Source organism: Mongoliitalea lutea, from assembly GCF_014652135.1.
GTDB classification, from domain to species: domain Bacteria; phylum Bacteroidota; class Bacteroidia; order Cytophagales; family Cyclobacteriaceae; genus Mongoliitalea; species Mongoliitalea lutea.
Genome location: NZ_BMYF01000013.1, coordinates 1 through 115,343, shown reverse-complemented (window position 1 = coordinate 115,343; position 115,343 = coordinate 1). Strand labels below are relative to the sequence as shown.

The following is a 115,343-nucleotide window of genomic DNA, read 5'->3' as shown; positions in this document are numbered from 1 at the left end:
TATTGGAAGGAATCAAAAGTTTTGATTTTGATGTCAATGTAATTATTGTGTCAGATCATGGGATGGCAGACGTTCCAAAAAACCAATTGGTAAACTTGGATGATATTACTGAGGGTATCAACGGCAGGGTAGTGAACAATGGAGCGCTAGCTCATGTGTATTTGGAAAATCCAGCGGAAGTTGATGCAGTGTTAAAGCAGTTGAATGCCCAAGAAGCTCCTTTCAAGGCGGTGAAGGTAGAAAATCGGGAGTACTACAAAACTCTTGATTTGTATCAAGAGCGCATTGGTGATATTCTAATCCTGCCTGAATTGGGCTATTACCTGACCACTCCATCAGGGATGATGAGTTATCAGAATCGTTCTGCTATGTTTAAAACGGATGTTTTTGGTGAGCATGGGTATAGCCCGGAATACCAAGAAATGCACGGGATATTTTATGCGGCAGGACCAATGATACAAGAGGGTTTATCCATTCCAGCTTTTGATAATGTTCATGTGTACCCTTTGATCTGTATGTTGTTAGGATTGGAGGTGCCGGATTATATTGATGGGAACTCGGAGGTTTTAAAGCCTGTTCTTCAATCAAAATAATCCAAACGTATGAAAAGACAGCTTTCAACTCGGGAAGATGTTCAGTTTTTGGTGAATAGCTTTTATGCCCAAGTGCGGGAAGACGCAACCCTCGGAAGAATATTTAATAGGATTGTTCATGATTGGCCAACACATTTGGAACGATTGGGAGACTTTTGGGAGATGGTCTTGCTACAGTCGGGACCTGGGGCTGGCAAGTTTAGCCCTGTTCCCGTTCATAAAGAAGTGGATAGAACTTTTAATCGCCAACTCGAACAAGCGCATTTCGAGCATTGGCTGGGCTTATGGTTTGGTACAGTAGATACTTATTTTGAAGGAGAGGTGGCAGATTACGCCAAAGAACACGCCGGAAGGATGGCCCAAATTTTATTTTTTAGAATAATGGAAGGCAGGGCTCAAGACTAACAATTTTCATTCAAAAGGGTTGATAGGAAAACCCATTTCAACTGATGCAAAAACTCACGCTTATTTTTCTGATTGTTGCTTTATCTGCTTGTTCTCTTAAGCGGGTGGAGCGCTTCAAAGACATTACCTACTTAACAGCATCAGATTCGCTTCCCGAGAAAAAACTTAACGTGTTTAAGCCTAAAAAATCGAAAGATGCACCTGTCTTATTATTCATTCATGGAGGGAGTTGGGATTCTGGGGACAAAGAGATTTATAATTTTCTAGGAACTCGTTTTGCGAAAAAAGGAGTAGTCACAGTCATTATGGATTATCCCTTGAGTCCTGAATATCAAGTGCAGTCTATGGCCTTGGCATCAGCTCAGGCAGTTAATTGGATGCATGAATCCATTGAGGAATACGGGGGAAGCAAAGATCGTATTTTTGTATCTGGACATTCTGCCGGTGGACATTTAGCCAGTTTGATAGCGGTAAATAACAAGTATTTTGATCAATTGGGGGTATCTAACCCTATCCAAGGCGCGGTGCTGATTGATGCCGCCGGTTTGGACATGAAGTGGTTTTTGGAGCAGATGAATTATGAACCGGGTACATCCTACAATATTCCATTTACGGACTCACCTGAAGTTTGGGAAGAAACCTCGCCTATCTACCACCTAGATGTCGAAGACCCTCCATTGCTAATTATGCTTGGTGGTCGTACACTTCCAGGTAACACCCTTACTACGGAACGTTTTATGGAGGCTCACAAGTCATTTGAGCCTAATCCCAAGTATATTTTTCAACCACGGAAAAAGCATAAAGGGATGATTGTCCAGTTTATTTATACACCTAACAAAGTCTATCGGGAGATTTTAAAGTTTATGGGGGAGTGAGATTCTAAGGGTTAGGAGCTGATTTCTTTTTTGCCCTCCATAGGATAGCCAAGCTTATGGGTACGAATGCACCTGAAATGATGTTTGCTGTAAGTGAGACAGTAGGAACATCCCCACTATTGTTTCCAATTCCCCAAAATGCCCATGATGCCACCAAAGGAATAGCCATACTTTCAAATTTGAGTCCCATCAGCACATAGATTGTTGCTGCTATTAATAAAATTCCCACGGAGACCACAGCGTAGTCTAAAAAGGATAAGTTAAATGTGCTTATCCAAATACTGATATTGAGAACTGTTGCAGCAATTACCCAACCCGTATAGATCCGCAGGCTTGTTTGGCTGAAAAAGTTTAGACTAAAAAAGGGATTTGTATTCAAAGAGGAAGTTCGGATGGTAAGTGTGACTAAACTAATGAGTAAGGCAATGATGATCAGTACGGAAACAAAAATCATTTCAGAGGTCCAAAAGTAAATCCAAGCAGCATTGAAGATATTGCTTAGGATAAACCATGCACCTAGCTTCTCTGATATATTCTGCCCTTTGGACCGTATAGCTTCTATGATAAGCTGAATACAAAGAATGCTTAGCCCCAGATAGATCAATCCCCAAATTGCAAATGTGAATCCTGCAGGTGTAATGTCTACACTGTAAATTGCACTGATTTCTCCCACGCTTTTTCTTCCGTCAAATCCAGTGGAAAAGAGGTAATTCATAAAAATAGTGAGACCAAAGCTTAGGAGATTGGCTACTAGCAGAACTTGATTTTTCATAAGTTTAAAATAGTTTTTTGAAATATAAGAAAAATGTCTTGAAAGCTGTTTCGAATAATTCCACTTGGATGTTATATTAAACTAAGCAGGAGTTTCTATATTGGGTATTCAATCAATAGAACTCTTTGTTATGAATTTTTATCTTTTGAGAGCAACCTTGGTGCTCATGATGCTATTTTCTTGGTTTTCTTTGCTTGCTCAAGTGCAGCAAGCGACTATTTTTGAAAATGTGCGTGTATTTGACGGGCAGTCCAATAGGCTTTCAGGCCCACTCCATGTCTTGGTAGTGGGTAATAAAATCGAGCGTATCAGCGCTGTGCCCATTACCGATATAACCGATGCAATGAAGATTATAGCTGATGGGAAGACGCTGATGCCAGGATTAATAGATGTGCATGTGCATCTGACTTTTGGAGCCTTGACTATGAGAGAAATGATGTCGCCCATGTTTTCAGAGGGAATGATGATGGAAAAGGTAGCCGTCAATGCTGAGAAAATGTTGATGCGTGGCTTTACCTCGGTCAGGGATGCCGGTGGTCCGATTTTCCCATTAAAGATGGGGATCGACACGGATAAGATCAATGGTCCTCGGGTGTGGCCATCAGGAGCTACGATATCCCAAACTGCGGGTCATGGAGATTTTAGAACGCCTGAGGAGCGATCCCGTAAATTCTTCGGCGAACCTTCCCGTGCCGAACGCTTCAATGCCACATTTATAGCAGATGGAAGGGATGAAGTATTGACTGCGGTGAGGGAAAATCTAAGATTTGGTGCTAGTCAAATCAAGTTAATGGCCGGAGGAGGGACATCTTCTGCCTATGATCCGGTAGATGTGACGCAGTATACTTTTGATGAGATGCGTGCAGCTGTGGAGGCAGCTGAAGATTGGGGCACGTATGTCATGGTTCATGCCTACACGCCCAGAGCTGTGCAGAGAGCTATTAAAGCGGGGGTAAAATGTGTGGAGCATGGGCAATTACTGGATGCTAAGACCTTGAGATTGGTAAAAAGAAAAGGAGTTTGGTTGAGTACCCAAAATTTAGTAGAAAGTACGCCCGAAATGGACCAACTTCGATTAGAAAAGCGTAGGCCTGTTATTGAAGGGCAATCAAAGCTATGGCCTATGGCAAAAAAGATGAAGTTAAAAATTGCTTGGGGCACGGATTTCTTGTTTGAACCTGAATTGAATGAGCAGCAAAATGCCTATATACTTAAACTTCAACAATGGTTTAGCAATGCCGAAATATTGAAAATGGTCACCCATGATAACGCTCAATTGCTTCAATTATCAGGTTTGCGAAGTCCTTATCCAGGCAAATTGGGGGTAATAGAAGTAGGAGCTTTGGCAGATGTGATTTTGGTAGATGGGGATCCTTTGGCGGATTTGTCGATAATTGCCAATCCTACCGAGAAATTTAAAGTGATTATGAAAGATGGCAATCTGTATAAGTATATTATGGATTGATATTTTCAAATACAGAGCTTAAATCCAGTTCAAATCCCTTCACAGCTTGTGAATGGGCAATGTCACCCATGGTCAATAACTTAGAAGCTTGATATTGCCCGTTTACCAGCGTGTATATCATCAAGGTACATTCTACTGGTTGTACAATCCAGTATTCCAATACACCAGCTTCTTGATAGACATCATATTTGTGCTTCAATTCCTTTTGGTTGTTTCCAGGGGATAAAACTTCGACTATCAGGTCTGGAGCGCCCACACAACCCAATTCATCAATCTTGGAAGGGTCGCATACTACGCAAATATCGGGCTGCACTACTGTATCGATGTCCTCATTTTTTCTAGATTTTACCGGAAGACGTACATCAAAAGGTGCCACAAACGCCTCGCAAGTTCTTGAATTGAGAAAGTTTGAAAGTGTAATAAAAATTTTGCCAACTGCCCTTTGATGATTAACTCTAGGAGCAGCTGCATGCTTAAATACTTTTCCTTTGATCAATTCCACCATTTCCTCCATCTGCCATGTTAAGTAATCAGCATAAGAGGATTTGCCATATTCACTGATTGGCTCATTGGTTTTTGAAATTTCTTTATCCTGCTCCATTGTGTGAAGTTACTGAAAATGAGTTAAAAAATTATAGAATCCTCTTGTTGGTATATTGATGACAATCTCAGCGGTACCCTGTCTTAAGGGAGATGGGGATTCGGCGCAACTGTTGACCAGTAGGGGTAGGATTGTAATCCAATATAATTTGAGTCTTTTTATGTTACGGGAACGTCATAAAAGGAATAAACGCCACAAATGGAGGGTTAATGTTATGTTTTCCAGTAAATTAGTGTCAATTGCCGAGTATTCTTGTGTTCCTCTGCAGCTGGCGTATAAACTAAGATATCAAATTTATTTTGATTCTTTTCTTTCAAATAAAACCGCATTATAGCCTTCTGTAACTATCAACCTATTGCCTATGATTGGAATAGAAGAAATTGAAAATCCCTGTTGGGGACTATAACTTTTGGAAAAAATAAAGTCTCCTTCAATGATCAGTTTATTTACGATACTAGAAAGAGTGTCTTTAGGAGCAACTAGTAAATAGGAAGGGTTTTGCTCCAAAATTTTGAAAACTGTTTCATCTTCAGGGAGTTTTGATACTTCGAATGAAACCAATTGGTTATTATTTTTGACCAGAGAATAATAAAATACGAAAGGAGCAATGACAACTTTATTGGACTCTAAAGAAGATTGGACGAAGTTATTGATGCCTTTGGTGTTTCTTTGGTCATAAGAGCTAAATATGACTAGATTTTTCAAAAAGAAAACACTTAAGAAAACAGCTATACAGCCTAGCACACCAATCCTGATTATTTTGCTTTCTAGAAAACTTGAATTTATTCCAATTAGAATAAATGGTACTACCATAGCTCCATATGGACCAATCTCTTTTACAAAAAGAGAAAAAAACAAATAATTTACTAATGCAACGAATAATTTTGCTGTTACATTTTTTTTTACGACACTTAAAATTAATGCAATAATCAAGAGTAAGCTTAGGATATCCTCAAGGTGACCTCGAATAAATGAAACTCCGACATGTTCTGAAGTAGATGAATCAGAAATGATTTCTTGAATTACATAAAGAGAAGAACCTGTTGTGAAAAAACTCCAAGAGAGAAAACTGCCAATTACACATGCAAATGGTAAAAAACTGTAAAATATTAGTTCAATTTTTTTTCTTGGGTTTTGTGAAATATTTTTTAGAAAATATACATACACCCCTGGAAATAAAAAGGCAACCCGAGGGGTTGTTAGCACGGCAATAGAAAACCAAAAAGAAACCCAAATTGAACTTTTAAGATTAAGTGCTTTTCCTTGAAAAAACGGGAAATACCCAACCAAGCAAAATAAAACACTTAATAAATCCATTCGACCACTATGAGAATTTTGGATGAATAAAGGGCTTAATAAAAATAAAATAAGAATTAAGGGGTTAAACTTTAAGAAACGATGAGATAGCCATACTATCAATAATCCTGAAATTAGATTTAACAATCTAAAAGTAGTAGGGTTTAGTCCCAAAACTTGGGCGGGTATATATTGTAAAATAAAATAGATTGGCCCGTATGATAGTTGATTGCCCGAAAAGAACTGTGGAGCTAGAGTGAATGCTAAATTTTTTGAGACTGATAAAGAATTGGTCATGTCTGCAAAGTAAACTTCATCAAACCATGGCAAAGGTGAAATTGGAAGTGTTAAAAAGTGCCAAATAACTAATAAGATAAATGATATGTAAAAGTAGTTAATATTTATATGTTTCATCTAAATCAAATTTTCACAATTCAAATATATCATTTTTCACTAGTAAGAATACCCTACCACACTTCCTTTCTCTGTATCCAGTTCTACCTTCGCATAAACACCTATCTCTTGTTGGAGTTCTTCTACATGGGAGATGATACCGACGATGCGGTTTTCGTGGCGGAGAGACTTTAGTGTTTCAAAGACTGCGCGGAGGGAGTTTTTGTCTAAGGCTCCGAAACCTTCATCTAAGAAGAAGAAGGATTGATCGGCTTGATTCAGGGCTTTTACTTTTTCTGCCAAAGCTAAAGCCAAACACAATGAAGCTTGGAAGGTTTGTCCACCAGAGAGGGTTTTGAGCAAGCGTCTTTTGCCTCCATTGAGGTAATCTACTACCCAAAAGGTATTGTTGTCGTCAATTTCCAAACTGAGACTGTTTTTGGTCAACTTCATGAAGCGGATGTTGGCAGTGTTACAGAGTTCTTTCAGGTAGATGGAACTCACATACTTCACAAATCCACTGCCCTTGAATAATTTCTCTAACTCCTTGAGATTGGATTCTCTGTTTTCAACTTGAGAAAAGACTTGCAGCAACTGGGTTTTTTCTTGCAATTGCTTTTCGAGGGTAATAATTTCTTTATCCAGCAGGGTGAAGTCTTTGGTAAGCGCATCAAAAGCTTCTTTGTGAACCTGAACTTGCTGTTTCAAGCTTTCAAATCCCTCTTGGCTAAAGTTTACAACTCCTTCTTCTGCTTCTAATTCTTTGATTTTACTATTTACGAGCAAACTTCTGTCTTCAAATTGCCGGATTTCTGCATCGACTTTATCTGCATCCAAGGAATGATGGAATAGCGCAATCAACTGTTCCTCACTTTCAAAACCATGGGTGACCATCAGTTGCTTGAATTCCTGCTCCAGCTGTTCGATGCGCGAGCTTGTTGCGACGATTGCTTCCTCCTGATGCTGCAAACTGGAAAGGTTGGTGGCTTGCTTGGTCTTGGTGTCCTGGATTACTTTCACCTTTCCTTCCAGCAAGGAGGCTGTTTCGTCGATATCTTTTTGTACTTTTTGGATGGTCACTACAATGCTGGCAGGCGTTTTTTCAAAGAATGCTTGACAAAAAGCGATATCTTGAATCTCTTCCCGCTTAGCCTGTTGCTTACTTTGTAAGGCAATCAAGGCTTGCTGGGCGGCTCGCAACTTTTCTTCTTGCTCAATGACTCTTTTTTGGAGCTGATCCCAGGCTTGTCGCTTTGCTTTGATGTTTTTTTCCAGCGCTGTTTTGGAAATACTAGTTTGCTCCGCTTGTTGGATAGCATGATTCAAATTTTCCAGAGATGCTATTCCTTGGGCATTCAGCTTTTCCCAAACGCCTGCTTGTTCTTCTTTTATCTGCTGAATGTTGCTTGCTAGACTTGACTGCTGCTGCAACTGTCCCTCCAGACGAATTTCCTCTTGTTTGACCGTCTCTTGAAGTGAACGGATTCGCTCCATCCCCTTTTGGGCCTGCTCCATGCTTTGTGTAATTGCTTGTATTTCCTCAGATGGTTCCCCTTCCAATGCTTGTGGATGCTCCAAGGAACCACATAGTGGACAAGGTTCTCCATCATGTAATAAATGGATATGCGCTGCTAAACCTGCTTTTTGGATCAGTTTTTCTTTTTGTGCTTCAAGTGCCGGAATAGATTTTTTTTGAGTTTCCATCCAGCTTAAAAAGCTAGCTTCAGAAGGAGGAACTTGTTGATTGATCGTTGCTATGGAGGCTTTTAGGTTATTAATTATTTGGATAAGCTTCTGCTGTTCAACATTCAACTTTAGAAGCTGTTCCTCCATGCGTTGCAAGCTTGTGGCTTGACTTTTCCAGTCAGCAAGGGCATTCGTATCTACCATTGGTAGTTCTTCCAATTGTTGCTCTAGCTCCTTCAGTTGATCAGTTAGCTTTTGAAGCTCCTCTTTTTCTTGGGCGATAGTTGGGAGGAGTTTATCAGTGATGGCATTGGCTGCATTCACCTCTTCTGTGATCACTTGGATATCAATCACCTTTCTCAAATCCCGGATTTTGGCCTCCCGCTCGGGTTTAAGTTCTGCTTTTTTGCGAAGCTGTTGTTCTTCTTCCTCCAATTCTTGCAGTTCTTGCATATAAGTTTCCCGAAATCTTCGGCAGTTTTCGGCACTGACCTTGGCTTTCTCTAAATCCAGTTTCTTTTCCTGAATCTGTTCCCAAACGGGTTTAAGGTAAGTTTTGGCTTTTAAAAACTCCTTCCAAATGGTTTTCTTTTCCTGAATAGCAGGTTTCTTTTCTTCCAAAAGCTTCCATTCTTTGAGGAAACCCTGAAGTTCATGGTATTTTCCTTGTAAACCTTCTTGTGATTTTACTAACTGCCCTTGAAGCTTCAATGCTTCCCGCTTGTGTTCTACTTCGAGAGCTAGTTGTTGGGCTTGGGATTTTTTACTGCTCAAGGTGGCCTCATTCACATCCTCCAAACCAGCCAATTGGGTCTCCAATCGGATCTTTTCATCTTTGGTGGTCCGAAGCAAGCTTCCTGTCTTCGCTGCTAAATCAAAGCGCTCAAGTCCAAAGAGTTCCTTCATCATGTCCGCACGAGGGCCTGGGGTCAAATCGATAAACTCCCGGAATTTCCCTTGAGGGATAATCACAGTTTGCTTGAAGTGCTCCTTTTTCATTCCCAAAATCTCTTCAGCACTTTTGTCTATTGGAGTCCAAACAGCTTCTTCCCATTGGTAGAAGGTATGCTCCGCAGGTTTTACTTCTTCAAATTTTTTTGGATTGCGTTTGGCTGAATAAAGGGAGCGATAGGTATGTGCATTGTTTTTTCCTGAGCGAAATTCGAAAATGATTTTGACCGCTTCGGATTGCAGGTTGAGCATGCTATTTTTCTCTCCTCTGTCGGATAAACGCTCCGTACTTCCGTAGAGCGCTAATAAGATAGCCTCCAAGATGGAAGACTTGCCACTACCCACTGCACCAAAAATCCCAAATAATCCAGCAGCCGTAAGCTGGGTAAAGTCCACAACTTGTTTTTCCTTGTATGAGTATAAACCTTCTATTTCTAGTTTGAGAGGGATCATATTATTGTCTTGAGTTTAAAAATCTGTTGAAATGCATTGCCTGATATTGGGATATTGTGATAGTAAGATATTGAGGAGCGGTCCTAACTATCGATTGGACTTCAATATCTAATATCTATGAATATCCATCAATATCTTTTCATATCTATTCTTCCTTACTAATCACTTCCTTAAATAAATCCAAAATTTCTCCATTCGGTTCTAGGCCTCTTTCGCTTTTGTAGTAGAGTTGGAAGAGGCTGAGCATATCTTTTTCCAGATCTTCTACTTTGAGGCTGAGGGATTCTTGGCCGATGGGATTTTTGATTTGAGGAATCAAGTTGACGATGCCTTCGTGAGCTTTCATCAAGGCTTTTCTGGTGGAGGCATCAATGGCTTGTTCCGTGATATAGGTTAACTCTACGTAGCAGTGAGGATTCGCCTCCAGCCAAGCCAAGGCTGATTCAAGCGAATCAAACGTTTCACGGTAAAGCGGTTTTCCTTTGCTTAGGCCAACGGGTTTGTACTGGACTGGTTTTCCCGGAATGGCCTCTATGATGACCACCTGCTTTTCCTGAGCGGCTTCGCTAAAGGAGTAGGAGAGTGGAGAAGAGGAATACACCATTGGGCAAGGCTCTTTTGCCACTGCGTGGTAGCGGTGCAAGTGTCCCAAGGCTACATACTGTATCTGGGGAGGGATTAAATGTGTGAACAAAGCTTGCGTACCTCCCACATGGAGGATTGGACGTTCGGACTCGGGTTCTGCTTCGGGCTTTTCTCCTTCTTTCATAAAAAAGAAATGCCCAATCAAAAGATTGACTCCCTTATTATCACAGTATTTATCTGCCAAAGCAGTCCAACGTTTACCCATCAATTCCCTAAACTCCTCTTCTCGGTCCCCATCCCCTAGATAGGTTTTGAGCAGAAGTTCATTGGCATAAGGAGCAAGCAAAATTCGAATAGGAAAGTCGTATGCGGGAAGTTTGAGTTCTATGAAGCTGGATTCACTCTGTGTAATTTGAATCCCACTTTCCAAAGTACCTGTTGGAATGGTGCTGTCGTAGCGACTGTAAAAGATAATTCCTAACTCTCGCGCCAAAGGGTCAGGAGCTTCTATGAATTGGGTGGAATCATGATTGCCGGAAATAGCTATGATTGGGCGTTTCCCATTATTGGAAAGTCTTCTGAGGGTTTTGTAGAGCAGTTCGACAGCTTCATGATTGGGATTGAAGCTGTCAAAAATATCCCCTGCCAGCAGGACCAGGTCAACTTCTTGGGCTTCGGCAATATCCACGATTTCCCGTAGCACTTCTTTTTGTTCTTCCAATCGGGAGTACTCTTGGAGTCTCTTGCCTAAGTGCCAATCTGCTGTGTGAAGTATTTTCATTCGAACATTACTGCTTTGAGGTACGAAAATTTGAATGTACTAAGAAAAAGATGGAAATGGAAAGGGAGTTTGGGGTTTGAAATAATTACCACCAAGGCTCAAAGTCTTAAAAAAATCATTGGTTCGCTACTTTGTGAAAATGTTAACTGGAGAAAGTGCAGAAATTCAGTAAGTTTATTAACTCAAAGTAGGAGTAATTCCATTATACTGTCAAAATTTAGTTTTGAATAAGAGTGTTTGTGTCTAAAAAACTAACTCAGTGCATGTGCCCTCTAGCTATTACTCTGTGATTAAACAATTAACAGCCGAGTAAATAGGTTATTTTAATTCATTAAAAAAGGATTCAATACACCCTGAAGGAAATGTTTCCCTCCGTTGTACACTAAAAGGAAAAAAATCACCGCTAGAAAAAACTCGAGTTTAGTTAGAACAAGTTGGGATTCTTTTTTCATGGGCTTAAGATACTTAATTAAATCCTTGAAAATAATTCTAATTGTTTTGTCATATAAATTTAAAATTTTTCGATTGGATTTGAAAAAACTTTATTTGGTCACTTCAGTAATTTCATTGTTTATTTTAAAATAACAAGAGTTGAGATTATATCCCATGAGGTCATTTACTTTCACTAAAAAATACTTCGTGCATCTCTTTAATCTAAAAATAAAAAAGGCCTGCATTTCTGCAAGCCTATTGGTGGAGGATAACGGATTCGAACCGATGACCTTCCCGACAGCCGTCGGGACGCTCTAGCCAGCTGAGTTGTTTGAATTAGGGGTATGAATGAAAGAGGATTTTCAAGAAAAAAGAGGCTGTTTCATAAGTCTCTAATTAAATAAATTGAAAGGCTACCTGAATTCTCGGGTAGCCTTTTTCTTGTTTAACTCAAAATTGTTATTTTGAGGTGTGGAAAAACAAGACCTAAATATAGTCTTTAAAGACTATGATCACAACCAGTTGATGCTCCTTCCCCATAATTTGGGTGATCTTCTGCCATCAGAGCATCCCGTCCGTGTAGTCAGCACTGTCGTGGACAAGATAAACATCCAGCCGATCCTTTCGCAGTACAGCAATATGGGAGCGAGCAGTTACCATCCCCGTATGCCATTGAAGTCAACAGGACATTGTAGCGGTATAAATCCGAAGCAAAACAAAAGCTGATCTCTCCCGAGGGAATCCAAAAAATAAAACAGTGGGCCACAGACGTGGAACCTGTATTCGGACACCTTAAGCAAAACAAGGGGATAAAGAGGTATGTACTGAGGGGACTCGAAAAGGTGGAAATTGAAACTGGGCTCCACGTAATCGCACACAACCTTTCAAGAAAGGCAGCAAAAGCGGTATAAATAACACTTTAGATTGGCTCTCAAGCCTAAAACACCCCACTAAAGATGAATAAGTCTGAGGAAACTAGAATCCTAATGTTTTGACCAATGTTCAAAAAATAGAGGCCGATTTTCTAAAAATCGGCCTCTACGGCTTAATTTTGGCCGTCTTGAAAATTAATAGTTAATTTTGAGACAGCCTCTTTTTCATAAATGGTATAGCCAATTACCCCAGAAAACATCGACGAAGAATTTACTATCTTTTTTTACGAAGGAGTGCAAAAGCATTGCTGAGGGCACCAAGGACAAAATCCTGGGTTTCGTGGAGATGTTTATCAACGGGATTTCAGAGGAGAAATAGTGAGAATTAAAATCTATTTCCATATTTAATAAATTTTGAATAATACTGCTCCATCATCTATTGACTTGAATATTTCTAGTTTGTTTCTTAGCAGAAAAAACAACAATATCTCAAGTTTGAAACTAAGATGAAATTTAAAAATAAGTTTTTACAATTGGGCTTAATCCTCTCCCTTTTATTTTTATTTTCCTGCAGAGATGAAGACACACCTGATACCGAAAATTACTTCTTTGAAGTGGAAATTGAAGATCAAGTTTTAAGACAAGAATTTTCTAAAAATCTATCTTTAGATGGAATACCCTTAGTTTTTAAAAAAAATAAGTCATCTTCAATTGGTCAAATCAACTCCCAACTTGAAAACAACTGCCTAATTAGTTGCATTTTACCATTTTACGTAAATATGGTTTTTGATGGAAGTATTGGAACTAGAGAAATTGAGGTTTTAGAAACCCTTGATCTTCCAATAGGGACCTTTACAACACATTTTTGGTTTGGCAACACAAATGTTAATCCCGAGCCATCAAAAATCTGGATAACAATCACTGAAGCTGATGAAGCTAAAAAGGTTATCCGAGGCACCTTCGAAGGAGAAACCTACAAAAATCTATCCGAAACTCCTGTTAAAATCCCCATAAGAGGAGAATTTAAAGCAGCTTACTTAATCAATTAAACGTGTCCCCTCATACAAATAAGGTATTTAATGCTACAAGGAAACGAATCAGGAATCTTTCTTATTTTGGTAAATTGAAATATCGAGAGCTTTAACGTAGTAGTGTCTTTACTTTTCTAGCTTACATAGAATTTTTCAAAACAAGATAAACTGCAATTTCTCCACAAATTAGGATTCAGAAAACATTGCAGAAGAAATTATCCTCTTCCGTAGTTCCAAGAATGAAAGAATATTCTTAAGCAAATCAAGAAAAAATCTTCGATTTCGAGTTCCGATATATCATCCTGATTTCGGAAGTGGTTTAGAATTTTATAGTTTTTTTGTCACAAAACCTCAATTCAATAAAACTTCATCTACAAATACCCACCCTTTCTGACCTGCGCCAGGATGCCATTTAGGAAGTGGATTAATGGGACTTAACACAGCCTTGATTTGAACAAGCGGTTTGGCTGGAATAGGATATTCCAATAGTAGTTGCTTCCGTTCTTGATTCCCTTGAGGTTGCTCGGGTTTATCTTTATGCAGTAAAACCCAACTTTCCCCAGCCGAAGATTTGGAATAAATCTCTACGGAAATAGGTGGAAAAATATAGGAAGACACTGCACTCAATAAGCTAAACGCAATCGTACTCGGTGATTGATTCACATCAAAATCAAGAATAAGTTCAAAATTAGTTTCCTGAAAGCCCAACCAGCTTCCGGATGTAAAATCCTCATCACCTTTGATCAAATCAAACAGTGTTTCTACGCCATCCGATTGGTATGAGTGATGTGGTGCATTCGTCAATTGATACCTTTTTGGCTTGATGCCTGCCTTAAAAAACACCGCTTGGGCTTCCTCACTTCCCAACCAACCATCGGCAAAAGCCCTCACTCTAAGGTGGGTATTTTCAGTTAACCTGATGGGGCCTGTGTAGCGGAAGTGGTTAGCACTATCCGGAAATGTATTGTCCAAAGTGTAGAATATTTCTACATTCCCAATGGGGTGTTTGACAGATACCTCTAATTGATCCTGGAAAATCCCTGAATTCGCTTGAATGATGGGGGCATTCAACTGATATAAGGTGCCATCATCACGGTAACCTCCCTCAATAGCTGTATGCGTCAATTGGGTAGACAGCCTTTCAATCTGTTCGGAATCCAATCCTGTATTCCAAATAAATAAATCTCTAAGTTGGTCTAGCCTTGCTAATTTCTCTAAAGCGACAGAACTTAAGGGGTTTCCTGCTAAAGAAAGACTTTTTAGAGATTTCACACTGGCCAATTCATGTAAAAACTCTCCTTGAAGTCCTGTATTATTCAATCGCAATCTTTCCAAATTTTCAAATTGACTGATTATTTTTAAATCCTCTTCTGCCAAAGGCATATTGGAAAGATTCAATTCCACCACTTGGGTTTGGATAGCACCTAGCGCTGTCAATTGTTGAGACTCAAAACTGGCTTTTCCAAAAAAACTGACCCGAAGCGCCGGAGATGTGGGATAAATTGATTGAATAACCCGAAAATCAGTATTCAGCTTAGCAAGGGTAGCTGAAGGAGCAAAAGGAAAGGAGTATACATCTGCTTCTTCTGTAAACACCAATTGCTTCGCCAATTGGAAAAAGCTACTATTAGGATCCATACTTACCATTGGTTTCTCCATAGGAGCCAATTCATCCATCCAGGCTTGAATCAGCGCAACCTCCTCCATAGTTAATTGCATTTTACCTTTGGGCGGCATATGTTCCTCATGATCTAAGGGTAACAAGATTCGCTGCAAAAGACTGGAATTCTTTGGATTCGCTTCATCAATCACAGGTCCATGCTTTCCACCCGCCAAAATGTAGGATGCACCATCCAACCGCAAATCCCCTTTTTGTTTGGATGCCTTGTGACAGGACACGCACTTTTGCTCCAAAATTGGAAGAATTACATGATCAAAAGCTAAAGCATCTTCTAAAGTTATCACTTCTACAACCGAGGATTTTTGAAAAGGTGCCCATAAAAAATCTTCTCCATGCGTCATGGAAGCGCCTAAGTGGCCTGTAATTAGCGTCAGGAATGCAACACTTACCGAAGTTAAACGTGCAAATGTTTGTTTACCATAACTCCAAACCACATACCACATACTTGCCATCCAAAAAAGCACCATACTCACCCATTGATGAGCAAATATTTCATCCAGCACATACCCTTCCTCGGCTGCTAATAATAAGCCTGCCAAAACTGTAATTCCCGTCAAACAAAGACTTAGTATAAATAAATCACTCGCTAACCTAGGATTCTGCCTCGAAAAAGCTGCTGGACTCCAAAGCAATCCTACCAACAACAACAGTAAGACGATGGGAAAGTGTAGCAACAAAGGATGTGCTCTTCCAAAAACCTCTAAAAGTAAGGGAACTTCCATATGTGAATGCCCAAAAGCGAGTACCAAACATAATCCATGTAATACTATTAAAACATGCTGTAGGTAAAAACTCAATCTGGAAATCGCATTTTTGGACTGCATATCAAACCAATAAGTCTTTTACAACATGGCCGTGTACATCTGTCAGCCTATACCTTCTTCCCAAATGTTTGTAGGTTAGGCGCTCATGATCCACCCCCATCAAATGCAGGATAGTGGCATGAAAATCATGCACATGCACAGGATTTTCTGTGATATTATAACCAAACTCATCTGTCTCCCCATAAACTATTCCTGGCTTCACCCCTCCGCCCGCCATCCATATGGAAAAAGCTTTCGGATGATGGTCCCTACCGTAATTATCCAACTGAATCTCTCCTTGGCAGTAATTTGTCCTTCCAAATTCTCCTCCCCAAATCACCAATGTCTCATCCAGTAATCCTCGCTGCTTCAAGTCTTGGATCAATGCAGCAGAAGCCTGATCCACATCTTTGGCCTGCTTGGCCATCTCGCTTGGAAGGTTGTCATGCTGATCCCAGCCTTGATGATAAAGCTGTACAAAGCGAACACCACTTTCAGATAATTTACGAGCCAGTAGGCAATTGGCAGCATAAGTGCCTGGCACCAAACAGTCTGGACCGTACATTTTGATAATACTATCAGGTTCTTTGGATATATCGGTCACCTCTGGCACAGCTGTTTGCATGCGGAAAGCCATTTCATATTGCTGAATCTTAGCCGTGATTTCTGGATCTCCAAAAGCTTGATAATTAATTTGGTTCAATTGGGCAATTTTATCCAACATACGCCTGCGGTCCTCTCTCCGCATACCTTTGGGATCATTGAGGTACAACACAGGGTCTTCGCTGGCAGAAAATTGCACACCCTGATGTACTGAATCCAGAAATCCATTGGTCCATAGCTTAGAGTACACGCCTTGCCCATTTCCTTTTCCCTTACTCAGTAGCACACAGAAGGCAGGTAAATTGTTATTTTCATTTCCCAACCCGTAACTCAGCCAAGAACCCATACTTGGTCTATTACCCACCTGAGCTCCAGTCTGGAAAAAAGTCAATGCAGGATCATGGTTGATAGCTTCGGTATACATGGATTTAACAATGCAAATATCATCTACGACCTTGGCGGTGTACGGAAAAAGGTCAGAGATCCAAGCTCGTGCTTCTCCATATTGTTGAAACCCATAATAAGAACCCACCAATGGAAAAGAGCTCTGGCCAGAAGTCATGCCTGTCAAGCGTTGCCCCATCCGGATGGAGTCAGGCAGTTCCATTCCTGCTTGCTTATTAAGCAGTGGTTTATAATCAAACGACTCCAGCTGCGATGGAGCTCCATTTTGAAATAGGTAAATTACTCTTTTGGCTTTGGGAGCAAAATGTGGTAAGGCATCCATGATATCATCTTCCGCAACTCCTTTTCGAAAAAGATCAGGAATCAGTAAACTACCTAAAGCCAAACTACCTATACCCAAACTGACTTTGCTAAGAAATTTACGTCGATTATGTCCCAAGCTATGTTCTAATTGTTCCTTTTCCATCCTACTTAAGTCTTGGTGATAGCTTCCTCTAAATTATATATAGCCGTAATTACCTGACTCAAAGCAATGAATTGAGGTGTAATTTTTTGGGTTTCGATTGGCTTTCCTCCTTGATGCATGAGGGACATACCCACCTCTTTGTCTTGTGTGAACCGATTTAACTCTTCTTGAAAATAGGCAAATAGAATCTGTAATTCCTGTTTGGCTGGATTACGCCCAAGGATACGTGAGAATGCTTGTGAGATCAGCTGTTTAGGTTCTTGATTCATTTGTAACAGTCCTGAAGCTAAATAACGAGAAGCCTCCAAAACCAAAGGATCATTCAACATAACCAATGCTTGCAGAGGTGTATTGGTTCGGCTACGGCTCACCTCACACACATCCCTGTTACTCCCATCAAAAATAATAGGCATAGGAGGTGGAACGGTCAATTTAATAAAGGTGTATAAGCCTCTTCGATAGAGCTGATTGCCCGTGGCTTGCTTGTACGTGCGTAACTCTCCTCTACCCGAACTCGCTGCTTCCCATAAACCTTCAGGCTGATAGGGTTTGACACTGGGCCCACCAATTTCGGGATGTAATAATCCAGAGCTCGCCAAAACCATATCCCGAATACTTTCTGCTGATAATCGAAGCCGAGGCGCTCTTGCCAGATAACTATTTTCAGGATCCTTCTCATACTTTTTAGGATCAATCGCGGACGATTGCTGATAAGTAGCGGACATTAGCAGCTGCTTAACTAAGCGCTTGATGTCCCACCCATGCTCTACAAAATCCACTGCAAGCCAATCTAGGAGTTCGGGATGAGTGGGTAAAGCTCCCTGCATACCGAAGTCCCCTGTAGAAGCAACAATCCCTTTCCCAAATACCTCCTGCCAAATCATATTGACAAAAACACGAGCAGTCAGCGGATTGCGCGCATCTGTAGTCCACTCGGCGAGACCCAGTCTATTGGTAGGGAGCGCTCCATCAAACGCAAAAACAGCCTCCGGAGTATTTGCGCTTACTGCTGTTGAAGGAGCATCATACAGACCTCTATCCAAGATGAACGTTTGTCTGGTTTCCTCCAATTCTTCCATAACCGAAACCATTATTCTGGCAGTATCCTGATAATTGAGAAAATTCAATATTCCCTCAGTATCCTCCCGGTCTATCCACATGATCGGAGTTTTGGCTGGTTTAGATTGAACTACATCACCCTCAAACCCTTTTTCAGGTGTGTTATTGAAAAACGCAAAAAGCTCGAAGTAATTTTTTTGGGAAATCGGATCATATTTGTGATCATGGCATTGGGCACATTCAACGGTCATGCCCAAAATTCCTTTGGTATAAGTATTGGTCTTATCCAAAACATATTCCACCCGATACTCCTCATCAATCACCCCGCCTTCTTCTGTGTATTTATGATTTCTATTGTATGCTGTGGCTAAAATCTGCTCTTTGGTAGCATTGGGCAATAAATCACCTGCCAACTGCCAAGTGATAAATTGATCGTATGGCATATTTTTATTGAACGCATGAATCACCCAATCCCTGTATGGCCACTGGGTACGGATATTATCGTCCTGATAACCATAGGAATCTGCATATCGGGCGATATCCATCCACAACACTGCCATTTTCTCGCCATAAGCTGGAAGACCCAAGAAGTAATCAATCATCTGTTCGTAGGCCTGAGGTGATGGATTACTATAAAATTGTTGTTGCAAGTCTATACTAGGCGGAAGGCCAGTGAGATCGTAGGAAAGTCTTCGCAAAAGGCTGAATGGATCAGCTTTTGGATTAGGAATAAGCTTTTGGCGCTCCATAGCTGCCAATGTGAAATAATCAATTTCGTTTTTAGGCCATTCTGTATTCTTAATGAACGGGAGTGAAGCTTTTTTAGGCACTTCAAAAGCCCAATGGGACTCATAAACTGACCCTTGCTCAATCCATTGCTTAATTAGTGCAATCTCCTCTACACTCAACGTCAAGTTAGACTCGGGCGGAGGCATACGTTCAGCAGGATCAGTGGAGATCATGCGCTGGAAAATAACCGAGGCATCCGAGTCATGGGGCACGATACCAAATTGATTAGGATAGTCTTTGAGTGCAGCATAAGCAGACTCTGCTACATCTAAGCGCAATCCTGCTTCCCGCTTATTGGCATCAGGACCATGACAGGCAAAACAATTATCAGATAAGATTGGGCGGATATGGTAATTGTAACTGATTTGCTCATGATCTCCCAAAACCAACGCAGACTCTGTTACCTTACCGCAAGACATTTGCAGCACAAGCACAGCAACTAACGAAATGAGCAAACGAAGATTCATAAAAACTAAAGTCCGTACTACCGAATGTAATTTGATAAAATTTAGACAAACCAACAATACTTTTAATAAAAATTAAAAAAACTAAAAACTATCTCATCAAAATACTATTGAAGGAGCATTAGCAAATAGATTGAGAAAAGAGAATTTATAAACCAACAACTTAAAAAAGTTTACCCAAGGGAAATAGCATATTACCCCAACTACAATTCACCAAAAGTAGCCCCAAAAAACAAATCGATATCAAGCTATTAACAGCCTTCTAACAAGTTTCTGCATCATCATTCCCGCCTTTTTAGCTACTTCTACCACTGAATCATGTGAAAAAGACTGATGATCTTTTGGCATACATTCATTGGTAATCACAGAAAACCCGATCACCTTTATCCCCATTTGCTGAGCTGCAATAACCTCTGGAACCGTACTCATTCCAACTGCATCTCCACCTAAAATCTGATAGTAGTTGATTTCAGCTTTGGTTTCCAAACTTGGGCCTGTTACTCCAACATACACTCCTTCTCGAAGAGATATTCCTAATTTTTCTGCAAGTGTTCTTGCGGCATTTATCCACTCTGTATCATAGGGTTCACTCATATCAGGAAAGCGAACACCAAAGGCCATCGCTTCCTTACCTCGCAAAGTATTGGAGGGGAATTTATCAATATGGTCTGTAATCAGCATCATATCACCCGCACTGAACTCAGGATTCAAACCCCCCGCAGCATTCGATACTACTAAGCGCTCTAAGCCTAGTAATCTCAGTACACGTAATGGAAAAACTGTCTCCTCCAATTCATAGCCTTCGTAATAGTGAAAGCGTCCACTCATGACCCAAATCAGTTTCTCCCCTACTTTCCCTAACAGCAACTCCCCCGAGTGTCCTTCCACTGTTGACGTTGGAAAAAAAGGAATAGAGGCATAAGAAACCACCTGCGCATCCACCAATTCTTCTACAAACCCTCCCAATCCAGACCCCAAAATCACCAAAGTGTCTGCCTCTCCCAAGGTCACAGATCGGATGTATGCAGCAGCTTGCTGGGCTTGTTCAAGGTAGGTTGGGTTTGAGGACATGGTTAGAATTAACTAATAATTGATGTTTTCGGAAAATATTTTTGTCCAATATAGGAAAGAGAAATGAGTGTTACCGCGCAAAGGATAGATAAAAAAACTAACTAAATGAGCAACTAATAAAAGTTGCAATTACTACTTTAGATTTCTTTGACCTTTTAGTCTTTCTTTTTTAGCAAAACCATGGGATCCTGCTTGAGCAAATACACCAAAGCCTGATACAACTCCGGATTATAAGCTTTAAGTTCTGCGGATTTTTCAAAAAATAACTCAAGCGCGACAGCAAAAAACTCGTGTTTATTGGTGCCAGCATATGCTCGGAAAATACTTAGTTCTCCTTTAGAGATTTTCTCAATAGCCAAATTGGCATGTTCGGCATACTGCCTCCAGCGAGTTGGGTTGAAGACCACACTGCCTTTGTTGTAATGAATTTGATTTTCCAGTTTCAAGGCATGGGCAATTTCATGAATTCCAAGATTCCTTCCAGACAAAGGATCACCTACTCCTTCCAAAAAATTTAGCATACTCAATACGATGATTCCCAATTTGGGATTCACTTCTCCGAAATGGTATTGCTGATTGATGGTAGAGTAATAGGAATCAGGATAAACCAGAATCTTATTGAAATGCTCAAATCGAAAATCCCGAAAACCAAAAGAAACCTTCACAGCTGTGGCAGCAATTAAAAGTTTTACTTTCGGGGGCACTTCTTTAAGATTTCCTCTAGGGATGAATTTTTTATCCTCTAAAAAAAAGAACACCCGCTCCTCAAATTCCTTTTGATGGTCCGTTGAAAGGCCTGCGTAATAGGGGAAAAAGCGATTTAAAAAATCCTTCTGCTCTTGAGTCAACTGAATCCCCAAAAGTTTGTATTTGGCATTTTTATAGCCCACATAAAGCCTCTCAATCAGATCTAGGAGCGATGAAAAAAGGAACATTGGTCTAAAATTTGTAATTTTGATTTCTTATAACGTAGAAATCCGAAGCTACGGATTAGATTTTCATTCAACAAGCTTTTCAACTAAATACAATTCACGTTTTGCAATTTCCAATTAAAAAAAACTTAGTCCCCTTACTGATTTTCATTGCGATCACCTGCATTTCCCATATAACTAATGCCCAAATTCTCAACATCGAGCGTTACCGACTTCAGCGTGACAGCACCAAGAACTTTATTGCCAAAGCGACGGGAGGTCTCAATATCTACAACAGAAGTGCTTCGGTTGATGATCCAGTTAACCTTTTCGGCTATAATTGGGACTTCAACTCCATGTATCAACCAGGGAAACACGCCTATATTTTGGTCTCCAAATTTGACTACCTAAAAATCAATGACTCAGATTTTCTAAATTTTGGCTTGGTCCATGGTCGTGTAGTATTCAATCGGGACAGAAAATCCCATTTGGAAGCTTATACCCAATACTCCTTTGATAATTTCAGAGGCTTGGCCCCTCGCTGGATTGTTGGGGGAAGTTGGCGGCAGAAATTGGTCAACTCAACCAAAAGCACACTCATCGTGGGAATCGGTGCATTAAAAGAATGGGAAACCTGGGAGAACCCGATTTCGGAGGAGTTTGTAGGAGTCAGCTTTGTTAAAAGTGCCAATTATGTCTCTCTTCGTCAAAGCATCAATGATTTTGTGGACTTAAATACGGTTATCTACTACCAAACAGGCTATGACAACAGCATTGAACGTCTTAGAAACCGAGTTTCTGGAAATATTAATCTAAACACGAAAATCACCGATATTTTCTCCTTTACTAATTCATTTGAGTTTTCGTACGAAGACAGACCCATAGTACCCATTACCCCATTTATTTTCGCATTCCGCACAGGAATCTCCTTTGATTTTTAAGTGATTAAATGAGAGCGGTTTAGTAAAAAAATAATCATTATTGCAGGCCAAAGCTTCCAGCAACTTGCAATAATTTTATATCTTGCGCTGATGGAAAATTTTGTTGTTTCAGCTAGAAAGTATAGACCTTCCAATTTTAAAAGTGTGGTGGGGCAAAGCCATATTACCACGACACTCAAAAATGCAATCAAGAACAACCACTTGGCGCAGGCTTTCTTGTTTTGTGGCCCAAGAGGAGTCGGCAAAACTACCTGTGCCCGTATTTTGGCCAAAACCATCAACTGCCAAAATAAAACTGCTGAATTTGAAGCCTGCAACACCTGTGATTCCTGCAAAGCCTTCAACAACAATGCTTCCTTCAATATCCATGAATTGGATGCCGCTTCTAACAACTCGGTAGATGATATCCGAAACTTGGTAGAACAAGTACGATATGCCCCTCAACAGGGACTCTACAAAGTCTACATCATAGATGAGGTGCACATGCTATCCAATCAGGCTTTCAATGCTTTTCTGAAAACCTTGGAAGAACCGCCTAGCTATGCTATTTTCATCTTGGCTACGACTGAAAAGCATAAAATCATCCCTACGATTCTTTCCCGTTGTCAGATATTTGATTTCAACCGAATTCAGATCAATGACATGGCAGAGCACCTACAGTACATCGCAGGTGAAGAAAAAATCGAAGCAGAAGAAGAAGCCCTACGATTAATCGCCACCAAAGCAGATGGTGCTTTGAGGGATGCACTATCTATTTTTGACCTGATCGTCACCTACTCTGCAGGCAATAAGCTGACCTATCAAGAGACAATTAGTAACCTTCACATCTTGGATTATGACTACTACTTTAAGGTAGTGGATGCCCTTTTGGAAGGAAGTATCGCAAAGGTGCTTTTGATTTTTGATGAAATTTTGAAAAAAGGCTTCGATGGACATAATTTCATCGTAGGACTCTCCGAACACCTTCGTGACCTGATGGTTTGCAAGGATGAATCTACTATCCAACTGATTCAAGTTTCCGAAACGATCAAAAAGCGCTACCTTGAACAGTCAACATCTGCTTCTCTTTCCTTTTTGCTATCCGCACTCAACATTAGTAATCAATGCGACATTCACTACAAAGGCAGCAAAAATCAGCGCCTCCATGTAGAATTGGCTTTGATGAAAATGGCCAAATTACCGTACGCCATCGCTCTAGCGGCAGCAGCAGATGAGTTAAAAAAAAAAGCCTAAGTGAAGAAGCCACTGCTCCTGAAGTAAAGCCTACACTTGTAAAAACAGTCAGCCAGATGACAGTCAAAAAGACTGTTGTCCAAAAGACTATTGCAATCCCAAAGAGTATTGCAGATGCACAGGTGATTGCCAAGGAAAAACCTCAATCAACCACTGTAGCAACATCAGAAGAGGAAACCAAACATGAAGTCAAAGAAGCACCTGCATTAGCCGAAACCTTTGACTTGCCTAAACTCAATTATGTACTTGCTGAGATTATCGAGGACTTCAAAACCAACCATAAAAACTTAGAAATAACTGTTCTCAAACAAGAAGTGAAGTTGGAAGGTGAGAAAATTATTTTTCAACTGAACGGTGAGATTCAGGAAGAGATTTTCCAAAAACTGAGGCCTGAGCTTTTGGGAATTCTTCGCAGAAAACTCAATAATTACAGCATTGCGCTTGCGGCTGAATTGGTAGAAGAAGATGAAGAAAGTTCGGCCCAAAGACTGTATACCAACTCTGACAAACTACGCTTTTTACTCCAAAAATCTCCAGCTTTAGGAGAGCTGCAAAAGCGATTTGGCTTGGAAACTGACTTTTAAAAGTCAATCCCCAATCCAAAATTTATCATATTCTGAAGTTGTACCGCCTGCCTGGGAGGCCCGGATTCCTGCTGAATAAATACCCGCTCATCGTAGATCAAAATCGTCTCAATACGAGTAGTGATGTACTTATTCACCCGCATGGTAATAATGGAGTTAAAATTCACCACAAAATTCCCCAGCCGCTCAAAGTTGGTAAAGAGATTCAAATCGGATCTCCAACGCACATTGTCAATGATTTCGAAATCTGTCTGCGAGCTAAAGGAAAGCCCAGCCTCCGCCAATACCCGCTCTCCAGGGATGACACCAAATGCCCCTGCATTACTCAAAGAATCATCCATGACTATCGTAAAACGTCCCGTAAACGGAGAGGCTATCAAGGAAAGTCGATTATTATTTTTGTATTGTTTTCGAAAGTTCAAACCCGTCGAGGACTGTACATAAGCTGGGGCCAAGAAATCTGATAATCGTGCCCTTGCATCTTCCTCTGCACCAGGAGGCCTGAAAAACCGATAACCTGCTAACAACTGTGTACGTGCATCTATCTGCGTAGACAAATACCACTGAGGCGTAAGCTCCCGACCATATTTTGAAATAAAGATAAAGTTATCATTTGTCTTTCGTGTAGCAAATCGCCTGTCAGAGATTCTGTTGAAACCTGCATTAACGGTCAAATTGGAATCCCAAATAATTGCATCTTTCTTGTAATTGGCAAACAAATTTGCTCCTGTATTCAATGCCAGGTTACTTGCACCCCCCGCATTCCAGTTGGACAAACTCACTTGCTGTATGCTTAGGTTGAAGTTTCCTCCTTTTTTCCAAAATATAGGCTTGGGCTTTTCCTTGATGATGATAGAGTCACCGATCATGATAATAGTATCTCCACTAATCAATAAGGTATCTGCCTTCAACAAATCATCCACTTGGGCTGCTACTCTAAAAGAGCCTATACTCATGCACAAGAAGAAACAGATAAGAAGTCGTTTCATGAAATTTGAGTGAATAGAATTATTGATAAATCGTCAAACGTTGACCTACCCTAATGGTGTTATCTTTTAGATTATTCCACTTTTTGATATCATCCACAGCAACTCCATATCGTTGGCTTAAGCGGAAAAGCGTTTCTCCTGAATCTACCGTATGAGTAACTGTCTTTCTTATTTGTGAAGGTGTAGTTGGGCTAGGCTTGTAGACTTCCTCTTGTGCAGGTTCTACAATTGGCTGAATGGCCTGTGATGAGCTCTCCAAGAGCTGCTTCAACTCAGAAGCAGACACATACCGAATATCTTCATTTCTCCTTCGATGATCTTGAAGATTTAAAATCATCCCTGGCCTTAAAGCTTCATCTTCTCGTATTCTATTTTTAGCTTTCAACGAAGCAACCTTCATGCCGTATTTTTGAGCAATTGACCAAAGAGTTTCTCCTGGCTTTACAATATGTTCTTTTATCTCAGCAGCTCCCTTTTTTGGTTCGGTATAGTAATACTGACCTTCTTTGATTTTTTCTCCCTTATCCAAATCATTGATTTTTCTCAAGCGTCTCTCTTTCAAGCCAACTTGTCTTGCCAAAGCTTCTTGTGGCATGTTGGCAGCGGCTTGTATCCCATCCAATTCGTTTACTTTGATCTGATTAGGTTTGCTAGCTTGTTGCTGATTACCCGTGATTTTTGGGAAAGCCTCTGCGGATGTTGCCACTGTAACGACTCGCTCTACAGGCTCGCTACTAGTACTTGGGCCTCTTCTGACGGCAGGAACAGCCGGAACACCACCTTGACGGATGTAAAAAACTGAATACGGCTTATCCCCTGGAATGCTTCCCTTGGATGCCCATTTATTATATTCTTTCAAATGCTCTTCGGTTACACCCAATCTGGATGCTAAAGCTTTCAATGTAACAGGCCCTTGAATTCTAGTTTCTTCCAAATAAGCATCTGAGCTAGCAAACATTTGCCAACGCCCTTCAAATGCCACCTTATGGGCCAAAAACTTTTTGAAGTACCAATGAGAATTCCTGTCGATTTCAATGACTTTTTTCCCGTTAAACTGGGTTCCAAAGTAGGCGCGTGCACCGCCCAAACCCATCTGATAAGATACTAAGGCGCACATCCAGTTATCAAAAGAGTTATTATGCTTTTTTACATATAATGCTGCCCCTCTACTAGAGGATACAATATTTTTTCGCTCATCCACCTGAGCATCAACACGAAGAAAAACTTCTTCAGCTGTACCTTGCTTAAACTGCCAAAAGCCCACGGCATTGGAGGTAGACACTGCATCGGGAATCAAACTCGATTCTTGAATAACTAAGTATTTGAAATCCTCAGGAACACCCACATTTTTTAATTCACGCTCCACATAGGGCATATACAAGGCTACGCGCTCCGCTTTGATTCGAAAGTAAGTTGGATTACGATATAGTGCATCCACATCTAACTGGATTTCTCTTCTTGCCTGCTCATTGATCAATATCCTCAAATCAGCAAAGGCAATCTCCCGAGGCACTTGAGGGATTTGTTGGGCAGATGCAGGAAATACCCACCCCAAAACCAAAAGGCAATAAATAAACTTCTGTAAATGCTTTCTCATAATTTTCGGGCCATCATCAGTCCATCACGGATAGGAAGCAAAACATTTTCTACGCGTGGATCCTCCTGAACCATTCGATTGTAATCCAATAGCGCCTGTGTATCCTTGTCAATTTTTTGACTGGGCCCAACCAACACCTTCCCTGACCACAACACATTATCCGCCAATATAATACCCCCTGGATTGACTCGCTCAATTACCAACTCATAATACTTGTTATAATTCGCCTTATCCGCATCTATAAAAACCATATCAAAACGATCTTCCAAGGTAGGAATGATATCCAAGGCATTGCCTAAGCGATAATCAATTTTACTTGCCAAGCCTGAGCACTCAAAAAATCCACGCACCATTGGCTCTAACTCATCGTTGATATCCAAAGTAATCAATTTCCCATTTGCACCTAGCCCTCTCGCCATGCATAATCCGGAGTAGCCAGTATAGGTTCCGATTTCAAGAATAACTTGAGGCTGCAACATTTTCACCAAAAGCTCCAGTACTTTCCCTTGCAAATGCCCGGACAACATCCTTGGCATCAAAACCTTGGCATGCGTCTCTCGGGTAATATGTAACAATAGCTCATCCTCAGGACTTGTATGGTCCTCGCAGTAAGCCAATAATCGTTCATCGATAAATTCCATAGCTAAGCTGGTATGTATTGCAAGAAACTCAACTGATCAGGGTGGTAGACCTCATTGGCAATGTCCATCAAATCCTCCGCAGTAGTTTCTCTGATTTGGTCAAAGATACTGTCCAGGGATTCAATTCTCCCCTTATCCAACAAATTTTTACCAAATACAAGCATCAAAGCGGCATAGTTCTCTTCTGCCATCGCCATTTGTCCTATGGCTTGCTCCTTTGCCATATGCAGCTGCATAGTTCCCAATCGCTTGGTCCGCAACTTTTCCATTTCTTTCAACACCAATTTTTTCGCCTTTTTGACAGTATTTTGCTCGGTACCGAAGAAAACTCCCACAAACCCCGTATCCGAATAGGCTTGATAGGTGGACTCTACACTGTACACATAGCCATACTTTTCCCGCAGAGCCAAATTGAGGCGGCTGTTCATACTTGGCCCTCCCAAAATATTATTAAGCAGGTATAGTTGAAACCTCCGCTTGTCATACAGAGAGTAAGCTGGCTGACCTATAGCACAATGCGCTTGGGTTATTTCCCGCTCCACCACTTTATCAGCAGGTTTGTAATGTACAAACGGACTTCTCACGTAGAGACTTCTCTTTTGTGGGATTGCAATCAAGAAACTCTCCACGCGCTGTAAAACCTTCGAAAAAGGAATATTCCCCACCACAGAAAAAACGAGTTGGGTTGTATCCAACCTTGAAGAAATGAAATCAAAAAAATCCTGTTGGGAAAAGCTTTTTACAGTCTCCTCTCTTCCCAAAATATTTCTACCCAAGGCATGGCCCGCAAAAACCATGGCATCGAAATCATCTTGAATCGAGTCATCAGGAGAGTCTCTATACATGGACATTTCCTCCAGGATTACCTGACGCTCCTTTTCTATTTGTTTTTGGGGAAAAGTGGAGTTAAAGGTGATATCACACAATAATTCCGCCGCTTTGCCGAAATGCTCCTTGAGCGTAGTCGCATAAAAACAGATTTTCTCTTTCGTGGTATAGGCATTCAATTCCCCGCCCAAGGACTCTAATCTATTGAGAATATGAAAAGCTTTCCGCTTTTTGGTGCCTTTGAATGCCATATGTTCCCAAAAATGCGCTAAGCCCTCCTCCTCCGTGGATTCGTCCCTACTTCCGATATTCACTACAAAACCACAATGCACCATACGTGTATGGGTGACTTCTTGGTGCACAATGCGGATGCCATTAGGCAATTCCTTGAGATTATACTGCATGCAAACTTTTTTCAATGGTACTAAATCACTGCTACCCGTCGCTTCAAACAATTTCACGATGCAACTGATTCAATTACAAAAATAAAAGTGTTTTCGGGATTACAACACAGGAATAGAATTACTGGCATGAGAAGGGGATTGAATAGAATAGATTATATTTGTTGAAAGGATGAAAGTACGGCTCGCAGAATACACGGAAAACGCTGAAATATTCTTACCCAAAAGAAAATTAAGGCAAGAATAGAAAGTAACTCCCAGTCCTATACCCGCCCCGAGTCTTGGCTCTTGGCTCTTGGTTCTAAATCTAAAATCTACCCTCTAAAATCTAAAATACCACTTGGTACTTAGTACTTTGTACAATTAAAAAAATATCTCTATACCATGAAATACACCCCTCTACCAAAAGAACTTTACATCAAAAACCGTCAGAAATTAATCAGTAAACTTCCACCTAAGTCGGTAGCAGTCTTTCACTCCAATGACATTATGCCAACCAATGCGGACGGAACCATGCGTTTCCGACAGAATAATGATATTTTTTACTTATCAGGCATCGATCAGGAGGAGTCTATTTTGGTGATTTGTCCCGACTTCCCAAATCCCGATATGCGGGAAATCTTGTTTTTAAGGGAAACCAATGAGCATATTGCCGTTTGGGAAGGACACAAGTACACTCAAGATGAAGCCGAACAGGCATCGGGAATTCAGAACATTCAATGGGTGGCCAATTTTGACCAGGTTTTCAATACATTGATTTCCCTAAGCGATCACATTTTCCTCAACACAAACGAGCATTTACGAGCAGATGTACAGGTGGAGAGTAGGGATGCACGCTTTATCAAATCCTGCAAGGAGCGCTATCCCTTGCACAACTATCACCGAGTAGCCCCATTGATGCACCAACTGAGAGCGGTAAAAGAGCAGGAGGAAATTGATCAAATGCAGATAGCCTGCGATATTACGGAAAAAGGATTCCGAAGAATTCTCACGTTTGTGAAGCCTGGGGTTACTGAGTATGAAATCGAGGCGGAGTTTATCCATGAATTTATCCGTAATCGCAGCAAAGGCTTTGCTTACGAACCTATCATCGCTTCTGGTCCAAACGCTTGTGTACTTCATTACATCGAAAACAAAGAAATCTGCAAAGATGGAGACTTGATCCTATTTGATGTAGGTGCTGAATACGGCAATTACAATGCAGATATGTCGCGAACCATCCCAGTTAATGGACGATTTACGCCACGTCAGCGTGCTGTGTATGATGCTGTCCTCCGCGTACAAAAAGGAGCCATGAATATCCTCCGTCCAAGAATCAATATCCAAGAGTATCACAAAGAGGTAGGGTTGATGATGCAGTCCGAACTAGTAGGTTTAGGGCTAATTGACAAAACGGATATCGCCAACCAAGACCCCAAATGGCCTGCATACAAAAAATACTTTATGCACGGTACTTCCCACCATTTAGGACTAGATGTACATGATGTAGGTACTATGCATGAGCCCATCACCGCAGGCATGGTATTCACGGTAGAACCGGGAATCTATATTCCTGAAGAGGGCATGGGTATCCGCTTGGAAAATAACATCGTCATTCAGGAAAATGGCTATTTGGACTTGATGCGGAATATCCCGATTGAGACCGAGGAGATTGAGGAGTTGATGAGGTGAGCTGGGAGAGTCGAGATGTGAGAAGCGAGATGCGAGAGATTAGGATCAAGAAGCAAGAGCCAAGAATCAAGAGTCAAAAAAATAAAATATGCTTGCACAAAATAAGGTTGAAATATGCATTAGGCGAAATATAGGTGGCATGTAAATAAGAGAATTATCCTAAAAAAAGTGTCAATAAATTTAAAGGCGAGAAATTAGACTCAAGAAAAAAGATTCGATGAATTTAGATAGGAGTTCGCATCCTTGAAAAGAGGTCATTCTTGCATACGAATTACCGCAATAGTCTCATAGAGGCGGTCAACATAATAGCTGAGGGTTTCAACCCTCGGGCCACAATTTAGCTGATGCCCCTAAAGTCCCATCGAGACAGTCTACATAAATGCCTGAATTTCATACCAATCGTGTTTTTGACAATTCGCCTTAGGTAATGATTTTACATCAACGAGTTGAAAATCATTGCTAAAATGTCGGCCGCTCCGATGGAGTTATTAAATGGTTTATAGCATGATACATTAAAGTAAAATACGCTCGCCAAGTACGAAATTAGAACGTCTTCGCAAGTCTGAAGACTACATTCATAAGATCTTACTCATTGCTACGAACGTGGTATGGATGCGTTTCGCTCGTTGCGTGAAAAGATTTCGTTCGATAAAACGCAAGTCTGAATACTTGAATCAAACACAGCCCATTGGGTAATAAAAACTTTAAATTTAATTTTTTATAATTATTTTGTTTCATGTAACTTTGTTTTGAAATATGAAACAAAGTCAATCCCTCAAGAGTCAATGAGAATAGTTACCTTCAAACGAATTCAAGAATTTGCACAGAAACATGCTGATTCTGAATTGGCCTTGAGATTTTGGTATACTACGACAAGTAAAAAAGATTGGAGTTCATTAAATGACATTAAAAAAGATTTCAACTCAGTCGATTATGTAGGAAATCATCGATTTGTTTTCAACATCAAAGGCAATTCATACCGGTTGGTAGCAATTATTTCATTCAATGCAAAAAAAATTTATATCAGATTCATCGGAACTCATGCCGAGTATGATAAAATTAAAGACATTCAAAACATTTGAATCATGATTAAATCTGAAAAGGAGTATAATGCTATTGTAGCAAGGGTTGAGGAGTTGCTTTCCAATCCTGATAACATAGAAAATCCTGATGAAAAAGGATTTGTGGAATTGAATCTACTGTCTGACATGGTAGCTGATTATGAAGAGAAGTACCATGCAATAATGACTCCCACTTTAGCAGAAGCGATTAGACTTCGCATGCAAGAAAGAGGCTTGACACAAAAAAACCTATCAGAATACCTTGGCGTAAGTACATCAAGAATCAGTGAATATCTAAACGGCAAAAGCGAACCAACCCTCAAAATCGCCCGAGAAATCAGCAGAAAACTTGATATAGAAGCTTCGATTGTACTTGGTGTGTAGAGCACTCAATCCTAGCAGGTTTTGAAAACCTGCTAGGATTATTTCATCTTAATTTACTGATAATAGAAAAAAATCGGTCCTAAAAAAGTGCAACTAAAATCACCTTACAGAAACTTGTAGTTATGATTTCATGAGACCAAATTTTTATTTATTGCATTTTTCAAATATGAGATAATCATTATTTTATTTTTATTAACCGATTTAAACTTTTATGTTTGAATAAATTAAATCTCAGTAACTATGAAAAAGTATCTATCTATCCTATTTTTAGGTTTAGTAGCTATTAGTTCTTGTCAAGAAAATGGACAAGAGGAGCATTTAAGTTATGGAATATGAGGATAAATGAGCTTGTCAACAGACCAATACTGATCGGGACACTTACACTTCTAAGTATGTCTAGCTATGCCCAAACTAAAGAGCAAAATTGGAATATTGGCTTAAAAAACCATTGGTACGACGGAAGCAGGGTTAATTCTACCTCTGGATATGGACTTGGTATTTTTGTCAATTATCAGGCAAGCATCTTTAACCATTCCAAATGGCTGATGATCAATGAGCTTGGCTATGATCGGATCTTGTCAAAAGCTGAAACAAATAACCCTTTATTTTGGTACCAAGAAGGAGCTGTTAGACTTAATAGTTGGATCGCAAGGACTCTTGATTATAAAAGTAACCATTTCACATTTGGCCTTGGATTGTCATTGATGTATGGTAATCAGCTAACCGGCGGTGCTCTTGTAAACGGGGAGTTTATATACGCCAACTATTCATAAGAAATGAGCTATGGACCGGTGTTCTCACTAACGTATAGCAACAGCGCAATTAGTGATCGCTTCTGCTTACGACTTGACCATGAAAGATACGATTCACGGGATAAAATCAGCAGCATATCACTACTTTACAGACTCTTCTGATTATTCCACGTATATACTATTACTATTCAAAAACCCTTGAGTCCTGGACCTCAAGGGTTTTTCTTTATCTTCCTGAGAAGCTTTTTGTTGCTTGGTTAATAACACGTTTCCCCAAGGAAACCTTCGAGGTTTGAAAAACCTCAAAGGTTTCGAAATAAAAAAGCCAACTCCCTTCGAAGTCGGCTTTTTCTTATTTCTAAAATATAAGATCTTAGATCTAAATTATCCAATAGACACTCTTTTAAAAGCAGCTACGGTCATGCCTTTGCTTACCTTATCAAGGTACTGAGCAATAGATAATGAGTTATCTTTTACAAATTGCTGGCTCAACAAAGTATTTTCTTTGTAGAACTTATTCAATTTACCCAAAGCGATTTTCTCCAACATTTCTTCAGGCTTGCCTTCTTGTCTTGCTTGGTCTTTACCTACCTCGATTTCTCTTTCTACTACAGAAGCATCTACGCCGTCTTTGTCAACAGCTACTGGGTTCATAGCAGCAATTTGCATCGCTACATCTTTACCAGCTTCTTCTACAGCTGCACCATTGGTGTTAACCAAAGAAACCAATACACCTAATTTACCATTGGAGTGGATGTAAGGAACAACTGCTTCGCCAGAAACAACTTCATAGTGGGAGATTTCGATTTTCTCACCGATTTTACCAGTCATTTCAACGATTTTATCAGCTGTAGTGATATTTTCAAACGGCAATGCAAGAATTTGCTCTACAGAAGTCGCTTTGTTAGCAACAGCTAGTTCCAATAACGTATTTGCAAAAGCAACGAAATCTTCATTCTTAGCAACGAAATCAGTCTCGCAAGTCAATGAAAGCAAGGTTCCAGTAGCACCGTCAGCACTCACGTGCGTCACAATAGTACCTTCTTTGGTCTCTCTGTCAGCTCTTGAAGCAGAAACTTTTTGACCTTTTTTTCTAAGGATATCGATAGCTTTTTCGAAATCACCTTCAGCTTCGGTAAGGGCTTTTTTACAGTCCATCATACCAGCTCCGGTCTTTTGTCTCAATTTGTTTACTTCCTGTGCAGTAATAGCCATTGTTTTAGTCAATTTATGAGATTAAACTTTTTTCTATGTTAAGGAAGACCTGACAGTCTGCCGCGGCGGACTGCCAGGTCTTAGTCAATTAAAAACAAAAAATTGAACACAGGCCGAAACCGCATGTTCAATCTTTTGTATTCAGTAAATCAAAGTGGAATTACTCTTGTGTATCAGCATCCACAGCTCTCTTAGCTTCTTCCTCTTCAGAAAGTTTAGCATCTTCTTTGTCCTTCTTACGCTCAGAAAGACCTTCTTCGATAGCTGTTCCGATAGCTTTTACCAACAAAGAGATTGATTTGTATGCATCGTCATTAGCAGGGATAGGGAACTCCACCTCATTTGGGTTAGAGTTAGTATCTACCAACGCAAAAACAGGGATACCAAGCTTTTGTGCTTCAGAGATAGCAATGTGCTCTCTCTTAATGTCTACTACAAACAACGCAGCAGGAAGTCTTGTCAAATCAGCGATACCGCCTAGTACAGATTCCAATTTCTCACGTTGTCTTGTGATCATCAAACGCTCTTTCTTCGCCAAATTCTTGTAAGAATCTTCTTTCATCATTTTGTCGATGGTAGACATTTTCTTCAAGGATTTACGAATAGTAGCGAAGTTAGTCAACATACCACCCAACCATCTTTCGGTTACGTAAGGCATGTTCAATCTTCTTGCTTCTTCTGCAATAAGGTCTTTCGCTTGCTTCTTAGTAGCTACGAACATCACTTTTTTGCCAGAACGAACGATTTGCTTGATTGCATTGGATGCTTCTTCGAGGCAAACAAGCGTTTTGTTTAGGTCGATGATATGGATACCGTTCTTCTCCATGAAGATATACGGAGCCATTCTTGGATCCCACTTTCTCGTCAAGTGTCCAAAGTGAACACCAGCATCCAGTAAGTCTTTATATTCTATTTGTGCCATTAATAAAGTATATTTTTCTGTATAAGGTTGTGAGAAAACTCCCAATTAACGCTTGGAGAACTGGAATCTTCTTCTCGCTTTTCTTCTTCCTGGCTTCTTACGCTCAACCATTCTAGGGTCACGGGTAAGGAAACCTTCTTTTTTCAACGGAGGTCTGTGCTCAGCGTCAAATTCGCAAAGTGCTCTGGCAATTGCCATACGAGCAGCTTCCGCTTGACCTTTGATACCACCACCGTCTACATTGATAGTCACATCGTAAGTACCTTCTACACCTACAAGGGCAAGAGGCTGCTTTACTACGATCTGATGCAAATCAAACGGGAAATACGTTTCGATCGGCTTGTTGTTTACAACGATCTCACCTTTGCCCGGCTTCATGTAGATTCTAGCGACGGATGTCTTTCTTCTACCGATTGTGTTGATAATTTCCATGAACTGCTAAGGTTAAAATTTGACTTCTTTAGGTTGCTGTGCAGCATGAGGATGCTCAGAACCATTGTAAACAAATAGGTTTCTGTACATCTGTCTGCCAAGTCTGTTCTTTGGCAACATACCTCTTACTGCTTTTTCCACCAAAATAGAAGCAGACTTTTGCTTCAATAACTTTGGTGTAGAAATGCGCTGTCCACCTGGGTAACCAGTATGACGAACGTAAACTTTCTCGTCCATCTTTCTACCAGTCAACCTAACCTTGTCTGCATTGATGACAATAACATTGTCTCCGCAGTCCACGTGCGGGGTAAAGTTTGGCTTATGCTTACCCCTTAGGATTTTGGCAACCTCACTTGCAAATCTACCTAGAACTGCAGACTGGGCATCCACTACCACCCATTGTTTGTCTACAGTAGCAGCATTTGCCGATTTGGTCTTGTAGCTTAATGTATCCACTGTGTAAATGTTTAATTATTAGCTTGTTAAATATATTCCACCCCCAAAAAGGGACACAAAGATAGAAGTAATTTCTTTTACATGCAAAAGAAACAACATTATTACCCACATTTTCTTCATGTTAGCCGTTTTTCTCCAGCTGCTTGACCAATACGTCAAAGTCTTTAGGATAAGGAGCTTCTATAGCAATAGTCTCTTCCTTCAAGCCTTTAAACCCGATGGCGGACGCATGGAGGGAAACCCGCTGCATGATGGGGAGTTCATCCGTGCCTTTTTTAAGGTTAAACCGCCGTTTTAAGGCAGATAAGTACAATGGCTTTCCTCCATAGGTATCATCCCCACAAATCGGAGCTTTCAGATGGGCCAAATGAACCCGAATCTGATGCAATCTTCCGGTGATAGGCTTACATTCGATCAAGGAATGAGCAAAGTAAGTCTTGAGGGTATTGAAAACCGTCTGTGCAGGCTTGCCTTCTTTCGTTATCTTGGCGATGCCTTTATTGGTTGCGTGAATATTACGATCCACCAATTCATTGCTGAACTCATGAATTCCATCCACTACTGCATGGTAAATTTTACTGACTTTTCGGTCCTCAAACTGGATAGCGATGTTCCGATAAGCATCCTGGTGTTTGGCGATCACTAGGCATCCCGAAGTCTCCTTATCCAGTCGGTGACACACCTGGGCATCTGGGGTGTAACCTCTGGCAAGTTCCAGAATATTCTGGGCTTCATGCCGATCTTCCAATGTCGATAAATAGGGAGGCTTATTGATGACAAGGTAATCCTCGTTTTCAAACAGAATCAAGTCCTTAAAATCAATTTTTTTCATGCAGTCCTTTCCCAATAAGGCCGCAAAAGTAGGAAATAAAGTTGAGTTGAAGAAATATGGCAGGTAAAAAATTAGTGATTGGTTGATTAGTAGCGGGAAGTCCACAGTCGACCGTCGACAGTCAACGGTTTCGTTTGATGTAGATTGCCTATTCATGTTTTTACTACCAGAATCCCTACTTGGTACTTGGTTCTTAGTACTTGGTACTTCGTACAGTAATTGGTGTCTGAGCGAAGTCGAAGCCAGCATAGGGAAGTCAACGGTCGACAGTCCACTGTCAACGGTTTCGTAAGTCGTAGATTACCTATTCGTGTTTTTACTACCAGAATCCCTACTTGGTACTTGGTTCTTAGTACTTGGTACATCTACAATAATTGGTGGCTGAGCGAAGTCGAAGCCAGCATAGGGAAGTCAACGGTCCACAGTCCAAGGTCAATGGTTTCGTAAGTCGTAGATTACCTATTCGTGTTTCTATTACCCGCTCCCTACTTAGTACTTGTTTCTTTGTCTAATCTCTAGCTTCTCGCTCCTCGCTTCTCGCTTCTAATCTCTCGCTTCTAAACCCGCTTCTCCTACTCATTCCACAAACCCCACATACAACTCTTCAAGCGTCTGTTCCAAATCCTCCGTAAATCCTCCGTGAGGCCTGGAGGTTTGGATCATGGAACTCCTGTTAGCCGTCAACCATCGGAAGCGGGCCGGCGCATCGTGCTGGGCAATGGGACTGCCCGTATTTGTTCCTTTACATATGCCAACAAAAGACTCCAAGTACCCTTTTAACACTTCTAAATCTGCCTCAGCATCCAAGGCAAGAACTTTAGTTAAGTCCGGATTTACCTTACAAACCAGGAAATCCTTTCGCTTACAGCAGACCAAGACCCCCACATTGACAAACTCCTCACGCTCTACCCTAGGTACGATGCGGAGGACAGCATATTCATATAAGTGCTTTCCTTGCATCTTCAGCTCCTTTGATAAAGTTTTCAGAATTATTCAGACGGGTCTTCAAAAAACTAGCATAGACAGCTTTACCCTCTTCGGCTGTTTCCACATCCCTTGATGCCAGAATCCATTCATCTGGAATTAGAGATACCAATTGATCTAGCTTCTCTTCTGTAATCAAGACCTTCATTTCATGATCGACTTCTGAAAGCTGCGAAGCCTTGGGAAGCAGCACATGGTCTTTGATCATAGGAAATGAACTCAAAGCCTGTTTCTCCCAATTATCCCACGCATGATGAAAAAGAAAAGAAGCTCCATGATCGATCAGCCACAATTCTCTATTCCACCAAAGCATATTGGTATTACGGAAGCTGCGGTCCACATTGGTAATAAATGCGTCTAACCATACAATTTTAGAAGCCAATACTGAATCTATTGCAGTAGCCCCAGGGTCATAAGTCAGCGCCTTGGACAAAAAATGAAGTGCCAAATTCAAGCCCTGACTGCCTTTCAGCAAATCCTGTATTTCCTCATCTCCCTCAGACCTCCCAAAAGCTTCATCCAGATTGGCAAACACCAACTCAGGCACCTTTAAACCCAAGACTCTGGCTATCTCACCTCCCAGCAATTCAGCAATTAGTGCCTTCTCCCGTTGACCGGCACCTTTGAATTTGAGCACATAGCTAAACCCATCATCTGCATCTGCCAAGGCAGGTAGCGACCCCCCCTCCCTCAAAGGCATTACATAGCGCATCACTTGCACGGTCCTCAAGAATGGCTGTTCTATGGAATTCGACATATAGTTGTCTGTTTTTCTTGACAAAGATAATAGGGATTGGTGAAAAGTTGCTTGACTGACTAGTGGTGGAAGTCCACGGACGACAGTCCACTGTCAACGGTTTCGTAAGTCGTAGACTACCTATTCGTGTTTTCACTACGAGTATCCCTACTTGGTACTTAGTACTTGGTACTTGGTACATCTACAATAATTGGTGGCTGAGCGAAGTCGAAGCCAGCATAGGGAAGTGAACGGACGACAGTCCACGGTCGACAGTTTCGTAAGTCGTAGAATACCTATTCGTGTTTTTACTACCAGAATCCCTACTTGGCTCTTGGTACTTGGTACTTTGTACATCTACAGTAATTAGTGGCTGACCGAAGTCGAAGCCAGCATAGGGAAGTCAACGGACGACAGTCCACGGTCAACGGTTTCGTAAGTCGTAGATTACATATTCGTGTTTTTACTACCAGAATCCCTACTTGGTTCTTGGTACTTTATACTTGGTACATATGTAGTGATTGGTGGCTGAGCGAAGTCGAAGCCAGCATAGGGAAGTGAACGGACGACAGTCCACGGTCAACGGTTTCGTAAGTCGTAGATTACCTATTCGTGTTTTTACTACCAGAATCCCTACTTGGTTCTTGGTACTTTATACTTGGTACATATGTAGTGATTGGTGGCTGAGCGAAGTCGAAGCCAGCATAGGGAAGTCAGCGGACGACAGTCCACGGTCAACGGTTTCGTAAGTCGTAGATTACCTATTCGTGTTTTTACTACCAGAATCTGTTTCTTGGCTCTTGCTTCTTGCCTCTTGAGTCTAAACTCTCGAATCTCCCCTCTAAACTTACCCCAACTCCTCCATTGTCACCACCGGGATATCTTTTCGCTGCACATCTTTCAACGGTTCCACCATAGATTTTGGATATACAAATCCCGCTTCAGTCAATGGATATAGCAATGGCGCAAGGTTATTCACCGCAGCTTTGATGCCTTGCATGATGGCACCCATATTGCCTGTCTGCTTGGATAGCTTGGCTTCATTCTCGATTTCAAAAGGCCCTGTAAAACCCTTTTGCTGCAACAACTCCACAAAAGCTCTCCAATCCAAATGATCTCCCAAACCAAAACCCGGTAAAGTAGCCTCATAATGATGCCGATCCCAAGGGTTGGTGGAAATAGGAACTCCCGCTTGAGCTGCCAAATCAGGATTAACACGCTGCATCGCGTACATATTTCCCCAAAACGGATCGGAGATATTTCTTGTTGACTTCACGTGAATCCGCTTTAATCGGTCCATATCCGTATGCTGAATCACAGCCAAAGGATCGGTATGCTGCCAAATATCATGAGAGGGATCATAAATCTCCCCATGATTTTTGTAAGGGATCAGCTCGTACATCAACTTTCTTGCAGCCAATACACCTGGCAAATTATTGAAAGTACCCCAATAGCCCGAAGACCTCCAGCCCTCCATGGGACAGTTTTCATACAAAATACTTACGCCCAAATCATCGGCATATCGGATAATGGGTTCAAATACCTTTTGGTATTCCAATAGGTTTTTTTCAAAGCCATTCTCTTGATCGCCCAATTCGTGGTTACATCCCACAAAAGTCCCTACTTTTACATCATTGTCATCTCCCCCTAATAAATGGGCCATACGAATCAAGCGAAGCAAATGATTCTGATTTAATCTGCGCTGAACAGGATCCCCACCTATCAGGTTATCAAAAGCGCCGATCGATAGCCGAAGGTTGGCAGCATTAAATTTTTCAAGAATCCCTTTTGCAGTTTCCGCATCAAAGTTTTCATAATCCAAATGTGTGGCGACAAAGTCATTTCGCGTACCATCTTTTCTAAAAACACAAAGATCCAATCCTTGAACACCCGCCTCTTGGGCTTTAAGAATCGTTTGGTCTAAGCTGAGCTGATCAAAAGTCGAGCTCATGATCCAGATTTGGTTATGCATGGGTAGCTGATTTGTGAAAAGCTAAGTTACTTTCCTCTAGTCAAAATCAAAAGCCTTCAAGGTCAAAAGCTTTCCGTCTATCAATTCATTCGAACAAAATGGGCCAAAAATCAGTACTTTTACAGATGAAAGTATTAAAAAAAGAATACAAATATATTCAACTAGCATCAGAATCTCATTGATTCTGGATGTTGGTAATCGCAGTAAAACTGGACAACAAATCACAAACTCATGAAAAAAAGAAGATACTTGACTTTACTGGTAGCAGGACTGATCGGCTTCAGTGCTGTATCCTGTGCAGACAAAGAACCCACCATCACAGCTGAACCTGATCCATTTGCCGTCAGTTCAGAAAAACTTGATTTTAAAGTAGACACCTTATACACCGATTTCATCAGTCCTTGGGGCATGACTTGGCTTCCAGATGGACGCATGTTGGTAGTGGAACGAGCTGGAGAAATGTTGATTTTTGAAAATGATAAATTTACAGGGGATAAAGTCAGCGGACTTCCTCAAGTAAGAGAAATCAATCAGGCAGGCCTATTGGATGTGGCTTTGCACCCGGATTATGCTTTCAATGGCTGGATTTATTTAGCCTATTCCCGAACTCAAGGCGATGGAGAAGTATTGGTGATTGGTCGGGGTAAACTTTCTGGAACCGATTTCACCGATTATGAAGACATCTATGTATGCGGCCCAGAATGGAGAGGTGGAAGACACTTTGGGTCCAGAATTGTTTTTGACAATGATGGCTACCTGTTCTTTGCTAATGGAGATAAAGGCTCTAGACCAATGAATGCACAAGAATTGGATAATGATCATGGTAAGGTGCTCAGACTACATGACGATGGGAGAATCCCCGCAGACAATCCGTTTGTCAATGAACCAAATGCAAAAGGTGCTATCTGGAGTATTGGTAACCGAAACATTCAAGGAATGGCTTATGACAAAGAGACCAATAGATTATGGGCTGTAGAACATGGGCCCAAAGGTGGCGATGAGCTAAATTTGATCGAAAAGGGCAAGAACTATGGCTGGCCCGTAATTTCATACGGAATCAATTATGATGGCACCATTTTAACAGAATTGACTGAAAAAGAAGGCATGGAACAACCTAAAACCTACTGGGTTCCTTCCATCGCTACTTGCGGAATGGCTTTGGTGACCTCCGACAGATACCCTACTTGGAAAGGAAACTTGCTAGTGGCTGGATTGGCAGGAATGCAGATTGCACGACTAGAATTGGATGGTACAGAGGTAACGCATGAAGAAACCCTACTGAGCGGAATCGGACGTGTACGTCAAGTATCTCAAAGCCCTGATGGCTACATTTATGCCTTGGTCGAAGCTACTGGCTTATTGGTGAAATTGATTCCTCAAGGCTAATTTTTGATCATAACAAAACTTAACAAATGAAAAGGAGGTCAATCAAATTCGACCTCCTTTTTATATTCTAATGAGAAACTCATATTGATTTCACTTCTTCCCCGACTTTCCCTGCTCCTTCAATAATTGCTGCATCTCTTCCTGTATAAGTTTTAGCTGTTGCTGCCACTCCTTCATTTTCTGCTCGTTTTCTTTTTGCAAATCCTGAAGCTGCTTTTGGAGGTCTTCTAAAGTTAGCTTATTAGAATCTTGCCAATCTTTGAACCTTTGCTGACTTTCCTTCTGTCTAGCCTGTAGCTGTTTGTTTAGTTCTTCAAAAGTTGGCTTACTGTATTCCTGCCATTCCTTGAACTTTTGCTCATTTTCCTTGTTCCTAGCCTGTAGTAGTTCTTGAAGTTCCTCAAAAGAGGAATTTCTAAGATCTTTGAAGTAAAAATTTAAACCATTTTGGTTCGTTTTCAAACTATCTGAAAAGAGATTTTTTATCCCCAGAGAGTCCATGGAAAACTGAGTTGCATAACGAATTCTTCGAATATTTTCCCCATTGAAAAGACTATCCATTTTTAAATTCTCGAAAATAGAAGTCTGTCTCTTACTAAGTGAATCTAATTTGAAAAAAGGAAACACTACCACACTGTCCGCTTTTACTATTTTTGCATGTAGATTTTTAGAATGCAAAACCAAGGTGTCAGACATCCCATGAATAATCAAGCGTTGAACTTTACGAGAGCTTTTGGTAGTATCTCTAGGTGTTCCTAGAGTTTCTAGACCATTTAAACTTGGAATTGAAATAGGCTTTATTGGCTTGATAGAAATCGGTTTAAGCTGCAAATCAGGTATGGGTTGAAGAGAAACCTGAGGTAATGAGGCAAAACCATTCAGGTTGGATAAACCAGATAAATCTACAGAGGGCATAAGGCTTACAGGCTCAAAAGAAATAATCGGCATATTACTGAAGTCAGGCCATTCAAAGGATAACATTTTGATAGGCATATCTGATAGATAATCCATTTCAAAGTCGACTGTAGGCATTGCGCCTGGCTTCTTAAGGTGTACAGTGAGCGTATCTGGAATTGGAGGAATAGTGTCCCTCAGCTCAAAATGCTCCGCAAATAGTTGTTTTACGCTAACTTCCTCATTCAATTTTGAAGGTAGACTGTTGACCGGTTGATTCATCCCCAGGAGGAAAACGGAAATAATGATGGTTGTAATCATGGCAAGTGTGGTTAAAGTAGTTGGTTGAGAAGGAGAACTCTGAACTCCTAATAATTTTTTGATGCGTTCTAAAGTTGGATGTTTAGGTTTGCTCGCGGCCAAAGCAAATTCAGGGACTGCATGATGTTGCTGAAACACAGCCACAGTGGCGAGCCCATTAGCCAAGTCTTTGGGAGCTACCCCTTGGGAAATTGCCCACTCATCAGCCGCCAACTCCCGCTGCCTTCGGATTTCGCTCGTAATCCACCAGCAAATTGGATGGAAAAAGAAGATATTCTCTGTCATTACCTGCAAAAAATTCCATAGGTAATCTCTTCGCTTGACATGTGCCAGCTCATGCATGAGTATAGCTTCTACTTGAACAGGATTCATTTGTAAAAGCAGAGCTGCCGGAAAAAGAATTACAGGTTTCCATACCCCAAATGTTAAGGGTACACTAACAAACTTGCTGCTATAAATACCAACCAAAGAACTGAGTTTTGCAGTTTTCAAAACACGATCAAAAAGTTCTTGCCACTGCCCATCCAATAGCTCCACAGGTCTGTGACGAAGATTTTTTAAGCTACTCCAACCCATTGCCGTTCTGAGCAAGAAAAGAAAAACACCCACCACCCATCCTTTCACCATAAATGGAATGTAAGGACTTACATACTTCTCTAAGTAAGTGGTGGTATCATTACTGGAAGGCTTATCCGCTTCAACGATTATATACTCCTTTACAGCCTCGGAACCAAGCTCAGAAGTAAAATTTTCGATAGGTTGATCCATTACCACATCAATATGCCAAGCAAAAGTGATGAAAGCCATGACAGGAATAATCCCTAAACAGATCATTCCAGCAACATATTTCTTCGCGGCTGATAGATTTTTTCCCAAAAAGAAAAGTCCCCAAAAAAGTAAACCCATCAATGTAATTTGCCAAATGGAATGAATCAACATCCATCCAAAGGCTTCTTGGATTTGAGGGGGTATCAATTGATTGAGGCTTTCCATTAGTTCGATTTTTCCATGTGATCCAAAAATGCCCGAATCTCATCAATTTCTTCCTTGGTCGGTTTCCCTTGACCAAGCGCCTGTAATACCAAATCCTTCGAAGAACCTGCGAAAGCAGCAGAAACAAAGCTTTTGATCAAGCTCTTCTGTGTAGCCTCTTGTGCAACGGCAGGATAATATACATGTGTACGATTGGCTTCATCCCTCCCCAACATGCCTTTGCTATGCATGATTTGCATAATCTTTAGGGTAGTGGTGTAGCCTGTCTCCTTGGTTTCAGCTAACTTTTCATGGATTTCCCGAACAGTCGCATTCTCCATTTGCCATAGCAATGACAAAATTTCTAATTCAGCCTCAGTGGGTTTACCATCCATAGTTCTACGATTTTATTCGTACAAATATATACGATAAAAATCGTAGTCAAAATTTTTTTCAAACTTTTTACTTAAATCGTTAGCTTGCATCATGTGTTTAATAACCTTTAATTGGGATAATCATCCAGCATACAAACTTATCCTAGTGGCCAATCGAGATGAGTTTTTTGATAGGCCATCACAAGAAATCCACCAATGGGAAGCAGGATTCTATGGAGGTAAAGATCTGCGGGCAGGAGGTACTTGGCTCGCTATCCATCCTAATGGCAGATTTGCATTTTTGACCAACTACCGAGATATGCGAAACATCAAATCTGATAGAAAAAGCCGAGGGGAATTGGTGAAAAATTATCTGAGTACTTCAGTTCCTCCATTCGAGTACCTCAAGTCTGTAGAGCAGCAAGCGAGTGAATTTGAAGGTTTCAACTTAGTGGTCGGAGATCATTTAGGGATATTTTATTTATCTAATTACCAAGAAGGTATCCAAGAGATTAGCTCTGGACTTTATGGACTGAGTAATGCCTTATTGGATACCCCTTGGCCAAAGCTTACCTTAGCCAAAGAAGGTTTAGAAAATCTAATTGCAGCGGAAATCTTCGATCCTATTTCCATGATGCCTATACTCCACTCCCAAGAAATTGCACCGGACGAAGAGTTGCCCGAGACTGGCTTAAGCTTGGCAAGAGAGCGTCTAATGAGCTGCCAGTTTATTCACGCTGAAGGGATCTACGGAACAGTTAACACTACTGTTTTGTTATGGAAGCATACAGGGGAGGTAACCATGGTGGAGCGGAAATTTGATCAGTTAAAAAATACCCACGCAGATACCAGCCTTCAATTTGAGATTATAAAAAATTAAGGTTGTGAAAAAAATTTTGGATGTATTGATTGTAGGGGGAGGTCCAATTGGACTGGCTTGTGGCATTGCTTGTGAAAAAGCAAATATCAACTATGTGATTGTGGAAAAAGGAGTACTCACCAATTCCTTATTCAATTATCCCCTCAACATGACTTTTTTCTCTACTTCCGACAAACTTGAAATGGGTGGTATTCCCTTTATGTCCATCTCCCATAAACCAACGCGAACGGAAGCTTTAGAGTATTATAGGAGAGTTTTTCAGCAATGGAAGCTTAAAGTAAACTTATACGAAGAAGTCAAAACTTTGCAGAAAAACGTAGATGGAATTTTTGAAATCAACACCAGCAAACAAACATACCTTGCCCATAACATCATCCTGGCTACGGGATTTTACGACCTGCCTAATTTGATGAACGTTCCGGGCGAAGAACTTCCAAAAGTCAGCCATTACTACAAAGAACCATGGCCCTACATCGGTCAGAAAGTATTGGTAGTCGGTGGTGCGAATTCTGCAGTAGATGTGGCCTTGGAAATTTGGAGAAAAGGTGGACATGTTACCATGGCACTCAAAGGAGATGGAATTGATGCTAATGTTAAATATTGGGTAAAACCTGATATAGAAAATCGTATCAAAGAAGGTTCTATCAAGGCCTACACCAACTGTCTGGTTAAAGAAATTCGGGAAAAAGAAGTAGTTCTTGACACACCTACAGGAGAAGTTACCATCCCAAATGACTTTGTATTTGCGATGACAGGTTACGTCCCAAATTTTGCTTTATTGGATCAACTAGGCGTAGAACTGAGCTTGGATGAGAAACGCCAACCCTGCTACGATCCTAGCAATCAAGAATCCAATATTCCGGGTGTCTATCTAGCCGGTGTAGTCTGCGGCGGCCTCAACACAAGAGAATTTTTTATTGAAAATTCCATTATCCACGCCGAGCAAATAGTAAATCATATTCTTGGAAAGTCTCTCGCTGATTCATCGGATTGAACAGATTGAGCGCAGATTCATTTTTTGGGTCAATGCTATAAAGATATACTTTGGTGCTAATTTTTTAGAGCTCAGGGCTGACGCCCCTATACTGCTCCCAAAATCTATATGCTTTAAATCAAACTTTAACCATAGATATTTCAAATAAAATCAAACATGGACTATTTCAATAAAATAGTTATCAATTTGAAATCCATTTAACTTGATGAGACAACCAAAGCCATCTATCTGCGATTAATCTGCTAAATCCCCTTTATCTGTGAGAACCCAGCGACCTAGCGAGCCAACAGATATTCTTTAAACTCCTCGAAGTCATTCCCCATACTTTCAGACTTCACTTCTTTCGTGAGAAAAGCTTGTAGACGCTCGGGTAGTTGGATAGATTCTTGGAGTACTTCTTCTACGGTAGATTGGAACTTACCGGGATGGGCTGTTTCTAGGAATATCCCCTGAAATTCTGCTTCTTTTCCTTCCAAAAAATTCTTTAATCCCAAATAACCTACAGCACCATGAGGGTCCATAAGGTATCCGGTAGTAGTATTGACTTTTCTTAAAGCTTCGGCAGTCTCTTCGTCTGAGAAATAGTAACCCACCATTTTTGACTTGAGCTTTGCTTCATCATTTCCATACAAATCCAGCAAGCGATAAAAGTTACTCGGATTGCCTACATCCATGGAATTACTAATGGTAGCTAGGGAAGGCATAGGCTCAAAAATGCCTGAATCCAAAAACTCTGGCACAACTTTGTTGACATTGGTACTTGCTACAAATATATCGATGGGTAAGCCCATTCGTTCGGCTAAAATTCCTGCTCCTATATTCCCAAAATTTCCACTAGGGACCGACACAGCTAATTTCTTTTCCTTATCCGGCAATTGAGCCCAGGCATGAAAGTAGTAGAGGCATTGTGGAATCCAGCGGGCAATATTGATGGAGTTGGCAGATGTCAACAACATTTTTTGATTCAATTCCTCATCCAAAAATGCTTGCTTGACCATGCGCTGACAGTCGTCAAATACACCGTCTACTTCCAAGCAATGGATATTTTCTCCCAAAGTTGTAAACTGTTTTTCTTGTAACTTGGAGACTTTTCCTTTGGGGTATAAAATGATCACTTCTACCCCTGGAACTTTGTAAAAACCATTAGCTACAGCAGAGCCTGTATCCCCGGAAGTTGCTACCAATACTCTCACTAGTCGCTCTTCCTTCGCCATCAACATGGACATGAGTTTGGAACAAAAGCGAGCGCCAAAATCCTTAAATGCCAAGGTAGGTCCATGAAATAATTCCAATGAATAAACTCCCTCCTCCACTTGTACCAAAGGAGCTGGGAATGACAGCGTATGCGCTACCAACACTTGAATTTGTGTTTCGGTCAGGTCTTCTTTGAATAGTGCCCGAATGATCTCTACTCCCATTTCCTGGAAACTCATAAACGGAAGCTCTTGAAAAAACTCCGCAGGCATCACTGGGACTCTTTCAGGCATATAGAGCCCTTGATCAGGAGCCAACCCTTTGATGACCGCTTCTTTTAGAGAAACAAAATTTTCTGGATTATTTGTGCTGTAGAACTTCATATATACAAAAATTCAAAGATTTTAAACTGATTCAATTACATAAGCTCCAATAGGATTGACCTCCGCCACCGAAACATCCACTCCTAAACCTATTTTCGCATACACTTCTTCACTTACTTTAGCTACCGCTGCTGCAATTTCCCTACTTTCAGACAACACAAATAATGTTGGTCCCGATCCTGAGATTCCTGAACCTAAGGCTCCTGCTTTTTGGATAGCCTCTCGTAATTCATAGAAACCGGGAATTAAGAGCGCACGGTATGGCTCCGCAATCACATCCTTCAAAGATCTTCCCAATAACTTTAAATCGGAAGTGTATAAGGCAGAAATCAAACCCGCAATATTTCCTGACTGTACGACTGCATCCTGCAATGAAATTTGCCTTCTCAAAACAGACCGTGAATCTGCAGTTCGCAATTCGATATGTGGATGGATGAGCGTAGTATATAACCCTTCTGGCACAGGGAGTTTGACGATATCCAAGGGCGCATAATCCCGAATGAGGACAAAGCCACCTAGAATAGAAGGAGCCACATTATCCGCATGTGCAGCTCCGCATGCTACCCGTTCTGCCTCCATAGCAAATGGCACCAATTCAGTTTTCGTGAATGGAGTTCCCATTAACTCATTGACAGCCATCAAAGCTGCCGCTGCACTTGCTGCAGAAGATCCCATACCAGACCCCAAGGGTAGTCCCTTCATCAATGAAATGTCCAATCCTTGATTAGCATTCAAGCGATCTAAAAAAGCCTGAATAGCTACAGTACAGGTGTTTTTTTCAGCCTCCAAAGGAAGTCTTCCTCCATCTCCTGTGATAGAAACCACCCTCAGTCCAGGCTGATCACTCAAAGAAACTTTCACACGGTCTCCCATATCCCCAATGGCAAACCCAAGGATATCAAATCCACAGGAGACATTAGCGACGGTGGCAGGCGCAAAGGCAGTTACTGCTTTCATGATTTATCGAGTAAAGTTTCCTAATCGAATCACATCTGCAAATACCCCTGCTGCTGTCACATCTGCACCAGCACCTGGTCCACGGATAATCATCGGGAAGTCATGGTAGCGCTCGGTGGTGAACAAGATCATATTATCGCTACCCTTCAGGGTATAAAACGGATGCGAGCTATCCAAGGCATTTAGCCCAACTTTTGCTTTTCCATTTTCCAAGATGGCCATAAAGCGTAGTTTTTTACCCGCCTCTTGAGCATCAGCTAATAACTTGGTAAAGGCTGTATCATGCGCTTTCAGTTTCGTGAAAAACTCCTCCACATCTTTGGTTTCCACACAATCATCCGGAACCATGCTTTGAATAACAATATCATCGAAATGCAAATCCTGTTCAGCTTCTCTGCCTAGGATCAAAATCTTTCTACCTACATCCATCCCGCTCAAATCATCTCTTGGATCCGGTTCTGTATAACCTTTTTCTTTGGCTTGTCTGACGACTTCGGAGAATGGCATTCCTTTTTCAAATTCCGAGAAAATAAAATTCATCGACCCACTCAGCACGGCCTCAATTCTCAACACTTTATCACCACTCAACATCAAATCCTGTAGCGTATTGATCACAGGAAGTCCCGCTGCCACGTTAGTTTCATACAAAAACTTTACACCTCTTTTATACGCTAGCTTTTTCAAGGATTTATACTTGGCCAGATCACCAGAGTTGGCCTTCTTATTTGGCGTCACAATGGCAACTTTCGCCTCCAATACCCTGTCGTACAAATCGGCAACATCTTGGCTTGCTGTACAATCCACAAAAACTGAATTAGAGAAGTTCATGGACTCCATCTGTGCAATAAATGCTTCCAAGTTCATAGGCATTGCACCTGCTGCATCTTGAGGCTCAGGACAGTTTTTCAGATCAAAGCCATCTTCGTGGAAAGCCATAAATCGAGAATTGGCGATTCCGTGAATTTGAATGTCCAGATCATTTTCCCGTTGCAGCTTTTCCTGTTGGCTAGCGATCATTTTGATCAATGCCTTTCCGATCAAACCAACACCCACCAAGAATACGTGTAAGACCTTATTATCAGACAAGAAATATGCTTCATGCAAGGCATTGAGTGCTTTTTGTAAATCTGCCTGAGAAACCACCGCCGAAATATTCAACTCCGAGCTTCCCTGTGCGATGGCATATACGTTGATATTGTTTTGGCCTAGGGCTTGAAACATCCTTCCACTGGAACCTGGGTTATGCTTCATATTTTCACCCACTGCTGCCACTACAGCCATGTCAGGGGTAATCAATACCGGGTCCATTTCCCCGTTCTTGATTTCAGAAAGAAACTCCTGTTCGATGGCTTCTTTTGCCCGAGCAACTTCATTGCTACGGACAGCCACGCAAATACTGTGCTCGGAGGATGCCTGACTGATTAAAATCACATTGACACCAGCATCTGCCAAGGCTCCAAAAACACGTCTACTTACCCCAACTACTTCAATTAAGCCTGCACCTTGGATATTCAGCAAAGCAATTCCTGACATAGAAGAGACTCCCTTGATAATCTGACCGGAAGGATCATCTCCATTGATTAAGGTTCCGGCATTCTCTGGTTCAAAAGTATTTTTAATGAAAATCGGAATTCCCTTTTTCATCGCTGGTTGCATGGTCGCAGGGAAAATTACTTTCGCCCCAAAATGTGATAACTCCATAGCCTCATTGTAGGTCAATTGAGGAATGGTGAAAGCCGTATATACCAATCGAGGATCTGAAGTCATTACACCAGAAACATCTGTCCATATTTCCAGAGAGGTAGCATTTAAAGCTGATGCAAAAATCGCAGCTGTGTAATCCGAGCCACTTCTCCCCAAAGTCGTTGTTTCGCCTTTATCAGATGATGCAATGAAGCCTGTAATTACCTTTAATCCAGGTCTGTTATGGAAAAAGTCTGCAATCAGGTCATTGGTCGTTGGGAAATCAACTTTCGCATTGCCAAAACGATTATTGGTGCGGATCACTTCGCGGGCATCCACAAAGACCGTATCAAAACCTTCCACTTTCAAAGCTTCGGTCAAGATAAATGCAGAAAGTCGCTCTCCAAAGCTTGCTACATAATCCAAGGTCCTTGCAGAACACTCTTTGATCAAGTAAATCCCGTGAAACACATCCTCCAGTTCGTTGAAACGAACCTTTACATAGGTCAAAACTGAGGATTGATGCTGAATAGGGATAAGACTTTTTAATATTTCGTAGTGTCTTTCTTCAAGAGCTTTTAATTCTGTGACATACGAACGATCACCTACATTGGCTTTTTGTGCACAAGTCAATAAAATCTCCGTCACACCGCCAAAAGCAGAAAAAACTACTGCAAACTCTCCCTGAGATTTTTGATCTTGTAGGATACTAAACACCTTCCGGATATTAGTGGTATTGGCTACTGAGGAACCTCCAAACTTTAAAATTTTCATAAATGCGCAATTTTTGACTATATATTATGACAGAGAACCTTCAAATAAAGGCCTATACAATGGGACTATATGATAGATAGAACGGGCTCAGCCCGTGGTGGTAGTGAAAAAGAACATGGTGGTACCCATGAATACCGTGCAGCATTCGGAGATAAATCCGAATTCAATCATCTGTGCCATATATTGAGCTGCAATCTTCATTATTGGTAAAATCTCAACAAGGTTACTCACAAAATCCTAAAAAGCAAAAAGGTTTTTGTGTTATTTTCAATAATCAGGATTTTCTTTTAAAAAGATAACAATTAAAACTTTTCCCCAACTCAGATCAAGCCCGGATGTGACATAGGTCATCTTTAAAACATGTAAACATCCCGACATTTGTAGAAAACATTACTACCATGAAAAAAGGCACTATCATCCCCATAACTGTGGCCGTTCTTATCGGACTCATGATATTTATGATGAATGACAGGACATTGCAATCAGAACATATACAGAAACAAGAAATAGCCAAGGAGGATGTGCTCTTATGGGCGAAGGCTAGGAACTTCTTCTATGGTTTACCAACTAAGGTGAATATACTATCTGATGAAGTCGAATTAGCTAAATCCGAATTGGGTCAACTATTATATTTCGATACCAGACTGAGTATCAATAACGAGCAAAGTTGCAATAGTTGTCACAACCTTCAAACCTATGGAGTTGACAACCTGCCGACCTCCCCAGGTGCTCTTCCCGGTACCCGCGGTGACAGAAATTCTCCAACAGTATTAAATGCCGTTTTTCATGCTAAACAATTTTGGGATGGAAGGGCAGCTGACTTGGAAGAACAAGCAAAAGGCCCCATTCTCAACCCTGTAGAAATGGCAATACCTCATGAAGGAGTGCTGATTGATAGGTTATTAGAAGTTGAGGAGTATATCAAACGCTTTGCTCAGGCATTTCCTGAAGCAAGTCAACCCATCACATACAACAATGTGGCTAAAGCCATTGCTTCTTTTGAAAAACGATTGATCACTCCCTCCAAATTCGATGAGTTTATGGCTTTGAATGTGGAGGTATTTGATAGCAAAGAAAAAAGAGGATTAAAGATTTTCTTGGAAGCAGGTTGCCAAAGCTGTCATGATGGCCCTGCACTAGGCGGATTACAAGAACGAAGGTTGGGAGAACAAGTGGACTTCAAACAGGTAACTTCCAAAATCAATCATGATAAAGGAATCTACGAGCTTACCGGTAACCTAGGAGATCAGTATAAATTCAAAGTTCCATCTTTAAGAAACATCGAGCATACTTATCCATACTTTCACGATGGTAGTATTCACCACTTGGATGAAAGTATACGAATTATGGGAAAAACCCAATTAAACAAAGAGTTTACCGATCAGGAAATAGAGGCCTTGGTGGCTTTCTTAAAAACGTTGACCGGTGAAATCCCGGCACACTTAAAAGCAACCCCTGTGATTCCTCAATAAGAGGAAATCTTTGAAAATTAATCACCCCCCCAGCTAAACCTGCCGCAGCATTACTGACTGCGGCATTTTTTTTTAATCACAACCTTCTTTTCTACGGGTGTCGATAATGTAGGTGATTTTCCAACCATCTGAAGTTTTGACAAGTTGAAAAGAATTGACGCCACAATGACTGAAAGCTCCATTCACGTAAAAACGGTAAGGTGTCCAAGCAGAGGCCATTTGCCCATCAATTTTAATTTGATAATCTAAGATTTGCTCATCCAAAATGGTTTCGACAGGTGTTGTCGCAATGCGATTGAAGAAATCCTGAACCGTATTGGTTCCGACTGTTGCACCTGCGGGAGCAGCATTGACGGTCTGCATCTGTGCTGCTGGCAGGAATGCTGGCTCTATTTTAGATAGGTCTTTTGCCTTCATCCCCTCGAAGAGTGTTGCAATGACTTGTTGAATGGCCTGCTCATCCTGAGCAAAAACTGTCGGACTAAAATACATGCCAATTAGAAAGGCCAATAGAATGCTGTATTTTTTCATTGTCTGTTAAGGCTAGCACCTGTTGTAGTTCGAACCTCAATAGAAGAAGGGGTCCCAGAATAAGTAGCCCTTGCTGCCGTGGCAAGTGACCCAGCAATAGAAGAATTGGCGTGAAAACTGATTTTAGCGCCTGTATTCGCCTGTAGCTCTACATCTTCTGCATTGAATTTACTCCCATCAATATCTGCATTGGTAAAGCCTTTGATATTTAGCTGTTCTGCCGATCCCGAAACCAATATTCTTGCATTGGTTGCTCCTTCCAAATTCAATATTTCTGAGGAAATTTTGGCCTCAATGTAAGCACTAGTGGTTGCAAACAAATAGGCCTCGACAGCCTCAATTGTAGAACGTACGGTCACTTGAGCATTGGTCGTAGCCTCAATACCCAAAACTTCAACGTATGTCACTTTTACTTTCACCGTGTGGTTACGGTAGTTTCCTCTTGCCAAGCGAATTTCCAAAGTTTCACCGACTACACTGGTCTCGACTTTTCCAGCCTCAATTCCAACAGTGGTGATTTCAACTTTATTTTCTGTTCCCTTGACCAACTCTGCAACAATACCATTAGATACTTTTACTGCATCAAATGAACGTAGACTGCGGGTATCTTTTTCGGACTGTGCCCAAGTTGTCAAAGAAAAAAGACTTACAAATACTGCGGTTAGCGCTATTGATTTAAACATGATTAGATTAATTTGTTAAACACCTCCATAAAGTTTGAATGTCATATTTCTCAAAGATGGGGTATTGACTGCGTAGTGCATGGCTTCTGCGATTTCGGCAGGACTCACCCACTGAGAGAAATCTGACTCCGGCATCGCTTCACGGTTTGGAGGAGTGTCAATAATACTCGGCACAAAGATATGAGACCTGATTTTTGAGTCTTTGACCTCCTCTGCCACGTAATCGGCTAGCTGGAACAATAAACTTTTACTCAAAGCATATGCCACAACGCCTTTTCCATCGGCAGGTTGCAGGGCCGGACGTGCTCCTACAAATAAGAAAGTTCCAAAATCTGCCTTTTTGAATATGGGTAGGAAGTTTTTGACCATGTTAAAAGCTGTGAAAAAATTCAATTTCATTTGTTGCTCGATATCCTGCACAGTTGTCTCCTCGATACCTCCCATAGCAAAACCGCCCACCAATAGTCCGATAGCGTCCACTTCTCCATATTGTAATTGATATTCTTTGGCAAATTCCGCTACAGATTCTTCATTGGTCACATCAACTTCGTAGACATCGTCAGCTTCCTCAACTTCTTCTTCGGAGTCTGGCAAAATGGTTGCTACTACCTTATATCCTTCTCTTTTAAACTTTGCGACCACCTCTTTCCCCAAACTTCCTGCTGCACCCGTGATGATTATATTTCTTTCCATATGAATTTATAGTATGTTTGCTTAAAGCCCTAATATACTCAATTATCCCCGATTTCGTTGGAAAACGGAAACGAAAGGCTTCCAAAAGACTGATTATGAAAGCAAAAGAAAACTATTTTGATTTGGTCTATCAAGTGGTGAAGCTAATCCCCAAAGGCCGTGTGACCTCTTATGGCGCTATTGCTAACTATTTAGGTTTGAAAAGTGGCGCCCGCATGGTAGGCTATGCCATGAATGCCAGTCATACTGACGCTGAGGTACCCGCTCATAGAGTTGTCAATAGAAAGGGACTGTTGACGGGTAAACATCATTTCCCAACTCCTACGCTCATGCAGGAACTATTAGCAGCGGAAGGAGTGATGGTGGAAAATGATCAAATCATCAATTTTGAGGAGCATTTTTGGGATCCTATTTTATTGGATAAAGAAACTTGAGTTATTTTTTCCGGATCAACCACAATCCGGTAAACATCAAAAGACCATTGAGAATCAATATTTCAAAGCCGAATTTATACCCCCAAAGCCAAGTTTCAGAGTTTTTGCTGATGATAAACGCAATCACTGGGGCTGCCACTCCTAAATAGGGCACAAACTTGTCTTTCACCTGCCATTTGGTAAACAGCCCGAAAGCGTATAAACCCAACAGCGGACCATAGGTATAGCCTGCAATAATAAACACCGCATTGATCACACTTTGGTCATTCAACCAACGGAAAATCAAAATCACCACAAACATCAATAGTGTAAAAGCTAGATGAACCTGCTTGCGTACAGTTACTTGTCGCTCTTTTTCATACCGCTTTTCTATATTCAAAAAATCATAACAAAACGAAGTGGTCAAGGCAGTCAAGGTAGAATCCGCACTAGAATAGGCTGCCGCTGTAATTCCTAGCACAAAAGTAATTCCTGCAATCGCTGAAAAATGTTGGGTAGCCAAGAAAGGATATAAATCATCGGTACGCGTTGGAAGGGCTATTCCATTGGTCTCCGAATAGATGTATAACAATACCCCTAAAGAAAGGAACATCAAGTTTACCACTACCAAAATAATGGTAAACCAAAACATGTTTTTCTGAGCATCTCCCAAGCTTTTACAGGTCAAGTTTTTCTGCATCATATCTTGGTCCAAACCTGTCATCACAATGGTAATAAAGGTTCCCGAGGCAAACTGCTTAAAAAAATTAGTTCCTGCCTGCCAATCCCAATTGAATATCTCCGATCGCGAATCTTGAGTCACTGTGGAAATAAATCCAGAGATACCTGCTAATCCCAAATCTTTCCCAATCAAATAAATGCTGACACCAACAGCTACAAGCATAAAAAGCGTCTGCAAGGTATCTGTCCAAACCACCGTTTTGATTCCTCCACGATGGGTATACAACCAAATCAAGGATACCGTAATCAAAACTGATACCCAAAATGGTATTCCCCAATCATCAAATAATATCAATTGCAACACTCCTGCCACCAAAAACACGCGAATAGAAGAACCTAGTGTTCGGGATAAAATAAAGAAAAAAGCCCCTGTCTTGTATGACCAAAACCCATATCGCTCTTCCAAATAGGCATAAATAGAAACTAAATTGAGACGGTAATATAAGGGCAGCAACACTTTAGCAATTGTCAAATATCCCAAGGTATACCCCAAAACAACCTGGAAGTAGTAGAAGTTACTATTTCCGACTTCCCCAGGCACGGAAATGAATGTCACCCCTGACAAGGATGCCCCGATCATCCCGAAGGCCACCAAAAACCATGGAGACTGACGGTCACCCGTGAAGAAGGTATCCGAAGATACATTCCTCGAAGTAAACCAAGAAATCAAAAAAAGTAAGGAAAAATAGGCCGAAATGACCATTAAAACCATCGAAGAATTCATAGTATCAGGGAGTAAGTTTCGCTAAGTTGTTTATAATAATTAAATTTGCAAAATGATTCACATGGTAGAGACACAAACATACATAGAAGAGGCAGAGCTTCTGATAGAAGAACTGATTGACGTAGAGGAGTATGAGTTGGTCGTATTTAACGATGATGTCAATACATTTGACCATGTCATTAAGACCTTAATCAAGGTTTGCGAACATACTCCCGAGCAAGCTGAACAATGTACGATGATTATCCATTACAAGGGTAAATGTACGGTCAAGTATGGCAGCAGAAGTAAATTGAAACCAATGTGTCAGGCTATACTCGACGCAGGCATCCAAGCAGCCATCGTATAAAACAGGTTTAGCGTGAATTTCCCCTCCAAGCTCATCGAAGAAGCAGTCAATGAAATCAGCAGATTGCCAGGAATTGGTAAAAAAACTGCGTTGAGATTGGCATTGCATTTATTAAAACAAAAAGAAACTGTCACCGAGGAACTCAGTAGTGCTTTATTAGCATTGCGAAAGGATATCCGATACTGTACTACCTGTCATAATGTAGCAGATTCAGGAGATACTTGCAGCATTTGTTTGAGTGTCCGCAGGGATAAGCAAATCATCTGCGTGGTGGAAGATATCCCCGATGTACTTGCCATAGAAAACACCGGACAGTATCAGGGTTTGTATCATGTGTTGGGTGGGGTGATTTCGCCTATACAGGGAATAGGGCCTGATGAACTCAAAATTGAATCCTTAATCCAACGATGTGCTGGTTCAGGGGTTCAGGAGGTAATTTTAGCGTTACCCGCTACCATGGAGGGAGATACTACTTCATTTTTCATCAGCAGAAAACTCAAGGAACTGAATATCAAGGTCAGCAGCATCGCGAGAGGCATTCCAATTGGAGGCGAATTGGAATACACCGATGAAGTCACCTTAGGCAGAAGTATCCTCACTCGAGTAAATTATTCTTCCGAATAATCTTTTCTTTTGTCTAAATCAAATCCCTTTCTATATTTGCAGTCCGTTAGGGGAATTATCCCGATAGCTATCGGGATAGCTAGAGCAAAAGTGCTCTTGGTCCTTAAGAAAACTTAATGGGGGATTAGCTCAGCTGGCTAGAGCGCTACACTGGCAGTGTAGAGGTCATCGGTTCGACTCCGTTATCCTCCACCATTAAGAGGCTATTTCATAAGTCTCTAATTAAATAAATAGAAAGGCTACCTGAATTCTCGGGTAGCCTTTTTCTTGTTTAACTCAAAATTGTTATTTTGAGGTGTGGAAAAACAAGACCTAAATATAGTCTTTAAAGACTATGATCACAACCAGTTGATACTCCTTCCCCATAATTTGGGTGATCTTCTGCCATCAGAGCATTCCGTCCGTGTAGTCAGCACTGTCGTGGACAAGATAAACATCCAGCCGATCCTTTCGCAGTACAGCAATATGGGAGCGAGCAGTTACCATCCCCGTATGCTATTGAAGGTGCTCATATACGGTTATCTGGAAAACTGCTATTCGTCCCGTAAGCTTGAGAAGGCCGTTCGTGAAAACATCGGCTTCATGTGGCTTTCGGGCATGCAGCGCCCTGACCACAATACCATCAACCGTTTCCGGGGGGAAAGCTCCGAGAAGTGATCCGGGAGATTTTTTCACAGGTAGTGCTCATGCTTTACGATGTGGGGCTTTTGGACATAAAAGACGTTTATACAGACGGGACTAAAATAGAGGCCAACGCCAACAGGTACACTTTTGTATGGGGAAAGGCTGTCAAAAAGAGCAGGGAAAGGATTGCAAAGCAACTTCAGGAGCTCTGGGATTACGCTGCCGAAACAGCAAAGGAAGAACTCGGACAGCTGGAAGAGAAGTTTGAAAATCCCAGTCCCCAAAAAGTACTTGAAACCGTAGAAAAGATCAACACGGCACTGCAGGGCAAAGAAGTTGACCCCAAAGTGAAACAGAAGCTTAGATACGCAGAGAAAAACTGGCCTGGAAAGCTTGCCGAATATGAACAGAAGGAGGAGGTCTTACAGGAACGCAACAGCTATTCAAAAACCGATGAAGATGCCACCTTCATGCAGGCTAGGAAAGGGAAACAAGACCATTGAAGTCAACAGGACATTGTAGCGGTATAAATCCGAAGCAAAACAAAAGCTGATCTCTCCCGAGGGAATCCAAAAAATAAAACAGTGGGCCACAGACGTGGAACCTGTATTCGGACACCTTAAGCAAAACAAGGGGATGAAGAGGTATGTACTGAGGGGACTCGAAAAGGTGGAAATTGAAACTGGGCTCCACGTAATCGCACACAACCTTTCAAGAAAGGCAGCAAAAGCGGTATAAATAACACTTTAGATTGGCTCTCAAGCCTAAAACACCCCACTAAAGATGAGCAAGTCTGAGGAAACTAGAATCCTAATGTTTTGACTAATGTTCAAAAAATAGAGGCCGATTTTCTAAAAATCGGCCTCTACGGCTTAATTTTGGCCGTCTTGAAAATTAATAGTTAATTTTGAGACAGCTTCTTTCAGGTTTAAACTAGTTGTATTTAACTTAAGATGATTAATCAATTCTGCCTCTCTTATTTGGAGAAATAAACTCCTGTATATTTTTATTGATTTTGACTAAAAACAAAACATTTGAATTTTGTCAATTTCCACTAATTCAACTTATCGCTTGATAATAAATTTCATGACTTTCAAGGACCTTTCAGATGAGATTCTGAGGAAATAGACTCCACTACTTAATCTGCTCGTATCCAGTCGGAGAATTGTTCCAGATTGCTGGAAGTTAGTTGATTCTCCCATGCTTCGTCCGGAAGCATCAATGACCTCAATAGAAACGTTTTCTAGGTTTATTGTTTTTTCAAATTCAATAAACAAATCATCTTTAGTTGGATTAGGAAAGAGTTTGATGTCTCCTTGTTGCTCAGGATTATTATTTCCTAATGAAAGAATAATATCGACTGTTAAGGTGATCTCAGTTGTTGCGGTATTTCCACTACTGTCCTTGATAGTATAGGTGATTATTCGCTCTCCATTATCATCTCTTGAGAAATCAGTTTTAGAGAGGATTCGTTCCGTAATTCCACAGTTGTCAGAACTTCCTTCGTCGATATCTTCCCAGCTGAGAGTAGCCTTACCATCTGCATCAAGCATGAGTGTATAGGTAGATTTTGCCCTGATTTCAGGTTTGATTTCATCGACAATAGTTACCACAATTGGAGCTGAGGATTCATTTCCGGCAGCATCTCTGATCAAGTAATCAACTGTAAGCTCTCCTAAATCACTACAGTCAAAGGAGTTTTTAGATATGATTCGTTCAGTGATTTCACAGTTGTCAGTACTTCCTTCGTCGATATCCTCCCAGCTGAGAGTAGCCTTGCCATCTGTATCAAGCATGAGTGTATAGGTGGATGTTGCCACGATTTCAGGATTTATTTGGTCTTCTACTATTGCGTTTACAGGCACTCTAAGAGACACGCAACCTTCATTTACTGCCTCTACATAATAAGTAGTATTATTTTTCAAGATAGGCGTTATAAACCTGTTTCCTGTATGAATCGGTGTTCCTCCTTCTGCTGAGATATACCAGTTGATAACGCCAATATTAGAGGATGCTTCTAAATCTACGCTGCCTTCTCCACACAGTTCTGCCGAAATTGTAGCAGTTATTTCCGGTAGAATATTAATAGTTGCAGGTACGGCTGTTCTTGTTCCATTGCCAGCGGACTCGTTTCCGATGGCTTCAACATAATAAATTGTGGTCTCTGTTAAAACAGGAGTGGTAAATGATTCTCCTGTAGCGATAGCCTCTCCTCCTTCTGGTGTTTCAAACCAATGGATAGTACCACCATTTGAAGTAGCCAAAAGTGTGACAGAGCCAGCATCACATCTTGAAGCAGGAGTAGTGCTTGTGATAACAGGTGATTCGGAAGGGATGAAAGGACTTCCTGTAATGGCAATGTTATTAAACGTAACTCTGTCTCCATCATCTATTGTCAGATTAGAACCTGTAAACCTCAATCTGATCTGAAGCTCAGGATTATTTGTAGCAATTATCACATTGCTAAAATCAAATTCAACTACCTGGTAACTGTCACTTAAAGGAGCAACACTCGTCGGAAGATCTGAATCTGTCCAAGTGGATGTAGTCTGATCAAAATAAGAAACGGTTATTCCATCTGCTGCTCCTTCATCCAAGACTGCGAAGGACAGTTTGACATTCTCAAATCCTTGTGTAGATGCCTTGAAGAAAAGCGTATTTTGTCTGTCCCCATCTTCAAAAGGCTGTTTGATCTGTAGTCCTCTCATGGTGAAGTCTTCGAAAGCCAGCCCATTATTTGCCTCTGGGAAGTAGTTAAGTGGGGTTGGGCTATTTCTTCTTTCCATGGAAGCTTTTCTCCAGTTTGGATGTCCATTTTCAAAAGGATATCCTTCCAAAGCTGACTCAAAATTGATAACTCCCAATTCATCGGTTTGAGTAAAAGTGGCAGTAAGAGAGGTTAGGGGAGTGTTGTTGGGGATATTGTTATCCATTACCCAATAATGGACAATTGTCTGGTTTTTTGTAATAGGTGTGCCTGTAAAAGCAATATTATTAAATGTAACCCTATCTCCATTGTCGTCTGCCAAGTTATTTCCAGTAAACCTCAACCGTATTTGTAAATCAGGATTATTAGTGGCTACGGAGACATTGCTGAAATCAAATTCAACTACTTGATAAGTTGTACTGATTGTCGCTGAGGTAGTTGGTAAGTCAGTATCAGTCCACGAAGATGATGCTGGATCAAAATAAGAAACGATTATTCCATCTGCTGCTCCTTCATTCAGGACTGCGAAGGACAGTTTGATGTTCTCAAATCCTTGCGTTGAGACCTTGAAGAAGATCGTATTTTGTCTGTCTCCATCTTCAAAAGGTTGTTTGATCTGTAGCCCCCTCATGGTGATGTCTTCGAAAGCCAGTCCGTTATTTGCCTCTGGGAAGTAGTTAAGCGGGGTTGGGCTATTTCTTCTTTCCATGGAAGCTTTTCTCCAATTTGGATGTCCATTGTCAAAAGGATAACCTTCCAAAGCTGACTCAAAATTGATAGTCCCCGATTCATTGGTTTGTGTAAACGTTGCTGTAAGGGACGTTAGAGGAGTGTTGTTAGGAATATCATTACCCATAAGCCAAAAATGAATAACTTCTGCATCCTCTGAGTCAGCTGCTTTCATAAAATGAGCTGTAACTTGACTATCTTCATTGAGGTTGAGAGTAATACTACTTTCGGTACTTTCGATAGCTCCACTCCAATGGCTAAAAGTATAGCCTTCTAGAGGGATTGCAGTAAGTGTCACTGGTAATTCATTGAAATAAGTTCCTGTCCAAGGGTATGTGTTGCTGGAAATTCCGGGCGTGGCATCTGTTAAATCAATAGTGTTTAGTTTGACATATCCGACTGAGGGTTGATTCTCGTCAATTAAGTCTGTCATAGTTTCTGCCACATCAATTGTTAGCTGATATGATCCTGATAAGTTGAAATTATCGATGATGTGCTGCCTTACAAAGTCAGGCCTTTTATTGGCAAATTCGATCATTCTGTTGATGTTGTTTTGCCAGTTTCCAATTCTGTTTCTCCATCTATTTCGATGAGCAGGTATTTCTGGCTCAATAACATTTTTCATTTCATTGATTAAGTCAATGGATCTTTGTGGCAAAAATGCAGTATTTAGTAAGTCGGCATATCTTAAGATAAAACTCGTTTTAAATACCTCATTTTTGATTAAAGACACCATTACAGAATTTATCCAAGGTTGATTAGGAAATCGATCATTCCCATTAGGATTAGTAACCCATGCAATCATGTCTTTTTCAAAAGTACCCCCAAATTGGCTATTTAATCCAAAACCAAAATCTGTATCATACATCAACCACCGCCACCGCCCGTCATGTCCTACAGGGGCATTAGGTGAGTAACTTGTCTTTTTTCTAAAATATCGTATATTGTTGTGCGGCCAGTCTGTATTTCTAACAAAAGTTTGAGAAATCCAATAGTCTGTATAGTTGTCTATGTCAATGAGTGTTTGTATTTGTTTATAATTACTTTCAGTTGACAAGTCATTTTGAGATAAAAATTCTAAAACACTGTTCCAATGTAAATTGTCCCCTTCATTAACTTCAGCATTATTTTCTAATAAATCGATTTCATTTTCCTCAAGATTATAAACTCTATTTAAATAGTGTTTATCATAGCGCTCTCTTATGTTTATAATACCCCAAAATTCTCCATTTATATAATGTAGAATAGGTTGGTATTGTTGGGTGTCAAAATTGAGGTGAGAGACTAAATTTTGAATGAAAGCGTCTCTAAAAAGCGTGCTGTTTTCATCATTTCCTGAATTTCTTAGTAATAGTCTTTTGAAACTAGAAAAGTTATAATTTTCGAAAAAAGGATAATCTAAAGTGTTTTGTCCATATTCAGAACGCGCGTATAGCCGGAAAGATTTTAATGGTCTTGATCTACTAAATCCACCGTTAATTCTAAGTCCGATATTTTGGCTAAGCTTTTCATTTTTGTCGACAAAATAAATTATGTGGCCATTGATTTCATGTTCTTCGCCACTTCTTCTGTAGTTACTTGCGGTTCCTCCTGTTGGAGTTTGTGTTGGGTTAGCAATTCTCCAGTTATCAAAGTCTACACCTGCTACATAGATTCCATTCTCATAATCAAATAAATCAGCCTCATTTAGGCTTATACTTATTATCGGTAAATTTGATTGAAACGCATTAGTAGACGACACGAAGAAAGTATGGGAAACTAATGGGCTTAAGATTCCATTTACATATGCTCGAGCTTTTACAATTGTAGCTTTTTTGATCGGCTGATTAGGGAAGTAATTGGGATTGAAATGCCAAGTTGATGAGATAGTAGCTAGCTTATTGGGTTGAGAAGTTCTATCTTGGATAACTACAGGGTTGGAGTAAGTTAGTGTTTCAAAAGAATTTGTAATAAGAGGACCTGTTTGTTGGCCTGGAGATTGAGGATATTGGTTTTTGTATTGATATGTAGTCCCTCCTATGTTTTCGGGTTTGGGATCACTTCCGTCAACGGTGTAGATAATTAATGCGTTTGGATTGGGATGTGATATTGTTAGTGTGAATTCTGAATCATAAAAACCCGAGGAGTGTGAAAATATAGGTTCCACGATGAGCTCAGACGAGCCAATCGTGGTGTTCTGTTCATTAGGTGTGGGAGTATAAAAGAAAAAGTAATTGTTAAAGTTATCATTAAGACCCCTTCCATAAGATACATCGGTTGGTACGCTAACTTCTTCAATTGAATCGATTAGTGTACCGTTGGGGTGGGTTAGGCTTAAGTGTTCTCCACTTGCAGATATCTTAAAATTGGTGTGTAAGGCTGATTCAGGGTTAGTTCGGTTTTTGTCAGATGCCCAGACTAGTAAAAAACTATCGGGGGCCATAGTAATATCAGGTAAAACCCATTTGAAGGGATTGTTGGGGTTGTCAGATATACCGAAACCGTTTAAATTGATTGCTTCGTTTCCGTAGTTGTAAAGCTCAATCCAATCTTCATAATCACCATCTTCATCTGCAATAGTAGTGCTATTGGATGACATAAATTCGTTGATTACAACGCTCTGGGAAAATACTTGATTTGTAACTAGGTATAAAAAGAAGACCGAAATAGATAAAAGATATTTCATATAAATTTAACTTTTGTCTTGTAAAAATAAGATATACTGGCAAAAAACAATCTAATTGTTAGGTGGGGTCGTTTAAATTTTGATAAATGGATTGGGTAAAATGATGATTAGATAGTAAAGTGTATATTTGTATTGAATGAAGAAACTTTACATCATAGCAGGTTGTAACGGAGCAGGTAAAACTACTGCTTCATATACCATTTTGCCTGAAATCTTGGACTGTAAAGAGTTTGTGAATGCGGATGAAATTGCAAAAGGAATTTCTCCTTTCCAACCAGAAAAAGCTGGTATTGAAGTAGGAAGGTTTATGTTGAAAAGAATCAAAAAGTTATTAGAGTCAGGGGAAAATTTTGCTTTTGAAACGACGCTTTCTACAAGGATTTATGTGCAATTTGTTGAAAGAGCAAAGTAATTAAATTATCAGGTAACCTGTTTGTTTTTTTGATTAGATTCCGATGACTTGGCTGTTTCAAGAGTAGCAAGACGAGTAAAAGAGGGCGGACATCACATACCTGAAGATGTTATCAGGAGAAAATATAAAAGCGGTCTTGAGAATTTTTTCAGATTATTTCTGCCCAAAGTGGATAACTGGTTATTTGTAAATAATTCTGGAGATACTTATGAAATAGTGGCAGAAGGCGGGGTTGATGGCGTTACAATTAATAACAGGGAGATATGGGAGGGTTTAAAACAAACACATTATGGAGAATAAAGACCAATTAAAAGAAGAAAGAGACAAAATAGTCAAGGGACTAGAGGAAGCTTATCGCAAGCTAGTTGAATTCAAAAAAGCGAAGAATAGTCCATTAGTAGTCGTAAGAAATGGTGAAATCGTAGAGATTGACCCATATGATGTACCACCAACTATTTCGTATAAGCGTGGTCAAGGTTGATTAGTCAGCTTAAATTTCACTTTTTTAAAAACTTGCAACCCTAAAAAACTTCCTCAATTTAAAGGAAGGGATATAAAACAAAAAAAGAGGTCGTCTCTGACCTCTTTTTTGAATTGGCTCCCCCTCTAGGGCTTGAACCTAGGACCCCATGATTAACAGTCATGTGCTCTAACCAACTGAGCTAAGGAGGAGTTTGTATTGTGTTACCGTTTAAGGTGATGCAAAAGTAATAGGCTCATTTATTCTATGCAAGCACAAGGCTCAAAAAAATGTGATTTTTCCTCGGTTTGCACGGATTTCTATTCACAATCAGTCACTTATTTTTTGTTGGGAAAGGAGTTTATTATAGATATAAGTCACACCCAAGACCATCAAGCCAGCAATCACTGCCAATAATACATTGTAAAAGGGGGGTGCAGATAAGGTTAAGCGAAGAAATATAGTGGCTAATGCAAAGGAGGAATAGCGAAATAAGTTAAAATACTTGGTGGAATACCGCAATGAGAATAATAGGATAAACACATCTGTAAAGATCAACAAGGTGTAAAACAGCTTGATGCTGTAGATAAACTGATGGGTTTGGTAAGCGGATATCACATCGTAGACCCCGAGGAAAATAAAGGTGATGGTGAGGTAAATGGAAATCAATTTTTTGATCGAAACAAAGCTGACTTGCTCCTCATAGTTTTGTGTAATGCGCACATGCCGCTGGGCACGGTAGAACAAGCCAGTAATCAGGAAAATCAAAATCGCTCCAAACGCATCCGAGATAATTGGCAGCAATTCCATAGCAAAGCCCAACTCCCAATTCATTTCTCCCAAATAATGCCCAAACTCCTTGAAAGCATCCCGTAATAAAAGCAGGGAGATGATTTCAAACTGTTTGCCGACAGCGTCTGCTACGGATTTTGGAAAGAGGAATATTAAACCCAAGACCTCAAAGATCAACAATACATTGAAGGCGAGTTCGATGGCAAAGAAAGGAGAAATCTGAATAAATGTCGGCAACAGGTTCAGATAGGATAGCAATCCTACGATCAAGCCCATCAAGAAGAAGGCTACGACGATGTTGCTGATTATCTTCGTCACACGGTCTGATTCCCAATGCTCATCCAAGAGGTCAAAAGCGCGTATCTGCCAACCGAAAAACGTTCGAATCATAGCTATGCTTGTAATTAATTGATGTATAAGCTACGAATGAAGTAATTGTTTTAGATTTCGTGCTTGACTTTTCTCACATAGCCGATTAATTGATGTTAAAAAACTGAAACTCCTAGTCAATTTGCACTATTTTTGAAAAGTGGTCAGAGAGCCTTTGATGAAGTACCCATGAAAAAATCAGTAAAAATCTTTTTAATCCTATTCTCGATTCCTGTGCTGCTGTTGGCTTTTGGTGTTGTCGTAATTTCTTGGAAGCAGGAAGCATTGACCCAACAGGCTATTCAGCAAATCAATCAATCATTCAACGGAGAGTTGGTATTGGCCAAATCCCGAATTTCTCCCTTTGCCAATTTCCCTTATATCTCCATTGACCTTCAGGGACTGAAGTTTTATGGTGAAAAAGACTCCCAAGAAAGACCTATGTATGAAGTGCAGGATCTGTATGTGGGTTTTTCAGTGTTAGATATCTTGCGAGGAAACTATGAAGTCAAAAGCATCAAATTAAAAGGGGGCTTTTTGCATCTGGTGAAAAATGAGGCGGGGGAAATCAATCTGCTTACAGCTAAAAATGTAACCAATAATGACGACAGTGAAGGGGAAGCTTTAGATTTCTCCTTACAATCTATCAAGCTTGACTCTTTTGACTTGTCTTTTTTGGACGAACAAAATGGGCTCATGTATACTGCGCACATAAAAAATATTCAAACCACCGTCAGTTCTGTAGATGCCTTGCTGGATTTGAATTTGGCAGGAGATTTTACTTTTGATGTGGAAAGTCAAGGTAAGCCAACTTTTTTTGTGGATAAAAATATCCGTCTCAATTTAGACCTCGCATACGACACTGACCGGGGTTATCTAGACTTGAGTCCATCGAGTGTTTGGTTAGAAGAGTCTCTTTTCTCCGCTTCAGGACATATTAGTGAGCTGCTGCAAGCTCCTCAGTTAGATTTGAAAATTGAAGGTCAGAAGCCTGATTTTAATCTATTTGCAGCTTTTCTTCCCAAAGAAGTTGCCGCAGCACTGAACGATTATCAGAATCAAGGGGAAATATTCTTTATCGGCACTATCAGAGGAGCTGTTTCGGAAGGGGAGGCTCCCGCTATTGCCATTGAATTTGGCTGTGACAATGCCTATTTTCTACGAGCGGATAATCAGCGAAGAGTGGAAGATTTACGATTTGTCGGTTTCTATACCAATGGATCTGAGCGTTCCTTGAAAACCTCCGAGTTTCGCTTACAGAATTTCAATGCAAAACCTGATAAAGGATTCTTTCAAGCAGACCTGTTGATTCGGGACTTTTTAGATCCCTATATCAAAGTAAAAATCAATGCAGATTTGGATTTGGACTTTGTAGGAGAATTTTTTGAATTGGAAGATTTTGAAGGCTTGAGTGGACAAGTATTGTTGACGATGGATTTTGATGAATTGGTAGATTTGGAGGGCTCCGCAGCTGATTTTTCTCAAATGCAAAAAAGTTTACAGTCTGAGCTTCGCTTAAAAGATCTCCGCTTTGCCATCAAAGGGTATCCTTATCCTGTAGAAAAGGTCCAAGCACATGCTATTATGACAGAGGGTAGGGTTCAGCTTAATCAGCTGAAATTCAATATCAAAGATTCGGATTTCTCTTTCAAAGGAGAACTTTCGGATTTCCCGGCACTGTTACATCAGCAGGATAAAGCTATCCAGGTTTCTTTGGAGGCCCAATCAAAGGCGGTTTTACTGGGACAATTATTGGAGCAAGAGGAAAGCGAAAACCTCAGAGATCTACGACTCCATCTGTCCTTCGAGACCAAAGCCAAGGACTTGTTCGATTTTGAATTCCTGCCTGTAGGGAAATTTAAGATTGAGGATTTCTATGCCCAATTGGATAACTTTCCTCATACCTTCCATGATTTTGATGCGGAGGTGGAGATTGAGAAAGATGCCTTGCATGTAAAGAAATTCAAAGGAGAGATTGATCAAACTGATTTTATGCTTATCGGGAAAGTGGATAACTTTTCCAAGTGGATGAAAGATTCCTTGGATGGACAGTCGACGATTCAGTTGAGTATCAGTTCCAAACAATTGCATTTGAATGATTTATTGACCTACAATGGTGTCAATTATCTGCCAGAAAGCTGGAGAGAGGAAACCTTACGCAATCTACAAGCAGCTGGAAAAATAGTCCTGGACTTTCAAAAGCACGCCTTTCAATCAGCTGATTTCTATCTCGACAATCTAACGTCACTGACAACCCTTCATCCATTAAAATTGGAGAATTTTACAGGCAGAGCCCACTTGGAAGATGATTACTTGCTCCTAGAGGACTTTGGTGGAAAAATGGGCGTATCTTCATTTGTCGTAAATATGGGGTATAACTTAGGAGAACCCGCCAATCCCAAAAATGACTACCTGCACTTTAGAGCTCCTGCATTGGACCTAGATGCGCTGATGGGATTTCAGGGTTTTGAGGAAGATACCAATCATCAGGAAGCCTTTAATGTTTTTCAGTTGCCTTTCCGGAACATGGAGTTCAAAGCGGTAATTCAGCAACTTAATTACCATACCTTTTGGTTGAGGGATGTGAACGCTTCCATGCGTAGTCAGAAAGATCATTTTATTTATTTGGATACCTTGAGTTTGAAGGTTGCTGATGGTTCATTGGCTGTCAAAGGCTATTTCAACGGTTCCAACCCAGATGAAATCTACTTCCATAGTGAGATGCAGGCAGATAAGCTGGACCTAGATAAGTTGCTGTTTAAGTTTGAAAACTTTGGGCAGGATTACCTGATCAATGATAATTTACACGGTCTGGTCAGTGGAACGATCAAAAGCAAATTTTTGGTGTATCCGGACCTTACCCCTATCGTAGATAAGTCGGAAGCTACCATGGACTTGACGGTTTACCAAGGTAGCTTGGTGAATTTCACACCACTTTCTGCGCTTTCATCTTACTTCGGAGACCGTAACCTGAATCGGGTCAGGTTTGATACCTTGTCCAATACCTTCGAGTTGAAAGGGGGAGTTTTGCACATACCGAGTATGAATATCAATTCCAGTTTGGGCTTTATTGAGTTGTCAGGTAGGCAGAGTTTGGATCTTAATATGGATTATTTTATCCGTGTTCCCTTAGCCATGGTAACGCAAGTTGGCTTTCGGGCGCTTTTTGGAGGAAAAAATAAAAATGAAGTTGATCCCGAACAAGAAGATGCGATTGTGTTCCGGGATGGAAACAGACGCACACGCTTTGTCAATATCAATATGACTGGTACGCCTGAGGATTACAAAATCGCCCTGAGAAGAGATCAAAATCAGCGGTAAATAATTGTGGTACAAAAGCTCAAAAGCTAAAACCTCCTTCTGATTTCTTGCGTTTTTTGGCTTAAATAAAGCCAACTATGCGTAAGCGGATTTTAAAAGTTTTATTCTTTCTTCCACTCCTATTGCTGACACTTTTCGTTGCAGGCATTGCTTTGGTGTATTCCAAGCAGGATTTGCTGGTACAGCGTGCCATCGCCCTAATGAATGAGCAATTTGAAGGAAAACTAGTACTGGAATACTCTCATATTTCTGTTTTTACTAATTTTCCTTACATATCGATTGATTTACAAGGGCTTAAGTTTTATGGGGATCGGGAAAAATCTGCTCTGCCCATCTATGAGTTTGAAGACCTTTATGTAGGTTTTAGCATTTCAGATATTCTCAGCGGTAATTATAAAGTCAAAGCAGTTAAAATTATTTCTGGCCACATCAGACTTGTGGAGGATGCGGAAGGGGTTTTGAATCTTTTGCAGGCCAAAAATTTACCAGCCTCGGAATCGGAGTCAGGAGATGCTATTGATTTTGAACTGAAGAAGTTGATGATTGAAAACTTACAGGTTTCCTATTATAAAACAGGGAAAGATGAGCTGCTTTCGGTTGATCTCAGTGAATTGAAAACAGCTGTAAAGTCCAAAAAGGACATATTAGATGTCTTATTGGAAGCGTCTTTGCATTTGGTTTTAGAAAAGGAAGGGAAGGAAGCCTTTTTTTCAGATAAAAACCTGGATTTGGATCTAGGCTTTACCTTTGACCAAGCTACTAAACGAATAGCCTTTCGTCCCTCCAAACTCAAACTGCAAGAATCACTTTTGAGGGTGGATGGTTCAGCTGCATTTCTTGAGGAAGGTCTGGATTTACAAGTGGAATTGGAAGGTGAAAAACCTGACTTCAATCTCATCGCAGCATTTTTACCCAAAGAAACAGCTGAGGCATTTAAACGCTATCAAAACCAAGGGGAAGTTTTTTTTAGGGGCTCTATCCGTGGCTTAGTTGCCCAAGGAGAAAGTCCTGCGATTGCATTTGAATTTGGCTGTGACAATGCTTTTTTTGAAAATACAGCTTTGGAAAGAAGGGTAGAAGATCTGAGATTTCTTGCTTTTTTCACCAATGGAACAGAGCGAAATCTTCGTACATCGGAATTTCGCCTGCAAAATTTCAATGCAAAGCCTGAAAGAGGAGTTTTCCAAGGGAATTTGACTGTTCGGGATTTTGAAAGCCCTTACATAAAAGTGGATTTATTAGCAGATTTGGATCTGAATTTTATTGGAGAGTTTTTTCAGATTCCGGATTTGAAAGGTGTCAGCGGGGATGTATTGCTACGCATGGATTTTGACGAATTGGTAGACATGAATCTTACCAATGCCAATATCCGTCAGGCTAAGGAGAGTTTACAGTCAGAGTTGCGGATTCGTAACTTGAATTTGACCTATGCAGATTTCCCTTATCCTATTCGGGATTTGAATGCATACGCCAAAATGGTGGATGGTACTTTGTCTTTGGATAATCTCTCTGTGAAGTTAGCTGATTCAGATTTTTCCATGAAAGCTCAGGTTTCTGATTTACCCGCAATTTTTCATCAATTGGATGTTCCTGTGAAAGTCAGTGTACAGGCCAATGCAGGCTTGATTGAACTTGGGAAGTTTTTGTATGTAGCGGATGAGGAGAAAAGTGAGGAATTACGCAAACTCACCTTGGACATGGAGCTTCAGGCAAATGCAGTCAACCTTTTCAAATTTGATTATTTGCCCAAGGGTAGGTTACACCTGAAAACTTTGGATTTTGGCCTAAAGAATTATCCACATGATTTTCGAAAGTTTCGAGGGGTATTTGAAATAGACTCCCAAATGGTAGCGATCAGAAGCTTTCAGGGTAAAGTTGATACCTCAGATATTTATTTGACGGGGAAGTTGGAGAATTACCCGAAATGGTTCAAAGCTGAGGAAAATGGCGTGAGTAATTTGAAGGTACGTTTTGCATCGGATTATTTGAAGATTAAAGATTTGATGACCTATCAAGGAGTTAATTTTTTCCCCGATGCGTATAAAGAAGAGTATTTCACTGGCTTACGTTTTGATGCAGACCTGCGCATGGATAAGCGGGCAGGTAGGCAGAACTTTTATTTGGATGTAGCCAAACTTCAAGGGCAAACCAAGATTCATCCACTGAAATTTGAAGCTTTTGGCGGGAAAATGAGTTGGTCGGATCAATATATGAAGATCGACAACTTTGGAGGAACGATGGGAGAGTCAAGTTTCCGCATCACTATGGGGTATAACTTGGGGGACAGCGTCAACAGACCTTCCGCCGATAGGCCTGATTTCTTTCAGTTGCGAGGTCAAAAGCTGGACTTGGATGCTTTGCTGGGCTTTGAAAGCATAGAAAAAGAGTCCAATCATGAAGAGGCATTCAATATTTTCAAATTACCCTTTAGGGATTTCAAAGTTGGTGTAGAAGTAGATAGGCTTTTGTATCATGGTACATGGTTAGATACCATAAAAGCTAGGTTCCGGAGCAGTACAGACAGCATGCTGCATATAGAGCAATTGGATTTTGCTTTGGCAGATGGGAAGTTTCGTATGAATGGTTACCTCAATGGAAGAAATCCTGATAAAATCTATTTCCATAGCACTATTCGAGTAGATCAGATCCAAGTTGATCAATTACTCTTCAAAATGGATAATATGGGCAAGGATGTGGTATTGGCGGATAATCTGAGAGGTAAAGTGTCCGGTTCTATTGAAAGTAAATTATTGGTGTATCCTGATTTAACTCCGATTTTGGATCAATCTGAAGCAAAGATCAATGTCAATATTTACAATGGAGAATTGATTGATTTTGCTCCTATGCGTGCCATGGGTTCTTTTTTTGCAGATCGGAATATGAACCGGGTTCGCTTTGATACCTTGCAGAATAACTTTGAACTGAAGGGGGGAGTACTGACCATTCCAAGCATGCAGATCAATTCAAGTCTTGGTTTTATGGAATTATCGGGTACTCAGGCATTGGACTTGAAGATGGATTATTTGGTCCGTGTACCATGGAGTTTGGTAACCCAAGTAGGGGCGAGGGCACTTTTTGGAGGACGTAACCGAGATGAAGTAGATCCAGATCAAGAGGATGCGATTATTACCCGAGGTGCCAATCGCCGTGTACGCTTCCTGAATATCCGCATGAGCGGCACACCGGATAATCTGGATGTGGGATTAGCGAGGAATAGAGGTGAGAGGTGAGATGCGAGACTTGCCTGCTGCAAGCAGGAGACGATGTGTAAGAGTTTAGAAACGAAAAACGAGAAACGAGAAGCGAGAAGCGAGAAACGAAAAAAGAAGCAAGAAATAAGAAGCAAGAGGCAAGAAAATAAGAAAAAGCTCGCTGAATACACGGAAAGCGCAGAAAAAAGGATGAGGAATTAAGATTGTATACAAGAACGGAAATGATGAAAGGAAAAGTTAGCCCTATAAATTATTGTAGGGTTTCACCTATCACGTTTTTATTTTTCTACAACTAGTTGAAACAAAAGCCTTGCTATTTTACTTGTCTTTTATCTCCTAATTCCTTAAGTTTAAAGAAAAAAACTACTATGCGTAACCTGTTTTATGTGATTTTACTAGTTGTTGGGTTGATGGCATGTGGAGGCGAAAAGAGTGGGGATAGTTCTGAACTTTCTTTTGGTTTGGAGTTAATGGATTCAATTAGAGTGGATTATCTGGGAGTAGCTACTTTTATGGATATTCATCCTGCTTCTGAGAAAATTCTTTTCTACGATATTCAAAAGTCCAATTTTGTCGTAACTTCTTTTGCTGGACAAGTCCTGAATTTCTTCTCCAAATCAGGAGATATGCCGGATAGTTTCGGGACTTTTCCCCTGACAGCAGCAAAATTTGATGCTGAAGGCAATTCGTTTACGGTGATTTCAAATGAGGGAGTTTACACGTACAGTTTGGAAGGGGAGTTGATTAAGGGAGGAAAACATCAGGAGGCAGAAATGCCAGCCTTTGCCGGAAGGTCAGCAGCTGATAGGGAATTTTACTGGGTAGATGGAAAAATCCTGACAGTTGGTGCCGGACGAGGAGTTCACCCTCGAAATACGCCCGAATTTTATGATAATTATACTTCTTTGGCCTGGTTTGATACCACCGAAAGGAAAGTCAAACCCTTCTTGCAACTAGATGAGGCAAGCTTTTTCAAAAATGGAAAAGGCCACGATATCGCTCATATGATTCCTAGGATGGCAGTTTCGGATAAGTTTATTTATTTGATTCAAGGGATTGAACCTGCCCTGCAAATCTATGAGCTGAAGTCACCCTATTTAATGGTTAGAAGAGTGGATTTAGCCTTAGAGGATTACTTTTTCAATCAAGGAGAAGAGCTCAAATCTGTTGATCCACGAATGATCAATCCGGATGTTTATTCAGGACTTTTTGAAAATCTTAAAACCACGAATGACTATGTTTTGACCAGCTTTTTCCCTGGTATTCCGGAAACCCAAAGAGCCCCTTATGAAGGACTGCCATGGATGGAAATGATGCCTGCCATGAGGAAAGATTTTCCTCCCAGATTGTTGGTGCTTTCCAAAGAGGGAGAGCTTCTGGATGATATTGTTTTACCTAGTCGTCTTCAAGACAGACAATGGCTGGTCAGAGATGAGCTACTTTGGTTTCTCAAACCAACCAACTTAGATGAAGAGGAAGACTTTCTGACCATTTACCAAGTGAAACTTTCTAGAAATTAATTTTTACTGATCGAGATATGCGTAATAATGTAATTTTATTCATTTGTGCATTACTGGTATATTCCTGTAAGCAAGATCCTTCAACTGCTGATGACGTAAAGGAGTTTGAGTTTGTAGTGGTAGACTCTTTGGTGACAGATTTGTTGGAAACTGTGCGCGTTCTTGATTACCATCATGAAAAAGGGCTTTACCTAGCCGTCAAATACATGACCATGGAGGGGCACTATTATATTTTGGATAAATCGGGTAATGTAGTAGCTGAGAATTTTCTTTCAGAGGGTCCAGATGCTTTTGGCTTGGTCTTGGTCCGTGCGGGATTTGTGGGGGATGAGATTTTATTTGTTTCTGAGGGGACCAGCTACGTGTATGATCTTTCACTCAAACAAAAAAGAAGATTCCCATTTGAACAAGGAGTTCGAATGCGCTTAATACATTGGACGAGAGATAATTTGAGTACTTTTCGGATGAATGACGGGTCCTTACATGCTTTGATGAACCTGAATGATGCCTATCTGCAAACCTATCCTATGGATTATTACGACACCCTTCAATTGGCCCACTTGATGGATATTCAAACAGGAGCAATTCACAAGGGTGGAAAGTTATTACCAAATACAAAGTTTACATCTGGTAAGTTTTATCCCTTTATGGATAAGCCCCTATTTTTCTCTGATCAGTTTTCTTCCACCATATCTACCATTCTGTATGGGGATACCTTGTTATATCAACTAGACCCGGTAAAGAATTTTGAGCTGGTGCAGGCTATCAGCCTCCCTAGAATTACTCCGGACCAAATCAAAGAGGTATCCATGGATCAAGCGAGTTATGCAACTGTACGAGAGTTTAGATCGGATAATGTAACACTAGGAGGAATGTTTGATCAATTACTCGGCTATGGAGATGAATTATTGGTAGGCTATCGCTCAGGAGGACGTCCTGATTTGGTGTTTGACAATCCCAGTCCAGAGCAATCGGAAGCTTTTTCTGCTTCTCAAAAACGCTACTATTTTTTGATTAAGGACGGAAAGCGCATGGGACAGGCCATTCCTTGGGATAAGCCAGGTAGTTTGATCCTCAATGTAGGTCCTAATCGCTATCTGCATTATGCAGATCAAGCGGACTTACATGAAACTGAAAATGACTATCAATCTTACCCCATCTATGAGCTTCGCGAGAAGGTTCAAAAGTAATGTGGATTCCTGTTTTTGCGTTAATGTTTATTTTCTGTGACCCTAAGGAATGTCCTAAAGGGTATTTATCCTAGGGTATATTCACAATATATTTTTCATTTTATGAATTATATTGCAGATTTGCACAAAGGAAAAAAGCATGACTCTAGCACTTACCTCGCTTCGGCTGATCACACCCCAAGGAATCCTTCCACCAAAAAATTACCTTATTAAAGACGGTATCTTTACTGCATCAACTTCTCATGAGGAGGTTGTCGATGAGAGCATTGATTGCTCCAAGTTGTATGCATCGGTGGGGTGGATAGATTTGCGCTGTATGTCGGGAGAGCCTGGAGAGGAATATAAGGAGTCTTTAGATACCTTGGGGAGAGTGTTGAAAGTCAGTGGCTTCGCGAAAGCGGTGGTATTGCCCAATAATCATCCTGTCACCCAAACAAAAAATGAGGTTGAGTTTTTAAAATCCAAGTCTAAGCATTGGTTAACGGAATTGGTATTGCATGCTACTGTAACCAAAGATGCTAAGGGTGAGGATTTTACTGATATTTTGGATTTGCATGCTCAAGGAGTAAAGATTTTTGGAGATGGGATCAAGCCACTGTCGAATCCTGATCGCATGATGAAAACTTTGCAGTATCTGCAAAAATTTGATGGTATCCTCTTTGACCATAGCTATGATCCTTTGATTTCCATGTTTGGTCAGATGCACGAGGGGGCTATTTCTACTCAATTAGGATTCAAAGGGATTCCAAATTTGGCTGAGGATATTTCAGTTCAACGAAATTTAGAAATTCTTCGATACACCGGGGGGAGACTTCATTTCCAAACGGTCAACACAGCCAAATCTGTTGGATTGATCCGCCAAGCAAAAAAAGAAGGTTTGAATGTTACGGCAGATGTGTCTATTTATCAATTGATATTTTCGGATGCAGATTTGATGGGTTTTGACTCCAATTATAAGATCGTTCCCCCGCTAAGAGGGAAAGAGGATAGAGATGCCTTGATTGAAGGTTTGAAAGATGGAACCATTGATGCCCTTGTATCCAACCATCAGCCACAGGACTTGGATGCCAAGCAAGTGGAATTCGACTATGCTAGTCCGGGGATGATTGGCTTACAAACTTTTCTTCCTGCTTTGGTCAGTTTATCAGCTGAATTACCTTGGGAACTGCTCATAGAAAAAATCACTACTGGCCCAGCTCAGGTTCTTGGACTACCCATTCAATCTGACACGCTAACGATATTTGACCCGGAAGAAAGTTGGGAGTATAATTCCCAAAGCAATGAAAGCTTATCTTTCAATCATCCTTGGTGGAATACAACATTGAAAGGAAAAGTAAAGTATATGTTGGGTAAAGGAATGTTTGAACAATTTTCATGAATAGCTATTTAGATTCTTCTTACAAGTTTGCCCTGATTGGTGGCGGCTTTTGTTTGATTGCCTTTATTCTTTTCGGAAGCTTGGGTTACGATGCAGCCAATTTCTCTATGTTGTTAGGCTATATCCTTACTCCAGTTTTTCTTTTTGTAGGTATTCGGTTTTTTAAAAAATACTATAACGAAGGGTATTTGAGTTTTGCCCACGGCATGTCTGTTGGTTTTTTGATTTACATGGGGATCGCGTTAGTTTCGGGATTAGGTATTTTGATTTATTTGGTGCTGAATCCAGAGGCTTTCGAAACCTTGAAGGCCTTGAAATTGCAAGTCCTAGAAGTAAATGAGGAGATGATTAAAAATCAAGTGGGGGAAGAATCCTTTGCGATAACCTTGAAAAATGTGCAACAAATGAAGCCTTTGGATATTGCTCTTAATGATTTTCTTTGGAAAATTGTTCCAGGACTATTTTTCACAATCATAATTTCGATAATTTTAAGAAAAAATAAAATTTAACGCCTTATGGAAGAAAAACTAACAATCGGTGATGTCGTCAAAAAATGGGGTCTTATTTATGGCCTTTTAGGGTTAATTGTAGCGATCCTGTCAATTATTTTTGAATTACATACCTTGGGGACTACAGCTACAGTAGTTTCATCAGTCTTAAATATTTCAATTGCTTTTTCCATTTATTTTTTAGCAACGAAAGAATTTAGGACTGGTAATAATGATTTTTTGGAGTTTGGCCAAGGGTTTAAAATTGTTGCCCTAATTGGATTATTAGGGGGAGTAATTAGAGCTGTAGGATACTATGTTTATATAACAATTATTGACACTGGATTCTTAGATTGGTATACAGAACAGCAACTAGATGCTCAAGAAAAGGCTGGAGTTGATATTGATAATTTACCTGAATTTGTCTCGTTTTTAATGAGCCCTGAGTTCTTAGCATTAGCTACTGTTTTTGGTGCGATATTTGGATTTTTGATATTAGGATTAATTGCTGCATCTATCAACAAAAAAACTGAAGATTATTAATTTTCACTATGCACACCGATATATCTGTCATCATTCCTGTTTTCAATGAGGAGGAGTCTCTTCCCGAGTTATACAATTGGTTGCAGCGGGTGATGACAGATCATTCTTTTGCGTATGAGTTGTTATTTATTGATGACGGAAGCAGTGATACTTCATGGGATGTAATACAAAAGTTGGCCCAGCTTGACCCTCAGGTAAAAGCCATTTCCTTTGCTAGAAACTTTGGGAAATCTGCTGCCCTCGATATGGGTTTTGCAGTGGCAACAGGCGAGGTGGTAATTACCATGGATGCAGATTTGCAGGACAGCCCGGATGAAATCCCCGCTTTGTATGACATGATTCAGAAGGAAGGCTATGAAATAGTTTCCGGTTGGAAAAAAAAGCGATTGGATCCTATTAGCAAAACTATACCTTCTCGGTTTTTTAATGGAGTGACCCGTTGGATTTCGGGCATCAAGCTGCATGATTTTAATTGTGGCTTGAAAGCCTACAATAAAAAAGTGGTGAAAAACATCCACATCTATGGAGAAATGCACCGCTACATCCCTTTGATAGCCAAGTGGCAGGGATTTACCAAAATCGGAGAGAAGGTCGTCGAACACCGTCCTAGAAAATATGGGGTAACCAAATTTGGTTGGGAGCGATTCATCAATGGATTCTTGGATTTAATTTCCGTTTCTTTTGTACAGCGTTACAAGAAGAAACCCATGCACTTTTTTGGTACCCTTGGTACAGTGTCTTTCTTATCTGGATTTTTCATTACCCTCTGGCTGATTGGAAAGAAAATCCATGGAATTGCCAATGAATTACCCGTACGAGAGATCACTGCACAACCGCTATTCTTTTTGGCGTTGGTTGCGTTGATTGTGGGTGTACAGTTGTTTTTGACTGGCTTTTTGGCAGAATTGATGGCTTCCAATAATAGTCGAAAAGCTGATTATACCATTGAGTCCAAGCTTAACTTCAACGATTGATGTTTTTTTCCATTATCATACCGGTATATAATCGCCCTGATGAAATCCGGGAATTATTGGAAAGTTTACGGTTGCAAGAGATAGCCAATTTTGAGGTTATTGTAATGGATGATGGTTCCGAAAATACCTGTGAATCCATCGTAAGGGCCTTTGAAAAAGAACTTGAAGTCACCTATCAATGGATTGAAAATATTGGTCAAGGCTTTGCCAGAAATAGAGGTGCGGCTCTTGCAAAGGGAGATTATTTTATCTTTTTCGATTCTGATTGTATCATTCCCGCTGATTATTTGACCAAAGTTGCAAAAGCAATTCGGGAACGAAGGTTGGATGCGTTTGGAGGGCCGGATGCTGCCCACGAGAATTTCTCCATCCTTCAAAAAGCCATGGATTATGCCATGACATCTTTTTGGACCACCGGAGGAATCCGAGGAAAGTTGCAGGATCCAAGTAAATTCCAAGCGAGGGGTTATAATATGGGTTTTTCTAGGGAGGTCTTCCAAAAAACAGGAGGATTTATAGATCCCAATCAGGGCGAAGATATAGAACTAAGTATCCGTATAAAAAAGGCAGGGTTTACTTTAGAGTTGATTGCCGATGCTTTTGTGTATCATAAGCGGAAATCGGGTATACTGCCTTTTATCCGGCAGGGATTTAGCTTTGGTAGGAATCGTGTGAATGTATCTACCTATCACCCAGAAGCAATTAAATTGGTGCATTTGCTGCCACTGGCATTTTTACTGTTTTGCTTGTCCATGCTAGTGATGCCATGGTTATCACTTATGCTTTTTTATTTGCAATTGCTAGTTTTTAGCTTTTGGTTAGGCTTGATTTTTTACGGAGCAACGATCCAATACAATAATCCTATTGTTGGTTTACTAGCCATACCGCTTGCTATTGCTCAATTATCAGCTTATGCAAAAGGTCTAGCCTGGGCGTGGTTGCGCAAATCATAAACCTTTTTTGCAGTAGAAAATAATTTCCTGAGGAGGGAGGGCATGTTGTATGACTAGTTGTGGATCCAACTGTTGTACAAATAGGTTTTCCTCGACAAGTAATCCTGATTGACTCAACCGGCTTGCATAGTCTTTTCCATATTTCCGTACATGGTCCCGCTGCCCAAAGAGGCGCTCTCGTTCACGTGGATCTGTAATGCTTTTGTCTTCAATGGTCTCTTTAAGATCATATATAGGGCTTTGGATAATTCCCCAGCCATTGGGTTTCAGTACTCGATTAATTTCTTTACAAGCTAGGATATCATCATCCACATGTTCCATCACATGATTGCAAAAAACCACATCAAAAGAATTGTTCTCAAAAGGGATTTGATGGACATCCATCTTGACAGTTGCCAAAGGAGACTCAATATCTCCTGTGATGTATTCCAAGTTTGGTAAAGCCTGCATGCGTTCGATGAAGCATAGTTCAGGAGCAATATGCAATACTTTCAAAGGAGCCGTGAAAAAGTTGGTTTCTTTTTGCAGAAACAGCCACATTAAGCGATGTCTTTCCAAAGCTAAGCATTTTGGGCACAGGGCATTTTCCCTCGCTTTCCTTCCGTAGGGAAGGAATTTCCGGAATTGGCTATCGCAAACATTGCATTGCACCTTACTCCCCGTGTAAAAAATAGCCAATACGCGAAGAAAAAAATGAGAAACGAGCTGTAAGTATTTTCTTGGAATGTACCGGATAACAAAACTGATGACTGCTTTCATAAGGGCAAATTACTGTTCAAAAATCAGAAAAGCCTAACCAAACTACTCATTTTCTAAGGGGTGATTTTTGGATATTAAGAATTTTTAAGACTAATTCGTTCGGTAATTGATAAAAAATGCGATATTGTAAGCCAAATCAGCTAATCAACTATTAGAGAATGATATGAAGAAACTGTTTACACTCTGCATCATAGGTTTTTTATGGATAGCTAGTCCGGTATCAGCACAGGATAAAATCCGCTATAATTTAGAAGAAGTGGTGGCTAGGGCTAAATCCCTGTCTCCAGAGTCTCTTCGGATTCAAACCCAACGAGAAAATATGTACTGGAGGTACCGCTTTTTTCGATCCAATTACAATCCTCAATTACGTTTGAATGGGATTTTACCGAGTTTCAGGCAGGAATTTTCGGCAATTACCCAGCCGGATGGGGATATTCAATTTTTAGATATCCGACAGAATTTCATGGATGTAGGGCTAGGTTTGCAGCAAGTGGTTGCGCCTACCGGCGGGCTATTATCCGTCAATACTTCTACCAATAGATTTGATAATTTTGAGAGTTTGGGTGGTACCACTACCCGTTGGCAGGGAGTGCCGGTAAATGTGCGTTTGGATCAGCCAATCTTTGCTTATAATCGCTTCAAGTGGGATAAGAAGATTGAGCCTTTGATTTTTGAGGAGAGCAAACGTGAATATGTAGAAGAAATGGAACGCTTGAGTGCATTTTCTACTTCCTTGTTTTTTGATCTCCTAGACGCTCAAGTCAATTATGAAATTGCTATGGCTAATTTGACCAATAATGAAGAAATTCTGCGGATTGAGCGTGCACGCTACGAGATGGGAGTGACTTTTGAAGATAAATTACTACAAACAGAGCTGAATTTTCTTACAGCCAAGCAGGAAGCAGCCCAAGCCAGAGTAAACATGGAAACGAGTGCCTTAGCATTGAAAAGTAATTTGGGATTTAGTGAAAGTGCAGATATTACCTTGGAAATGCCAGAAAATATCAATGACTTTTTGGTGGACGTTAACATGGCTTTGGAATATGCCTACCAAAACAGGGCTCAATCTTTGGGTTTTGATAGACGCAGGACGGAGGCAGATGCACAGTTGGCACAGGCTAGGGGAGAGCAGTTTCAGGTAAACTTGTCTGCAAGCTATGGTTTTAATAATGCAGCATTGACCTGGAGAGAGATTTATACCAATCCCAATACGCAGGCCTTGGTGAATTTGGCGGTATCAGTTCCGATTTTGGATTGGGGTAGAAACAAGGCGAGGATGTCATTGGCTCAGGCTAACAAGAATTTGGTAGAATACACGGTAGAGCAGGATTTAATCAATTTTGAGCAAGAGATTTTCACAAAGGTCAAAAACTTTGAGGTACTGAAGGAGCGATTGAATATTTCAAAAACCGCATCATCTGTTGCTCAGCGGCGCTATGAGTCTGCTTTAAAGCGTTATCAAACAGGAAATGTTTCCCTCACAGATTTGGATATTGCTCAGCGGGACAAAGACAGCAACCAACGGGCCTATATCCGGGCACTTAGGGAGTATTGGTTAGCCTATTATGAATTGAGACAGCTGACCTTGTTTGATTTTGAAAGCGGGGTTCTGTTGTATGAACCTGGGGTGTAGGGGATTAGTGATTGGGTGATTAGTTTAGAGGTTAGTGTAATGTGCCAAGAAGTAAGAGACAATAAGCAAGATTGTCATGTCAGAAAATAAGAACGTTATTGGATAATCTATTATTGAAATTGAGCCAATTATCTAGTAGAAAGACTCAGTCTTTTAAAATAAAATTGTATTTTTAACCACCATTGAACCATTTTCAGAGGATAGTTATATTATAGTTTCTCGGCACTTACTTCGTCTTCGCTCAGCCATTCATAATTCAATCAACCAATCACCAATTACCAGTACTTATGACCAATTTCGATAGCATCTTTACTACCTCCCAGCAAGCATATTTGCAGTACAAGCAATTGGACTTCCAAAAACGAGCGGATTTTTTAGCGTCAACAGCGAAGGGTTTGGAAGCAAGGAAAGCTGAGGTTATAGCCATTGCTTGTCAAGAATCTAATTTGCCTGAAGGAAGGATTACAGGGGAATTGGGGCGGACAGTGGGGCAGATACGCTTATTTGCCAAACTCTTACTCGAAGGTTCTTGGGTGGAAGCAGTCATTGATACGGCAGACCCTGAGCGAAGTCCAGTTCCAAAGCCTGACATACGGCGAATGCTGACTCCTCTTGGACCGGTAGTCGTATTCGGGGCTAGTAATTTTCCATTGGCCTTTTCCACGGCTGGAGGGGATACTATCTCGGCATTGGCGGCAGGTTGTTCGGTCATATATAAAGGTCATCCAGCCCATCCACAAACATCGCTATTGGTGGCAGCAATCATTCAAGAGGCCATTCAAGTTAGTGGGATGCCTGAGGGTGTGTTTATCCATGTGGAAGGTGGGGTTGCAGCAGGGCAGGCTTTAGTTAGTCATCCCATTGCCAAGGCAGTAGCATTTACAGGGTCATTGGCAGGTGGTAAAGCTATATTTGATGCTGCCCAACAACGGGAAGAACCAATTCCTGTTTTTGCGGAGATGGGCTCTGTTAATCCCATTTTTGTATTGGAAGAAAAGCTTCAGCAAGAATCTGCTACTCTTGCTAAACAATTTGCAGCATCATTGACTTTGGGTGCAGGGCAATTTTGCACGAATCCAGGGTTGATTTTTGTACCAGCAAGGCATGCGGCATCATTCGGAGAGTCGATCAAGCAGGAGTTGGACTCCGTTATACCAGCTGCGATGTTGCATGAAGGGATAGCATCTGCCTACTATGCTTCTTTGAGTCAATTATCCAAGAAAGAGGAGCTTCAATGGTTACAGGTAGCTACCCAGCAAGACATGATCAAAGCCTATCCGGCATTAGCACAGGTTCAAGTGGAAGACTGGTTGAAAGATGACTTGTTTCAGCAGGAAGTCTTTGGGTGTTTTGCGATGATGGTGGTTTACGAGTCAGTAGAAGACTTAGTCGCAGTTGCTAATCATTTGCATGGTCAACTGACCATCAGCATTTGGGCAGAGGGCGAGGAATTGAGTCTACATCAATCTATCATCCAACTCTTGAGCGAAAAATGTGGTCGACTCTTGTTTAAAGGAGTACCCACGGGTGTTGAGGTCGGGTATGCGATGCAGCATGGAGGGCCGTTTCCTGCCACCACTGATAGCCGCTCTACCTCAGTTGGGGCATATGCTATCAAACGTTTCGCACGTCCAATAGCTTATCAGGATATGCCGTCAGAACTTCTTCCGCTTGCTTTAAGGAATGACAACCCTATGGGGATTTGGAGAATGGTTGATGGAGTGTTTGAGAAATGTTAACTATGATGAAAAGACAACTTTGAAAAATTCTTGTCGTTTTTTAAATTATTGTATATTTAAATAAATATTTAGCCAATATGTTGACCAAAATTGAAATTGATGAGAACTTAATTTTTAAAGCAATGGAATTAACTGGCTTGAAAACTAAGGAAGAAACGATTGAAGAAGCATTAAAATTAATTATCAATCTTTCTCTTCAAAAGGAAATTCGTGACTTGAAAGGTAAATTGAAGTGGGAAGGTGATCTTGAAACAATGAGAAGAGATTTATGATTTTGGTAGATTCATCTGTTTGGATCGATTTTTTTAATGGGAAAGATCTTTTTCATGTTAATAAACTATACGACCTCTTAGGAAAAGAGATTATTATTTCGGGGGATTTAATTTGGGTAGAAGTATTACAAGGATTTAAAAACGATTCACATTTTCAATTAGCAAAAAAGGCTCTAGAGTCTCTCCCTTATTACAATTTATGCTCTAAAGATGTCGCTCTTTTTTCTGCCGAGAATTATAGGATTTTAAGAAAAAAAGGGGTTACGATTAGAAAAACTATAGATGTGATTATTGGCAGCTTTTGTATAATCAATGATATAAGGCTTTTACACGCCGATAGAGATTTTGAATATTTGACAAATTATTTAGGTCTGAAAGTAGTTTGAATAAAATATTTTTGAGTTTTCTTTATGATTTAGATATCCTGGGAAATTGATTAAGTTAGTTAATATATGAAAAAAACTTTCCAATGTATTGATGCTCATACCTGTGGGAATCCAGTGAGGGTGGTTGCAGGTGGAGTTCCTTTTTTAGAAGGGAATTCTATGCTGGAAAAGCGACAGTATTTTTTAGAAAACCTCGATTGGATACGGACAGGCCTCATGTTTGAGCCACGGGGCCATGATATGATGTCCGGTTCCATGTTATTCCCTCCACATGATCCTGCCAATGATTTTGGTGTGCTTTTTATTGAGACCTCCGGTTGCTTGCCTATGTGTGGGCACGGTACCATCGGAACAATAACCGTGGCGATTGAGGAGGGATTGATTACACCCAAGACACCGGGTTTGTTACGAATGGAAGCACCTGCCGGACTGGTGTTGATTAGTTATAAGCAGGAAGGGAAGAAGGTAACCTCTGTTAAATTGACGAATGTCAAAAGCTTTTTAGCGGCAGAAGCCTTGAAAATTGAAATTGATGAATTGGGTAAACTGTCCGTAGATGTTGCTTATGGAGGGAATTTTTATGGCATTGTAGACCCTCAGGAAAATTTTCCGGGATTGGAACACTTCAAAGCGGAACAACTGATCTCAATGGCCCGAAATCTACGGCGGGCGATGAATGCCACATATGAATTTATTCACCCTGAATTTCCACAGATTCAAGGGTTATCTCATGTGCTTTGGACAGGTAAACCATTAGACGAACAAAGTACAGCGCGTAATGCGGTGTTTTATGGAGAAAAAGCAATTGACCGCTCCCCGTGTGGTACAGGGACTTCTGCCCGAATGGCCCAATGGCATGCCAAGGGATGGCTGAAACCCGGGGATGATTTTATCCATGAAAGTTTCATAGGTTCAAAGTTTACAGGTAGAATTGAAGAAGTGACTGAAATAGGAGGGAAGCCAGCCATTGTTCCCAGTATAGAGGGTTGGGCGAAGATTTATGGTTATAATATGATTATTCTTGATGATGATGATCCTTATGTGCATGGTTTTCAAGTAATTTAATACTAATTAATCAATTTCGCTTACTGTGAGTCTAATCTTTAATTACAAAGATTTTTGATTTAAATTCTTTCTAGTATCTTTCATATTACATGGAAACAATTAAGGAATTGAATGATCTTCAGATTTTTAGGATAAAGAAAAAGTTAATTGTAAAACTGTCTTTTTTCAGCATTTTACTTGTTTTTTCTTTTGGTATTTTTAATCTATCCATAGGTAATCTGATTCCTGCATTAGTTTTTTTCTTTTTTTTGCCATTGTTTGTTTGGTCTTATTTTTTATTAAAACATGATAAAAATTCATTTGCTGTAGTCAATGGATTAATTGTGATGAATCTTTCTATCTTAATTTTAAATTTTTTTACCAATGGAGGATATACAGGGCCTACTAATTATGGATTTTTTATTATGACGTTTGTTTTGACTCTGGTTTTTTCAGGGTATTTAAAATATACATGGTTGGCTGTTCTTTTGATAACCCATTTTATAATTATGTATCTTGATATTTATAATTTGAAAGAGGTGACCAATGGTTATGAAGATTCTACAAGTTTATTTATTGATCATATTGGAGCTTTTTGGGGTTGTGCCATTTTTGTTTTTCTTGTAAATGATTTGTTTGCTAAAAATTACGTTAAGCAAAGTATTTTGCTGGAAAATGCGTTCAAAGAACTAGATAAAAAAGTGGAAACACTTGAAGAGGTTAATCATGGTAAAAATAGATTACTTGGGATTCTCGCCCATGACTTAAGAGGTCCTATTAAATCCACTGGTCAAATTCTTGAATTAATCAAAAAACAAGAATTAAAGCCCGAGGAGTTTAGAGAAGTTGTTGATGGATTAGAGCAACAATACAAAGAAATAGATCAGACTTTGACAAATACGCTAGAGTTTGTTTTGGCGGAATTGGGTTCAGGTAAAGCTCAGAAACAGCTGCGACAATTCAATCCATCAGAATTTACGGAGGGTTTAATTGCAGCTTTTTCATCAAGAATTCAAGCAAAAGGTATTCTTGTCTCGTTTGAGGTAAATGGATTGGATCTAACACTTCAAATGAAGTTAGAGTTGAATGAACTGGAAGTTATCCTTCGAAATTTGTTGGATAATGCAATCAAATATAGCCCAATGTCCAGCCGGTTGACTGTAAGGTTAATGAAAACAGGTGAAATGCTTCGTTGGGAAATTCAGGATGAAGGTCCCGGTATGGATGAAAACAAAGCTTCTCAATTGTTTAAATTTAAAGTGCAATCTACTGTCGGTACATCCAATGAAAAAGGGGTAGGATTAGGTATGTACTTATGCAAATCTTTAGCGGAGAAAATCGGTGCTGAGTTAAGCTTCACTTCTCAATTAAATAAAGGGACCACATTTATTCTTGAGAAATCTTTAATCCAACAGGAAGTTGTTGAAAAAGGTACTTTTTAGTCCTAGCCAAATTAAGAAGCATACGATTCCCCAAAAAAGATATACACGGTAGAAGTCTACTGTTTCCTTATATCTCGACTCAATTATTTCAGCTTTTTCCAGGCTATCGATGCGATCAAATATTTGTTCGAGTGCATCTCCATCAGAAGCTCTGAAGAATTCACCGCCACCGATACGGGCGATGTCTCTCAAGGTGGTTTCGTCCAGGTAACTTTCAATCATATTTGGTCTGCCAAAAAAGTCAACGCCATAAGGGACCATACCATCTTTACCCACAGCAATGGTGTAAATCTTGATGTCCAAGGCCGCCGCCAATTGTGCAGCGAAGATTGGGTCCACGTTACCGGCATTATTTTCCCCATCCGATAAGAGGATCATAACCTTGGATTTTCCTTCTGATTCCCTCATACGATTGGTACCAGCAGCAATGGCCGAACCAATAGCCGTTCCTTTGGCATCCATCATATTGAAACCAATATCTTTGATCAGGTCGGTCAAGAGTTTATAATCTGTCGTCAAGGGGGCTAGTGAATAAGCCTCACCAGCAAAAATCACCATACCAATCCTGTCGCCAAATCTGCCGTTGATAAAGTCTGTTGCAGTCTCTTTGGCTGCTTCCAACCTATTTGGACGGAAATCCTGCAAGTCCATTGATTCTGATATGTCCAATACCAGCATGATGTCGATACCTTCCGTGTATTGCTCCACGCGCTCATTTGTTTTTTGAGGACGGGCTATTGCTACTATAATCATCCAAAGCCCCAAAAGGAAGATGATTCCTGGAATCAATCGTAAATACGTCCAAGGATTATTTTGTGCTACAGAGCCGGGGAGAGAAAGTTCTAAAACAGGGTTTTTTAGAAATTTGATAAACTTCCGAAGGAGCAATAGCATGGGAACCGCCCAAAGTAAATGGAGGGCCCAAAGATTTTCCCAATCAAATCCACGGAATGTATCCGGTAGAAACCACAGCGCTTGAAAAAATTCTCCTACATTACTTGCGTTCATCCGTACTCGTGATTTTTTGTTGGAAAGAATTCGTGCAGATGCTCATTAAGTTTTGGCAGGCACGTGGAAGATCTTCTCCTTGTTTGCCTGCGTAGATAATCAGTTCAATAGCACGGAAATCCTTAATGATATCTTTGTTTTCTAAGAAATCGGCGATTTCGGTCGTGGTCCAATCGGAGAATGGCTTTTGGTTGAGGTGTTCCATATAGGCTTTCCATAAGCCAAGTAATTGATCTGCATTTTCTGTACTCGGATTGGATGCAAAAGCCGTTTGTGCTTCCTCCCAACGCTTTTCAAAACGTTTGTATTTCCTCTTCTCCAACCAAAGTTGCCACTGATGACCAAGTTGCTTCCCAAAGAAGAAAATAACAATTCCAGCAAGTATAGCGATGCCCACTAGCACACCGATGAGTAAAGGATAATTAAAATCTCCACTAATCGGCTGATAGACATTGTTGGGTAGAAATATCGGTTCCTGTGGGATTTCCGCGATGGTTAGCTGTAAATTGATAGATGCTTCTTCTGGATAGTATTTTAAACTGTCATATTTGAAAACCTCGTAAACAGGTACAGCTAATGAGCTGACAGGATCTAAAGAAAAGTTGGAAACGAAATATATTGCGGAGTCGAGTGTGATACCATCTGTGGTAGATGATATAAATGATTTCTTTTCCAACAAAACGAAAGGTCCGAAATCAAAGGTGGTGTCTGCAAACACGATATTCTTTTCTCGTGGGTAGGTCGCTTTCAATACATAGGCAACTCGTTCGCCCAATTTGGCAGAATCTTGCATGAAATAGCCATCCACCTTCACTTCTTGCCCAAATGAGGGCAAAGCGAAAGTAAAAAGGATGCATGCGATAATGGATACTAGTTTAGCCACGTTTCATCGTACGGTTACGCTTCTTGAAGAGTTCCATCAAGGGAAGGACAATATCTTCCTTGGTGTCTATTCCCAAGTAGTTGATTTGATTTTTTTTGCAGAGCTCCTGCAGATCTGCTCGTTCGGTGGTAAAGGCATTGGCTATTTTTTTGGAAACTGACCCGAATGCGGTATTCACCCAAGTGACTCTCCCTTCTTCTTTATCGTAGATAGGGATAATTCCCAGGGAAGGAAGTTGGGCTTCCCGTGGGTCTGTTACCTGAATAGCAATTACATCGTGTTTTTCTGCCATTGCACGGAAAGGCCTTTCATAGCCCTCATCGATAAAGTCAGAAATCACAATAATGATGCTACGCTTTTTGATCAGGTTGAGGGCAAATATAAACATCTCCGAAAGATTGGTTTTCAGAGATTTATTTTCATGTTTGAAAATGCCTTGGATGATTTTTACGCCTTGTTTGGGGCCTTTGCCGGGAAGGATTACCTTCTCCTTCCTGTCCGAAAAAGACAAGAGTGCAACCTGGGAACCTTCATGGATTGCAGCTAATGTCAACACTCCTGCGATCTCTTTACCAGCATCTATTTTTTTTCTTCTAGGATCTCCAATATCTTGTGAACCGGAGATATCCAATAAGAAGTACACAGATTGATCTTTGTCTTCTTTGAAGGTTTTGACGAAAGTGCCGTGGCCCTTGGCGGAAACCTTCCATTCGATGGTCCGCACGTCATCCCCATATTGGTAAGGGCGCAGGTCATCGAACTCTAATCCCGAACCCTTGAATACAGACTGATAGTCCCCTTGAAGGTGATTATTAGCTATCTTGCGAAGCATGATTTCGTACCTGCGAAGTTTTTTCAGTAGTTGGTTCATGGAATCAATTTCGGATGCCTAATTTAAGGCAGTCTTTTGAAATATAAAATGGATTGGGGATGGTTGGTGAGTTTATTAAGAAGATTTAGGAGTTTTTTGCAGAGAAGTCCATTCAGATGTAAGATTATCATCAAACAATCCACAAGAAATCATATATTGTCTAAGGAAACTAGGACACACTATTACTTTAAAATTGTTCTTATTGTAAAAGGATTGAGAAAAGATAGTGTGTACTCGATCATAAAAATCAAGAACATATGATCAAAACAATAGCGCCATTATCAAAGTCTTTGCGCAAATACATAGCGTACTACTACATCTTTGTCAATGAAGAGCGAGATGTGTTGAGTTATGTGGCGTTTCCCCATGTAAATACTTGCATATCATTGTTTAAGGGAGTTAAGATAAAAAGGGAGGATCTTTCCCTTCAAATTTCTTCAAAGGAAGATTTAAAAAATGAAGTTTCTGTTGAAATCACGGGTAAATATACGCAGCCATTTTTTGTGAATTATCAAGGAGATTTCAATGAAATAGCAATCATCTTCAAACCACTTGGAGTGAATCATTTTCTGCAAGATGATTTAATTGAATATGCGCCTGATTTTTCACAGGCACTTCTACTGCCTCATTGGCACACTCTTGCAGAAAAATTGTTTCTAGAGGCTGATCTATTCAAAAGGATTGAGCTTTTGGAATCATTTCTGTTGGAAAATTTTTCAACAATAGATGATTTTATTATGCGGAAAGCCATGCTTCTTTTAGAAGATTTTGAAAAAGATTATACGGTACAAGAGGTTGCAGATTTGTGTGGTCTGACGATGAAGTCTTTACAAAGGAACTTTAAAAGACTACTCACCTGTACCCCTTCAGAATACAAAAGGATTTTTAAATTTCGACACTCTCTTTCTCAAGATGGTTTCCAAGGAGAAATCAAAAAACTTACTGAAATAGCTTTGGAAAGCAATTATTATGATCAATCATATTTTATAAGAGAGTATAAGAAACTAACAGGAAAAAGCCCAAAAGCATTTTTTAAGCGCATCAGTAAATTAGAGGGGAATAAAATAATTTGGGAAGTCAAATAGCTTGTCGCAAAAGTCCAATTTTGCCTATAAGTAGGCCTTTAATTTTGTTTCCAGTTTAGTAAATGGTTCAAAAGTTTTCAGAGGCAATACAAATAAAACCCGAGGATTTAACAAAAGCAGGTTATTCCCTTTATGAGAAATTGGAACACGACGAATTGATTCCATTTGTCAAAAAGAGCCTTCACAAATGGTCCTTGATTTCTATTTTCTTTTACGGTGTGAATCTTGGTCTTTTTGTTTTGGTAGTAGTGTATGCATGGAATGCTATTTCTAAGCATGATATAGCAATAGGTGATTTGATATTCTACTATAGTTTTGGTTTTACAGTTTGTTTGATACTGATTCCTATACATGAATCTATTCATGTCATGGCGTATAAATGGCTGGGAGCTAAAGAAACTTCTTTAGATTATAATCTCAAGAAGTTCTATTTTATGGCATTGGCAAACAATTTTGTGGCTAATCGAAAAGAGTTTACCATGGTAGCCTTGATGCCATTTACGCTAATAAGCTGCTTTTTGATTCTACTGTTACTCTTTGTAGATCATTATTGGCAACTCACAATCCTTAGCACATGGTTATTGCACAGTGCGATGTGCTCGGGGGATTTTGGCATAGTTAATTTTTTTCATATCCATAAAAGCAAACATATGGTGACCTATGATGATACCCTAAACAAAGTTTCTTTCTTCTTCATCAAAAAAACGCGTACTAATGAATAAGCTTATGTAATATTTGCTCATCTATTGACACTAATATTTCAAAACAATAAAAACCTCTATGAAAAAGTATGTATTCATCATCGCGAGCATTTTCTTTATTTTCAATGTTCAAGCCCAAGAAAGCACCTTATTATGGAAGGTGAGTGGGAATGGGCTAGAGTCACCTTCTTACCTATTTGGCACCATGCATATCTTATGTGATCAGAGTATTGTGGAAAAGGCCAGTTTCCAAGAAGCACTGTCCCAAAGTAAACTTTTGGTAATGGAGTTGAATCCTGCCAACCCTGCAATTATGCAAGAGATGCAGCAATTAGCTGTAAACCCTGGATTTGAAAATATCTATACAAATCTACCGGAAGAGGATTTTAAATTATTGGATACCTATCTCTCTGGTAAGTTTGGGGCAGGTTTAGCTCAGATGGGCGTATTGAAACCATTTACCCTGACTTCTATGGTAACGATGGGTTTCTTGGAATGCGAAGAGCCTTTTAGTCTGGAAACTCATTTGGCAGGTTTTGCAACGGAAAGGCAAATGCCTGTAATTGATTTGGAGACAGCTGCCTTTCAGGTGGGAATCTTTGACAATATTCCCGTAGATTTTCAAATTCAAGAAATCATCCGATCATTGAAAGATGATACAGGAAAGAAGGAATTAGATCAAATGATGGAGATTTATGGATCGGGAGATCTTGAGCGTTTATTTGGCTTTATGAAAACAAGTGATTTGATGAATCGCTATCAAGCAGAGATTCTAGATAACCGAAATAGGGCATGGGTACCAACCTTAGAGGAATTGTTTAAGAAAGGAACTTCTTTTGTGGCAGTGGGTGCTGGACATTTGCCGGGTAAACTAGGAGTAATCGCTCTGTTACAACAAAAGGGATATTCCGTAGAGGCGGTTGCTTTGTAAAGCTAACCTTATGGAAGAAAAAGAATTTCTCCATTTAATCAATTCGCATCAGGGAACCATTTTTCACCTCTTGGGCCTATACGTCCCTGACCCTGCCGATAAGGATGATCTCAAACAAGAGATCATCCTTCAGGCTTGGAAAAGCAAAGATAAATTCAGGCAAGAGTCCTCGTTCAATACTTGGCTGTATAAACTATCACTGTATACCATTCTTACTTCCAAAAGAAAGCAGGGGAGAATCCAACAAGTCAATCTTGAAGCAGCGGAAAGTCTTCCAGCTATTGAAAAGCCCGAACAAAGACAGGTAGACCTACTCTATGCCTGTATCGCAGGTTTGGATGATGTAAGCAAAACCATCATTACCATGCATTTGGATGGATTTTCCAATGCAGAGATAGCAGCCTTTTTAGGCGTTTCGGTAAACAATTTGGGAGTAAAGCTGCACAGGATCAAAGAAAAAATAAGCACTCACTTAAAAGCAAGCAAGCATGGAGATAGATGACCTTTGGAGAGACATGAAGGAAGATAAAGGTATCCACCGAGAGACCTTGACTTTAAAAAAAGTGAATGAAAGTAAAAACCCTATAAGGATTTTACGGAAAAACTTACTGGCTAATCTGGTGTTTGGGCTGGTAATTTCTGTGGGTGGAGTTTATTTGATGTTTCTTTTTCAGGCGATCAGCATACAATTATCCTTGGGAGTATTAATTCTGGAATCTCAATACTTTCATTGGCGAATATACCAACGCATAAAAGCATTTAATCAATTACTGAAAAATTGGGATCAGCCGATCTTACAAACCTTACAGGAGCAACTGACACTGACTCGTAAAACACTGCGCATGATTGAAGTCAGGTCTATGATTTTCTTGCCTTTGGCTTATTTGGCAGGTCTACTGGTTGGTGGGAGTGGAGATGGGGTTAGTGCTGATGATCTGATCATGGATGTGTCTTTTTTACTCCAAGGAATGGGTTTGGCTTTGTTGACCATGCCGCTGATTTACTTCCTTATGAAATGGATGCATAAGAAGGCATTTGGGGATTTTATTGAGCAGACGGAGAATATTCTAAAACAAGGTGATCGGATAGTATGAAATAGTGTACGGAAAGTGACCATAATCGGACAATTTATTTTGCAAAATGCCTTTTTTGAGCACTTAAGTACTTATTTTCAGTACTTGCATGCCTTTAGTTTGTATTTTCAAAAGTGAAATCAGAAATAAAAAAATACTTCAAAAGCTATCAATCATTTTAATCACATACTAAACCTTTACATATCTAATGAATCTAGTAATCAACAACCTCAATAAACAATACGGAAACGGGGTGCATGCCCTGAAAGATGTTAGCCTCACCATAGGTAAAGGAATGTTTGGACTCCTAGGGCCTAATGGTGCCGGGAAATCTTCTCTCATGCGCACACTAGCCACCCTGCAAGATGCAGACAGCGGGAATGTTCGCTTAGGCGATATTGATGTTTTAAACGAGAAAGATAAAGTTCGGCAAGTATTGGGCTATCTTCCCCAGGAATTTGGGGTGTACCCAAGAAGCTCAGCAGTGGAGTTATTGGACCATTTGGCACTATTGAAAGGGGTGAAAAATTCCGGCGAAAGAAAAGAGTTGGTAAACTACCTCCTTCAAAAGGTGAATCTTTTTGAACACAGAAAAAAAGCTGTGAAATCATTCTCAGGAGGTATGCGGCAGCGTTTTGGGATTGCCCAGTGTTTGATAGGGAATCCCAAATTGATTATTGTGGATGAGCCTACTGCAGGCTTGGATCCCGGAGAGCGCAATAGATTTTACAACCTCCTGAGTGAAATAGGAGAGGAAGCCATTTTGATACTCTCCACTCATATTGTACAGGATGTACGCGAACTCTGTACACAAATGGCAATCATGAATAAAGGAGAGGTCCTCTATCATGGTGGTGTAGATCAAGCCTTGGAGTTGATTGAAGGAAAGGTGTATGAAAAAAGCATTGAAAAAGGCATGCTTCCGGAATACAGAGAAAACTACGCGGTAATCTCAGATAAATTGGTGGGAGGAAAACCATTGATTCATGTGTTTGCGGAAGAAGAGCCCACCAATGACTTTGTCAAAGCGGAGGCAAATTTGGAAGATGTATTCTTTGCTAAAATCAATCAACTGGTCTAAATCTCTATATCATGTTTGTATTCTTAAAAAAAGAACTAAAAACCTGGATCAAGAGTCCTATGTTGTGGATTTTTTTCCTGGTAATCGGACTATTAGTATTTGGTGCGGTCAGCAGTGATGATATTCAGATTGGAGGCGCAAGTACAAGTGTCAAGAAAAATGCCCCGTCTGTTATACAACAATACTACGGGATCATGTCCTTGATTGCTTTGTTGATGACTACCGCCTTTATGAATGCTACCGCCAATAGGGATTTTGAATCGGGTTTTTCAGGAATCCTTTTTTCTTATCCTATCAAGCGTTCATCCTATTTCTTTGGTAAGTTTTTAGGAGCGTATTTGATTGCCCTGATCCCTTTGTTGGGGATTTCTGTAGGGGCTTTGGTCGGCCCGTTAATGCCTTGGGCTGATCCTAATAGGTTTGGGCCTGTTTATTGGGAAGGGCATATTCAGGGATTTCTCAGTTTCGGGATTCCCAATACATTTATCATTGGGGTCTTGACTTTTGCACTTGCGGTAACGTTTCGGAATAACATGGTCTCTTATATCGGAGCCATGGGTTTACTGGTGCTCTATGCCATTGCGGGTAATTTCATAGCAGATATAGAAAAGGAATGGTTAGCTAATTTACTGGATCCATTTGGCTTTTATCCAGTTGGACTGGCCAATAAGTATGCTACCGTAGAAGAATTGAATACCACGGCTGTTTTCCTGAAAGGGGATTTGTTGATCAATAGGCTTGTGTGGGTAGGTGTAGCAGTTGCATTCCTGTTAGTATTATACGCACGCTTTTCTTTCCAGCAAAAGAATGAAAAGGTCAAAAAAGAAAAAAAGGCAACCAAAGCTTTGTCAGAAACCTCGCCTGTATTGGAAAGACCTGCTGTGACCATCGATAGCGGGAATAAATTTTCATTTGCTGTATTTGGAAGACTTGTATGGTTTGAGTTGAAGGCCATTGTCAAGAACCAAACATTTCTGATTATCCTGATAATTGGTATTATCAATCTCATTACTGGGCTTACCTTTTTTACGGGCAGGTATGGCAGTAGTAATTATCCACTGACCTATGATGTGATTGACAGCATTTCAGGAGCATTTTATTTGTTCCTTATCGGTATCATTATCTTCTATTCCGGGGTATTGGTTTGGAGGGATAGAGATGCCCATTTGGATGAGATCAAGGATGCCACACCGGCTGCGACAGGTTTGTTTCTTTCATCTAAGATACTTGCTTTATTGATCAGTATTCAACTGATTCTGATGATGACCATTGTCATTGGTGTTATTGCCCAGAGTTTCTATGGATATTTCAATTTCGAATTGGGAGTTTATGCCCGTTCTTTATTGGTCAATGACTTCTTGTTTTTTACTTATCTGACGGTATTGGCTGTATTCTTCCATTACCTGATCAACAATCGTTACATAGCCTATTTTGTTTTTGTGGTATTTATTATTGCCTCCGACTATGTACTAGAACTGCTTAAAATAGAATCCTTGATGTTAAGTTACGGTGCTGTCTCTAGTGGTTCATATTCGGATGTCAACGGCTTTGGCCCATGGGCCACGGCTACTGCTTGGTTTCAAGCTTATTGGGGTGCTTTTGCATTGTTACTGGTGTATATTGCCTATCTCTTTTTTACTAGAGGAAAGACTACTGCCCTGGTCGGCAGGTGGAAAGATGCGCGAGAGCGGTTTGCAGGTTCGAAGGCTGTCTTTTTCGTTTTCATTGCTGCGTTCCTTGCCATAGGTGCACATGTGTACTACAATACCCAAGTACTGAATACCTACAAAACAAGCAAGGAATGGGAAGATATTCGGGTAGCTTATGAGGAAACGTATAAGGTACACGAGAATATTCCTCAGCCCAAGTGGGTTAGCATGGATTATCGTATTGAGCTATATCCTGAGGATAGGGATCTGACTTTTGAGGTTGTGGGTGTGATGGAAAATAGGACAGATGGGCCGATCAGTGAAATACACTTTACCATGTCTGAATCAAAAAGCAAGTTTCAGATCACGATAGATGAAGCGTCAATAAAACTGGATGATGATCAATTGGGCTACCGGATTTATGAGCTGGCCCGGCCTTTACAGCCTGGGGAGCAACTTACCATGAAGGTTTCGGGAGAAAAGCGCACCCAAGGATTTGAGAATAGGGTTACCAATACCAGTATTTTAAAAAATGGTAGCTTTTTTTACTCCTATGAAATGGTTCCTAGCTTTGGCTATCAGGCAAGTAATGAATTATCTGATCGCAACAAAAGACGGAAAAGAGGACTTCCAGAGAAGAAACGCATGCCGGTTTTAGATGAAAATAATCTGGAAGCGAGGAATTTTCATTACATAGGAAAGGACAGTGATTGGATCACGGTGAAGTCAGTGATAGGGACATCTTCCAATCAGATTGCAGTGAATCCCGGTAAATTAGTGCGGGAATGGGAAGAAAATGGAAGAAAATACTTCCAATACGAACAGGAGGCGCCCTCAGTGCATTTTACCTCATTCCTTTCTGCTGCGTATCAAGTGGAGAGACAGCGATGGAACGATGTGGCTATAGAAGTGTACTATGTGCCAGGCCACGAATACAATATCCCGAATTTTATCAGCGCCATGTCCCAGTCTCTGGATTACTATACTGCTAATTTTGGTTCATATGATCACAGTCAGCTGAGGATTGTGGAATTCCCGCGATATGCTGGTTTTGCGCAGTCATTTCCGGGAACCATGCCTTACAGTGAGCGTATCGGTTTTATTACAGATCTTCGCAAAGTTACCGAGGATGATATCGACTTGGTATTTTATGTGACGGCCCATGAGACTGCCCATCAGTATTGGGCCCATCAGGTCATTGCTGCCAATATGAGAGGTGCCGAATTGTTGATGGAAGCCATTACCCAATATTCGGCGCTGATGGTCATGGAAAAGGAATATGGTAGGGATAAAATGCGAAAATTCCTCAGATACGAAATGGATGGTTACCTGAGAGGAAGAGGAAGTGAATTTGTGGCGGAAAGACCACTCGTGGAAACCGAGCAGCAAGGATATATTCACTACGAAAAAGGTTCCGTAGCCATGTATTACCTCAAAGAAATGATTGGTGAAGCTCAGGTAAATTCAGCACTTCGGCAGCTTATTGAGGAATTTAAGCATCAGAGGCCACCATATCCTACTTCTATGGATGCGGTAAGGGTCTTTAGAGCGCACACACCTGATAGCTTACAGTATGTGATTGACGATTTATTCCTCAATATTACTTTATTTTCTAACCGGGTACTGGATGCGAATTATACGCAGGAAGGAGAGGAGTACATTGTTGAGTTTACCACTGAGTCCAAGAAATTCAGATCAGACTCTTTAGGGAAGGAAACAGCTATTCCAATTGCAGATTTTATTGATGTTGGAGTTTTTGGATTTACTGAAAACAAAAACCTTTTAGGTGACCCTTTAGTTTATGAACGTTTAAAAGTTACCCAAGAGGGAAATACATTTAAATTTAGAACCAAGGAAAAACCCCATTTTGTGGGGATAGATCCGTACAATTATTTGATTGACAGGGTGCCTGGAGATAATGTGAAAAAAGTAAGTCTCTTGGATTAAATTAATGTAGATAGCCTACCGCTTTTGAGTGGTAGGCTGATTTTAAATTGTAAGGATATTATGCATATAAGACTGTTGTTGGGGTTTTATTTGATGTTTTTTCTATGTTCGACTTTTTCTCTGGAGTCCATGGCCCAGGAAGGTTCTATACTCAGAGGCAAAGTACTCCATAACAAAACCGATGAACCGATCCCTTTTGCCCATGTATATTGGAGTGGATATGAATCTCAAGGGGTGGTCTCAGATGTTTTGGGAGAATTTCAATTGAAATGGGAGTCGAGTGCTGATACCTTGGTGATCTCTCATGTCGGTTATGTGAAGTTGAAATTGGCCAAGAACCAACTCAGATCGGATGGTCGGATTTTTATGGAATCCAAGCAGGTAGAACTCAAGGAATTTCTCTTTTTAGCAGGAGAAAACCCTGCTTTTCCACTATTGAGAAAGGCAATTGCTAACAAAAAGATTAATGATCCTTCTAATCTGAAAAGCTATCGGTATGAGTCTTACGATAAGATGATTTTCACAGTAGATGGGATCAGTGAGGATGGTATTCGACGAACGCGTTTTGACACCTTGTTTGATGGAGGACATTTGTTGGTATCCGAAAGTTTATCCGAAGTTACGTATAGAAAACCAGGCCGAAGACATGAGAAGTTCAAAGCATCTCAGATATCCGGTCTTGAGAGTTTGATGACTGCCCTGGTATCGAGTACGATCCAACCGTTTTCATTTTATGAGGACTATCTTACAGTCTTGGAAGTACCCTATCTCCATCCCTTGACAAGTGATGGCCTTAGAAAATACGATTATTTTTTGGAAGATAGCATTCAATCCAATGGGACAACCTCCTATGTCATCAGCTTTCAGCCTCAAGAGACTAAGGGTTATTTGTTAGGAAGAGGATTTATGACGATTTCCAAACATCACTATGCCCTTGAAAACATCGTGTTTAGTACCACTAATAATCAAAGCAACCTGCAATTCGAACTGCAACAGAAAAACCATTGGGATGGGCAACATTGGTTTCCTGAGCAAATTAACAGCATCTATCTGTTCAAGAATTTTGATATTAATGGCAGTCCCATGAAGTTGGTGAGCCAGAATTTTATATCTGATGTTCGGTTGAATGAAACAATTCCAATGAAAGAAATCTCCAGAGTTGGGTTGATTTATAATATTCAAAATGAGCGATATCCTATGGCCCAATTTCGAAGAGATTCACTGACAGTTGCAGAACTACGTGCTTTTTCCAGATTTGAGGAAATGGATGCGAAAAACCTCCTAAGAGCCCGAAATGTAGTGCGTGTTTTTTCACAACTGTTGACAGGAAGAGTAAGCCTAGGAAAGATAGATGTATTGAGCACCCATTTATTTCGTATCAATCAGTATGAAGGATTGGCCTTGGGAATGGGCCTTGCCACCAATCAAGAGTTTGCTAGGCATTTTGAATTGGATGGATATTTCAGATATGGATTCCGTGATCAAGCTTGGAAGTATGGATTAGGGACAAGCATTCTCTTCCATGATCCGTTTGAATCCCGCATTCGGTTTTCTTACAGTCAGGATATAGCTGAAATCGGAATTAATCCTTTTGTCCGTACCCGAACTTTTGCAACCTCTAGTGATCTGTTCAGGGCTTTTTTGGCCCAAAAGATGGATGCTGTTGAAAAGTATAGCATTGAGTTTTCGCAATTGCCACTCCATCGGTGGAGGTTGGGATTGACAGCAAGTAGTGAAAGCCGAACCCCTCTTTGGACGTCCAATTTGGAGATGCCAGATCTCGAGCGTATGTTTCAGTCGTTTCAAGCTACAGAAGTTGGCTTGAATCTTCGATATGTGGCCAAAGAGCAAACATCCAAGGTAGGCAGGCAAATCATCCCCGGTCCGATTGGCTATCCGGTTTTCAATTTCCATGCTTCGCGTGCCATTCCTGATGTATTAAATGGGACGGCTGATTTTTGGAGATTGGCCTTCAAAACACAGCACCAATGGAGGAAGGGTGTTTCTACCCATCAGCTGAATGTGGAGGGGATGAGTGTTTGGGGGGCGGAGGTTCCGATTTCCTATTTCAATACAGGTTTTGGTATTCAACCACAGGAGCGATCGTTTTCAATTAGTCTTCCGGCATATTTCCAAACTATGCGGATTTATGAGTTCTTTTCCGACAGGGCTATCTATGCGAATTATTCCTATCTAACGGGACCGCTTTTTCAGCATGATTTAAATACCATGTCTATTGCCCCTCAACTCAATTTGGTGCAGGGTTTTGCCATAGGATCCGTAAATCATTCCTTTGGAGAAGAAGCATTTCCTTTTCAGACCATGGAGCAAGGCTATTGGGAGTCGGGAGTTGAGCTCCAAAACCTGATCAAATACCGCTCAGGATTTGGATTTCAGGGGATAGGGATTGGAGCATATTACCGTTGGGGAGCTTATGCCAATCCTACTTTTCAGGAAAATTTATTTGTGAATTTGTCTTTGAGGGTGGCTTTTTGAAAAATTTTTAAAACATTTTCAATAGTTTAGTTGAAAAGTATGTGTTGGTAGCTATTTGCCAATTTAGTTCCATTGGTCTTTGGTTGACAATTTTTCCTACTGAAGAGGTGAGTTTATAATTGGGAAAAACCAGACTTATTTCTTAAAATTGGTAAACTAAGTCTGGTTTTTCCAGACAGATAGATAAGTTGTGGTGCATGATAAAATGACCACCGATTTAAAAAATTCGTATCTTTAAGAAAGACTAAAAATATGGAAACTATTAGAGTTGATATATTGAATCCTAAGGCCAAAGCCCTTTTGAAAGATTTGGCAAATTTGGATTTGATAAGGATTAAGAAAGACAAATCTGAGAATGCTTTTTCTGAAGTATTGAAGAAATTCAAGAGTAAGTCAGATGAAGCCCCAAGTTTAGAAGAAATTACTAAAGAGGTTGAAGCAGTCCGCAAAGCCCGGTATGAAAAATAGAAGGGTAATTCTAGATACTAATCTGTAGATAAGTTTTTTGATCTCCAAAAGACAAAAGGAACTGGATATCCTTCTTGAATCTGGGGCAGTAACACTGATTTTTTCGCAAGAATTGCTTGAAGAGTTTTTAGAGGTTTCTGAAAGGCCCAAATTCAAAAGATTTTTTAAAAAATCAGATATCAAAATGCTATTGACCCAAATTGAAACTTTTGGGGAATTAATAAAGGTGGAATCAAAAATCAATGAATGTAGGGATCCAAAAGATAATTTCTTATTGAGTCTTTCGATTGATGGTAAAGCAGATTTCTTAGTAACAGGAGATTCTGATTTATTAGTATTAGGGAAGATAGAGAAGACAAAAATAGTTTCTTGGACTGAATTCATTTCTCAGGAATAAAAAATCACAGCCTGTCCCGCTTAAGCGGGAACACCACAACACCACCTTGGATACAGCGGGCGGTTCAGAGTTTATAGAAAGTTCAGTACCTTTAAAAAGTCAGGAGTAGGCTGGAAGCGAACGGATCCGAAAGCCCGCCGTCTCCAAGCTGAATCACGTTGGACTCAATTATAAAATGGCAAAGCAAAATCCTTGGATAATCGGAATATTGGGGTTTGGAGTTTTTCTATACCTGGCATGGAATAATTTTGAAATGCCATTTGCTCCATGGACAAAAACCACAGAGGCAAAAGCAGTGATTACAGAAAATGCACTTGGGTATGGTCCGAAAGGAATGGGATTTACCCAAATCATTACGATATCCTATCAGGTTGATGATTCGGTTTATGTTCAGAAGAAAAAACTTTCGCAGAGAATCGATAAAAAGGAAATTGGATCAAAGGTGTTAATAGAATATGCTGTTAAAGATCCAAGCAATATTGAAATCAAAGGTTTTTTGAAACAATGAACTAATATTTTTATCAAAATCCATTATCTTCCTAATATGGAAACAGTTGACTTCAATTCTGAAATAGTGGTTTTCAAACCATCCCAGGGTAGCAATGAATTTGAAATCATATTGGATGGGGAGCATGATACTGTTTGGGTTACCGAGCAGCAGCTTGTTGAATTATTTGGTAAAGCTAGAAGGACAATTGGTGAGCATATCCGAAATATTTACAAAGAAGGAGAATTGGAAAAAGAGTCAACGTGGCGGAATTTCCGCCAAGTTCAAAAAGAAGGGGAAAGAAAAGTAAAAAGGGCAGTTTCAACATACAATTTGGATGTAGTGATCTCAGTTGGATATCGGGTAAAATCACCAGTTGGGATTGAATTTAGAAAATGGGCAACCCAAAGGCTAAAGGATTACTTGGTGAAAGGCTATGCCATCAACAGCGAATTACTGAGCAAGCAAGGTCAAAAAATAATTCAGCTAGAAAATCAGCTTGATATTTTAAGAGAAAGAACCTTCGAATCACAAAGAGTATTGACTGAGGGATTTTTGGATATTATATCAAAGTATTCCAAATCTTTTGAATTACTCAATAGGTATGATTCAGAAGATCTTCAGCTCGATAACCTTTCCAAAGAAATCATTTATGTCATCAACTATGATGATGTCAAGAAAGCCATTCACCAATTAAAGAAGGAATTGGTTCAGAAAGGAGAAGCCGGAGAGCTCTTCGGAAACGAGAAAGATGATTCATTCCAGGGAATATTGGGAAGTATCTCCCAAACGGTGTTTGGAGAATTGGCATATCCAACTATTGAAGAGCAGGCGGCACAGTTGTTATATTCTGTCATCAAAGGACATGCTTTTAGCGATGGAAATAAGAGAATAGGTTCTTTTCTGTTTGTATGGTTCTTAGAGCAGAACAGTTATCATTTGGATGAAAGAGGAGTAAGAAAAATAAATGAAAATACATTGGTAGCATTGGCATTGGCAGTAGCGCAAAGTTTACCTGAGCAAAGGGATTTGATGATTAAACTGATAGTAAACCTATTAAAGAACTAAGTCCAACATCACCTTGGATACAGCGGGCGGTTCCGAGTAAATTGAAAGTTTAGTATCTTTATGAAGTTAGGAGTAGGCTGGAAGTGAACAGTTCCGAATGCCTGCTTTCTCCAAGCTGAATCCCGTTGTGGTGCATTAAAAGAAACCGCTACATTTTTGGAAAATGTTATCTTTTGAGATAACTTTGTGAATACGGTAAGGAAGATCATTTTTTATGAAAACCACTTCATTGAATTTTACCAAGGCCAGAATGATAAGGTTAAAAGTAAGATCCAATATGTATTTGAGCTGATCAAGCAAGTGGATAGGGTACCAGAGAAGTTTCTCAAGCATCTGGCAGGAACTGAAGGGTTATATGAAATAAGAGTTGAGTTTCAATCAAATATTTTCAGGATCTTTTGCTGCTTTGATGAAGGAAGGCTTGTGGTTCTGTTCAACGGTTTTCAAAAAAAGACCCAAAAGACTCCGAAGAATGAATTGGAGAAAGCAGAAAGGTTAATGAAGGAATATTTTCAAACAAAGAAATAAGATCATGAAGGATTATAGCAAAGTCAAAACATTCGATGAGCTGATCGAACTGGAGCACGGAAAAATTGGAAGTGAAAGCAGAAATAAGTATGAAGAAAATGCCCAGATGTTCATCATAAGTGAAATGCTGAAAGAGGCTAGAAAGGAAGCAAACCTGACGCAAGAGCAATTGGCGGAAAAGGTAGGAACAAAGAAAAGCTATATCTCAAAACTTGAAAATGGAAAAGGAAACATCCAGTTGTCAACCTTGATCCGAATTTTTGAACAAGGATTGAATAAAAGAATTGGATTAACTTTTCTTTGATGTGGCAAGAGGAATAACGCACTCTAACATCACCTTGGATACAGCGGGCGGTTCAGAGTAAATTGAAAGTTTGGTATCTTTAAGAAGTTAGGAGTAGGTTGGAAGAGAAGGGCTCCGAATGCGTGCCGTTTCCAAGCTGAATCCCGTTAGCGTTTATAGTAAAACCACCTAGCATCCAAAAGTTTGTTATTTTTAGAAATAACTTTTTTTATGGCCAAAACATCTCAAATAGAAGTAGATAAGAAATCAATTTCCATAATTATTTTCTGAAATTTAAATACCCTACCAAATCAGTCCAAATCCAGTATCCGTTGCTGCCTTGTTAAAGGCAGGGATCTTGACTTCCTGTATAGCTTTTGCCCGATCGTGAAGCTTTTTCATTGATAGGATTGATGATTGTTCTTCCAAATTAGGTGGAAAGTACACGTTTTGCAAGATGAATTTTTAAAAATTCCGCATCCTTACGCTCAATCTTTATCTTATTCCTATATTTGCAAGCAAAGCTTGGCCATGCACAAAAGACTCGTCCTCGATCAGCAACAAATCTCCATCGTTTTGAAGCGTTTTTGCCATCAGTTGATGGAAAATCACGATGATTTTGAGAATACCGTTTTGTTGGGATTGCAGCCAAGAGGGATAGTGGTGTTGGAGCAATTGGTTGCACTCCTAAAAGAAATCGCCCAGATAGATGTTCCTTATGGCTATTTAGACGCTACCTTTCATAGAGATGATTTCCGAAGAAGAGATTTTCCATTGAAAGCCAACGAGACTAAAATCGATTTTTTGATTGAAGGAAAAAAAGTCATTCTCATCGATGATGTACTGTACAAAGGTCGTTCGGTTCGGGCTGCCTTAGACGCCATGATAGCCTTTGGCCGTCCTGCTAAAGTAGAATTGATGGTCTTAGTGGACCGAAAATATACCCGTGATTATCCGATCATGCCCGATTACTGTGGCATCAAAGTAAATACCCTCGAAAGCCAATATGTCTCCGTAGAATGGAGAGAAAAGGGCTTCGAACAAGACGCTATTTGGATTACTGAAAAAGCATAATACTCCCCATGTCACAACTCAGCACTCGACACTTACTTGGAATTAAAAACATCACTGCCGCAGATATTGAATTGATTTTCCAAACAGCGGATAATTTCAAAGAAGTGCTCAACAGGCCAATCAAGAAAGTGCCTTCTCTGAGAGATATTACCATTGCCAATATTTTTTTCGAAAACTCTACCCGAACCCGATTATCATTTGAATTGGCTGAAAAGCGTCTTTCAGCGGATGTGATCAATTTTTCTTCTTCCAATTCCTCTGTCAAAAAAGGGGAAACCCTCATCGATACCGTCAACAATATCCTTTCCATGAAAGTGGACATGGTGGTGATGCGGCATGCCAGTGTAGGTGCACCTCATTTCCTTTCCAAGCATATCCAAGCAAATATTGTCAATGCAGGTGACGGAACACATGAACACCCAACCCAGGCCTTATTGGATGCCTTCTCCATACGTGAGAAATTGGGAGATGTAGCCGGGAAAAAAATTGCCATCATCGGGGATATCCTTCATAGCCGCGTTGCACTTTCCAATATCTTTTGTCTGCAAAAATTGGGTGCGGAAGTGATGGTTTGTGGTCCGATTACACTAATCCCTAAGCATATTGAAAGCTTGGGGGTAAAGGTAGAACAGGATGTCATGAAAGCCTTGCGCTGGTGCGATGTGGCCAATGTGCTGCGGATTCAATTGGAACGTCAGCAAATCAAGTATTTTCCTTCCTTGCGTGAATATTCCCTCTACTTTGGGATTAACAAACGAATGTTGGAAAGCCTGGATAAAGAAATCGTGGTCATGCACCCAGGTCCTATCAATCGAGGTGTGGAGTTAAGTTCCGATGCGGCGGACAGCGGTCAATCCATCATTCTTCAGCAGGTTGAAAATGGGGTGGCGATTCGTATGGCTGTGTTGTATTTGCTTGCAGGAGGAAAATAAAAAAAGCCCCAAAACAACTAGTTGGGGCGGGGGGGGACTAGCAACCTCTCTTCGATAAACTTATGATAATATATTTTTATTGACCCAATCCATTTCTTCCTGACGGACGGTATGGTCGTAATCTTCGAAAATCAACACCTTAACATCCCCCGCAGCTTGTTTGATCAGCTCTTCGGAAGCTTCAATACGTAAGACAGGTACATGTGGATCTTTGAAACCTGAGCCAATAAATACCGGGGTACCATCAAAACTGCCGGAATACTTCTCTGGTCTGATATTTTCTCCGATGAGTCCGCCTGTAAAGGCAATAACTGCACCGTATTTTTTGGCATGTTGGGTGGCGTATTCTAAGGCTAAGCATGCACCTTGAGAAAATCCTATGAAATAGATCTGTTCAGAGCTAAAACCTTTGCTTTCCAAATCCTGAACTATGCCATGAATGGTTTGTATGGATTGAGAAAAAGAGGGTTCATTGCTTTGGTCAGGAGCCATAAAGCTGTACGGGTACCAAGTGTTTCCAGGAGCTTGAGGGGCGATTTGGGCAAACTCATCTAAGTTTAGAACTTGATTCAGGCTTAGGATGCTTTGCGCTGTACCACCTCTGCCATGAATCATGATGGCAACTTTAGTAGCGTGTTGTAAGTCTTTTCCAGCTTGAAATATCTTAGACATAGCTAGTTGGGTTAAGTGAAATGGGTGTCAAATTTTTCTCGATTTTTTCACGATGAGGTTCCGCCCAGTCAGGAAGTTTCAATAATTCTCCTAAGTGTGCTTCTTCTTCATCGATAGCGAAACCAGGTTCGTCGGTAGCAATTTCAAATAATACACCTCCCGGTTCTCTGAAGTAAATGGAGCGGAAGTAATTTCTGTCCTTGATTTCAGTGACTTGATACCCATTGTTCCATAAGATATTTTGGATTTCAGTTTGAGTATCGTGGTTGGCGGTACGGAAGGCGATGTGGTGGACTGTACCAGCACTTTGGATTCCTTGTCGACCATTCTTATCCAAGACTATGTCTACAATATCACCTGGTTCACCTTTAGTCCCGTAGCGGAATCGGCCATTTTCTTCACCTATGAACTGATAATCCATATGTTTGGTGAGTAATTTTTCTGTTAGCTCTTTAGCTTTCAGGTTTAGAGTAGCACCAAAGAAGCCTTTAATGGAAAATTCAGCTGGAATATGGCCATAAGTCCAACCTGTTCTGCTATCGCGGTCATTCGCAATTAATTCGATTCCCATGCCATCATGATCCTCAAAACGGATTAGTTCATCTCCAAAGCGTGTAAGCACATCGGAAATAGTAATTCCGAAGCTTTTCAATCGCTTTTGCCAATAGGATAGTGCTGCTGTAGGGATTGAGAAAGCAGTGTAAGTCATTTCTCCTGTACCCTTGGTGCCTTTGCGTGCACCGTGGAATGGAAATGTTGTGAACACTGTTCCAGGACTGCCCCACTGATCTCCAAAATAGAAGTGGTAGACATCCGGAGCATCAAAGTTGATGGTTTTCTTTACCATGCGAAGTCCTAAGATTCCCGTGTAAAAGTCCACGTTTTCCTGAGCATTTCCCGCAATCGCTGTAATGTGATGAATTCCTGTGATGAGTGCCATAATTTTTGGGACTGGTAATTTTGTGGTAATAGTTGGTTTTGCTATAAGTTAGGGTGGTTCTTATAGGTGAATTCACCCTAACTTAGTTGTATTTTACTGCTTTACTAATTGTACGCTCAAGATTATTCTCACTTGGTCAGAAACTACTACGCTTCCAGCTTCAGTTACTGCGTTCCAGGTCAAACCGAATTCTTTTCTGGATACTTTTCCTTCGATTTCGAAACCAGCCTTGATGTTACCGTATGGATCACCAGCGATACCACCGAAATCAACATCCAATTCTACTTGTTTGGTAGTACCTCTCATTGTCAAGTCACCTACCAATTTATCTCCATTTAATGTACCTGTGAAGGACAATTTTGGATGATTTTCTGCATCGAAGAAATCAGCAGATTTCAAGTGGTTATCTCTATCAGACTGATTGGTGTCAATGCTGTTGATATCAGCAGAGAAAGAAACTGTTGCGCCGTTGAAATCGCTATCAGAAGCTGTTTCAGCACCACCTTCGAATGATTTGAAATATCCTGTTACAGTAGAGATTACCAAGTGTTTTACTTTGAAAGATACCTCGGAATGTGTTGGGTCAATTGACCATTTTGTTGATGTACTCATTGTTTGTTGATTTTATGTGTGTTAAATAATTTGTTATACATTAAATGTCTATACATATGAATGGGTAAATTTTTTACCCTCGTAGCTTATCCAATAGCTCATTCAGTACATTGATTTCCTGCTCATCCAACTGAACCAATTCTCTATTGAGTGAATAAATTGCGTTCTCCAAAGCTCCCAATACTTCCAAACCTTTATCAGTAATGCTAATGTCTACTTGTCTTCTATCGGTTGGACATTCCTCTCTTATCACCAAGCCTTTCTGCTTTAACTTTTCAACTAGCCTACTGGCGTTAGACATTTTGTTGAGCATGCGATCTTGAATGGAGGAAACCGTAATTGGGTTGCCATTTTGTCCTCTCAATATCCGCAACACATTGTATTGCTCTGGAGAAAGCCCAAAAGGCTTAAATAATGCACTTTGCTTCGCTACAATGTGCCCATGCGTAAACAACAAGTTGACCACCGCTTTGTTGTAGGGGTCTTTAAATTCTTTTTGCTTGATTGCTTCTTCTAATTTCATGGGGATACACTTACAATTGAATTCAATGTATATACATCAAATGTCATTGAATTGTTCGCGAACGTAGGTATTTATTTTAATTGTGACCATAAGTAACTGAAAACCAATTAAAAAAAATATTATCTTTTTTGTTCAGCTAGCCATTCTGAAATGAGTTTTGTGACTTCATCAGGTTTTTCTATACAGGAAGAGTGTCCTGCGCCGGGTATCATATGTAGCACTGCGTTAGGAATGGACATTTGGATGAATTTGGCTTTCTCAGGTTTGGTAGCCACATCCTCATCGCCCACGACTACCATTGTTGGAGATTTGATGCTTCGGATTTCTTCTTCAACCCCTTTACGGTAAATGACCGCCTCTACAGACTTGGTGATTGATTTCTTGTTTGATTGCAGTTCCTTGATCCAGTAATTATAGGCGTCTTTGTTTTTAGGATTCTCTAACCAGCTTTGAGCAAACATTATGGGCATCACCTTTTTTGCCACGAAGGATACTACTCCTACGTATTTGACTATGCCGTTGAGGAACTTGTATTTGGGGAGGTTTTCTACGGGTTCAGGATTGGCAGAAGTCTCCAACAATATGAGGCTTTTAACCTTGTCAGGATAGCGGGCTGCCAAACGCATGCCCACAAATCCACCCATAGACAAGCCCACAAAATGAACTGCTTGACAGGCCACCTTATCAATCAATTCCAAGGCATCCTGCGTCAGTAAATCCATATCATAAGTTCCGGGGCTCACTTCCGACTGTCCCTGCCCTCTATGGTCGTATGCAATGACGGTATACTGCTTTTTCAAGACATCTACTTGTGCCTGAAACATTTTATGACTCCACAACAAGCCATGTGAAAACACAATGACTTCTTTTCCTTCTCCTTCTTTGATGTAAAATAGCTTGGTGTTGTTGAGTTGTATGTGTGGCATGTGGGCTAGTGTTTAAGTGAGTAGTTAGCAGTGTAGTGATTGGTGGCTGAGCAGAGTCGTAGCTGCGGGGTCAACGGTCCACTGTCAACTGTCCACGGTACGATTCTGGTTGAAATACGGTTATTCTTTTTTATTTACTGAATCAATAGTTAATATTGTTTGAAAATTCATCATTCGACATTTGACATTCATCATTCGGAATTTAATTCGCCCTTAATACTTCAATCCCCCTAGAGGATTGCAAATCCTCCTTATCTCTAGTTCGAGATTACAAATCTCGAACAGCGTAGTTACTTCCCCTTCCATACCTTTTGGTCAAGATTGCAAATTCTGAGTAGGCCCTGCCCTAAAAGGGCAAAACAACAGTAACCATGGGTCTCGACCCGTGGCCGAAAGCATCAATACCTTAAGGTCTGCCCTGACGGGGCAGTATATTGATTTATACTCTAGAGAGCGTTAGTACAAGCCCTTTAGGCTTGATGATTAATCTACATCGATAGACCATGGGTTTTTAGAACCCATGGTTATTGTTTTGTAACCCTTTACAGGGTTTGAGGTCAAAGCGATGAAAGTCTTATCTCTAGCATCTCGCTTCTCTTACCCGAATTAATAGTTATCGTTAGTAGAAAATTCATCATTCGGCGTCCGACATTCATCATTCGAAATTTAATTCTCCCTTAATACTTCAATCCCCCTAGAGGATTGCAAATCCTCCTTATCTCTAGTTCGAGATTACAAATCTCGAACAGCGTAGTGATTGGTGGCTGAGCGGAGTCGAAGCCATCGTTGGTAGGTCAACAGTCGACTGTTCCCTACACGCCCGGAGTCTATGGTCTAATGTCTAGCCTCTCGCTTCTCTAACCCGAATCCCTACTTGGTTCTTTGTACTTAGTACTTGGTACACCACTCATCCAGTATTCCTAATTTCACTCCCATTCCAGCCCTGGCTGTTTCAGTTTCCTGCTTTCTTCCCGGGCTTTGTGTTGGTTTACTATTGTACGGGCATCTTCGAGGAGTTGTTTGGCATCGTAGACGATTCCGTCTTTGACCGTGTATTTTACGCCCCCAACTCGGATGGGTTCATTAGTATCGTCAATGCGTATGGCGCCAGTGCCGTAAAGGACTTTTATGTTTTGAAGGGGGTTCTCTTCTAAGATGACAAAGTCAGCCAATTTGCCCACTTCAACGCTTCCCAAATCTTTCTCCATTCCTAAAGCTTCTGCAGCATGTAAGGTAGCAGCTCGAAGCACTTCCAATGGATGGAAGCCTGCTTCTCTCAATAATTCCAATTCTCGGATGAAAGCAAAGCCATATAACTGATAGATAAAGCCGGAATCGGAACCAGCAGTTACGCGACCTCCTCTATTTTTGTATTCATTGACAAAAGTCATCCAAAGTCGGTAATTCTCTTTCCATTGGATTTCTTCCTCGGTAGTCCAATCAAACCAATAGGAACCGTGAGATTCCCTACTCGGCTGATAAAATCTCCAAAGAGATGGGAGGGTATATTCTTCGTGCCATTCAGCGCGACGTGCACGCATCAGGTCCCTATTGGCCTCGTAAATATTGAAGGTAGGGTCAAGGGTAAAATCCAAGTCCAATAGTTCCTGCATCACTTTATTCCAATGCTCAGAATAGGGTGGAGCGGCTTGTTTCCAGAGTTTTCCAGCTTCCGCAAATCTATGCTGTTCGTTTTGGTAATTGTAATCCAGTCTGTAGTCCTGAATGGTTCGATCGGCAAATAAGGCTTCGGGTAGTCCGTACCAATGTTCCATGGTCGTCAGTCCTGCCCGTGCAGAATGCAGCACATTCCATCTAGCTACATCCATTTGTGCATGGTGCATGGCCGAGCGCAAACCCAAGCGCTTGTTTTCTTCCAAGGCGGCTTGCATGACTTCCGGCTTTGCTCCAAAAAATTTCACTCCATCAGCGCCTTTTTTAGCATTTTCTTGAACCCAGGTTTTTGCTTCTGCTGCATTGCTGATGCTCTTTTCACTTCCTTGACCAAAGACAGTGTAAGCCAATATTCTAGGAGCAGTGATGCTGTTGTTTGCGGATTTTTTCTTGTGGTCTAAGACCCAGTTCAGTCCATTACTGGCCGCAGGGTCTCTTACGGTAGTGATGCCATGGGCCATCCAAAGCTTGAAGACATATTCGGCAGGAGTCCCTTGACCTGTGCCGCCGATATGTCCGTGCATATCAATCAAGCCTGGCAATAAATAGTGCCCATCCAACTCCATGACTTTGTCTCCGGGACCTGCTTGGGGACGACGATTTTCTTTGATGGGTAGACCAGGATATCCCACCACATGCACACCCGTGATGCGGTTTTGTTCTACCACAATATCCACCGGGCCAATGGGTGGTGCACCCGTCCCATCAATCATGATGACTGAGCGCAAAATCAATCGGGTAAATGGACCATTGCCTTCCTTGCGGTCAGGGGAAGGCATGATTTGGGAGATGCCTAAAAAGCTATACAGGCATGCACCCACTAGTAGGGCTATGAATTTCCGAAGCATAGATACGTTGATGATTGACGTTTCAACTTACCGAAATTCCAGCGCATAAAAAAACCGATTATCCTTTTTCAGAGATAATCGGTTATCAAAATAGTTAATGGATTAAAGGTTAGTTGTCGGAACTTTCCATCAACTCATAGCCTTGAAGGATTCCTTTTTCTGTGGCAGGCACACCCCTTACCATCCAAGAAGGCATAGGGGCGTCTTTGAGGTAGTGGTCAAAGAATTGCATCATGCGCTTTTGGAAGTCGATTCGGTTTTGTCTCTTGACCGGCCAATGTGGTTCGCCATTGTAATTCAACATCCAAGTTGGCTTGTTCAATCTACGCATGGCTACGTACATTTCGATTCCTTGGTACCAAGGTACATGGCCATCAGCATCATTATGCATAAGCAAAAGTGGAGTTTCGATCTTATCTGCATAGAACAAAGGAGAGTTTTCTATGTAGCGTGTGGGGTTTTCCCAAATGCTTACACCTAGTCTAGACTGGGTTTTTTCATATTGGAATGCTCTTGCTAAGCCTGTTTCCCAACGAATACCACCATAGGCACTTGTCATGTTTGCCACGATAGCACCTGCTTCCGCAGCAGCAAACATATTGGATTTGGTCAGGATGTAAGCTGTCTGATAACCGGACCAGCTGTGGCCTTGGAGACCAACTTTTTTAGGATCCACAAATCCTTGCTGAATCAAACTGGTAACTCCTGGAAGAATGGCGTTTAATGCGCTTTCCCCTGGAAAACCGATTTTATAGACTACATCTGGGACAAATACCAAATAGTCGTTGCTGACATACATGGTGCGGTGTACCGCCGATCGGATGGGTTCTGGCTTGTGGTGGTTATGCAAGGTGTTGGAAAACCGCTCGTAGTAGAACACGACCATCGGGTATTTTTTATTTGGGTCGAAGTTTTCAGGCTTATACAAGATTCCTTCCAGCTCAATATTGTCCAAGGAAAGCCACTTCACCAATTCGGCTGTTCCCCAGCGGTACTTACTTTGCTGCGGATTGGCAGTGGTCACTTTTCTAGCTTTTGCGAAGTTGGTTTCCGCCACATGTAAGTCAGGGAATTCTTGAAAATTCTCTTTGGTGTAGAGCAAGACGTCAGCCTCTTTGGCCTTCGCTATTAGATTGTAGCGATGTCCGGATTTTACCAATTGCTGAGGGATAGTAGTTCCAGGTCTTAGGGTAGCGAAACCTGCGTCTTTATTTTTTTCATCAAATAATGAAAGGGTCAATGCTTTACTAAGGTCAATGAATCGCTCTTCATCGTCCAGTTTTTCGTAACGATAGACCAATTGGTTTTCACGACCATTGTTGGTTAGCCTTTTTGGTGATTTATTGCCCAGGGGATCAAACTTCCAGATATCATAGCGGTCGTAAATCAAGATGCTCTCTTCATTTACAGTCCATCCGGCCAAATTATAGCTTGATGGATACTCCGGCGAGTCATTCAATTCATCGCTAAAGGTTACCGGTAACCCTTTGGTTAGGTTGGTGGTTTTGCCACTTTTGATATGGTAGGTGTACCAAGCACTATCCGGGCTGCTATACCAATACACAAATCCTGCATCCGGAGAAAGACGGGCATTCCCTTTGATTTTTTGTGCGATCTGCTTGGCGCTTCCATTATTCATGTTCACTAAGTAGAGATCATTGAAGGAGGAAATGTCCCAAGTTCGGAGCATTCGGTAGGCTCGATCGTCGATGCCTAAGACAAATTCGGCTTTTCTTTCCTCGTCCAAACGGATATCAGCGATTTCTTCAGAACCCAATTGCGTAAGCTTATTTGCCGCCAGATCTACTACGGCCAGGTAGCTTTTTCTTCGCTCCCGAGGTAGACGTACATTTTGCTCAGTGTAGATATAGTCATCTTGCCAATGCCAAACTTCCACGTTGACGATTTCCTCTGGGAGTAAAGTGGTGTCCTGTACGATAGGAGGAGGGTTTGTGCCTAGAAAAAGACGCTTTCCATCTTTGGAGAAGGAAGGGTTGTAATTCGGAGAAATCAACCAATTGGTAGGTACACCTGCGGTTTTCGCATCTGCCAGTACGGAGGCTTTGGCCTGACCTTTTTTCCAATACATCAGTTGCGGACTTCGGATGAGTGCTTTGGTGGTATCAGTATCTGCGATAAAAGCTACCTGCTCGCCTGCCTCGTCAAAACTCAAGTAGTTGATTTTGTATTTGGAGTGTCCTTCCATCAGAAGGGATGCAGTTTGGGAACTTAGGTCCTGCACATAGACTCCAGCTTGTTTTTCTCCAGTAGCCGAACTGTAGTATAGCAGTGAGGTTCCCTGTTCGTCAAACTGGTAATCCTTCACATAAGGAATGGACTGCTCTTGTCCTGTTGCAAGGTTGACTACTATCAGCGTAAACCCATTTTCATCGGAGACTTTTTTTGGTTTTTCCTGGCCTTCTCCATTTTCAGGCATTTTTTCGGAGAGGTAGGCCAACCATCCGCCTGCCTTGGAGGGGATTTTATAGGATTTTACATCTGCAATTTTTCTGACCTGTTGAGTTTGGAAATTGAAAATCCCCAAAGAGTCTTTAGGCATTTCTTCCTTTTTCTTTTTGATACGCCGGTAGTGGGTAAGACTATCTTTTTGAGCTTTGATCAGGAAAATGGCATGTTGACTATCCGCAGTCAAGGAGATATTGCTAGCTCTATCGATACTTACCTCAGTGTTTATGGCTAAGTTTTGAAAGACTACTTTACCATCTCCATCTTCTGGATTCAAGGTGTAGGCCAAATGTTGTCCATTCGGTGTGAGCTGACGGAAGGTGATGCTTTTCCATTCATCGTAGGCGGCCTCTGTCAAGGCTTCTTTGACTACTGGGGCTGCTGCTCTCCGCTGCGCAAAAGCAACCTGACTCAGCAATACTAGCCCGATAATTACAAATTTTTTCATAAACAGATGATTCAAATTGATGCTCTTCTACCATCAAATATTCAAACAAAAGAGAACAAGGCCAATAGGAATGGGATGAAGGGTGGATTTTCTTTTAGAAGCGAGAGGCAAGTGAAGGATGAAGGATGAGGGAGGAAGGATGAACTGATGATATATGCTAGCGCGAAATAAAGTTGAAATATGCCTTCGGCGATATATATGGTTTGGAGTAGATAAGAGAATTGTCCTTAAAAAAAGTATAAAGTATTTTCCCGAGGAGATGAGTTCATGTCTATCATGTCTACGACACATCTCCTGAGATATGATTGGTAATCAACGGGTTGAATCCTATTGATAAAATGTCAGTCGCTCCGATGGAGCTGCCAGAAGGTTTATAGCATGATAATTTGAAACGAAAATGATATTGACAGGGAATAAATAGCAATTACATATGGCTTGGCGGCTCCTATGTTGAAAAACAAGCAAACTGGCAAAAATTTCGCATAGGTTTCTCATAACTTTCCTTTTTTCTCTTAAATGCATTCTCAGTTTTGGTAGTCTCGTTGTC

General features: G+C 40.6%; 98 protein-coding genes, 2 tRNA genes and 3 pseudogenes (1 of these 103 running past the window's edge). 58 read left to right on the top strand and 45 right to left on the bottom strand.

Annotated elements, in window-relative coordinates:
* The 3 genes in view from IE080_RS11685 to IE080_RS11675 are tightly spaced (at most 44 nt apart) and all read left to right on the top strand, a layout consistent with a single transcriptional unit that may run on beyond the window.
* Positions 1–593: the final stretch of an alkaline phosphatase family protein gene (locus tag IE080_RS11685; RefSeq protein ID WP_189582505.1), read on the top strand. It extends 655 nt beyond the left edge of the window; 593 of the gene's 1,248 nt are visible here — the last part of the coding sequence; the start codon falls outside the window, past its left edge; the stop codon is at positions 591–593.
* A 9-nt stretch (positions 594–602) separates the two neighbouring features.
* On the top strand, positions 603–998 hold the full coding sequence (locus IE080_RS11680; protein ID WP_189582502.1) for a group III truncated hemoglobin: 396 nt from the start codon (positions 603–605) through the stop codon (positions 996–998).
* A gap of 44 nt (positions 999–1,042) precedes the next feature.
* The gene (locus IE080_RS11675) at positions 1,043–1,873 is read left to right on the top strand and encodes an alpha/beta hydrolase (protein ID WP_189582499.1); all 831 of its coding nucleotides are present in this window, start codon (positions 1,043–1,045) and stop codon (positions 1,871–1,873) included.
* A 4-nt stretch (positions 1,874–1,877) separates the two neighbouring features.
* Here IE080_RS11675 and IE080_RS11670 read toward each other — a convergent pair whose 3' ends face one another.
* Positions 1,878–2,645 carry a TspO-related membrane protein gene (locus IE080_RS11670; RefSeq protein ID WP_189582496.1) on the bottom strand — a complete coding sequence of 256 codons (768 nt, stop codon included), beginning with the start codon at positions 2,643–2,645 and terminating at the stop codon, positions 1,878–1,880.
* A 130-nt stretch (positions 2,646–2,775) separates the two neighbouring features.
* Between IE080_RS11670 and IE080_RS11665 the strand changes: the two genes are divergently transcribed.
* On the top strand, positions 2,776–4,110 hold the full coding sequence (locus IE080_RS11665) for a metal-dependent hydrolase family protein (RefSeq protein WP_189582493.1): 1,335 nt from the start codon (positions 2,776–2,778) through the stop codon (positions 4,108–4,110).
* Here the strand turns inward: IE080_RS11665 and IE080_RS11660 are convergent.
* The 4 genes from IE080_RS11660 to IE080_RS11645 form a co-directional block, all read right to left on the bottom strand.
* Complete coding sequence (locus tag IE080_RS11660; RefSeq protein ID WP_189582490.1) at positions 4,100–4,711, bottom strand: Uma2 family endonuclease; 612 nt, start codon at positions 4,709–4,711, stop codon at positions 4,100–4,102. The two genes, IE080_RS11665 and IE080_RS11660, sit on opposite strands and share 11 nt — an antisense overlap.
* Before the next feature lie 294 nt (positions 4,712–5,005).
* A complete protein-coding gene (locus IE080_RS11655; RefSeq protein WP_189582487.1) occupies positions 5,006–6,421 on the bottom strand; it encodes an ArnT family glycosyltransferase in 1,416 nt (471 codons plus the stop codon).
* 39 nt (positions 6,422–6,460) lie between these two features.
* Positions 6,461–9,490, bottom strand: a complete 3,030-nt coding sequence (locus IE080_RS11650) for an SbcC/MukB-like Walker B domain-containing protein (RefSeq protein ID WP_189582485.1) — start codon at positions 9,488–9,490, stop codon at positions 6,461–6,463.
* Positions 9,491–9,635: 145 nt separating this feature from the next.
* Positions 9,636–10,856, bottom strand: coding sequence for a metallophosphoesterase family protein (locus IE080_RS11645; protein WP_189582482.1), 1,221 nt, complete (start codon positions 10,854–10,856; stop codon positions 9,636–9,638).
* Between the two features lie 957 nt (positions 10,857–11,813).
* On the opposite strand from IE080_RS11645, the pseudogene IE080_RS19790 reads away from it, so the two are divergent.
* From IE080_RS19790 to IE080_RS11635, 3 genes and pseudogenes are all read left to right on the top strand, one after another.
* Positions 11,814–11,906: pseudogene (locus IE080_RS19790) on the top strand (hypothetical protein); the annotation flags it as partial.
* A gap of 53 nt (positions 11,907–11,959) precedes the next feature.
* Positions 11,960–12,199: pseudogene (locus IE080_RS11640) on the top strand (transposase); the annotation flags it as partial.
* A 467-nt stretch (positions 12,200–12,666) separates the two neighbouring features.
* Positions 12,667–13,209, top strand: coding sequence for a hypothetical protein (locus IE080_RS11635; RefSeq protein ID WP_189582479.1), 543 nt, complete (start codon positions 12,667–12,669; stop codon positions 13,207–13,209).
* A 333-nt stretch (positions 13,210–13,542) separates the two neighbouring features.
* On the opposite strand, the gene IE080_RS11630 is transcribed toward IE080_RS11635, so the two are convergent.
* The 5 genes from IE080_RS11630 to IE080_RS11610 form a co-directional block, all read right to left on the bottom strand.
* Positions 13,543–15,696: a c-type cytochrome domain-containing protein gene (locus tag IE080_RS11630; protein WP_189582476.1), complete on the bottom strand. Its 2,154-nt coding sequence runs from the start codon at positions 15,694–15,696 to the stop codon at positions 13,543–13,545.
* 1 nt (position 15,697) lies between these two features.
* Positions 15,698–17,149: a DUF1501 domain-containing protein gene (locus tag IE080_RS11625; RefSeq protein ID WP_189582473.1), complete on the bottom strand. Its 1,452-nt coding sequence runs from the start codon at positions 17,147–17,149 to the stop codon at positions 15,698–15,700.
* Between the two features lie 5 nt (positions 17,150–17,154).
* Positions 17,155–19,464 carry a PSD1 and planctomycete cytochrome C domain-containing protein gene (locus IE080_RS11620; protein ID WP_189582470.1) on the bottom strand — a complete coding sequence of 770 codons (2,310 nt, stop codon included), beginning with the start codon at positions 19,462–19,464 and terminating at the stop codon, positions 17,155–17,157.
* Between the two features lie 240 nt (positions 19,465–19,704).
* A complete protein-coding gene (locus IE080_RS11615) occupies positions 19,705–20,532 on the bottom strand; it encodes a purine-nucleoside phosphorylase (protein WP_189582467.1) in 828 nt (275 codons plus the stop codon).
* Positions 20,533–20,687: 155 nt separating this feature from the next.
* Positions 20,688–21,467 carry a zinc-dependent peptidase gene (locus IE080_RS11610; RefSeq protein WP_189582464.1) on the bottom strand — a complete coding sequence of 260 codons (780 nt, stop codon included), beginning with the start codon at positions 21,465–21,467 and terminating at the stop codon, positions 20,688–20,690.
* Between the two features lie 101 nt (positions 21,468–21,568).
* Between IE080_RS11610 and IE080_RS11605 the strand changes: the two genes are divergently transcribed.
* The 3 genes from IE080_RS11605 (at position 21,569) to IE080_RS11595 (ending at position 24,201) form a co-directional block, all read left to right on the top strand.
* Positions 21,569–22,384, top strand: coding sequence for a DUF481 domain-containing protein (locus IE080_RS11605; protein ID WP_229800606.1), 816 nt, complete (start codon positions 21,569–21,571; stop codon positions 22,382–22,384).
* 90 nt (positions 22,385–22,474) lie between these two features.
* On the top strand, positions 22,475–23,617 hold the full coding sequence (locus IE080_RS11600) for a DNA polymerase III subunit gamma/tau (protein ID WP_189582461.1): 1,143 nt from the start codon (positions 22,475–22,477) through the stop codon (positions 23,615–23,617).
* 56 nt (positions 23,618–23,673) lie between these two features.
* Positions 23,674–24,201, top strand: a complete 528-nt coding sequence (locus IE080_RS11595) for a DUF8439 domain-containing protein (RefSeq protein WP_189582458.1) — start codon at positions 23,674–23,676, stop codon at positions 24,199–24,201.
* On the opposite strand, the gene IE080_RS11590 is transcribed toward IE080_RS11595, so the two are convergent.
* Genes IE080_RS11590 through IE080_RS11575 form a run of 4 tightly spaced genes read right to left on the bottom strand, consistent with a single transcriptional unit; the run spans position 24,198 to position 28,660 of the window.
* Positions 24,198–25,190 carry a DUF3078 domain-containing protein gene (locus tag IE080_RS11590; RefSeq protein WP_189582455.1) on the bottom strand — a complete coding sequence of 331 codons (993 nt, stop codon included), beginning with the start codon at positions 25,188–25,190 and terminating at the stop codon, positions 24,198–24,200. The genes IE080_RS11595 and IE080_RS11590 overlap by 4 nt on opposite strands.
* 19 nt (positions 25,191–25,209) lie before the next feature.
* A complete protein-coding gene (locus IE080_RS11585) occupies positions 25,210–26,787 on the bottom strand; it encodes a LysM peptidoglycan-binding domain-containing protein (protein ID WP_189582452.1) in 1,578 nt (525 codons plus the stop codon).
* The gene (locus tag IE080_RS11580) at positions 26,784–27,428 is read right to left on the bottom strand and encodes an O-methyltransferase (protein ID WP_189582449.1); all 645 of its coding nucleotides are present in this window, start codon (positions 27,426–27,428) and stop codon (positions 26,784–26,786) included. Before IE080_RS11580 ends, IE080_RS11585 begins: the two co-directional genes overlap by 4 nt.
* Positions 27,429–27,430: 2 nt before the next feature.
* Positions 27,431–28,660 carry a M16 family metallopeptidase gene (locus tag IE080_RS11575; protein ID WP_189582560.1) on the bottom strand — a complete coding sequence of 410 codons (1,230 nt, stop codon included), beginning with the start codon at positions 28,658–28,660 and terminating at the stop codon, positions 27,431–27,433.
* A 381-nt stretch (positions 28,661–29,041) separates the two neighbouring features.
* Here IE080_RS11575 and IE080_RS11570 point away from each other — a divergent pair, with 381 nt between their 5' ends.
* From IE080_RS11570 to IE080_RS11555, 4 genes are all read left to right on the top strand, one after another.
* Positions 29,042–30,328: an aminopeptidase P family protein gene (locus tag IE080_RS11570; protein ID WP_189582446.1), complete on the top strand. Its 1,287-nt coding sequence runs from the start codon at positions 29,042–29,044 to the stop codon at positions 30,326–30,328.
* 785 nt (positions 30,329–31,113) lie between these two features.
* Positions 31,114–31,410, top strand: coding sequence for a type II toxin-antitoxin system HigB family toxin (locus IE080_RS11565; RefSeq protein ID WP_189582443.1), 297 nt, complete (start codon positions 31,114–31,116; stop codon positions 31,408–31,410).
* Between the two features lie 3 nt (positions 31,411–31,413).
* A complete protein-coding gene (locus IE080_RS11560) occupies positions 31,414–31,773 on the top strand; it encodes a helix-turn-helix domain-containing protein (RefSeq protein ID WP_189582440.1) in 360 nt (119 codons plus the stop codon).
* A gap of 332 nt (positions 31,774–32,105) precedes the next feature.
* Positions 32,106–32,546 carry a hypothetical protein gene (locus IE080_RS11555; protein ID WP_189582437.1) on the top strand — a complete coding sequence of 147 codons (441 nt, stop codon included), beginning with the start codon at positions 32,106–32,108 and terminating at the stop codon, positions 32,544–32,546.
* A 363-nt stretch (positions 32,547–32,909) separates the two neighbouring features.
* On the opposite strand, the gene tsf is transcribed toward IE080_RS11555, so the two are convergent.
* The 8 genes from tsf to IE080_RS11515 form a co-directional block, all read right to left on the bottom strand.
* Positions 32,910–33,740: a translation elongation factor Ts gene (tsf, locus tag IE080_RS11550; RefSeq protein ID WP_189582434.1), complete on the bottom strand. Its 831-nt coding sequence runs from the start codon at positions 33,738–33,740 to the stop codon at positions 32,910–32,912.
* Positions 33,741–33,900: 160 nt separating this feature from the next.
* On the bottom strand, positions 33,901–34,662 hold the full coding sequence (gene rpsB / locus IE080_RS11545) for a 30S ribosomal protein S2 (protein WP_189582431.1): 762 nt from the start codon (positions 34,660–34,662) through the stop codon (positions 33,901–33,903).
* Positions 34,663–34,707: 45 nt separating this feature from the next.
* The gene (rpsI, locus tag IE080_RS11540) at positions 34,708–35,094 is read right to left on the bottom strand and encodes a 30S ribosomal protein S9 (RefSeq protein WP_189582428.1); all 387 of its coding nucleotides are present in this window, start codon (positions 35,092–35,094) and stop codon (positions 34,708–34,710) included.
* Between the two features lie 12 nt (positions 35,095–35,106).
* The gene (gene rplM / locus IE080_RS11535; RefSeq protein WP_189582425.1) at positions 35,107–35,550 is read right to left on the bottom strand and encodes a 50S ribosomal protein L13; all 444 of its coding nucleotides are present in this window, start codon (positions 35,548–35,550) and stop codon (positions 35,107–35,109) included.
* A gap of 121 nt (positions 35,551–35,671) precedes the next feature.
* Positions 35,672–36,382, bottom strand: a complete 711-nt coding sequence (locus IE080_RS11530) for an RluA family pseudouridine synthase (RefSeq protein WP_189582422.1) — start codon at positions 36,380–36,382, stop codon at positions 35,672–35,674.
* A gap of 576 nt (positions 36,383–36,958) precedes the next feature.
* Complete coding sequence (locus IE080_RS11525) at positions 36,959–37,342, bottom strand: DUF3037 domain-containing protein (RefSeq protein WP_189582419.1); 384 nt, start codon at positions 37,340–37,342, stop codon at positions 36,959–36,961.
* Positions 37,320–38,123 (bottom strand): HipA family kinase, encoded by an 804-nt coding sequence (locus IE080_RS11520; RefSeq protein WP_189582416.1) that lies wholly within the window; start codon positions 38,121–38,123, stop codon positions 37,320–37,322. The genes IE080_RS11525 and IE080_RS11520 overlap by 23 nt, the downstream gene beginning before the upstream one ends.
* Positions 38,124–38,949: 826 nt before the next feature.
* Complete coding sequence (locus IE080_RS11515; protein WP_189582414.1) at positions 38,950–40,074, bottom strand: sugar phosphate isomerase/epimerase family protein; 1,125 nt, start codon at positions 40,072–40,074, stop codon at positions 38,950–38,952.
* 231 nt (positions 40,075–40,305) lie between these two features.
* Here IE080_RS11515 and IE080_RS11510 point away from each other — a divergent pair, with 231 nt between their 5' ends.
* Positions 40,306–41,460, top strand: a complete 1,155-nt coding sequence (locus IE080_RS11510; RefSeq protein WP_189582411.1) for a PQQ-dependent sugar dehydrogenase — start codon at positions 40,306–40,308, stop codon at positions 41,458–41,460.
* A gap of 90 nt (positions 41,461–41,550) precedes the next feature.
* Here IE080_RS11510 and IE080_RS11505 read toward each other — a convergent pair whose 3' ends face one another.
* Together IE080_RS11505 and IE080_RS11500 are read right to left on the bottom strand one after the other, a co-directional pair.
* Positions 41,551–43,668, bottom strand: coding sequence for a M56 family metallopeptidase (locus tag IE080_RS11505; RefSeq protein ID WP_189582408.1), 2,118 nt, complete (start codon positions 43,666–43,668; stop codon positions 41,551–41,553).
* Positions 43,668–44,042 carry a BlaI/MecI/CopY family transcriptional regulator gene (locus tag IE080_RS11500; protein WP_189582406.1) on the bottom strand — a complete coding sequence of 125 codons (375 nt, stop codon included), beginning with the start codon at positions 44,040–44,042 and terminating at the stop codon, positions 43,668–43,670. Before IE080_RS11500 ends, IE080_RS11505 begins: the two co-directional genes overlap by 1 nt.
* A 91-nt stretch (positions 44,043–44,133) precedes the next feature.
* Here IE080_RS11500 and IE080_RS11495 point away from each other — a divergent pair, with 91 nt between their 5' ends.
* A complete protein-coding gene (locus IE080_RS11495; protein WP_189582401.1) occupies positions 44,134–44,901 on the top strand; it encodes an NRDE family protein in 768 nt (255 codons plus the stop codon).
* 4 nt (positions 44,902–44,905) lie between these two features.
* Positions 44,906–45,895, top strand: a complete 990-nt coding sequence (locus tag IE080_RS11490; protein ID WP_189582398.1) for a YpdA family putative bacillithiol disulfide reductase — start codon at positions 44,906–44,908, stop codon at positions 45,893–45,895.
* A 275-nt stretch (positions 45,896–46,170) separates the two neighbouring features.
* On the opposite strand, the gene thrC is transcribed toward IE080_RS11490, so the two are convergent.
* From thrC to thrA, 3 genes are read right to left on the bottom strand one after another with little or no spacing between them, the layout of a single operon-like run.
* On the bottom strand, positions 46,171–47,472 hold the full coding sequence (gene thrC, locus IE080_RS11485) for a threonine synthase (RefSeq protein ID WP_189582395.1): 1,302 nt from the start codon (positions 47,470–47,472) through the stop codon (positions 46,171–46,173).
* A 21-nt stretch (positions 47,473–47,493) separates the two neighbouring features.
* Entirely contained in the window at positions 47,494–48,429 is a 936-nt protein-coding gene (locus IE080_RS11480; RefSeq protein WP_189582392.1) for a homoserine kinase, read from the bottom strand.
* A 3-nt stretch (positions 48,430–48,432) separates the two neighbouring features.
* Positions 48,433–50,886 (bottom strand): bifunctional aspartate kinase/homoserine dehydrogenase I, encoded by a 2,454-nt coding sequence (gene thrA / locus IE080_RS11475; protein ID WP_189582389.1) that lies wholly within the window; start codon positions 50,884–50,886, stop codon positions 48,433–48,435.
* 69 nt (positions 50,887–50,955) lie between these two features.
* Here thrA and IE080_RS11470 point away from each other — a divergent pair, with 69 nt between their 5' ends.
* Together IE080_RS11470 and IE080_RS11465 are read left to right on the top strand one after the other, a co-directional pair.
* Entirely contained in the window at positions 50,956–51,096 is a 141-nt protein-coding gene (locus tag IE080_RS11470) for a hypothetical protein (RefSeq protein WP_189582384.1), read from the top strand.
* 188 nt (positions 51,097–51,284) lie between these two features.
* Positions 51,285–52,358, top strand: a complete 1,074-nt coding sequence (locus IE080_RS11465; protein WP_229800605.1) for a cytochrome-c peroxidase — start codon at positions 51,285–51,287, stop codon at positions 52,356–52,358.
* A 72-nt stretch (positions 52,359–52,430) separates the two neighbouring features.
* On the opposite strand, the gene IE080_RS11460 is transcribed toward IE080_RS11465, so the two are convergent.
* The 3 genes from IE080_RS11460 to IE080_RS11450 are packed head-to-tail and all read right to left on the bottom strand — an operon-like array spanning position 52,431 to position 54,265.
* The gene (locus IE080_RS11460; RefSeq protein ID WP_189582381.1) at positions 52,431–52,889 is read right to left on the bottom strand and encodes a nuclear transport factor 2 family protein; all 459 of its coding nucleotides are present in this window, start codon (positions 52,887–52,889) and stop codon (positions 52,431–52,433) included.
* Entirely contained in the window at positions 52,886–53,572 is a 687-nt protein-coding gene (locus tag IE080_RS11455) for a head GIN domain-containing protein (protein ID WP_189582378.1), read from the bottom strand. The genes IE080_RS11460 and IE080_RS11455 overlap by 4 nt, the downstream gene beginning before the upstream one ends.
* A 15-nt stretch (positions 53,573–53,587) precedes the next feature.
* The gene (locus IE080_RS11450) at positions 53,588–54,265 is read right to left on the bottom strand and encodes an SDR family NAD(P)-dependent oxidoreductase (protein WP_189582376.1); all 678 of its coding nucleotides are present in this window, start codon (positions 54,263–54,265) and stop codon (positions 53,588–53,590) included.
* Positions 54,266–54,360: 95 nt separating this feature from the next.
* Here IE080_RS11450 and IE080_RS11445 point away from each other — a divergent pair, with 95 nt between their 5' ends.
* On the top strand, positions 54,361–54,699 hold the full coding sequence (locus tag IE080_RS11445; RefSeq protein ID WP_189582372.1) for an MGMT family protein: 339 nt from the start codon (positions 54,361–54,363) through the stop codon (positions 54,697–54,699).
* A 1-nt stretch (position 54,700) separates the two neighbouring features.
* Here the strand turns inward: IE080_RS11445 and IE080_RS11440 are convergent, their stop codons facing one another.
* Positions 54,701–56,143: a sodium:solute symporter gene (locus IE080_RS11440; RefSeq protein ID WP_189582369.1), complete on the bottom strand. Its 1,443-nt coding sequence runs from the start codon at positions 56,141–56,143 to the stop codon at positions 54,701–54,703.
* Between the two features lie 61 nt (positions 56,144–56,204).
* Here IE080_RS11440 and IE080_RS11435 point away from each other — a divergent pair, with 61 nt between their 5' ends.
* The 4 genes and pseudogenes from IE080_RS11435 to IE080_RS19775 all read left to right on the top strand — a co-directional run bounded on the left by IE080_RS11435 (position 56,205) and on the right by IE080_RS19775 (position 58,475).
* Positions 56,205–56,489, top strand: a complete 285-nt coding sequence (locus tag IE080_RS11435) for an ATP-dependent Clp protease adaptor ClpS (RefSeq protein ID WP_189582366.1) — start codon at positions 56,205–56,207, stop codon at positions 56,487–56,489.
* A 12-nt stretch (positions 56,490–56,501) separates the two neighbouring features.
* The gene (gene recR, locus IE080_RS11430) at positions 56,502–57,113 is read left to right on the top strand and encodes a recombination mediator RecR (protein ID WP_189582363.1); all 612 of its coding nucleotides are present in this window, start codon (positions 56,502–56,504) and stop codon (positions 57,111–57,113) included.
* 118 nt (positions 57,114–57,231) lie between these two features.
* A tRNA-Ala gene (locus tag IE080_RS11425) sits at positions 57,232–57,308 on the top strand.
* A 102-nt stretch (positions 57,309–57,410) separates the two neighbouring features.
* Positions 57,411–58,475: pseudogene (locus IE080_RS19775) on the top strand (transposase).
* Positions 58,476–58,801: 326 nt separating this feature from the next.
* On the opposite strand, the gene IE080_RS11415 reads toward IE080_RS19775, so the two are convergent.
* Entirely contained in the window at positions 58,802–63,838 is a 5,037-nt protein-coding gene (locus IE080_RS11415; protein WP_262893058.1) for a CotH kinase family protein, read from the bottom strand.
* A 136-nt stretch (positions 63,839–63,974) separates the two neighbouring features.
* Here IE080_RS11415 and IE080_RS19490 point away from each other — a divergent pair, with 136 nt between their 5' ends.
* From IE080_RS19490 to IE080_RS11405, 3 genes are read left to right on the top strand one after another with little or no spacing between them, the layout of a single operon-like run.
* Complete coding sequence (locus tag IE080_RS19490; protein WP_229800604.1) at positions 63,975–64,250, top strand: ATPase; 276 nt, start codon at positions 63,975–63,977, stop codon at positions 64,248–64,250.
* 48 nt (positions 64,251–64,298) lie between these two features.
* Positions 64,299–64,550 (top strand): hypothetical protein, encoded by a 252-nt coding sequence (locus IE080_RS19485; protein WP_229800603.1) that lies wholly within the window; start codon positions 64,299–64,301, stop codon positions 64,548–64,550.
* A complete protein-coding gene (locus IE080_RS11405; protein WP_189582357.1) occupies positions 64,540–64,731 on the top strand; it encodes a DUF8506 family protein in 192 nt (63 codons plus the stop codon). Before IE080_RS19485 ends, IE080_RS11405 begins: the two co-directional genes overlap by 11 nt.
* Before the next feature lie 114 nt (positions 64,732–64,845).
* Here IE080_RS11405 and IE080_RS11400 read toward each other — a convergent pair.
* Both IE080_RS11400 and IE080_RS11395 read right to left on the bottom strand, forming a co-directional pair.
* Positions 64,846–64,922 (bottom strand) — tRNA-Asn (locus tag IE080_RS11400).
* 118 nt (positions 64,923–65,040) lie between these two features.
* The gene (locus IE080_RS11395; protein WP_189582354.1) at positions 65,041–65,892 is read right to left on the bottom strand and encodes a hypothetical protein; all 852 of its coding nucleotides are present in this window, start codon (positions 65,890–65,892) and stop codon (positions 65,041–65,043) included.
* Between the two features lie 168 nt (positions 65,893–66,060).
* Here IE080_RS11395 and IE080_RS11390 point away from each other — a divergent pair, with 168 nt between their 5' ends.
* From IE080_RS11390 to IE080_RS11350, 9 genes are all read left to right on the top strand, one after another.
* Positions 66,061–69,192, top strand: coding sequence for an AsmA family protein (locus IE080_RS11390; RefSeq protein ID WP_189582351.1), 3,132 nt, complete (start codon positions 66,061–66,063; stop codon positions 69,190–69,192).
* Between the two features lie 77 nt (positions 69,193–69,269).
* Positions 69,270–72,422 carry an AsmA-like C-terminal region-containing protein gene (locus IE080_RS11385; protein ID WP_189582348.1) on the top strand — a complete coding sequence of 1,051 codons (3,153 nt, stop codon included), beginning with the start codon at positions 69,270–69,272 and terminating at the stop codon, positions 72,420–72,422.
* 350 nt (positions 72,423–72,772) lie between these two features.
* Entirely contained in the window at positions 72,773–73,924 is a 1,152-nt protein-coding gene (locus IE080_RS11380) for a hypothetical protein (protein WP_189582346.1), read from the top strand.
* A 17-nt stretch (positions 73,925–73,941) separates the two neighbouring features.
* On the top strand, positions 73,942–75,114 hold the full coding sequence (locus IE080_RS11375; protein ID WP_189582343.1) for a hypothetical protein: 1,173 nt from the start codon (positions 73,942–73,944) through the stop codon (positions 75,112–75,114).
* A gap of 139 nt (positions 75,115–75,253) precedes the next feature.
* On the top strand, positions 75,254–76,492 hold the full coding sequence (locus IE080_RS11370; RefSeq protein WP_189582339.1) for a dihydroorotase: 1,239 nt from the start codon (positions 75,254–75,256) through the stop codon (positions 76,490–76,492).
* The gene (locus IE080_RS11365) at positions 76,489–77,001 is read left to right on the top strand and encodes a DUF4199 domain-containing protein (RefSeq protein ID WP_189582336.1); all 513 of its coding nucleotides are present in this window, start codon (positions 76,489–76,491) and stop codon (positions 76,999–77,001) included. The genes IE080_RS11370 and IE080_RS11365 overlap by 4 nt, the downstream gene beginning before the upstream one ends.
* A gap of 6 nt (positions 77,002–77,007) precedes the next feature.
* Complete coding sequence (locus IE080_RS11360) at positions 77,008–77,523, top strand: DUF4199 domain-containing protein (RefSeq protein WP_189582333.1); 516 nt, start codon at positions 77,008–77,010, stop codon at positions 77,521–77,523.
* An 8-nt stretch (positions 77,524–77,531) separates the two neighbouring features.
* Entirely contained in the window at positions 77,532–78,497 is a 966-nt protein-coding gene (locus IE080_RS11355) for a glycosyltransferase family 2 protein (protein WP_189582330.1), read from the top strand.
* Positions 78,497–79,450 carry a glycosyltransferase gene (locus IE080_RS11350; protein WP_189582327.1) on the top strand — a complete coding sequence of 318 codons (954 nt, stop codon included), beginning with the start codon at positions 78,497–78,499 and terminating at the stop codon, positions 79,448–79,450. Before IE080_RS11355 ends, IE080_RS11350 begins: the two co-directional genes overlap by 1 nt.
* Here IE080_RS11350 and IE080_RS11345 read toward each other — a convergent pair.
* Positions 79,445–80,209 (bottom strand): class I SAM-dependent methyltransferase, encoded by a 765-nt coding sequence (locus tag IE080_RS11345; RefSeq protein ID WP_189582324.1) that lies wholly within the window; start codon positions 80,207–80,209, stop codon positions 79,445–79,447. The two genes, IE080_RS11350 and IE080_RS11345, sit on opposite strands and share 6 nt — an antisense overlap.
* Positions 80,210–80,372: 163 nt before the next feature.
* Between IE080_RS11345 and IE080_RS11340 the strand changes: the two genes are divergently transcribed.
* The 6 genes from IE080_RS11340 (at position 80,373) to IE080_RS11315 (ending at position 86,725) form a co-directional block, all read left to right on the top strand.
* Positions 80,373–81,842 carry a TolC family protein gene (locus IE080_RS11340; protein WP_189582321.1) on the top strand — a complete coding sequence of 490 codons (1,470 nt, stop codon included), beginning with the start codon at positions 80,373–80,375 and terminating at the stop codon, positions 81,840–81,842.
* A 287-nt stretch (positions 81,843–82,129) separates the two neighbouring features.
* Positions 82,130–83,581: an aldehyde dehydrogenase (NADP(+)) gene (locus IE080_RS11335; protein WP_189582318.1), complete on the top strand. Its 1,452-nt coding sequence runs from the start codon at positions 82,130–82,132 to the stop codon at positions 83,579–83,581.
* A 77-nt stretch (positions 83,582–83,658) separates the two neighbouring features.
* Positions 83,659–83,853 carry a type II toxin-antitoxin system VapB family antitoxin gene (locus IE080_RS11330; protein ID WP_189582315.1) on the top strand — a complete coding sequence of 65 codons (195 nt, stop codon included), beginning with the start codon at positions 83,659–83,661 and terminating at the stop codon, positions 83,851–83,853.
* Positions 83,850–84,239: a type II toxin-antitoxin system VapC family toxin gene (gene vapC, locus IE080_RS11325; protein WP_189582312.1), complete on the top strand. Its 390-nt coding sequence runs from the start codon at positions 83,850–83,852 to the stop codon at positions 84,237–84,239. The genes IE080_RS11330 and vapC overlap by 4 nt, the downstream gene beginning before the upstream one ends.
* 66 nt (positions 84,240–84,305) lie before the next feature.
* Positions 84,306–85,304: a 4-hydroxyproline epimerase gene (locus IE080_RS11320; protein ID WP_189582309.1), complete on the top strand. Its 999-nt coding sequence runs from the start codon at positions 84,306–84,308 to the stop codon at positions 85,302–85,304.
* Positions 85,305–85,792: 488 nt separating this feature from the next.
* Positions 85,793–86,725, top strand: coding sequence for a sensor histidine kinase (locus tag IE080_RS11315; protein ID WP_189582306.1), 933 nt, complete (start codon positions 85,793–85,795; stop codon positions 86,723–86,725).
* Here IE080_RS11315 and IE080_RS11310 read toward each other — a convergent pair.
* Genes IE080_RS11310 through IE080_RS11300 form a run of 3 tightly spaced genes read right to left on the bottom strand, consistent with a single transcriptional unit; the run spans position 86,687 to position 89,487 of the window.
* A complete protein-coding gene (locus IE080_RS11310; RefSeq protein WP_189582303.1) occupies positions 86,687–87,733 on the bottom strand; it encodes a vWA domain-containing protein in 1,047 nt (348 codons plus the stop codon). The genes IE080_RS11315 and IE080_RS11310 overlap by 39 nt on opposite strands.
* Complete coding sequence (locus IE080_RS11305; protein ID WP_229800602.1) at positions 87,720–88,616, bottom strand: hypothetical protein; 897 nt, start codon at positions 88,614–88,616, stop codon at positions 87,720–87,722. Before IE080_RS11305 ends, IE080_RS11310 begins: the two co-directional genes overlap by 14 nt.
* Positions 88,609–89,487 carry a DUF58 domain-containing protein gene (locus IE080_RS11300; RefSeq protein WP_189582300.1) on the bottom strand — a complete coding sequence of 293 codons (879 nt, stop codon included), beginning with the start codon at positions 89,485–89,487 and terminating at the stop codon, positions 88,609–88,611. The genes IE080_RS11305 and IE080_RS11300 overlap by 8 nt, the downstream gene beginning before the upstream one ends.
* A gap of 257 nt (positions 89,488–89,744) precedes the next feature.
* Here IE080_RS11300 and IE080_RS11295 point away from each other — a divergent pair, with 257 nt between their 5' ends.
* The 16 genes from IE080_RS11295 to IE080_RS11220 all read left to right on the top strand — a co-directional run bounded on the left by IE080_RS11295 (position 89,745) and on the right by IE080_RS11220 (position 105,687).
* The gene (locus tag IE080_RS11295) at positions 89,745–90,572 is read left to right on the top strand and encodes a helix-turn-helix domain-containing protein (protein ID WP_229800601.1); all 828 of its coding nucleotides are present in this window, start codon (positions 89,745–89,747) and stop codon (positions 90,570–90,572) included.
* A 62-nt stretch (positions 90,573–90,634) separates the two neighbouring features.
* Positions 90,635–91,294, top strand: coding sequence for a DUF3267 domain-containing protein (locus IE080_RS11290; protein ID WP_229800600.1), 660 nt, complete (start codon positions 90,635–90,637; stop codon positions 91,292–91,294).
* A 58-nt stretch (positions 91,295–91,352) separates the two neighbouring features.
* On the top strand, positions 91,353–92,204 hold the full coding sequence (locus tag IE080_RS11285; RefSeq protein ID WP_189582297.1) for a TraB/GumN family protein: 852 nt from the start codon (positions 91,353–91,355) through the stop codon (positions 92,202–92,204).
* A 10-nt stretch (positions 92,205–92,214) separates the two neighbouring features.
* On the top strand, positions 92,215–92,706 hold the full coding sequence (locus IE080_RS11280) for an RNA polymerase sigma factor (RefSeq protein ID WP_189582294.1): 492 nt from the start codon (positions 92,215–92,217) through the stop codon (positions 92,704–92,706).
* Entirely contained in the window at positions 92,693–93,298 is a 606-nt protein-coding gene (locus tag IE080_RS11275; RefSeq protein ID WP_189582291.1) for a hypothetical protein, read from the top strand. The genes IE080_RS11280 and IE080_RS11275 overlap by 14 nt, the downstream gene beginning before the upstream one ends.
* Positions 93,299–93,485: 187 nt before the next feature.
* Positions 93,486–94,358, top strand: a complete 873-nt coding sequence (locus IE080_RS11270; RefSeq protein ID WP_189582288.1) for an ABC transporter ATP-binding protein — start codon at positions 93,486–93,488, stop codon at positions 94,356–94,358.
* Between the two features lie 11 nt (positions 94,359–94,369).
* Positions 94,370–97,954, top strand: coding sequence for a M1 family aminopeptidase (locus IE080_RS11265; RefSeq protein ID WP_189582285.1), 3,585 nt, complete (start codon positions 94,370–94,372; stop codon positions 97,952–97,954).
* A 60-nt stretch (positions 97,955–98,014) separates the two neighbouring features.
* A complete protein-coding gene (locus tag IE080_RS11260; RefSeq protein WP_189582281.1) occupies positions 98,015–100,450 on the top strand; it encodes a DUF5686 family protein in 2,436 nt (811 codons plus the stop codon).
* Positions 100,451–100,702: 252 nt separating this feature from the next.
* Positions 100,703–100,918, top strand: coding sequence for a hypothetical protein (locus tag IE080_RS11255; RefSeq protein WP_189582278.1), 216 nt, complete (start codon positions 100,703–100,705; stop codon positions 100,916–100,918).
* Positions 100,919–100,955: 37 nt separating this feature from the next.
* Positions 100,956–101,315 carry a putative toxin-antitoxin system toxin component, PIN family gene (locus tag IE080_RS11250; protein WP_229800599.1) on the top strand — a complete coding sequence of 120 codons (360 nt, stop codon included), beginning with the start codon at positions 100,956–100,958 and terminating at the stop codon, positions 101,313–101,315.
* A gap of 175 nt (positions 101,316–101,490) precedes the next feature.
* Positions 101,491–101,823 carry a hypothetical protein gene (locus IE080_RS11245; protein WP_189582276.1) on the top strand — a complete coding sequence of 111 codons (333 nt, stop codon included), beginning with the start codon at positions 101,491–101,493 and terminating at the stop codon, positions 101,821–101,823.
* 36 nt (positions 101,824–101,859) lie between these two features.
* Entirely contained in the window at positions 101,860–102,870 is a 1,011-nt protein-coding gene (locus IE080_RS11240; protein ID WP_189582273.1) for a virulence RhuM family protein/type II toxin-antitoxin system death-on-curing family toxin, read from the top strand.
* Between the two features lie 186 nt (positions 102,871–103,056).
* On the top strand, positions 103,057–103,398 hold the full coding sequence (locus IE080_RS11235) for a type II toxin-antitoxin system RelE/ParE family toxin (protein WP_189582270.1): 342 nt from the start codon (positions 103,057–103,059) through the stop codon (positions 103,396–103,398).
* A 4-nt stretch (positions 103,399–103,402) separates the two neighbouring features.
* A complete protein-coding gene (locus tag IE080_RS11230) occupies positions 103,403–103,702 on the top strand; it encodes a helix-turn-helix domain-containing protein (protein ID WP_189582267.1) in 300 nt (99 codons plus the stop codon).
* 510 nt (positions 103,703–104,212) lie between these two features.
* Positions 104,213–104,755, top strand: coding sequence for a bifunctional pyr operon transcriptional regulator/uracil phosphoribosyltransferase PyrR (gene pyrR, locus IE080_RS11225; RefSeq protein ID WP_189582264.1), 543 nt, complete (start codon positions 104,213–104,215; stop codon positions 104,753–104,755).
* A gap of 8 nt (positions 104,756–104,763) precedes the next feature.
* Positions 104,764–105,687: an aspartate carbamoyltransferase catalytic subunit gene (locus tag IE080_RS11220; protein ID WP_189582261.1), complete on the top strand. Its 924-nt coding sequence runs from the start codon at positions 104,764–104,766 to the stop codon at positions 105,685–105,687.
* Positions 105,688–105,747: 60 nt separating this feature from the next.
* On the opposite strand, the gene IE080_RS11215 is transcribed toward IE080_RS11220, so the two are convergent.
* The 7 genes from IE080_RS11215 to IE080_RS11185 form a co-directional block, all read right to left on the bottom strand.
* Complete coding sequence (locus IE080_RS11215; RefSeq protein ID WP_189582258.1) at positions 105,748–106,359, bottom strand: alpha/beta hydrolase; 612 nt, start codon at positions 106,357–106,359, stop codon at positions 105,748–105,750.
* The gene (locus IE080_RS11210; RefSeq protein ID WP_189582545.1) at positions 106,352–107,302 is read right to left on the bottom strand and encodes a ring-cleaving dioxygenase; all 951 of its coding nucleotides are present in this window, start codon (positions 107,300–107,302) and stop codon (positions 106,352–106,354) included. The genes IE080_RS11215 and IE080_RS11210 overlap by 8 nt, the downstream gene beginning before the upstream one ends.
* 90 nt (positions 107,303–107,392) lie before the next feature.
* Positions 107,393–107,911 (bottom strand): YceI family protein, encoded by a 519-nt coding sequence (locus IE080_RS11205; RefSeq protein ID WP_189582255.1) that lies wholly within the window; start codon positions 107,909–107,911, stop codon positions 107,393–107,395.
* A gap of 73 nt (positions 107,912–107,984) precedes the next feature.
* The gene (locus tag IE080_RS11200) at positions 107,985–108,434 is read right to left on the bottom strand and encodes a MarR family winged helix-turn-helix transcriptional regulator (RefSeq protein ID WP_189582252.1); all 450 of its coding nucleotides are present in this window, start codon (positions 108,432–108,434) and stop codon (positions 107,985–107,987) included.
* Positions 108,435–108,553: 119 nt separating this feature from the next.
* A complete protein-coding gene (locus IE080_RS11195) occupies positions 108,554–109,360 on the bottom strand; it encodes an alpha/beta fold hydrolase (RefSeq protein ID WP_189582249.1) in 807 nt (268 codons plus the stop codon).
* A gap of 926 nt (positions 109,361–110,286) precedes the next feature.
* Complete coding sequence (locus tag IE080_RS11190) at positions 110,287–111,882, bottom strand: amidohydrolase family protein (protein ID WP_189582246.1); 1,596 nt, start codon at positions 111,880–111,882, stop codon at positions 110,287–110,289.
* Between the two features lie 109 nt (positions 111,883–111,991).
* Positions 111,992–114,796, bottom strand: coding sequence for a S9 family peptidase (locus IE080_RS11185; RefSeq protein ID WP_189582243.1), 2,805 nt, complete (start codon positions 114,794–114,796; stop codon positions 111,992–111,994).
* Between the last annotated feature and the right edge of the window lie 547 nt (positions 114,797–115,343).

Coding starts and splice junctions, on each gene's coding strand:
- IE080_RS11680 (WP_189582502.1), top strand. CDS start 603: ATGAAAAGACAGCTTTCAACTCGGGAAGATGTTCAGTTTTTGGTGAAT.
- IE080_RS11675 (WP_189582499.1), top strand. CDS start 1,043: ATGCAAAAACTCACGCTTATTTTTCTGATTGTTGCTTTATCTGCTTGT.
- IE080_RS11670 (WP_189582496.1), bottom strand. CDS start 2,645: ATGAAAAATCAAGTTCTGCTAGTAGCCAATCTCCTAAGCTTTGGTCTC.
- IE080_RS11665 (WP_189582493.1), top strand. CDS start 2,776: ATGAATTTTTATCTTTTGAGAGCAACCTTGGTGCTCATGATGCTATTT.
- IE080_RS11660 (WP_189582490.1), bottom strand. CDS start 4,711: ATGGAGCAGGATAAAGAAATTTCAAAAACCAATGAGCCAATCAGTGAA.
- IE080_RS11655 (WP_189582487.1), bottom strand. CDS start 6,421: ATGAAACATATAAATATTAACTACTTTTACATATCATTTATCTTATTA.
- IE080_RS11650 (WP_189582485.1), bottom strand. CDS start 9,490: ATGATCCCTCTCAAACTAGAAATAGAAGGTTTATACTCATACAAGGAA.
- IE080_RS11645 (WP_189582482.1), bottom strand. CDS start 10,856: ATGAAAATACTTCACACAGCAGATTGGCACTTAGGCAAGAGACTCCAA.
- IE080_RS11635 (WP_189582479.1), top strand. CDS start 12,667: ATGAAATTTAAAAATAAGTTTTTACAATTGGGCTTAATCCTCTCCCTT.
- IE080_RS11630 (WP_189582476.1), bottom strand. CDS start 15,696: ATGCAGTCCAAAAATGCGATTTCCAGATTGAGTTTTTACCTACAGCAT.
- IE080_RS11625 (WP_189582473.1), bottom strand. CDS start 17,149: ATGGAAAAGGAACAATTAGAACATAGCTTGGGACATAATCGACGTAAA.
- IE080_RS11620 (WP_189582470.1), bottom strand. CDS start 19,464: ATGAATCTTCGTTTGCTCATTTCGTTAGTTGCTGTGCTTGTGCTGCAA.
- IE080_RS11615 (WP_189582467.1), bottom strand. CDS start 20,532: ATGTCCTCAAACCCAACCTACCTTGAACAAGCCCAGCAAGCTGCTGCA.
- IE080_RS11610 (WP_189582464.1), bottom strand. CDS start 21,467: ATGTTCCTTTTTTCATCGCTCCTAGATCTGATTGAGAGGCTTTATGTG.
- IE080_RS11600 (WP_189582461.1), top strand. CDS start 22,475: ATGGAAAATTTTGTTGTTTCAGCTAGAAAGTATAGACCTTCCAATTTT.
- IE080_RS11595 (WP_189582458.1), top strand. CDS start 23,674: ATGACAGTCAAAAAGACTGTTGTCCAAAAGACTATTGCAATCCCAAAG.
- IE080_RS11590 (WP_189582455.1), bottom strand. CDS start 25,190: ATGAAACGACTTCTTATCTGTTTCTTCTTGTGCATGAGTATAGGCTCT.
- IE080_RS11585 (WP_189582452.1), bottom strand. CDS start 26,787: ATGAGAAAGCATTTACAGAAGTTTATTTATTGCCTTTTGGTTTTGGGG.
- IE080_RS11580 (WP_189582449.1), bottom strand. CDS start 27,428: ATGGAATTTATCGATGAACGATTATTGGCTTACTGCGAGGACCATACA.
- IE080_RS11575 (WP_189582560.1), bottom strand. CDS start 28,660: ATGCAGTATAATCTCAAGGAATTGCCTAATGGCATCCGCATTGTGCAC.
- IE080_RS11570 (WP_189582446.1), top strand. CDS start 29,042: ATGAAATACACCCCTCTACCAAAAGAACTTTACATCAAAAACCGTCAG.
- IE080_RS11565 (WP_189582443.1), top strand. CDS start 31,114: ATGAGAATAGTTACCTTCAAACGAATTCAAGAATTTGCACAGAAACAT.
- IE080_RS11560 (WP_189582440.1), top strand. CDS start 31,414: ATGATTAAATCTGAAAAGGAGTATAATGCTATTGTAGCAAGGGTTGAG.
- IE080_RS11555 (WP_189582437.1), top strand. CDS start 32,106: ATGAGGATAAATGAGCTTGTCAACAGACCAATACTGATCGGGACACTT.
- tsf (WP_189582434.1), bottom strand. CDS start 33,740: ATGGCTATTACTGCACAGGAAGTAAACAAATTGAGACAAAAGACCGGA.
- rpsB (WP_189582431.1), bottom strand. CDS start 34,662: ATGGCACAAATAGAATATAAAGACTTACTGGATGCTGGTGTTCACTTT.
- rpsI (WP_189582428.1), bottom strand. CDS start 35,094: ATGGAAATTATCAACACAATCGGTAGAAGAAAGACATCCGTCGCTAGA.
- IE080_RS11530 (WP_189582422.1), bottom strand. CDS start 36,382: ATGAAAAAAATTGATTTTAAGGACTTGATTCTGTTTGAAAACGAGGAT.
- IE080_RS11525 (WP_189582419.1), bottom strand. CDS start 37,342: ATGCAAGGAAAGCACTTATATGAATATGCTGTCCTCCGCATCGTACCT.
- IE080_RS11520 (WP_189582416.1), bottom strand. CDS start 38,123: ATGTCGAATTCCATAGAACAGCCATTCTTGAGGACCGTGCAAGTGATG.
- IE080_RS11515 (WP_189582414.1), bottom strand. CDS start 40,074: ATGCATAACCAAATCTGGATCATGAGCTCGACTTTTGATCAGCTCAGC.
- IE080_RS11510 (WP_189582411.1), top strand. CDS start 40,306: ATGAAAAAAAGAAGATACTTGACTTTACTGGTAGCAGGACTGATCGGC.
- IE080_RS11505 (WP_189582408.1), bottom strand. CDS start 43,668: ATGGAAAGCCTCAATCAATTGATACCCCCTCAAATCCAAGAAGCCTTT.
- IE080_RS11500 (WP_189582406.1), bottom strand. CDS start 44,042: ATGGATGGTAAACCCACTGAGGCTGAATTAGAAATTTTGTCATTGCTA.
- IE080_RS11495 (WP_189582401.1), top strand. CDS start 44,134: ATGTGTTTAATAACCTTTAATTGGGATAATCATCCAGCATACAAACTT.
- thrC (WP_189582395.1), bottom strand. CDS start 47,472: ATGAAGTTCTACAGCACAAATAATCCAGAAAATTTTGTTTCTCTAAAA.
- IE080_RS11480 (WP_189582392.1), bottom strand. CDS start 48,429: ATGAAAGCAGTAACTGCCTTTGCGCCTGCCACCGTCGCTAATGTCTCC.
- thrA (WP_189582389.1), bottom strand. CDS start 50,886: ATGAAAATTTTAAAGTTTGGAGGTTCCTCAGTAGCCAATACCACTAAT.
- IE080_RS11470 (WP_189582384.1), top strand. CDS start 50,956: ATGATAGATAGAACGGGCTCAGCCCGTGGTGGTAGTGAAAAAGAACAT.
- IE080_RS11465 (WP_229800605.1), top strand. CDS start 51,285: ATGAAAAAAGGCACTATCATCCCCATAACTGTGGCCGTTCTTATCGGA.
- IE080_RS11460 (WP_189582381.1), bottom strand. CDS start 52,889: ATGAAAAAATACAGCATTCTATTGGCCTTTCTAATTGGCATGTATTTT.
- IE080_RS11455 (WP_189582378.1), bottom strand. CDS start 53,572: ATGTTTAAATCAATAGCGCTAACCGCAGTATTTGTAAGTCTTTTTTCT.
- IE080_RS11450 (WP_189582376.1), bottom strand. CDS start 54,265: ATGGAAAGAAATATAATCATCACGGGTGCAGCAGGAAGTTTGGGGAAA.
- IE080_RS11445 (WP_189582372.1), top strand. CDS start 54,361: ATGAAAGCAAAAGAAAACTATTTTGATTTGGTCTATCAAGTGGTGAAG.
- IE080_RS11440 (WP_189582369.1), bottom strand. CDS start 56,143: ATGAATTCTTCGATGGTTTTAATGGTCATTTCGGCCTATTTTTCCTTA.
- IE080_RS11435 (WP_189582366.1), top strand. CDS start 56,205: ATGGTAGAGACACAAACATACATAGAAGAGGCAGAGCTTCTGATAGAA.
- IE080_RS11415 (WP_262893058.1), bottom strand. CDS start 63,838: ATGAAATATCTTTTATCTATTTCGGTCTTCTTTTTATACCTAGTTACA.
- IE080_RS19490 (WP_229800604.1), top strand. CDS start 63,975: ATGAAGAAACTTTACATCATAGCAGGTTGTAACGGAGCAGGTAAAACT.
- IE080_RS11405 (WP_189582357.1), top strand. CDS start 64,540: ATGGAGAATAAAGACCAATTAAAAGAAGAAAGAGACAAAATAGTCAAG.
- IE080_RS11395 (WP_189582354.1), bottom strand. CDS start 65,892: ATGATTCGAACGTTTTTCGGTTGGCAGATACGCGCTTTTGACCTCTTG.
- IE080_RS11390 (WP_189582351.1), top strand. CDS start 66,061: ATGAAAAAATCAGTAAAAATCTTTTTAATCCTATTCTCGATTCCTGTG.
- IE080_RS11385 (WP_189582348.1), top strand. CDS start 69,270: ATGCGTAAGCGGATTTTAAAAGTTTTATTCTTTCTTCCACTCCTATTG.
- IE080_RS11380 (WP_189582346.1), top strand. CDS start 72,773: ATGCGTAACCTGTTTTATGTGATTTTACTAGTTGTTGGGTTGATGGCA.
- IE080_RS11375 (WP_189582343.1), top strand. CDS start 73,942: ATGCGTAATAATGTAATTTTATTCATTTGTGCATTACTGGTATATTCC.
- IE080_RS11370 (WP_189582339.1), top strand. CDS start 75,254: ATGACTCTAGCACTTACCTCGCTTCGGCTGATCACACCCCAAGGAATC.
- IE080_RS11365 (WP_189582336.1), top strand. CDS start 76,489: ATGAATAGCTATTTAGATTCTTCTTACAAGTTTGCCCTGATTGGTGGC.
- IE080_RS11360 (WP_189582333.1), top strand. CDS start 77,008: ATGGAAGAAAAACTAACAATCGGTGATGTCGTCAAAAAATGGGGTCTT.
- IE080_RS11355 (WP_189582330.1), top strand. CDS start 77,532: ATGCACACCGATATATCTGTCATCATTCCTGTTTTCAATGAGGAGGAG.
- IE080_RS11350 (WP_189582327.1), top strand. CDS start 78,497: ATGTTTTTTTCCATTATCATACCGGTATATAATCGCCCTGATGAAATC.
- IE080_RS11345 (WP_189582324.1), bottom strand. CDS start 80,209: ATGAAAGCAGTCATCAGTTTTGTTATCCGGTACATTCCAAGAAAATAC.
- IE080_RS11340 (WP_189582321.1), top strand. CDS start 80,373: ATGAAGAAACTGTTTACACTCTGCATCATAGGTTTTTTATGGATAGCT.
- IE080_RS11335 (WP_189582318.1), top strand. CDS start 82,130: ATGACCAATTTCGATAGCATCTTTACTACCTCCCAGCAAGCATATTTG.
- IE080_RS11330 (WP_189582315.1), top strand. CDS start 83,659: ATGTTGACCAAAATTGAAATTGATGAGAACTTAATTTTTAAAGCAATG.
- vapC (WP_189582312.1), top strand. CDS start 83,850: ATGATTTTGGTAGATTCATCTGTTTGGATCGATTTTTTTAATGGGAAA.
- IE080_RS11320 (WP_189582309.1), top strand. CDS start 84,306: ATGAAAAAAACTTTCCAATGTATTGATGCTCATACCTGTGGGAATCCA.
- IE080_RS11315 (WP_189582306.1), top strand. CDS start 85,793: ATGTATCTTGATATTTATAATTTGAAAGAGGTGACCAATGGTTATGAA.
- IE080_RS11310 (WP_189582303.1), bottom strand. CDS start 87,733: ATGAACGCAAGTAATGTAGGAGAATTTTTTCAAGCGCTGTGGTTTCTA.
- IE080_RS11300 (WP_189582300.1), bottom strand. CDS start 89,487: ATGAACCAACTACTGAAAAAACTTCGCAGGTACGAAATCATGCTTCGC.
- IE080_RS11295 (WP_229800601.1), top strand. CDS start 89,745: ATGATCAAAACAATAGCGCCATTATCAAAGTCTTTGCGCAAATACATA.
- IE080_RS11290 (WP_229800600.1), top strand. CDS start 90,635: ATGGTTCAAAAGTTTTCAGAGGCAATACAAATAAAACCCGAGGATTTA.
- IE080_RS11285 (WP_189582297.1), top strand. CDS start 91,353: ATGAAAAAGTATGTATTCATCATCGCGAGCATTTTCTTTATTTTCAAT.
- IE080_RS11280 (WP_189582294.1), top strand. CDS start 92,215: ATGGAAGAAAAAGAATTTCTCCATTTAATCAATTCGCATCAGGGAACC.
- IE080_RS11275 (WP_189582291.1), top strand. CDS start 92,693: ATGGAGATAGATGACCTTTGGAGAGACATGAAGGAAGATAAAGGTATC.
- IE080_RS11270 (WP_189582288.1), top strand. CDS start 93,486: ATGAATCTAGTAATCAACAACCTCAATAAACAATACGGAAACGGGGTG.
- IE080_RS11265 (WP_189582285.1), top strand. CDS start 94,370: ATGTTTGTATTCTTAAAAAAAGAACTAAAAACCTGGATCAAGAGTCCT.
- IE080_RS11260 (WP_189582281.1), top strand. CDS start 98,015: ATGCATATAAGACTGTTGTTGGGGTTTTATTTGATGTTTTTTCTATGT.
- IE080_RS11255 (WP_189582278.1), top strand. CDS start 100,703: ATGGAAACTATTAGAGTTGATATATTGAATCCTAAGGCCAAAGCCCTT.
- IE080_RS11245 (WP_189582276.1), top strand. CDS start 101,491: ATGGCAAAGCAAAATCCTTGGATAATCGGAATATTGGGGTTTGGAGTT.
- IE080_RS11240 (WP_189582273.1), top strand. CDS start 101,860: ATGGAAACAGTTGACTTCAATTCTGAAATAGTGGTTTTCAAACCATCC.
- IE080_RS11230 (WP_189582267.1), top strand. CDS start 103,403: ATGAAGGATTATAGCAAAGTCAAAACATTCGATGAGCTGATCGAACTG.
- pyrR (WP_189582264.1), top strand. CDS start 104,213: ATGCACAAAAGACTCGTCCTCGATCAGCAACAAATCTCCATCGTTTTG.
- IE080_RS11220 (WP_189582261.1), top strand. CDS start 104,764: ATGTCACAACTCAGCACTCGACACTTACTTGGAATTAAAAACATCACT.
- IE080_RS11215 (WP_189582258.1), bottom strand. CDS start 106,359: ATGTCTAAGATATTTCAAGCTGGAAAAGACTTACAACACGCTACTAAA.
- IE080_RS11205 (WP_189582255.1), bottom strand. CDS start 107,911: ATGAGTACATCAACAAAATGGTCAATTGACCCAACACATTCCGAGGTA.
- IE080_RS11200 (WP_189582252.1), bottom strand. CDS start 108,434: ATGAAATTAGAAGAAGCAATCAAGCAAAAAGAATTTAAAGACCCCTAC.
- IE080_RS11195 (WP_189582249.1), bottom strand. CDS start 109,360: ATGCCACACATACAACTCAACAACACCAAGCTATTTTACATCAAAGAA.
- IE080_RS11190 (WP_189582246.1), bottom strand. CDS start 111,882: ATGCTTCGGAAATTCATAGCCCTACTAGTGGGTGCATGCCTGTATAGC.
- IE080_RS11185 (WP_189582243.1), bottom strand. CDS start 114,796: ATGAAAAAATTTGTAATTATCGGGCTAGTATTGCTGAGTCAGGTTGCT.